Origin of the sequence: Mycolicibacterium bacteremicum, assembly GCF_002086115.1 — a bacterium.
Classification (GTDB): domain Bacteria; phylum Actinomycetota; class Actinomycetes; order Mycobacteriales; family Mycobacteriaceae; genus Mycobacterium; species Mycobacterium bacteremicum.
This window is the reverse complement of record NZ_MVHJ01000010.1, coordinates 55,250-170,592: the sequence shown is the minus strand read 5'-3', so window position 1 is coordinate 170,592 and position 115,343 is coordinate 55,250. Positions and strand designations below refer to the sequence as shown.

General features: G+C 66.2%; 108 protein-coding genes and 2 pseudogenes (2 of these 110 running past the window's edge). 67 read left to right on the top strand and 43 right to left on the bottom strand.

The genetic code is table 11. The annotated features are described in order from the left end of the window. The 4 genes in view from BST17_RS14435 to BST17_RS14420 are tightly spaced (at most 47 nt apart) and all read right to left on the bottom strand, a layout consistent with a single transcriptional unit that may run on beyond the window. Positions 1-291: the beginning of a Bug family tripartite tricarboxylate transporter substrate binding protein gene (locus BST17_RS14435; RefSeq protein ID WP_083059183.1), read on the bottom strand. Its footprint begins 690 nt before the window's first position; only the first 291 of its 981 coding nucleotides appear in the window; its start codon is at positions 289-291; its stop codon lies beyond the left edge, outside the window. A gap of 47 nt (positions 292-338) precedes the next feature. Further along, a complete protein-coding gene (locus BST17_RS14430) occupies positions 339-788 on the bottom strand; it encodes a PaaI family thioesterase (RefSeq protein ID WP_083059181.1) in 450 nt (149 codons plus the stop codon). After that, positions 785-1,567 (bottom strand): enoyl-CoA hydratase-related protein, encoded by a 783-nt coding sequence (locus BST17_RS14425; protein WP_083059179.1) that lies wholly within the window; start codon positions 1,565-1,567, stop codon positions 785-787. The genes BST17_RS14430 and BST17_RS14425 overlap by 4 nt, the downstream gene beginning before the upstream one ends. Continuing rightward, complete coding sequence (locus BST17_RS14420; RefSeq protein ID WP_083059177.1) at positions 1,564-2,784, bottom strand: CaiB/BaiF CoA transferase family protein; 1,221 nt, start codon at positions 2,782-2,784, stop codon at positions 1,564-1,566. The genes BST17_RS14425 and BST17_RS14420 overlap by 4 nt, the downstream gene beginning before the upstream one ends. A 184-nt stretch (positions 2,785-2,968) precedes the next feature. Between BST17_RS14420 and BST17_RS14415 the strand changes: the two genes are divergently transcribed. Then, positions 2,969-3,793 (top strand): IclR family transcriptional regulator, encoded by an 825-nt coding sequence (locus BST17_RS14415; protein WP_234807679.1) that lies wholly within the window; start codon positions 2,969-2,971, stop codon positions 3,791-3,793. 97 nt (positions 3,794-3,890) lie between these two features. Here the strand turns inward: BST17_RS14415 and BST17_RS14410 are convergent, their stop codons facing one another. Further along, a complete protein-coding gene (locus tag BST17_RS14410; RefSeq protein ID WP_083059173.1) occupies positions 3,891-4,181 on the bottom strand; it encodes a WhiB family transcriptional regulator in 291 nt (96 codons plus the stop codon). A 127-nt stretch (positions 4,182-4,308) separates the two neighbouring features. Beyond that, entirely contained in the window at positions 4,309-4,455 is a 147-nt protein-coding gene (locus tag BST17_RS29295) for a hypothetical protein (protein ID WP_165762277.1), read from the bottom strand. A 125-nt stretch (positions 4,456-4,580) separates the two neighbouring features. On the opposite strand from BST17_RS29295, the gene BST17_RS14405 reads away from it, so the two are divergent. From BST17_RS14405 to BST17_RS14395, 3 genes are all read left to right on the top strand, one after another. Next, entirely contained in the window at positions 4,581-5,411 is an 831-nt protein-coding gene (locus BST17_RS14405) for a hypothetical protein (protein WP_083059171.1), read from the top strand. An 88-nt stretch (positions 5,412-5,499) separates the two neighbouring features. After that, the gene (locus BST17_RS14400; protein WP_083059169.1) at positions 5,500-6,078 is read left to right on the top strand and encodes a sigma-70 family RNA polymerase sigma factor; all 579 of its coding nucleotides are present in this window, start codon (positions 5,500-5,502) and stop codon (positions 6,076-6,078) included. Beyond that, positions 6,071-7,285, top strand: coding sequence for an anti-sigma-D factor RsdA (locus BST17_RS14395; RefSeq protein WP_083059167.1), 1,215 nt, complete (start codon positions 6,071-6,073; stop codon positions 7,283-7,285). The genes BST17_RS14400 and BST17_RS14395 overlap by 8 nt, the downstream gene beginning before the upstream one ends. A 6-nt stretch (positions 7,286-7,291) precedes the next feature. Here BST17_RS14395 and BST17_RS14390 read toward each other — a convergent pair whose 3' ends face one another. Continuing rightward, on the bottom strand, positions 7,292-7,696 hold the full coding sequence (locus BST17_RS14390; RefSeq protein WP_083059165.1) for a DUF5319 domain-containing protein: 405 nt from the start codon (positions 7,694-7,696) through the stop codon (positions 7,292-7,294). A 166-nt stretch (positions 7,697-7,862) separates the two neighbouring features. Here BST17_RS14390 and guaB point away from each other — a divergent pair, with 166 nt between their 5' ends. The 7 genes from guaB to BST17_RS14355 all read left to right on the top strand — a co-directional run bounded on the left by guaB (position 7,863) and on the right by BST17_RS14355 (position 17,098). Continuing rightward, positions 7,863-9,404: an IMP dehydrogenase gene (guaB, locus tag BST17_RS14385; protein WP_083059163.1), complete on the top strand. Its 1,542-nt coding sequence runs from the start codon at positions 7,863-7,865 to the stop codon at positions 9,402-9,404. Between the two features lie 54 nt (positions 9,405-9,458). Then, complete coding sequence (locus BST17_RS14380) at positions 9,459-10,595, top strand: GuaB3 family IMP dehydrogenase-related protein (protein ID WP_083059161.1); 1,137 nt, start codon at positions 9,459-9,461, stop codon at positions 10,593-10,595. Between the two features lie 283 nt (positions 10,596-10,878). Continuing rightward, the gene (gene chvE / locus BST17_RS14375; RefSeq protein WP_083059159.1) at positions 10,879-11,967 is read left to right on the top strand and encodes a multiple monosaccharide ABC transporter substrate-binding protein; all 1,089 of its coding nucleotides are present in this window, start codon (positions 10,879-10,881) and stop codon (positions 11,965-11,967) included. Further along, positions 11,964-13,496, top strand: a complete 1,533-nt coding sequence (gene mmsA, locus BST17_RS14370) for a multiple monosaccharide ABC transporter ATP-binding protein (RefSeq protein WP_083059157.1) — start codon at positions 11,964-11,966, stop codon at positions 13,494-13,496. Before chvE ends, mmsA begins: the two co-directional genes overlap by 4 nt. Further along, the gene (gene mmsB, locus BST17_RS14365; RefSeq protein ID WP_234807678.1) at positions 13,493-14,722 is read left to right on the top strand and encodes a multiple monosaccharide ABC transporter permease; all 1,230 of its coding nucleotides are present in this window, start codon (positions 13,493-13,495) and stop codon (positions 14,720-14,722) included. Before mmsA ends, mmsB begins: the two co-directional genes overlap by 4 nt. 29 nt (positions 14,723-14,751) lie before the next feature. Continuing rightward, the gene (galT, locus tag BST17_RS14360; RefSeq protein ID WP_083059272.1) at positions 14,752-15,858 is read left to right on the top strand and encodes a galactose-1-phosphate uridylyltransferase; all 1,107 of its coding nucleotides are present in this window, start codon (positions 14,752-14,754) and stop codon (positions 15,856-15,858) included. A 52-nt stretch (positions 15,859-15,910) separates the two neighbouring features. After that, on the top strand, positions 15,911-17,098 hold the full coding sequence (locus BST17_RS14355; RefSeq protein WP_083059155.1) for a galactokinase: 1,188 nt from the start codon (positions 15,911-15,913) through the stop codon (positions 17,096-17,098). 1 nt (position 17,099) lies between these two features. Here BST17_RS14355 and BST17_RS14350 read toward each other — a convergent pair whose 3' ends face one another. Continuing rightward, positions 17,100-18,005 (bottom strand): aldose 1-epimerase family protein, encoded by a 906-nt coding sequence (locus tag BST17_RS14350; protein WP_083059153.1) that lies wholly within the window; start codon positions 18,003-18,005, stop codon positions 17,100-17,102. Beyond that, positions 18,002-18,997 (bottom strand): LacI family DNA-binding transcriptional regulator, encoded by a 996-nt coding sequence (locus BST17_RS14345; protein WP_083059151.1) that lies wholly within the window; start codon positions 18,995-18,997, stop codon positions 18,002-18,004. The genes BST17_RS14350 and BST17_RS14345 overlap by 4 nt, the downstream gene beginning before the upstream one ends. A gap of 222 nt (positions 18,998-19,219) precedes the next feature. Here BST17_RS14345 and araB point away from each other — a divergent pair, with 222 nt between their 5' ends. From araB to BST17_RS14325, 4 genes are all read left to right on the top strand, one after another. Continuing rightward, the gene (gene araB / locus BST17_RS14340) at positions 19,220-20,935 is read left to right on the top strand and encodes a ribulokinase (RefSeq protein ID WP_083059149.1); all 1,716 of its coding nucleotides are present in this window, start codon (positions 19,220-19,222) and stop codon (positions 20,933-20,935) included. Then, on the top strand, positions 20,932-21,615 hold the full coding sequence (locus BST17_RS14335) for an L-ribulose-5-phosphate 4-epimerase (RefSeq protein ID WP_083059147.1): 684 nt from the start codon (positions 20,932-20,934) through the stop codon (positions 21,613-21,615). Before araB ends, BST17_RS14335 begins: the two co-directional genes overlap by 4 nt. Next, on the top strand, positions 21,615-23,114 hold the full coding sequence (gene araA, locus BST17_RS14330; protein ID WP_083059145.1) for an L-arabinose isomerase: 1,500 nt from the start codon (positions 21,615-21,617) through the stop codon (positions 23,112-23,114). The genes BST17_RS14335 and araA overlap by 1 nt, the downstream gene beginning before the upstream one ends. An 82-nt stretch (positions 23,115-23,196) precedes the next feature. Next, positions 23,197-24,942: a GMC oxidoreductase gene (locus BST17_RS14325; protein ID WP_083059144.1), complete on the top strand. Its 1,746-nt coding sequence runs from the start codon at positions 23,197-23,199 to the stop codon at positions 24,940-24,942. Between the two features lie 70 nt (positions 24,943-25,012). Here BST17_RS14325 and BST17_RS14320 read toward each other — a convergent pair whose 3' ends face one another. Beyond that, positions 25,013-26,458 carry a catalase gene (locus BST17_RS14320; RefSeq protein ID WP_083059142.1) on the bottom strand — a complete coding sequence of 482 codons (1,446 nt, stop codon included), beginning with the start codon at positions 26,456-26,458 and terminating at the stop codon, positions 25,013-25,015. A gap of 181 nt (positions 26,459-26,639) precedes the next feature. On the opposite strand from BST17_RS14320, the gene BST17_RS14315 reads away from it, so the two are divergent. The 5 genes from BST17_RS14315 to BST17_RS14295 all read left to right on the top strand — a co-directional run bounded on the left by BST17_RS14315 (position 26,640) and on the right by BST17_RS14295 (position 32,424). Continuing rightward, positions 26,640-27,896, top strand: a complete 1,257-nt coding sequence (locus tag BST17_RS14315; protein WP_083059140.1) for a GTP cyclohydrolase II — start codon at positions 26,640-26,642, stop codon at positions 27,894-27,896. Further along, positions 27,893-29,095, top strand: coding sequence for a URC4/urg3 family protein (locus BST17_RS14310; protein ID WP_083059138.1), 1,203 nt, complete (start codon positions 27,893-27,895; stop codon positions 29,093-29,095). Before BST17_RS14315 ends, BST17_RS14310 begins: the two co-directional genes overlap by 4 nt. Before the next feature lie 27 nt (positions 29,096-29,122). Next, positions 29,123-29,758: a uracil phosphoribosyltransferase gene (gene upp, locus BST17_RS14305; protein WP_083059136.1), complete on the top strand. Its 636-nt coding sequence runs from the start codon at positions 29,123-29,125 to the stop codon at positions 29,756-29,758. 17 nt (positions 29,759-29,775) lie between these two features. Beyond that, a complete protein-coding gene (gene guaA / locus BST17_RS14300) occupies positions 29,776-31,332 on the top strand; it encodes a glutamine-hydrolyzing GMP synthase (RefSeq protein ID WP_083059134.1) in 1,557 nt (518 codons plus the stop codon). Between the two features lie 111 nt (positions 31,333-31,443). Beyond that, positions 31,444-32,424, top strand: coding sequence for an alpha/beta hydrolase (locus BST17_RS14295; RefSeq protein ID WP_083059132.1), 981 nt, complete (start codon positions 31,444-31,446; stop codon positions 32,422-32,424). Positions 32,425-32,460: 36 nt separating this feature from the next. Here BST17_RS14295 and BST17_RS14290 read toward each other — a convergent pair whose 3' ends face one another. The 5 genes from BST17_RS14290 to BST17_RS14265 all read right to left on the bottom strand — a co-directional run bounded on the left by BST17_RS14290 (position 32,461) and on the right by BST17_RS14265 (position 38,640). Further along, the gene (locus BST17_RS14290) at positions 32,461-33,372 is read right to left on the bottom strand and encodes a MerR family transcriptional regulator (RefSeq protein WP_083059130.1); all 912 of its coding nucleotides are present in this window, start codon (positions 33,370-33,372) and stop codon (positions 32,461-32,463) included. Positions 33,373-33,654: 282 nt separating this feature from the next. Next, on the bottom strand, positions 33,655-34,632 hold the full coding sequence (locus BST17_RS14280; protein WP_083059126.1) for an alpha/beta hydrolase: 978 nt from the start codon (positions 34,630-34,632) through the stop codon (positions 33,655-33,657). A gap of 151 nt (positions 34,633-34,783) precedes the next feature. After that, positions 34,784-36,715, bottom strand: coding sequence for a DUF2339 domain-containing protein (locus BST17_RS14275; RefSeq protein WP_165762276.1), 1,932 nt, complete (start codon positions 36,713-36,715; stop codon positions 34,784-34,786). Beyond that, positions 36,715-38,319 carry a S53 family peptidase gene (locus BST17_RS14270; protein ID WP_083059122.1) on the bottom strand — a complete coding sequence of 535 codons (1,605 nt, stop codon included), beginning with the start codon at positions 38,317-38,319 and terminating at the stop codon, positions 36,715-36,717. Before BST17_RS14270 ends, BST17_RS14275 begins: the two co-directional genes overlap by 1 nt. Positions 38,320-38,394: 75 nt before the next feature. Further along, entirely contained in the window at positions 38,395-38,640 is a 246-nt protein-coding gene (locus BST17_RS14265) for a hypothetical protein (RefSeq protein ID WP_083059120.1), read from the bottom strand. 290 nt (positions 38,641-38,930) lie between these two features. Here BST17_RS14265 and BST17_RS14260 point away from each other — a divergent pair, with 290 nt between their 5' ends. After that, the gene (locus BST17_RS14260; RefSeq protein ID WP_083059118.1) at positions 38,931-39,638 is read left to right on the top strand and encodes a DnaE2-dependent mutagenesis accessory factor ImuA'; all 708 of its coding nucleotides are present in this window, start codon (positions 38,931-38,933) and stop codon (positions 39,636-39,638) included. Between the two features lie 29 nt (positions 39,639-39,667). Then, the gene (locus tag BST17_RS14255) at positions 39,668-41,221 is read left to right on the top strand and encodes a DNA polymerase Y family protein (RefSeq protein WP_083059271.1); all 1,554 of its coding nucleotides are present in this window, start codon (positions 39,668-39,670) and stop codon (positions 41,219-41,221) included. Here BST17_RS14255 and BST17_RS14250 read toward each other — a convergent pair. The 3 genes from BST17_RS14250 to BST17_RS14240 all read right to left on the bottom strand — a co-directional run bounded on the left by BST17_RS14250 (position 41,212) and on the right by BST17_RS14240 (position 45,389). Continuing rightward, positions 41,212-42,249: a nucleoside hydrolase gene (locus tag BST17_RS14250; RefSeq protein WP_269149846.1), complete on the bottom strand. Its 1,038-nt coding sequence runs from the start codon at positions 42,247-42,249 to the stop codon at positions 41,212-41,214. The two genes, BST17_RS14255 and BST17_RS14250, sit on opposite strands and share 10 nt — an antisense overlap. A gap of 32 nt (positions 42,250-42,281) precedes the next feature. Continuing rightward, positions 42,282-44,279 (bottom strand): SDR family oxidoreductase, encoded by a 1,998-nt coding sequence (locus tag BST17_RS14245; RefSeq protein ID WP_207573643.1) that lies wholly within the window; start codon positions 44,277-44,279, stop codon positions 42,282-42,284. A gap of 483 nt (positions 44,280-44,762) precedes the next feature. Next, positions 44,763-45,389, bottom strand: coding sequence for a TetR/AcrR family transcriptional regulator (locus BST17_RS14240; RefSeq protein ID WP_083059114.1), 627 nt, complete (start codon positions 45,387-45,389; stop codon positions 44,763-44,765). A gap of 162 nt (positions 45,390-45,551) precedes the next feature. Between BST17_RS14240 and BST17_RS14235 the strand changes: the two genes are divergently transcribed. The 11 genes and pseudogenes from BST17_RS14235 (at position 45,552) to BST17_RS14190 (ending at position 55,219) form a co-directional block, all read left to right on the top strand. Continuing rightward, positions 45,552-46,823 (top strand): cytochrome P450, encoded by a 1,272-nt coding sequence (locus tag BST17_RS14235; RefSeq protein ID WP_083059112.1) that lies wholly within the window; start codon positions 45,552-45,554, stop codon positions 46,821-46,823. A gap of 49 nt (positions 46,824-46,872) precedes the next feature. Then, a complete protein-coding gene (locus BST17_RS14230) occupies positions 46,873-47,706 on the top strand; it encodes a TauD/TfdA dioxygenase family protein (RefSeq protein WP_083059110.1) in 834 nt (277 codons plus the stop codon). Then, on the top strand, positions 47,703-48,287 hold the full coding sequence (locus tag BST17_RS14225; protein WP_083059108.1) for an SDR family oxidoreductase: 585 nt from the start codon (positions 47,703-47,705) through the stop codon (positions 48,285-48,287). The genes BST17_RS14230 and BST17_RS14225 overlap by 4 nt, the downstream gene beginning before the upstream one ends. A 2-nt stretch (positions 48,288-48,289) precedes the next feature. Continuing rightward, positions 48,290-48,898 (top strand): carboxymuconolactone decarboxylase family protein, encoded by a 609-nt coding sequence (locus tag BST17_RS14220; protein WP_083059106.1) that lies wholly within the window; start codon positions 48,290-48,292, stop codon positions 48,896-48,898. Then, complete coding sequence (locus BST17_RS14215; protein ID WP_083059104.1) at positions 48,898-49,827, top strand: TIGR03564 family F420-dependent LLM class oxidoreductase; 930 nt, start codon at positions 48,898-48,900, stop codon at positions 49,825-49,827. The genes BST17_RS14220 and BST17_RS14215 overlap by 1 nt, the downstream gene beginning before the upstream one ends. 167 nt (positions 49,828-49,994) lie before the next feature. Further along, positions 49,995-50,113 (top strand): annotated as a pseudogene (locus BST17_RS29665) (SDR family oxidoreductase); the annotation flags it as partial. A 151-nt stretch (positions 50,114-50,264) separates the two neighbouring features. Beyond that, positions 50,265-50,696, top strand: a complete 432-nt coding sequence (locus BST17_RS14210; protein WP_083059267.1) for an MmpS family transport accessory protein — start codon at positions 50,265-50,267, stop codon at positions 50,694-50,696. After that, on the top strand, positions 50,693-53,572 hold the full coding sequence (locus BST17_RS14205) for an MMPL/RND family transporter (RefSeq protein WP_083059102.1): 2,880 nt from the start codon (positions 50,693-50,695) through the stop codon (positions 53,570-53,572). The genes BST17_RS14210 and BST17_RS14205 overlap by 4 nt, the downstream gene beginning before the upstream one ends. Positions 53,573-53,592: 20 nt before the next feature. Then, positions 53,593-53,937, top strand: a complete 345-nt coding sequence (locus BST17_RS14200) for a DUF732 domain-containing protein (protein ID WP_109750138.1) — start codon at positions 53,593-53,595, stop codon at positions 53,935-53,937. A gap of 17 nt (positions 53,938-53,954) precedes the next feature. Beyond that, a complete protein-coding gene (locus tag BST17_RS14195; RefSeq protein ID WP_083059098.1) occupies positions 53,955-54,407 on the top strand; it encodes a DUF5078 domain-containing protein in 453 nt (150 codons plus the stop codon). Between the two features lie 179 nt (positions 54,408-54,586). After that, positions 54,587-55,219: a TetR/AcrR family transcriptional regulator gene (locus BST17_RS14190; RefSeq protein WP_234807683.1), complete on the top strand. Its 633-nt coding sequence runs from the start codon at positions 54,587-54,589 to the stop codon at positions 55,217-55,219. Positions 55,220-55,382: 163 nt separating this feature from the next. Here the strand turns inward: BST17_RS14190 and BST17_RS14185 are convergent, their stop codons facing one another. The 3 genes from BST17_RS14185 to BST17_RS14175 all read right to left on the bottom strand — a co-directional run bounded on the left by BST17_RS14185 (position 55,383) and on the right by BST17_RS14175 (position 60,276). After that, positions 55,383-57,548 (bottom strand): 3-hydroxyacyl-CoA dehydrogenase NAD-binding domain-containing protein, encoded by a 2,166-nt coding sequence (locus tag BST17_RS14185; protein WP_083059097.1) that lies wholly within the window; start codon positions 57,546-57,548, stop codon positions 55,383-55,385. A gap of 13 nt (positions 57,549-57,561) precedes the next feature. Beyond that, positions 57,562-58,770 (bottom strand): acetyl-CoA C-acetyltransferase, encoded by a 1,209-nt coding sequence (locus BST17_RS14180; RefSeq protein WP_083059096.1) that lies wholly within the window; start codon positions 58,768-58,770, stop codon positions 57,562-57,564. A 111-nt stretch (positions 58,771-58,881) separates the two neighbouring features. Further along, positions 58,882-60,276 (bottom strand): aldehyde dehydrogenase family protein, encoded by a 1,395-nt coding sequence (locus BST17_RS14175; RefSeq protein WP_083059094.1) that lies wholly within the window; start codon positions 60,274-60,276, stop codon positions 58,882-58,884. Between the two features lie 204 nt (positions 60,277-60,480). Here BST17_RS14175 and BST17_RS14170 point away from each other — a divergent pair, with 204 nt between their 5' ends. From BST17_RS14170 to BST17_RS14080, 19 genes are all read left to right on the top strand, one after another. Next, entirely contained in the window at positions 60,481-61,650 is a 1,170-nt protein-coding gene (locus tag BST17_RS14170) for an acyl-CoA dehydrogenase family protein (RefSeq protein WP_109750137.1), read from the top strand. 1 nt (position 61,651) lies between these two features. Next, positions 61,652-62,791 (top strand): acyl-CoA dehydrogenase family protein, encoded by a 1,140-nt coding sequence (locus BST17_RS14165; protein WP_083059090.1) that lies wholly within the window; start codon positions 61,652-61,654, stop codon positions 62,789-62,791. A gap of 101 nt (positions 62,792-62,892) precedes the next feature. Beyond that, a complete protein-coding gene (locus BST17_RS14160; RefSeq protein WP_083059087.1) occupies positions 62,893-63,585 on the top strand; it encodes a nitroreductase in 693 nt (230 codons plus the stop codon). Beyond that, positions 63,582-64,379, top strand: a complete 798-nt coding sequence (locus BST17_RS14155) for an alpha/beta fold hydrolase (RefSeq protein ID WP_083059263.1) — start codon at positions 63,582-63,584, stop codon at positions 64,377-64,379. The genes BST17_RS14160 and BST17_RS14155 overlap by 4 nt, the downstream gene beginning before the upstream one ends. 87 nt (positions 64,380-64,466) lie before the next feature. Then, positions 64,467-66,401 carry a flavin-containing monooxygenase gene (locus BST17_RS14150; protein WP_234807677.1) on the top strand — a complete coding sequence of 645 codons (1,935 nt, stop codon included), beginning with the start codon at positions 64,467-64,469 and terminating at the stop codon, positions 66,399-66,401. A gap of 127 nt (positions 66,402-66,528) precedes the next feature. Then, entirely contained in the window at positions 66,529-67,848 is a 1,320-nt protein-coding gene (locus tag BST17_RS14145) for a TetR/AcrR family transcriptional regulator (RefSeq protein ID WP_083059079.1), read from the top strand. A gap of 127 nt (positions 67,849-67,975) precedes the next feature. Then, the gene (locus BST17_RS14140; protein ID WP_234807676.1) at positions 67,976-68,560 is read left to right on the top strand and encodes a hypothetical protein; all 585 of its coding nucleotides are present in this window, start codon (positions 67,976-67,978) and stop codon (positions 68,558-68,560) included. A 173-nt stretch (positions 68,561-68,733) separates the two neighbouring features. Then, positions 68,734-69,672 carry an MlaE family ABC transporter permease gene (locus BST17_RS14135; protein ID WP_083059076.1) on the top strand — a complete coding sequence of 313 codons (939 nt, stop codon included), beginning with the start codon at positions 68,734-68,736 and terminating at the stop codon, positions 69,670-69,672. Positions 69,673-69,722: 50 nt separating this feature from the next. Further along, positions 69,723-70,541, top strand: a complete 819-nt coding sequence (locus BST17_RS14130; protein WP_234807682.1) for an MlaE family ABC transporter permease — start codon at positions 69,723-69,725, stop codon at positions 70,539-70,541. A gap of 21 nt (positions 70,542-70,562) precedes the next feature. Beyond that, positions 70,563-71,642: an MlaD family protein gene (locus BST17_RS14125; RefSeq protein WP_083059068.1), complete on the top strand. Its 1,080-nt coding sequence runs from the start codon at positions 70,563-70,565 to the stop codon at positions 71,640-71,642. Continuing rightward, positions 71,639-72,643 (top strand): MlaD family protein, encoded by a 1,005-nt coding sequence (locus BST17_RS14120; protein ID WP_083059065.1) that lies wholly within the window; start codon positions 71,639-71,641, stop codon positions 72,641-72,643. Before BST17_RS14125 ends, BST17_RS14120 begins: the two co-directional genes overlap by 4 nt. A 5-nt stretch (positions 72,644-72,648) precedes the next feature. Continuing rightward, complete coding sequence (locus tag BST17_RS14115; protein ID WP_083059256.1) at positions 72,649-73,605, top strand: MlaD family protein; 957 nt, start codon at positions 72,649-72,651, stop codon at positions 73,603-73,605. Further along, positions 73,605-74,723 carry an MlaD family protein gene (locus BST17_RS14110; RefSeq protein ID WP_083059258.1) on the top strand — a complete coding sequence of 373 codons (1,119 nt, stop codon included), beginning with the start codon at positions 73,605-73,607 and terminating at the stop codon, positions 74,721-74,723. The genes BST17_RS14115 and BST17_RS14110 overlap by 1 nt, the downstream gene beginning before the upstream one ends. A 2-nt stretch (positions 74,724-74,725) precedes the next feature. Beyond that, positions 74,726-75,724 (top strand): MlaD family protein, encoded by a 999-nt coding sequence (locus BST17_RS14105; protein ID WP_234807681.1) that lies wholly within the window; start codon positions 74,726-74,728, stop codon positions 75,722-75,724. Next, positions 75,721-76,686 (top strand): MlaD family protein, encoded by a 966-nt coding sequence (locus tag BST17_RS14100; RefSeq protein ID WP_083059062.1) that lies wholly within the window; start codon positions 75,721-75,723, stop codon positions 76,684-76,686. The genes BST17_RS14105 and BST17_RS14100 overlap by 4 nt, the downstream gene beginning before the upstream one ends. Positions 76,687-76,703: 17 nt before the next feature. Beyond that, positions 76,704-77,342, top strand: a complete 639-nt coding sequence (locus BST17_RS14095) for a hypothetical protein (protein ID WP_083059058.1) — start codon at positions 76,704-76,706, stop codon at positions 77,340-77,342. A gap of 14 nt (positions 77,343-77,356) precedes the next feature. Next, complete coding sequence (locus BST17_RS14090) at positions 77,357-77,941, top strand: hypothetical protein (RefSeq protein ID WP_083059054.1); 585 nt, start codon at positions 77,357-77,359, stop codon at positions 77,939-77,941. 34 nt (positions 77,942-77,975) lie between these two features. Further along, entirely contained in the window at positions 77,976-78,461 is a 486-nt protein-coding gene (locus tag BST17_RS14085) for a hypothetical protein (protein ID WP_234807674.1), read from the top strand. Between the two features lie 20 nt (positions 78,462-78,481). Beyond that, complete coding sequence (locus BST17_RS14080) at positions 78,482-78,880, top strand: hypothetical protein (RefSeq protein ID WP_308214676.1); 399 nt, start codon at positions 78,482-78,484, stop codon at positions 78,878-78,880. Positions 78,881-78,893: 13 nt separating this feature from the next. Here BST17_RS14080 and BST17_RS14075 read toward each other — a convergent pair whose 3' ends face one another. From BST17_RS14075 to BST17_RS14065, 3 genes are read right to left on the bottom strand one after another with little or no spacing between them, the layout of a single operon-like run. Next, entirely contained in the window at positions 78,894-79,844 is a 951-nt protein-coding gene (locus BST17_RS14075; protein WP_083059050.1) for a quinone oxidoreductase family protein, read from the bottom strand. Further along, on the bottom strand, positions 79,841-80,026 hold the full coding sequence (locus tag BST17_RS14070; RefSeq protein ID WP_083059046.1) for a ferredoxin: 186 nt from the start codon (positions 80,024-80,026) through the stop codon (positions 79,841-79,843). Before BST17_RS14070 ends, BST17_RS14075 begins: the two co-directional genes overlap by 4 nt. Positions 80,027-80,030: 4 nt before the next feature. Further along, positions 80,031-80,924, bottom strand: coding sequence for a glucose 1-dehydrogenase (locus BST17_RS14065; RefSeq protein WP_083059043.1), 894 nt, complete (start codon positions 80,922-80,924; stop codon positions 80,031-80,033). 134 nt (positions 80,925-81,058) lie between these two features. On the opposite strand from BST17_RS14065, the gene BST17_RS14060 reads away from it, so the two are divergent. After that, complete coding sequence (locus BST17_RS14060; protein WP_109750135.1) at positions 81,059-82,378, top strand: oxygenase MpaB family protein; 1,320 nt, start codon at positions 81,059-81,061, stop codon at positions 82,376-82,378. Positions 82,379-82,587: 209 nt separating this feature from the next. Further along, positions 82,588-82,794 (top strand): hypothetical protein, encoded by a 207-nt coding sequence (locus tag BST17_RS14055; protein ID WP_133053547.1) that lies wholly within the window; start codon positions 82,588-82,590, stop codon positions 82,792-82,794. A gap of 66 nt (positions 82,795-82,860) precedes the next feature. Here the strand turns inward: BST17_RS14055 and BST17_RS14050 are convergent, their stop codons facing one another. After that, the gene (locus BST17_RS14050) at positions 82,861-84,201 is read right to left on the bottom strand and encodes a hypothetical protein (RefSeq protein ID WP_083059033.1); all 1,341 of its coding nucleotides are present in this window, start codon (positions 84,199-84,201) and stop codon (positions 82,861-82,863) included. Between the two features lie 90 nt (positions 84,202-84,291). Beyond that, positions 84,292-85,047, bottom strand: coding sequence for an SDR family NAD(P)-dependent oxidoreductase (locus BST17_RS14045; RefSeq protein ID WP_083059029.1), 756 nt, complete (start codon positions 85,045-85,047; stop codon positions 84,292-84,294). A gap of 208 nt (positions 85,048-85,255) precedes the next feature. Here BST17_RS14045 and BST17_RS14040 point away from each other — a divergent pair, with 208 nt between their 5' ends. The 5 genes from BST17_RS14040 (at position 85,256) to BST17_RS14020 (ending at position 90,699) form a co-directional block, all read left to right on the top strand. Then, positions 85,256-86,407 carry a CaiB/BaiF CoA transferase family protein gene (locus tag BST17_RS14040; RefSeq protein ID WP_083059025.1) on the top strand — a complete coding sequence of 384 codons (1,152 nt, stop codon included), beginning with the start codon at positions 85,256-85,258 and terminating at the stop codon, positions 86,405-86,407. A 65-nt stretch (positions 86,408-86,472) separates the two neighbouring features. Beyond that, positions 86,473-88,287, top strand: a complete 1,815-nt coding sequence (locus BST17_RS14035) for an AMP-dependent synthetase/ligase (protein WP_083059022.1) — start codon at positions 86,473-86,475, stop codon at positions 88,285-88,287. A gap of 15 nt (positions 88,288-88,302) precedes the next feature. After that, on the top strand, positions 88,303-89,385 hold the full coding sequence (locus BST17_RS14030; RefSeq protein ID WP_083059018.1) for an ABC transporter ATP-binding protein: 1,083 nt from the start codon (positions 88,303-88,305) through the stop codon (positions 89,383-89,385). Further along, positions 89,385-89,756, top strand: coding sequence for a hypothetical protein (locus BST17_RS14025; protein WP_083059015.1), 372 nt, complete (start codon positions 89,385-89,387; stop codon positions 89,754-89,756). The genes BST17_RS14030 and BST17_RS14025 overlap by 1 nt, the downstream gene beginning before the upstream one ends. A gap of 175 nt (positions 89,757-89,931) precedes the next feature. Next, positions 89,932-90,699 carry a 3-hydroxyacyl-CoA dehydrogenase gene (locus BST17_RS14020; protein ID WP_083059011.1) on the top strand — a complete coding sequence of 256 codons (768 nt, stop codon included), beginning with the start codon at positions 89,932-89,934 and terminating at the stop codon, positions 90,697-90,699. A gap of 194 nt (positions 90,700-90,893) precedes the next feature. Here BST17_RS14020 and BST17_RS14015 read toward each other — a convergent pair whose 3' ends face one another. After that, positions 90,894-91,367, bottom strand: a complete 474-nt coding sequence (locus BST17_RS14015; RefSeq protein ID WP_083059008.1) for a winged helix-turn-helix transcriptional regulator — start codon at positions 91,365-91,367, stop codon at positions 90,894-90,896. A 115-nt stretch (positions 91,368-91,482) separates the two neighbouring features. On the opposite strand from BST17_RS14015, the gene BST17_RS14010 reads away from it, so the two are divergent. Beyond that, positions 91,483-92,295 (top strand): oxidoreductase, encoded by an 813-nt coding sequence (locus tag BST17_RS14010; protein WP_083059004.1) that lies wholly within the window; start codon positions 91,483-91,485, stop codon positions 92,293-92,295. Between the two features lie 4 nt (positions 92,296-92,299). On the opposite strand, the pseudogene BST17_RS14005 reads toward BST17_RS14010, so the two are convergent. Then, positions 92,300-92,634, bottom strand: a pseudogene (locus BST17_RS14005) (helix-turn-helix domain-containing protein). A gap of 140 nt (positions 92,635-92,774) precedes the next feature. Between BST17_RS14005 and BST17_RS14000 the strand changes: the two are divergent. Next, complete coding sequence (locus BST17_RS14000) at positions 92,775-93,689, top strand: alpha/beta hydrolase (protein WP_083059000.1); 915 nt, start codon at positions 92,775-92,777, stop codon at positions 93,687-93,689. Positions 93,690-93,701: 12 nt separating this feature from the next. Here the strand turns inward: BST17_RS14000 and BST17_RS13995 are convergent, their stop codons facing one another. Both BST17_RS13995 and BST17_RS13990 read right to left on the bottom strand, forming a co-directional pair. After that, a complete protein-coding gene (locus tag BST17_RS13995; RefSeq protein WP_083058997.1) occupies positions 93,702-94,601 on the bottom strand; it encodes an LLM class F420-dependent oxidoreductase in 900 nt (299 codons plus the stop codon). Positions 94,602-94,633: 32 nt separating this feature from the next. Further along, positions 94,634-95,074 (bottom strand): MarR family winged helix-turn-helix transcriptional regulator, encoded by a 441-nt coding sequence (locus tag BST17_RS13990; protein WP_083058993.1) that lies wholly within the window; start codon positions 95,072-95,074, stop codon positions 94,634-94,636. A 129-nt stretch (positions 95,075-95,203) separates the two neighbouring features. Here BST17_RS13990 and BST17_RS13985 point away from each other — a divergent pair, with 129 nt between their 5' ends. Further along, complete coding sequence (locus BST17_RS13985) at positions 95,204-95,887, top strand: nitroreductase (protein ID WP_083058989.1); 684 nt, start codon at positions 95,204-95,206, stop codon at positions 95,885-95,887. 23 nt (positions 95,888-95,910) lie between these two features. On the opposite strand, the gene BST17_RS13980 is transcribed toward BST17_RS13985, so the two are convergent. The 8 genes from BST17_RS13980 to BST17_RS13945 all read right to left on the bottom strand — a co-directional run bounded on the left by BST17_RS13980 (position 95,911) and on the right by BST17_RS13945 (position 103,558). Beyond that, positions 95,911-96,636: an alpha/beta fold hydrolase gene (locus BST17_RS13980; protein WP_083058985.1), complete on the bottom strand. Its 726-nt coding sequence runs from the start codon at positions 96,634-96,636 to the stop codon at positions 95,911-95,913. A 79-nt stretch (positions 96,637-96,715) separates the two neighbouring features. After that, positions 96,716-97,465: an alpha/beta fold hydrolase gene (locus tag BST17_RS13975; protein ID WP_207573644.1), complete on the bottom strand. Its 750-nt coding sequence runs from the start codon at positions 97,463-97,465 to the stop codon at positions 96,716-96,718. 5 nt (positions 97,466-97,470) lie between these two features. Next, positions 97,471-97,725 (bottom strand): hypothetical protein, encoded by a 255-nt coding sequence (locus tag BST17_RS13970; protein ID WP_083058978.1) that lies wholly within the window; start codon positions 97,723-97,725, stop codon positions 97,471-97,473. A gap of 13 nt (positions 97,726-97,738) precedes the next feature. Further along, positions 97,739-98,569: an LLM class F420-dependent oxidoreductase gene (locus BST17_RS13965; protein ID WP_083058974.1), complete on the bottom strand. Its 831-nt coding sequence runs from the start codon at positions 98,567-98,569 to the stop codon at positions 97,739-97,741. Further along, a complete protein-coding gene (locus BST17_RS13960; protein WP_083058970.1) occupies positions 98,566-100,032 on the bottom strand; it encodes an MFS transporter in 1,467 nt (488 codons plus the stop codon). The genes BST17_RS13965 and BST17_RS13960 overlap by 4 nt, the downstream gene beginning before the upstream one ends. Then, entirely contained in the window at positions 100,029-100,565 is a 537-nt protein-coding gene (locus BST17_RS13955; protein WP_083058966.1) for a DUF302 domain-containing protein, read from the bottom strand. Before BST17_RS13955 ends, BST17_RS13960 begins: the two co-directional genes overlap by 4 nt. 49 nt (positions 100,566-100,614) lie before the next feature. After that, positions 100,615-102,192 carry an FAD-dependent oxidoreductase gene (locus tag BST17_RS13950; protein ID WP_083058962.1) on the bottom strand — a complete coding sequence of 526 codons (1,578 nt, stop codon included), beginning with the start codon at positions 102,190-102,192 and terminating at the stop codon, positions 100,615-100,617. 19 nt (positions 102,193-102,211) lie between these two features. Beyond that, positions 102,212-103,558 (bottom strand): SCP2 sterol-binding domain-containing protein, encoded by a 1,347-nt coding sequence (locus BST17_RS13945; protein WP_083059248.1) that lies wholly within the window; start codon positions 103,556-103,558, stop codon positions 102,212-102,214. Between the two features lie 148 nt (positions 103,559-103,706). Here BST17_RS13945 and BST17_RS13940 point away from each other — a divergent pair, with 148 nt between their 5' ends. Beyond that, positions 103,707-104,351 carry a winged helix-turn-helix transcriptional regulator gene (locus tag BST17_RS13940; RefSeq protein ID WP_083058960.1) on the top strand — a complete coding sequence of 215 codons (645 nt, stop codon included), beginning with the start codon at positions 103,707-103,709 and terminating at the stop codon, positions 104,349-104,351. A gap of 465 nt (positions 104,352-104,816) precedes the next feature. Here the strand turns inward: BST17_RS13940 and BST17_RS13930 are convergent, their stop codons facing one another. Continuing rightward, positions 104,817-105,020, bottom strand: a complete 204-nt coding sequence (locus tag BST17_RS13930; protein WP_133053546.1) for a hypothetical protein — start codon at positions 105,018-105,020, stop codon at positions 104,817-104,819. 108 nt (positions 105,021-105,128) lie between these two features. Here BST17_RS13930 and BST17_RS13925 point away from each other — a divergent pair, with 108 nt between their 5' ends. After that, the gene (locus BST17_RS13925) at positions 105,129-105,995 is read left to right on the top strand and encodes a universal stress protein (protein WP_083058947.1); all 867 of its coding nucleotides are present in this window, start codon (positions 105,129-105,131) and stop codon (positions 105,993-105,995) included. Continuing rightward, complete coding sequence (locus BST17_RS13920; RefSeq protein ID WP_083058943.1) at positions 105,995-107,506, top strand: APC family permease; 1,512 nt, start codon at positions 105,995-105,997, stop codon at positions 107,504-107,506. Before BST17_RS13925 ends, BST17_RS13920 begins: the two co-directional genes overlap by 1 nt. Positions 107,507-107,509: 3 nt before the next feature. Here the strand turns inward: BST17_RS13920 and BST17_RS13915 are convergent, their stop codons facing one another. Both BST17_RS13915 and BST17_RS13910 read right to left on the bottom strand, forming a co-directional pair. Beyond that, positions 107,510-108,820, bottom strand: a complete 1,311-nt coding sequence (locus tag BST17_RS13915) for an HNH endonuclease signature motif containing protein (RefSeq protein ID WP_083058939.1) — start codon at positions 108,818-108,820, stop codon at positions 107,510-107,512. Between the two features lie 52 nt (positions 108,821-108,872). Next, on the bottom strand, positions 108,873-109,643 hold the full coding sequence (locus BST17_RS13910; protein WP_083058935.1) for an SDR family NAD(P)-dependent oxidoreductase: 771 nt from the start codon (positions 109,641-109,643) through the stop codon (positions 108,873-108,875). 84 nt (positions 109,644-109,727) lie between these two features. Between BST17_RS13910 and BST17_RS13905 the strand changes: the two genes are divergently transcribed. Beyond that, positions 109,728-110,570, top strand: a complete 843-nt coding sequence (locus BST17_RS13905; RefSeq protein ID WP_083058931.1) for a helix-turn-helix transcriptional regulator — start codon at positions 109,728-109,730, stop codon at positions 110,568-110,570. Here BST17_RS13905 and BST17_RS13900 read toward each other — a convergent pair. After that, positions 110,567-111,679 carry a diguanylate cyclase domain-containing protein gene (locus tag BST17_RS13900; protein WP_083058927.1) on the bottom strand — a complete coding sequence of 371 codons (1,113 nt, stop codon included), beginning with the start codon at positions 111,677-111,679 and terminating at the stop codon, positions 110,567-110,569. The two genes, BST17_RS13905 and BST17_RS13900, sit on opposite strands and share 4 nt — an antisense overlap. 68 nt (positions 111,680-111,747) lie before the next feature. Here BST17_RS13900 and BST17_RS13895 point away from each other — a divergent pair, with 68 nt between their 5' ends. Then, the gene (locus BST17_RS13895; protein WP_083058923.1) at positions 111,748-115,044 is read left to right on the top strand and encodes an error-prone DNA polymerase; all 3,297 of its coding nucleotides are present in this window, start codon (positions 111,748-111,750) and stop codon (positions 115,042-115,044) included. A 3-nt stretch (positions 115,045-115,047) separates the two neighbouring features. Here BST17_RS13895 and BST17_RS13890 read toward each other — a convergent pair whose 3' ends face one another. Then, positions 115,048-115,343, bottom strand: the 3' portion of a protein-coding gene (locus BST17_RS13890; protein WP_083058919.1) for a TIGR03667 family PPOX class F420-dependent oxidoreductase. It continues 115 nt past the right edge of the window; only the last 296 of its 411 coding nucleotides appear in the window; its start codon lies beyond the right edge, outside the window — the gene reads right to left on this strand; it ends in the stop codon at positions 115,048-115,050.

The following is a 115,343-nucleotide window of genomic DNA, read 5'->3' as shown; positions in this document are numbered from 1 at the left end:
GTACGGGTTGCCCTTCTGCGACAGTAGATAGCCCCAGCCGGTCGCGCCGCTGCCGCCCTCGCGGTTCTCCACGGCGATGTCTTCGGGGTAGAGGCCGTCCTCCTGGATGATCTGGACCAGCTTGCGGGCCATCAGATCGTTGCCGCCGCCCGGTCCGAACGCGATGGTCCAGTCCAGTGTCTCGGATGGATAGTCCTCGGCCGATCCGGCGTTGGTGGCTCCGCCGCTACAGGCCGGTACGACGAGTGCGACGGCGGAAGCGACCGCAGCCAGAGCGATTCTCAGTCGCATGATGATCTCCTCATTGAGCTTTCAGAAAGGTTGTGGGGGAGGGAATGTCAGGACGGGTCGTGGCGGAACCAGGAGCCGGTGGCCAACGCGGCCAGCCGCCCGGAGTCGTCGTGGAGCGTGGATTCGAGTTGGACGACGCGCCGGCCGCCGTGCACGATGCGACCGGTGCACACGCTGTCGGTACGCACGGGTCGCATGAAGCGCACCGACATCTCGATGGTCGCGCCCGCGGACAGGTACTTGTTGCAGGCATGGCCCATGGAGATGTCGAGCACCGTGGTGAGCACCCCGCCGTGGATTCCGCCGCCGGCATTGCACAGATGCGGTGCGAACGGCAGCCGGACGGTGCACGACTTCTCGTCGTCGAGATAGTCGATGGACAGGCCGAGGAACGGGATCAGGAAGTAGCGTCCGAAGGCCGGTTCGGCGATGGCGGCGGCATGCTGGGCGGCCTCGACCGGGTCGGTCAGCCGGCGTCCGGGATCGATGGTGGTCATGACCAGGTGAACCTCGGCGGGCGCTTCTCCAGGAACGACCGCACGCCCTCGGCGTAGTCCTCGGTGTCGAACGAGGAGTTGCGGATGTCGATGGTCACCTGGTCATCGGTGGTCTGGCCGCCGAGCGCCAGGTTGACGATCCGCTTGGACGACCGGACGCTGAACTGGGCGCGGGTGGTGATCAGCCTCGCGAACTCGTAGGTGTGCTTCTCCAGGTCATCGCTGGAGATCAGTTCGTCGATCAGGCCGAGCCGCAACGCATCCTCGGCGTGTACATGCTGGCCGGAGAACAGGATCCACTTGGCCCGGGACGGCCCGACGGTGTCGATGAGCCGCTTGGTCGATTCCAGGCTGTAGACCAGACCCAGCTTTGCCGGGGTGATCCCGAACCGGGAATGCTCGTCGGCGAAACGGATGTCGCAGGCCAGCGCCAGTCCGCACCCGCCGCCGATGCAGTATCCGTGCACCATGGCGATCAGCGGCTTGGTGAATCCCTCCAGCGCATGCTCGGTGGCCGCGACATCCTCGTTGTAGGCCTTGGCGGAGGCGGCGTTGCCGCGGACCTGTTCGAACTCGCTGATGTCGGCGCCGGAGGCGAAGCTCCTGGTGCCGGCCCCGCGCAGCACGACGACCTTCACGGTGGGATCGGAGTCGAGTTCGGCGAAAACCTCGGGGAGACGGCGGTACATCCCCTGACTGATGGCGTTGTGGGTGTCGGGCTTGTTGAGGATGACGGTCGCTATCGCTTCGTCACGTTCCACCAGAATGTGGTCGCTCATTGGTGTCCTTCCTGGAGCTCGGCGTGGGCGTCGAACAAGATTCCTTCGGTGAACAGACGGTCGATCTCGGTGCGTTCGACACCGAGTTCGGTGAGCACGGACACGGTGTGCTGGCCGAGCCAGGGGGCCGGTGAGCGCACCTCGAACTCGAGGTCGGAGAACCGCGTCGGGGGTGCGATCGTCTTCATCGGCCCGATGATCGGGTGTTCCAGTTCGACGATCATCCCGCGGGCGCGCACATGCGGATCATCAAGTGTCTCTTGATAAGTGAGCACCGGGCCGCCGGGCACACCCGCCACGTCGAGGCGGTCCACCCAGTCGTTGGTGGGCAATGTGGTGGTGATGGCCTCGATCTCGACTTCGAGTTCGTCGATATGGGCCATACGTGCATCCAAGTCGATGAAGCGCGGGTCGTCGGCCCAATCCGGGCGTTTCAGTACATCGTTGATGAGTCGCAACCACAGCCGCTCGGTGTTGGCGCCGATGGTGACGTAACCGTCGGCGGTCCGGTAGGCCTGGTACGGAGTGGAGCGCCGGTGCCGGGTCCCGGTCTGGGCCGGCTGCTCGCCGCTGCCGAAGTAGGCACCGGATTCCCAGACTGTCCAGGCCAATCCGGCATCGACCAGGCCGATGTCGATGTACTGACCCTCGCCGGTCTGGCGGCGGTGCAGTTCGGCGGCCAGGACGGAGTAGATCGCGGTGGCGCCGGCGGCGATATCGTTGATCGCGATGCCGATCTTGGTGGGCCTGCCGTCGGGGTGGCCGGTCATCTGCAGGAATCCGCCGATGCCCTGAGCCATGATGTCGAACCCGGGGCGGTCGCGGTACGGGCCGGTCTGGCCGAAACCGCTGATCGAGCAGTACAGGATGTCGTCCCGGATCGTGCGGACGCTGTCGTAATCGATGCCCAGTCGTTTGGTGACCCCCGGGCGGAAGTTCTCGACGATCAAATCGGCCCCGGCGACCATGTCGAGGAACAGTTCCTTGCCGCGGGGGGACTTCAGGTCCAGCGCGACGGAGCGCTTGCTGCGGTTGGGCATCGCGAACGGATAGCTCTCGCCCTTGATCTTCGGGGCCATCCGTCGCGAATCGTCGCCGCTGCCTGGTTGTTCGATCTTGATGACATCTGCGCCGAGCTCGGCGAGCACCATCGTGCAGTACGGGCCCGAGAGAAACCTCGTGAGGTCGAGTACTCGGAAGCCGGTGAGGGATCGCATGTGTTCCTTCCGGTGGGATTCGTATCGGTTTCCGCATTGTGGGATATGCTTCACGCGATACGGAAAGATTAGGCAGTGAGCGGCATCACGTCAAGGCCGTTCTGCGTGCTGTGTCACGTAGACCGGATGGGCGGCCCACTGCGCTGGTGATGACGCGAGGGGAGAAGATGGCAGCGTGAATGGGGTGGAGAAGGCGGCTGAGTCGCAGCGCCGCAACGGTGTGCAGTCCATCGACCGGGCGGTCGCGATCCTGCGCTGTTTCGACGGGCGCAAGCCCGAACTGGGGATCAGCGAGCTGTCCCGGTCGACCGGCCTGTCGACGAGCACTGTGCACCGGTTGCTGGCGGCCATGCAGGAGAACCACCTGGTCCGCCAGACCGGCACCAAGCGCTATGGGTTGGGACCACTGTTGTTGCAGCTGGCCAACTCCGGTGCGATGCCGCGCAGCCTGCGCGAGGCCGCGCTGCCGTTCATGACCGACCTGCGTGACGAGTTCGACGAGACGATCGGGCTGCACGAACTGCTGGCCTCCGGGCAGCGCATCGTCGCCGCCCAGGTCGAGAGCCATCAGGAGCTGCGCCGGACCTACACCGACATCGGGGTGCCGATCCGGCTGGTCTACGGCGGGCCCGGTAAGGCGATCCTGTGCGCGCTACCTGAGGGGGAGTGGGCGACGCATCTGGCCGGTGCTATCGATTCGATCACCGCCAACACCACCGTCGACGTCGCCGAGGTCGACAGGGAGCTGCGGACGGCCCGGCTACGCGGCTACGCGCAGTCCCGTGGGCAACGCACGGTGGGCATAAGTGCAGTCGCCGCACCGGTTTTCGACCACACGCAGCGGGTGGTGGGGGCCATCGGGGCCTCGGTGCCCGAGGTGCGGATGTCCCCGGAGCGCGAGGATCTGATCGGCACCCGGGTGCGCGAGGTCGCCTGGAAGCTGTCAACGACGCTCGGCGCGACCGTCGACGGGGTACGCGAACTGGTGCCCGACATCAGGCTCGGCTGACGCCCGCCGGCGACGAGCAGACGCAAACTCCCCCGAAACCGGCCGATTTCGGGGGAGTTTGCGTCTGCTCGCGGGGATGGGGACAGGGACAGGGAGGCTAGGCGGTGCGGCGCATCCCGCGCTTGAGCAGGAGCTCGCGTTCGGATTCGGACAGGCCGCCCCAGATGCCGTAGGGCTCACCCACGGCCAGCGCGTGCGAGCGGCACTGCGCGATCACCGGGCACACCCGGCACAGTTCCTTGGCGCGCATCTCGCGCTGGGCGCGGGCGCGGCCCCGCTCACCGTCCGGGTGGAAGAACATCGAGGAATCGACTCCCCGGCAATGGCCCTTCATTTGCCAATCCCAGATATCGGCGTTGGGTCCGGGCAGTTGCTGCGGCTGTGGCATTGTGAAAACCCCTCTCTTCGCACCCATTTCGCGAAGACGCGTGCGTGCGTGAGTCGCGGAACTGAACCGAGTCCTTGTCGCCGATGACTACTCGTGCACACAACGTAGAAGCGCTACCGAAAAGTCGTCAATAGTCCGGCTCATCAGGAAAACGCATAACCGCAGGGTGCGAATTTACGTCACGTTCATCATGTTCACCTGCGAGCAATCCGAAGAGTGCTTCGCGATCGGGTTCGCAACGCCCTTCGGCACCGTTTTCCCAGTTCGCATCCATTCGGCCAAATGTGCGTGTCGGGCCCGGTTGATCTGTTCGTAACGTGGCGACCATAAAGAGTTAACCAAGGTCGAATTGGTCACGTTTTCCGGTCGTTGCCGGCGCATTGATAGCGTCCGGAGGCAATGACGACCAGGACAACGACCCCGACGGAGACCCCGGTGCGGACCCCGGCGACCGCAGTGTCGGCCACCCTGGCCGCGGCGGCGTTCGGCGGAAATCCGCAGCTCTGGCCGCTGCCGACGGCCTCGGCGCCGCACGACCGTTGGCTGCGCGCGGTCGCCGCGGGCGGCCAGGGTCACTACGGGGTGGCCCTCGCCGAACTCGACGAGATCCTGCGCACCGGCCACAGCGGCCCGGCCGCCTCGCTGGCGCACAGCACCCGGGCCTCATTCCTGCGCCAGCTCGGCGGTCACCGGATCGCGCGCGGCTGGGATGGCCGCGCGCTGGCGCAGGCGGGCACCGATGAGCAGGCCGCCGCGGATGCGATGGTCGGCCTGGCCGCCGATGCACTGGGCGTCGGGCGGCTGGCGACCTCGGCCCGGCTGCTGGCGCGGGCGGCCCGCCCGGCGGGGGCCGACCGGCAGTCGGTCCGGTTGCAGTGGGTGTCCGCGGAGCTGGCGATGGCCGCAGGAGACGGGACCACCGCGCGCGGGCACGCCGAGCGGTCCGTGGAGCTGTCCGACACGCTCGGGTCGGCCCGGCATCGCGTCAAGTCATCCGTGGTGCTGTCCGCCGCGCTGTGCTGCGCCGGTGACCTGCCGGGATCGCGGACGGTGGCGGACGCGGCGCTGGCGATGACGGAGGAATTCGGCCTGGTCCCGCTGCGTTGGGCCCTGGGGTGCCTGCTCGCCGACATCGGATCTGACACCCACCCGGCCGCCGCTGTCGTCGCCATCCGTGACGAGGCCGCCGATACAGTGCGACGCAGAGGCGGCGTGTGGTCGCGTCGCTGAACCGTTTCACCCTGTTGCGATCGTTAATGTTTGTCTGACGCACCCGTCCGGTTGCGTCCCATCCGTAACGCTGGAGAGATCACCCACGATGACCATTTCGGGAGAACGTCTCGATGCTGTCGTCGCTGAGGCTGTGGCAGGGGACCGGGACGCTCTCAGGGTGGTCTTGGAGACCATCCGCCCGATCATCGTCCGGTACTGCCGGGCGCGCATCGGGTCCGCCGAACGAAGTGGTCTGTCCGCAGACGACATTGCGCAGGAGGTGTGCTTGGCCGCCATCACGGCGTTGCCGCGCTACAGAGATCAGGGACGCCCGTTCCTGGCCTTTGTGTACGGCATTGCTGCGCACAAGCTCGCCGACGCCCACCGGGCCTCGGCACGCAACCGCGCCGAGCCCACCGACAATGTGCCCGAGCGGTTCTCCGGCGAGGCAGGTCCGGAACAGCTGGCCATCGACGCCGATGCGTCGGCCCGGATGGACAAGCTGCTCGCCATCCTGCCGGAGAAACAGCGCGAGATCCTGATCCTGCGCGTCGTCGTCGGCATGAGCGCAGAAGAGACCGCCGAAGCGGTCGGATCGACACCCGGCGCAGTGCGGGTCGCCCAGCACCGCGCCCTGGCCAAACTCAAATCGGAGATCTCGGGAGGAGGGGAACAATATGCCTGATTTCGGACGCTGGACCGCCAACGGCGGTGACCCCTCGCTCAACGACATCAACCGCGCCGACAAGTTCCTCGACGCACTGGCCGGCGAACAGCCGGTGTTCTCCACCGATCGCGCCGATGCCGAACTCGCCCAGCTGCTGTCGGGCTGGCGCGACGACGTCCGCCAGGTCCCGATGGACCACGTGGTGTCGCCCTCGCAGGCCACCGCCGCGCTGATCGACGCCACCAACCGTCCCGGTCGACGCAACCGGTTGGGACTGGCGGTCGTCGGGTCCGCGGCTGCCGCGGTGCTGTGTCTCGGCGGCGTCGGCACCGCGGTGTTCGCCGCCGGCCCGGGTGACGGCCTGTACGGCATCCGCACCATGATCTTCGGCGAGGAGCGCGCCACCCGCGACGACGCCGTGGTGTTGGCCGCCCAGACCGAGCTCGCGCAGGTGCAGCAGCTGGTCGACCAGGGGCAGTGGGATCAGGCCCAGGACAAGCTCGCCGCGCTGTCGTCCACCGTGCAGAGCGTCGGCCCGGTGGAACAGAAGCAGGACCTCATCGAACAGTGGAATGCGTTGACCTACAAGGTCGTCGAGCAGGATCCGGCCGCCACGCTGCCGCCGGTGGGTGAACCGATGCCGGTGCTCCCGCCGTCCCCGCTGACGCTGTTGCCGGTCCCGGTCATCGAGGAGACGCCCACCGTCACCACGACGACCCCGGGACCTGAGGTGCTGTCGACGACCACCACCGAGCCCAGCACGTCCGGGCCGGGCGCGTCAGAGCCGAGCGCGTCCGCCACGAGCACGTCGGCGACGAGTGCCTCGGACACCTCGGCGAGTCCGACCGAGACCACCCCGAGCACCTCGTCGCAGGCGCCGTCGACCACCACCTCCTCGCAGGCGCCGGCCACCACCACTGCGCAGGCGCCGTCGACCACCACCACGACCACGGTGGCACCATCGGCCACGACCACCACGGCGGCACCGTCGACCTCGACGCGCACGTCGGTCGCCACGACCACCACGACGGTGGCGCCGCCGGCAGCGACGACCGCGGCACCGAGCACGGCATCCGAGCCGGTGCAGCAGGAGGCACCCGGTCAGGCGCCGGTGGCCACCGAACCGGTCATCGAACCGGAGCAGGCGGACAGCGCTGAACCCGAGCAGTCGGCTCCGGCGGTCGTGACCACCACCACACCAGTGCCCGCGGGTGAGGACGGATAAGCCGATTCAGCGGAAGCCGTCGGGCTCCGTGGCCGCCTCGTTCAGCGAAGCATCGGCATAGCCGCGGCAGTAATCCCAGGTGACGTAGGCGTCGGGCTCGGGATCGTAGGCGGGCTCGTGCGGACGTACGGTGCCGTCGACCAGCAGCTGCAACAGGTTGGCGCGCAGCATGTCCCAATCGTGGTAGTGATCCTGCTGGCACTCGTCGCAGCACACCACCAGGCCGCGAATCCCTCTGTGCGCCAACAGCGCTTCGTACACCGCCAGATCGGCCAGATCCGCCTCGACCGCGCTGCGCTCCTGCGGATCGAGTGGCAGACCGGGCTCGATCGCGTCGAGTGCCGCCGACGGATCGGACGGGTCATCGGCGAACGGGTCAGGTGGCAGGCCCGGCGGGAGGTCATCACGCACGGATCTAGCCTACGCAGCCGCGCTGGCTTCGCGCCACCGGTTGCGCGGCGTGCCGCGCCGGGTTCGACGCGCCGTGGGTGCCCGTGGCGTGGGCACGAGCGTCCAGGTCAGTGCCGATAGGATGAGGTCTTGGTTTCACGACTTTTTGCTAGTGGAGGCTCCACCCATGTCGATCGCTGAAAGCAGCGTCCCGCTCGCCCTACCGGTGCCCACCGGCGGCGACGATCCGACCAAGATCGCGATGCTGGGCCTCACCTTCGATGATGTGCTGCTGTTGCCGGCGGCCTCGGACGTGGTGCCGGCCAACGTCGACACCTCCAGTCAGCTCACCAAACGCATCCGGTTACGGGTGCCGCTGGTCAGCTCGGCGATGGACACGGTCACCGAATCCCGGATGGCCATCGCGATGGCACGCGCCGGCGGCATGGGCGTACTGCACCGCAACCTCTCGATCACCGAACAGGCCGGCCAGGTCGAGACCGTCAAGCGCTCCGAGGCCGGCATGGTGACCGATCCGGTGACCTGCTCCCCGGACAACACCCTGGCCGAGGTCGACGCCATGTGCGCCCGGTTCCGCATCTCGGGCCTGCCCGTGGTGGACGCCCAGGGGGCGCTGGTCGGCATCATCACCAACCGCGACATGCGCTTCGAGGTGGACCAGTCCAAGCCGGTCTCCGAGGTGATGACCAAGGCGCCGCTGATCACCGCGCAGGCCGGGGTCTCGGCCGAGGCCGCGCTGGGCCTGCTGCGCAGGCACAAGATCGAGAAGCTGCCGATCGTCGACGGCAACGGCAAGCTCACCGGCCTGATCACGGTGAAGGACTTCGTCAAGACCGAGCAGTTCCCGCTGTCGACCAAGGACAGCGACGGCCGGCTGCTGGTCGGCGCGGCCGTCGGTATCGGTGACGACGCCTGGACCCGGGCCATGACATTGGTCGACGCCGGGGTCGACGTGCTGATCGTGGACACCGCGCACGCGCACAACCGCCTGGTCCTCGACATGGTCAGCCGGCTCAAGGCCGCCGTCGGTGAGCGGGTCGACGTGGTGGGCGGCAATGTCGCCACCCGCGCCGCGGCCGCCGCCCTCTGCGATGCCGGCGCCGACGCCGTGAAGGTCGGGGTCGGCCCCGGCTCGATCTGCACCACCCGCGTCGTCGCCGGGGTGGGTGCACCGCAGATCACCGCCATCCTGGAAGCCGTCACCGCCTGCTCGCGCAAGGGCGTCCCGGTGATCGCCGACGGCGGTCTGCAGTACTCCGGTGACATCGCCAAGGCGCTGGCCGCCGGTGCGTCCACGGCCATGCTCGGGTCGCTGCTCGCCGGTACCGCCGAGTCGCCGGGTGAGCTGATCTTCGTCAACGGCAAGCAGTTCAAGAGCTATCGCGGCATGGGCTCACTGGGCGCCATGCAGGGACGCGGCGCCGCCAAGAGCTTCTCCAAGGACCGCTACTTCCAGGACGATGTGCTCTCCGAGGACAAGCTGGTCCCCGAGGGCATCGAGGGACGGGTGCCCTTCCGTGGCCCGCTGGGCACCGTCATCCACCAGCTGACCGGCGGACTGCGGGCAGCCATGGGTTACACCGGGTCGGACACCATCGAGCACCTGCAGCAGGCGCAGTTCGTGCAGATCACGGCCGCGGGCCTGAAGGAAAGCCATCCGCACGACATCACCATGACCGTCGAAGCGCCGAACTACTACGCGCGCTGACGAGGCGCTTGCGCGAGGAATCGACAGACACAGCGGCCCGAAAGGCACCCCGACATGCGTGACATGGTTGAAATCGGCATGGGCCGAACCGCCCGCCGCACCTATGAACTCGACGACATCAACATCGTCCCGTCCCGGCGCACCCGGTCCTCCAAGGATGTCTCGACCGCGTGGCAATTGGACGCCTACCGCTTCGAGATCCCGGTGGTCGCGCACCCGACCGACGCCCTGGTATCGGTCGAGTTCGCCATCGAGATGGGTCGCCTGGGCGGCCTCGGCGTGCTCAACGGCGAGGGCCTGATCGGCAGGCATGCCGACGTCGAGGGCAAGATCGCGCAGGTCGTGGATGTCGCAGCCGGCGCGTCCGATGATTCCGCGGCGATCCGGCTGCTCCAGGAACTGCACGCCGCGCCCCTGGACCCCGAACTGCTCGGCGCGGCCGTCGCCCGCATCCGCGAATCCGGTGTCACCACCGCGGTGCGGGTCAGCCCGCAGAACGCCGCGGCGCTGACCCCGGCGCTGGTCGCGGCGGGCCTGGATCTGCTGGTCATCCAGGGCACCATCATCTCGGCCGAGCGTGTCGCCAACGACGGTGAGCCGCTGAACCTCAAGACCTTCATCTCCGAGCTCGACGTGCCGGTCGTCGCCGGCGGTGTGCTCGACCACCGCACCGCGCTGCACCTGATGCGCACCGGCGCGGCCGGCGTCATCGTCGGGTACGGATCCACCTCCGGGGTGACGACGTCCGACGAGGTGCTCGGCATCAGCGTGCCGATGGCCACCGCCATCGCCGATGCCGCCGCGGCACGGCGTGAATACCTCGACGAGACCGGCGGCCGGTACGTGCACGTGCTGGCCGACGGGGACATCCACACCTCGGGTGATCTGGCCAAGGCCATCGCCTGCGGCGCCGACGCCGTCGTCCTGGGCACCCCGCTGGCGGTCGCGCACGAGGCGCAGGGCGCGGGCTGGTTCTGGCCCTCGGCGGCCGCGCACCCCTCGCTGCCGCGCGGCGCGCTGCTGCAGGTCGGGCTCGCCGACCGGCCGCCCCTGGAACAGGTTCTCAACGGCCCGTCCGACGATCCGTTCGGCTCGCTGAATCTGGTCGGCGGTCTGCGCCGCTCGATGGCCAAGGCCGGCTACTGCGATCTCAAGGAATTCCAGAAGGTCGGCCTGACCGTCGACGGCTGAGAGTGCCGCATCGGCCGATGTTAAAGCTCACATCGGCGGGACACCGGACCGTGCGCTCACCGGCCCGTGGTGCATCGCCGGCCTGTGGCAATAGTGCGCTGTACTGCTGACATCCTGTGATCGGTCGCAGGGCCATTGACAACCAGTGAAGTGGCTCACATACTCATACCTTGATTGTTAACGTTCACATTCGGCACTCCGTTCGCGCGGAGCTGATCGCCCGATGTGGCGCATTCCGGACGTGGATCGCCCCGCGTCCGACGTCGATGGTCAAGGAGGATCGATGCGAAAGCTGTCCTGGTGGATCGCGCTGATGGTGGCCGCCGCCCTCGCCCTGGTGGGCTGTGGGCGGTCCACGGACACCGCGAGCGGCGGTGAGCAGGAGAAGGGCACCATCGGCATCGCCATGCCCACCAAGTCCTCCGAACGTTGGGTGGGCGACGGCCAGAACATGGTCGACCAGTTCCAGGCGCTCGGCTATCAGACCGATCTGCAGTACGGCGACGATGTGGTCCAGAACCAGGTCTCCCAGATCGAGAACATGATCACCAAGGGTGTCCAGCTCCTGGTCGTCGCGCCGATCGACGGTTCCTCGCTGACCAACATCCTGCAGCGCGCCGCGGATGCGGACATCCCGGTGATCAGCTACGACCGGCTGATCAAGGGAACTCCGAATGTCGACTACTACGCGACCTTCGACAACTTCCAGGTCGGCGTGCTGCAGGCGCAGTACATCGTCGACAAGCTCGGCGTCGCCGGCGGGGCCGGACCGTTCAACATCGAACTCTTCGCCGGTTCGCCCGACGACAACAACGCGACGTTCTTCTACGACGGCGCGATGAGCGTGCTGCAGCCGTACCTGGACAGCGGCAAGCTCGTCGTCCCCAGCGGCCAGCGGACCTTCGATCAGGTGGCGACCCTGCGCTGGGACGGTGGACTGGCGCAGTCGCGCACCGACAATCTGCTCAGCCAGGCCTACACCACGGCCCGCCTCGACGCCGTCCTGTCGCCCTATGACGGCATCTCCCGCGGTGTGATCTCGGCGCTCAAGAGTGCGGGATACGGCAACGCGGCCAAGCCGCTGCCCATCGTCACCGGACAGGACGCCGAAGTGGCCTCCGTGCAGTCGATCATCGCCGGCGAGCAGACCCAGACCGTCTTCAAGGACACCCGCAAGCTCGCCGAGGCGGCCGTCCAGATGTCCGACGCCGTGCTGACCGGTGGCACCCCGGAGGTCAACGACACCGAGACCTACGACAACGGTGACAAGGTGGTGCCCGCCTACCTGCTGGAACCGGTCAGCGTCGACAAGTCCAACTACCGGCAGGTGCTGCTCGACTCCGGCTTCTACACCCCGGACCAGTTGGGATGACCGGTACGCCACTGCTGGAGATGCGGGGGATCAGCAAGGAATTCCCCGGTGTGAAGGCACTGTCCGAGGTCGATTTGACCGTCGCGACCGGAACCATCCACGCGATCTGCGGGGAGAACGGCGCCGGGAAATCCACCCTGATGAAGGTGCTCAGTGGGGTCTATCCGCACGGCAGCTACGGCGGGGAGATCCTGTTCGACGGTGCGCCGTGCGCGTTCCGCGACATCCGATCCAGCGAGCGCTGCGGGATCGCCATCATCCACCAGGAACTGGCGCTGGTGCCCTATCTGTCGATCGCCGAGAACATGTTCCTGGGCAACGAGATAGCTCGCCACGGCGTGCTCAGCTGGCACAAGACCATGGAGCGGGCGCAGGCGCTGATGAACCGGGTCGGATTACAGGAGAGCCCGCAGACCCGGGTATCCGACATCGGCGTCGGCAAGCAGCAGCTCGTCGAGATCGCCAAGGCACTGTCCAAGGATGTGCGGCTGCTCATCCTCGACGAACCGACAGCGGCACTCAACGATTCGGACAGCCGACACCTGCTCGAGCTGATCGTCGGACTGCGCGAGCACGGCATCACCTCGATCATCATCTCGCACAAGCTCAACGAGGTGCTGCAGGTGGCCGACACCGTGACGACACTGCGCGATGGTCGCACCATCGGCACCGTGCCCGTCGATGACACGCTCACCGAGGACGCCATCGTCCGGGCCATGGTGGGCCGCGACCTGACCGACCGGTTCCCGGCGCGCGAAACCGACGGAATCGGCGATGTCGCCTTCTCCGTGGCCAATTGGACCGTTCGGCATCCGATCGATCAGCAGCGCAAGGTCGTCGACGATGTCACGCTCGACGTACGGGCGGGCGAGATCGTCGGCATCGCCGGCCTGATGGGTGCCGGACGCACCGAACTCGCGATGAGCGTCTTCGGCCGCTCCTACGGGCGCTACGAGAGCGGCAAGGTCTTCAAGGGCGACCGCGAGATCGATACCAGCACCGTGCCGCGCGCCATCGACAACGGCATCGCCTACGCCACCGAGGACCGAAAGACCCTGGGGCTGAACCTGATGGACAGCATTGCCACCAGCATCAGCCTGGCCTCGCTGGGCAAGGTCAGTCGCCGGTCGGTCATCGACCGTCACGAGGAGACGCGCGTCGGCGAGCGGTTCCGGACGTCGATGCGCATCAAGGCCGGCTCGGTGCAGACCGCCACCGGCAAGCTCTCCGGCGGCAATCAACAGAAGGTCGTGCTCAGCAAATGGCTGTTCACCGACCCCGACGTGCTGATCCTCGACGAGCCGACCCGCGGCATCGATGTCGGCGCCAAACACGAGATCTACCTACTGATCAACGAACTCGCCGCGCGCGGCAAGGCCGTTCTGGTCATCTCCTCGGAACTGCCCGAACTGCTGGGCCTGTGCGATCGGATCTACACCCTCAGCCAGGGCCGGGTGACCGGTGAGGTGCCGCGCGCCGATGCAACCCAGGAAATCTTGATGCACCACATGATGAAAGGCTCAGCGTGACCATCACCGCGAAACAACCCGCACCGCTGCGGCCGGACGTCCCACCGCCCGGAGGCGCCGGCAACGCGGTGACCCGCTTCCTGATGTCGCATGTGCGCCAGTCCGGGATGGTCGTGGCGCTCATCGCGATCCTGTTGCTGTTCGAGATCTGGACCGACGGCATCGTGCTCAAACCGCTCAACGTCACCAACATCATCCAGCAGAACGGATACATCCTGGTCCTCGCGATCGGGATGGTCATCGTCATCATCAACGGGCACATCGACCTGTCGGTGGGCTCGGTCGCCGCCTTCACCGGTGCGATGGCCGGCGTTCTGATGGTGCGCAGTGACATGCCCTGGCTGCTGGCCACCGTGCTCTGCATCGCCATGGGTGCGCTCATCGGTGCGTGGCAGGGCTTCTGGATCGCCTACGTCGGTATCCCGTCGTTCATCGTGACCCTCGGCGGCATGCTGATCTTCCGCGGCGCCACCCAGTACGTGCTCGAAGGTCAGTCCATCGCGCCGATGCCGCGCGGTCTGGAACAGATCAGCAGTGGATTCCTGCCCGAACTCGGCAACGCCGCGCTCTATCACTGGCCGACGGTGATCCTCGGCGGTATCGCCGCCGTCGCGGCCGTCGTCATGCAGATCCGGCGTCGCCGCGCGCAACTGCGGTACGGGCAAGAGGTGTCCGGTCGGGCCCTGTTTTTCGCCAAATGCGCAGGCATCGTCGCCGCCCTGGTCGCGGTGACGCTGCTGCTGGCGAGCTATCGCGGCGTCCCGATCGTCGGCATCATCCTGGTCGTCCTGACGTTGGTCTACGCATTCCTCATGCGCAACACGGTGTTCGGCCGTCAGGTCTACGCGGTGGGTGGCAATGCCGCGGCCGCCAGCCTTTCCGGGGTGCGCAACAAACGCGTCACCCTGCTGGTGTTCGTCAACATGGGAATGCTGGCCGCGGTGGCCGGCCTGCTGTTCGCCGCGCGACTGAATTCGGCCACCCCGCAGGCCGGTATCAACTTCGAGCTCGAGGCGATCGCCGCCGCATTCATCGGAGGTGCATCCTCCAGCGGCGGGGTCGGGACCGTGTTCGGCGCCATCATCGGTGGTCTGGTGCTCGGTGTGCTCAACAACGGCATGTCGATCCTGGGCATCGGCAGCGATGTGCAGCAGGTGATCAAGGGCCTGGTGCTGCTGGCGGCGGTCGGCTTCGACATCTACAACAAGCGCCGGGGCGGGCGGTAAACGCGGTGCCGGCTGCCATCGCGGGCACGGTGTCCAAGACCGTCACGACGCTGTCCGACGGGCGGCGCCTCATCTACTTCGACGAGGTCGACATCGCGGGCCGGATCCGTCGACGCGGCGGACTCACCGACACCCGGCACCTCGAACCCGCCACGTCTGCGGCGCAGTTGCGCTACGACGTGCTGACCGGGGAATGGGTCACCATCGCGGCCCAACGGATGAACCGGACCTTCCTGCCCGCTCGTGACGCCTCACCGTTGGCACCGACCAGACCCGGATCACCGCCGACCGAGATCCCCGCCGCCGAATATGACGTCGTGGTGTTCGAAAACCGTTTCCCGGCCTTGTCGCCACGGGCGGTCGCGACAGCGCCGGTCATCGATGGGGAGCCGCTGTGGCCACAGGCGCCGGGTCGGGGAGGTTGCGAGGTGGTGTGCTTCACCAGTGACCCGAACGCCTGTTTTGCAGATCTGTCACCCCGGCGGGTCCGCACCGTCATCGAGGCGTGGGCCGACCGGACCGCCGAACTCTCGGCGACACCCGGTGTGCAGCAGATCTTCTGCTTCGAGAACCGGGGCCGCGAGATCGGGGTGACGCTGACCCACCCGCACGGTCAGATCTACGCCTACCCCTTCCAGCCGCCCCGCACCCGTGCGCTGATCGCGCAGGCGCGCACGCACGCCGCCGCCACCGGGGGCAATCTGTTCGCCGATGTGCTGGCCGCCGAGCGACGATCGGGTCGCCGGATCCTGGTCGCCGGTGAGCATTGGACGGCCTTCGTGCCGGCCGCGGCCCGGTGGCCGCTGGAGATCCATCTCATGCCACACCGCGACATCCCCGACTTCTGCGCGCTCAGCGGCGCCGAACGCGGCGAACTCGCCGCGATCTACCTGCAGCTGCTGCAGCGGGTGGACCGTTTCTTCGAGGGCGTGGACCAGACGCCGTACATCGCGGCCTGGCACCAGGCACCACTGGGTGCGGACCGCCCGTTCGGGCGGCTGCACCTGCAACTGTTCTCGCTGATGCGCTCTCCCGGACGGATGAAGTATCTGGCCGGATCGGAATCCGCGGTGGGCGCGTGGGTCAACGACACCACCCCGGAACGGATCGCCGACCGGCTACGGGAGGTCGCATGAGCGTCGATGCCGGGGTCGCCCCGTGAGGACGACGACCTCACCACCGGTGCGCATGGTGAAACCGGTTGCGGTCGAACACCTCTGCGAGCGCGCCGACGACCTTTTCCAGGATCGGTTCGGCGGTGCCCCCGACGGAGTGTGGGTCGCCCCGGGCCGGGTCAACCTGATCGGCGAGCACGTCGACTACATCGGTGCGCCGACGATGCCGTTCGCATTGCCCTACGCGACCGCGGTCGCGGTCCGGGTGCACCAACGTGACGAGCTGCGACTGGTGTCCTCCGACCACGACGATGCCTGGGTCGGGCGCGGTTCCGACATCGGGCCACGACAGCCCACCGGCTGGCCCGGCTATGTCGCCGGCGTGCCGTGGGCCATGACCTACCACGCCACGATCGCGGCGATGCCCGGTCTGGACATCGCCGTGCACTCATCGGTGCCACCGGGGGCCGGCCTGTCCAGTTCGGCTGCGCTGGAGACCGCGGTCGCGCTGGCGATCGCCGAACTGGTGGGCGCGGCCACCGACGACGCCGGACGCCGGACGCTGGCCCGGGACTGCATCACCGCCGAGAACATCGTCGTGGGCGCGGCCACCGGCGGTATGGACCAGTCCGTCGCGCTGCGGGCCCGGGCCGGCCACGTGATGCTGTTGGACTGCAGTACCTTCTCCACCGAGTATCTGCGGATGGATTGCGCCGCAGTGGGATTGGCCCTGTTGGTGATCAACACCAACGCACCGCACCGGCTGGTGGACGGCAGCTACGGTCTGCGACGCTCCCGGGTGGAACGGATGTGCGCACGCATCGGGCGCAAGGCACTGTACGGCAGCGACGATGTCGAGGCGGTACTCAACTGTGTCGACACCGACGACCCGACGATGCGGGGCGCGTTGCGTCACGTGCTCACCGAGAACCGGCGGGTGGCGGCGGTCGCCGCGGCCCTGCGCGCCGGTGACATCGCCGCGATCGGAGCGCACCTCACCGCCTCGCACGCGTCGCTGCGCGACGACCTGGTGGTCAGTTCGCCGGAGTTGGACTGCGCCGTGGATGCCGCGCTGGGCGCCGGTGCGTTCGGCGCCCGGATGATCGGCGGCGGATTCGGCGGTTCGGCGCTGGCGCTGGTCAGGGCCGACCGGGTCGGTATCACGATGGAAGCGGTGCGCTGGGCCGCCGAGGATCGCGGCCTGCCTGCCCCCGACTTCCTGCACGCCATCCCGAGCGGAGCGGCGCGGCGCGTCTGCTGACTCAGCCGTAGCGGATCATCCACGACGCCGACCACGCCGAACCGGGTTCCACCCAGCGCACGCCCGCGCCGCTGTTGAAGGCATCGGCGGGCGCGGTCATCGGCTCGATGGCGACCGCCGTCGTCATGCCGGCCTGCGTCCGGTACGACCGTGTGATGAACACGTGCACATACCCGAATTGCTCATCGGCCCACAGCGATACGGTGCGTCCGTCCGGTGCGCGCAGGCGGTGGGTACTCCCACCGTCGACGATGTGCAGGTCGGTGAATGAATCGTCGAGATCCAGATCGGCGACCCGGCGCCCGGTACGCAGATCCCACCGGCTGTCCCGGACATCGCTGGTCCCCACCGGGATCAGGCGCTCGTCGACGTCGATGTGCGTGTCGGCGGCCACCGACAGGGTCAGCTCGCCGGTCGGGACGTCGCCGAGGCACAGGAACGGGTGCGCACCGAATCCGACCGGCGCAGCGGCGTTCCCGGCATTGATCACCGTGTGGGTGACGTGCAGGGCGTCGTCGGCAACCGTATAGCGCACCCGGGTATCCAACCGGAACGGATAGCCGTGCTGCGGATAGACCTCGGCAGCCAGCGTCACCGCCGCGGGGGTGTGCTCCAGTGGTCGGTACGGGGTGAAGCACAACAACCCGTGCAGGGCATTACCCCGCTCGGGTTCGGTCACCGCGAGCTGCTGTTGCCGACCCCGGTAGGTCCACACCCCGTCGCGGACCCGATTGGTCCACGGCATCAGGACGATACCGGAGTAGTAGGGCCGCAACACATCTGACCGGAACCCCGGGGTCAACGACACCCCGGCAACGGACAGTTGCCGAAGGCCCGCCCCGACGGCGGTGATCACCGCATGTGTCGAACCGGAGTGCAGCGCATACTCCGTCCCGTGTGCGCTCACGCGGGCGCTGCGGTGCTGTCCCGCACGATCAGATCCGATGGCAGCAGTTCGCTGGAGCACTGTTCGCCGGACAGTTGGGCTTTCACCATGGCGATGGCCTCGTGGCCGACCGCGGCGAAGTCCTGCCGGATGGTGGTCAACGCCGGAATCAGATAGGGGGCCTCGGGGATATCGTCGAACCCGACGATGCTGACATCCTGGGGCACCCGGCGTCCCGCCTCGGCCAAGGCGTGCAGCACCCCGATCGCGGTGTGGTCGTTCGCGGCGAACACGGCGGTGATCGTGCGGTCCGCGGCGACGTCGCGGCCGAGCGCATAGCCCCGTGCGGCGCTCCAGTCGCCTTTCCACTCCGGGCGGGGTGACAGCCGGGCGGCCAGCATGGCGTCGAGGTATCCGCGGGTGCGGCCGTGCGCCTCCGGCCAGCCGTCCGGTCCACTGACATGGGCGATGTCGCGGTGGCCGAGATCGATCAGGTGCTGGGTGGCCAGCCGGGCCGCCGCCACCTGGTCGACGCCGACCGATGTTCCCGACCCGCTGAGGTCACCCTCCACGACGATCACCGGCACACCGAAATCCTCGCCGTAGACCACATTGAGGGCATCCTGTTGTGCGGCGATCATCACGACGGCCTCCACGGCAAGTCGCGAGAGGTGGTCGAGCGCACCGCGGATCTCCTGCCGGGTCACCGCGGCCAGCGTCACCGAGCTGGAGAAGAAGCCGGCCTGGCGGGCGGACTCCTCGACCGAGCGCTGAATGCTGGACGGGCCGTATTGCGCCGTGCTGGAACCGATGATGCCGATGATGCCGGACCGGCTGGTGACCAACGCCCGTGCGGCGCTGTTCGGGCGGTATCCGAGCTGAGCGATCGCATGTTCCACCCGCGCCCGAGTTTCCGGACGGATGCTGCCCGCACCGTTGATGACCCGCGACACCGTCTGGTGTGACACCCCGGCCAGTCGGGCGACGTCGGACATGACGGGCTTGCGGCTCACGGCTCCATTATTGCCGCCGGTCATCGGTCCGCCGGTGCCGGGACACGCGCAACGGTGTGCGCGTCGATCCTTGTTGGTGCCGACGACGCCGGCCAGTCCATCATTCGAGTATGTTAACGATCACTAAATGCCGCGGTCAACACCTCAGACCGGTTTTACCAGTGGGTTTCGCAGGCAGGGGCGTGTTGACCGCCGCCCAATGTTCACGTTAACATTTTGCTTGTGAGTCAGGACACACCGCGCGGGGCGGCGCCATCGAGCGCGCACAAGTATGTGGTCGGCATCGACTTCGGCACCTTGTCCGGCAGGGCATTGGTGGTCCGGGTCGCCGACGGGCGGGAACTCGCGGCCGCCGAGCATGCCTACCGGCACGGGGTGCTGACCGAGGAGTTGCCCGGGCAGCGCGGGGTACGTCTTCCGCCCGACTACGCCCTGCAGGTACCCGAGGACTATGTGGACGTGCTGCGGTACGCGGTGCCCGAGGCGGTTGCCGCGGCGGGCATCGACCCGGCCGACGTCATCGGCGTCGGTACGGATTTCACCGCGTGCACCATGGTCGCGGCCCGCCGCGACGGCACACCGCTCTGCCAATTGCCCGAATTCGCCGATCGCCCGCACGCCTATGCGAAGCTGTGGCGCCATCACGCCGCCCAGCCACAGGCCGACCGCATCAATGCGCTGGCCGCCGAGCGGGCCGAGGCCTGGCTGCCCCGGTACGGCGGATTCATCTCCAGCGAATGGGAATTAGCCAAGGGGCTGCAGATCCTGGACGAGGATCCCGAGATCTATGCGGCGATCGACGCCTTCGTGGAGGGGGCCGACTGGATCGTCTGGCAGCTCACCGGCCGTTACGTGCGCAACGTCAGCACGGCCGGCTACAAGGCGATCCGACAGGACGGCGCCTACCCGACGCGTGAGTTCCTGGCGGCTCTGGATCCGGCCTTCGCCGATTTCGTCGCCGACAAGATCGAGCAACCCATCGCGGCCCTCGGTGCCGCTGCCGGCACGCTGACGGCCCAGGCCGCCGCCTGGACGGGGCTGCCCGCCGGAATCGCGGTGGCGGTGGGCAACATCGACGCGCACGTCACCGTCGCGGCTGCCGACGCCGCCGAACCGGGCCGTCTGGTCGCCATCATGGGCACCTCGACATGTCATGTGATGAACGGTCGAGAGGTGCGGCATGTCCCCGGGATGTGTGGCGTGGTCGACGGCGGAATCACCATGGGGCTGTGGGGTTATGAGGCCGGCCAATCGGGCGTGGGGGACATCTTCGCCTGGTTCATCGAGAACAACGTGCCCGAGCAGTTCGTACGCGCCGCCGCCGCACAGGGCATCTCCGTTCACGAGCACCTCTCCGCGCTGGCCGCCCGCCAGCAGATCGGCCGGCACGGACTGGTCGCGCTGGACTGGCACAGCGGTAACCGCTCGGTGCTCGTCGATCATCACCTGTCCGGGGTGATCGTCGGGCAGACACTGGAGACCACCTGCGTCGACCAGTACCGGGCGCTGCTGGAGGCGACCGCATTCGGGACCCGGATGATCATCGAGACATTCGTCGGCGCAGGCGTTCCGGTCGACGAACTGGTGGTGGCCGGTGGACTCATGAAGAACCACCTACTGATGCAGATCTACGCCGACGTCACCGGCCTGCCGCTGTCCTGCGTGACCTCGGCGCAGGCGCCGGCCTTGGGCGCCGCCATCCATGCCGCCACCGCCGCCGGCGTCTATCCGGACGTCCCGACCGCCTCGGCGCGGATGGGTGGACGAACGGCCAACGCGTTCATGCCGATTGCCGAGAACGTGGCCCGCTACGACGCGCTCTATGCCGAATATGTCGCGCTGCACGAATGGTTCGGCCGCGGCAACCCGATGATGCGCCGGCTGCGCGCACTGCGTGCGGCGGCCGCCGACGACGAGAAGGTGGGAGTCGCCCGATGACGGTGACATCGGAAGTCTCGCAGATCATCACCGATCTGCGACGCCAGGTGTGCGAGCTGCACACCGAACTGATCCGCTATCAGCTGGTGATCTGGACCGCAGGCAATGTCTCGGCCCGGGTGCCCGGTCGGGATCTCATGGTGATCAAACCCTCCGGGATCTCCTACGATGCAATGCAACCCGAGCACATGGTGGTCTGCACGTTGGACGGCGAGCTCGTCGACGGGGACCTCGCGCCCTCCTCGGATACCGCCGCGCACGCGTATGTCTACCGGCACATGCCCGAGGTCGGCGGGGTGGTGCACACGCACTCCACGTACGCCACCGCCTGGGCGGCGGCCGGGGAGCCGATCCCGTGTGTGCTGACCATGATCGCCGACGAGTTCGGCGGCGACATCCCGGTCGGTCCGTTCGCGCCGATCGGCGATGACTCGATCGGCCGCGGCATCGTGGAAACACTGCGCAGCAGCAGATCCGCGGCGGTGCTGATGCGCAGTCACGGCCCGTTCACCATCGGTCCGACGGCCCTGGCGGCGGTGAAGGCCGCCGTCATGCTCGAGGACGTCGCCCGCACCGCGTTCATCAGCCGTCAGCTCGGCAGTCCCGAAGCGCTGCCGGGCGCGGCCGTCACCGCCCTGTTCGAGCGCTACCAGAACGTCTACGGCCAGAAAGAAGACTGATGTCACAACCGCAAGAGATCTGGTTCGTCACCGGCAGCCAGTCGCTGTACGGCCAGGAAATCCTGGACCAGGTCGCCGAACAGTCGCGCAGTATCGCCGACCGGCTCGACGCCAGCCCGGACCTGCCGACGGCAGTGGTGTGGAAACCCGTGGTCACCGAAGCAGATTCGATCTACCGGTTACTGAGTGACGCCAGCGCCGACGACACCTGCATCGGCGTCATCGCCTGGATGCACACGTTCTCGCCGGCCAAGATGTGGATCCGCGGCCTGAACGCGTTGCGCCGCCCGCTGCTACACTTCCACACCCAGTTCGGTGTCGAGATCCCCTGGGACACCATTGACATGGACTTCATGAATTTGAACCAGGCGGCGCACGGTGACCGCGAGTTCGGCTACATCCAAACCCGGTTGGCGGTGTCCCGGGCCACCATCGCCGGCCACGTGGACAACGCCGAGACGACGACGCGTATCGGGTCCTGGGCGCGCGCGGCGCTGGCGGCAGCCGATCTGCGTGGTCTGCGACTGGCCCGATTCGGGGACAACATGCGCGATGTCGCGGTCACCGAGGGCGACAAGGTGGAGGCCGAGTCGCGGTTCGGCGTCTCGGTGAACTCCTACTCGATCAACGATCTGGTGGCCTCCGTCGAGGCCGCGGCAGACACCGACATCGACAAGCTCGTCGAGGAATACCAGGACCGCTACCGGGTCGCCGACGAGCTGTGTCGCGGCGGCGCCCGGCACGACACCCTGCGGGAGGCCGCGCGGATCGAGATCGGCCTGCGGCAATTCCTCGAAGACGGGCGCTTCGGTGCGTTCACGACCAACTTCGAGGATCTCGGTGGGCTGCGCCAGCTGCCCGGGATCGCCGTGCAACGCCTGATGGCCGACGGCTACGGCTTCGGAGCCGAGGGTGATTGGAAGACCGCCGCCATGGTCCGGGCCGTCAAGACGATGTCGCGCGGACTGCCCGGTGGCACGTCCTTCATGGAGGACTACACCTATGACCTGACCCGCGGCGCGGAGACGATCCTGGGAGCCCACATGCTCGAGGTGTGTCCGAGCATCGCCGCACAGACCCCGACCGTGGAAGCGCACCCACTGGCCATCGGCGGCCGCGAAGACCCGGTCCGGATGCGGTTCACGGCGGCGCCCGGGGACGCGGTGGTGCTGGGCATCTGCGATCTGGGCGGGCGATTCCGGCTGGTCGCCAACGAGGTGCGGGTCATCGAGCCGCCCGCCCCGCTGCGCAGCCTGCCGGTGGCCTGTGCGGTGTGGGAGCCGCAGCCCTCATGGTCGACCTCCACCGAGGCCTGGCTGATGGCCGGCGGGCCGCACCACACGGTGCTGACCAGCGCGGCACCGCTGTCGGCGCTGCGAGATCTGTCGATGATCCTCGGAACCGAACTGGTCACCATCGGCGCGGGCACCGAGCCGTACGGTTTCCAGCGGGAGTTGCGGTGGAACGCGGTCTATCACCATTTGGCGGACGGGCTGTGAGCGGCAGGGCCGACGACATTTCCTTTACAAGTTAGGGCTCCCTGTCTAGCTAGTTACCCATCGGTAGGTCCATAATGGCGTCATGCAGCCCGATTACGACGTTCTGATCATCGGCTCAGGATTCGGCGGCAGTGTCAGCGCCCTGCGGCTCACCGAGAAGGGGTACCGCGTCGGTGTGCTTGAGGCCGGTCGACGGTTTGCTGACGCCGACTTCGCCAAGACCTCGTGGAACCTGCGCAAGTTCCTGTGGGCACCGCAGTTCGGCATGTACGGCATCCAGCGCATCCATCTGCTGCGCAACGTGATGATCCTGGCCGGCGCCGGTGTCGGCGGCGGCTCCCTGAACTACGCGAACACGCTCTACGTCCCGCCCGCGCCGTTCTTCAACGACCCGCAGTGGAGGGACATCACCGATTGGCAGTCCGAGTTGCTGCCGCACTACGACCAGGCCAAGCGCATGCTCGGCGTGGTCACCAATCCGACGTTCACCGACGCCGACCGGATCATGAAGGAGGTCGCCGACGACATGGGCGTCGGGGACACCTTCGTGCCGACCCCGGTCGGCGTGTTCTTCGGCGAGAACGGCGAGAAGACACCGGGTAAGACCGTGCCCGACCCGTACTTCGGCGGTGCCGGGCCATCGCGCACCGGTTGTATCGAATGCGGTGAATGCATGACCGGCTGCCGGCACGGCGCCAAGAACACGCTGCTGAAGAACTACCTCGGCCTGGCCGAGAGCGCCGGCGCGCAGGTGCACCCGCTGACCTCGGTGCGCGAGTTCTCCCAGCGCCCCGACGGCGTCTGGGAGGTGCACACCGTGCGCACCGGCGGCAAGCTGCGCCGCCGCAAGAAGACGTTCACCGCCAACCATCTGATCCTGGCGGCCGGTACCTACGGCACCCAGAAGCTGCTGTTCCGGATGCGGGACCACGGAAAACTGGACAAGCTGTCGCCCCGGCTGGGCGTGCTGACCCGCACCAACTCGGAGTCGATCGTGGGGGCCGGGCGGCTCACCGTCGGCGACGACCTCAACCTGACCCAGGGCGTGGCCATCACCTCGTCGATCCACCCGACCGCCGACACCCACGTCGAGCCGTGCCGGTACGGCAAGGGGTCCAACGCGATGGGTCTGCTGCAGACGCTGATGACCGACGGCACCGGCCCCGAGGGCACCGACGTGCCGCGCTGGAAACAGTTGCTGGAGACCGCCCGCAACGACCGGCGGGGCACCTTGCGACTGCTCAATCCGCGACGCTGGAGTGAGCGCACCATGATCGCGCTCGTCATGCAGCACCTGGACAACTCGATCACGACGTTCACCCGCAAGACCTGGTTCGGGTACCGCATGCTCGACAGCAAGCAGGGCCACGGCCTGCCCAACCCGAGCTGGATCCCGGCGGGCAACGAGGTCACCCGCCGCATCGCCGAGAAGATCGACGGGGTGGCCGGCGGTACCTGGGGCGAGTTGTTCAACATCCCGCTCACCGCGCACTTCCTCGGTGGCGCGGCGATCGGCGACAGCCCCGAGCACGGCGTCATCGATCCCTACCACCGCGTCTACAACTACCCGACGCTCTATGTCACCGACGGTGCCGCGATCTCGGCGAACCTCGGCGTGAACCCGTCGCTGTCGATCACCGCGCAGGCCGAGCGGGCCGCCGCGCTGTGGCCGAACAAGGGTGAGGCCGATCTGCGTCCGGCGCAGGGCGAGCCCTACCGTCGGCTGGACCCGATCGAGCCGGTCAAACCGGTGGTGCCGGTCGAGGCCCCCGCGGGGCTGCGTCGGCTGCCCATCACCCCGGTCTCGAAGCTGACGCCCTCTGCATAGAACCACGCAGCGACGGTGCGCTCAGATCGAGAACCTCGCGGTTTTCTCGATCTGAGCGCACCGTCAGCGGCTACTTGACGGCTGCCTCGATGCGGTCGCCGAGGTCCTTGTCCACATTGCGCCAGTATTCGAAGGCGCGCTGCAGCACCGGATCGGACACCCCGTCGGAGAGGTGTCCGGCGATGTTGGACACCAGCCGATCGCGCGCCGCGTCGTCGAGCACATCGCGCACCAGCGTGCCGGCCTGACCCCAGTCGTCGTCCTCGGCGTGCAGGCTGTAGGCCGCACGCACCATGTCCCCGTCGGCGTGCCACAGCGGCTCCGCGGTGCGGGCCGGGTCGGCCGCCGGGCCGCCGTAGGAGTTGGGCGCATACACCGGATCGGTGACGTTGGTGATCCGCATCGCGCCGTCCTTGGAGTAGCTGTGCACCTCGGTCTTGGGGGTGTTCACCGGAATCTGGCGATAGTTCACCCCGAGCCGGGCGCGGTGTGCGTCGGAGTAGGAGAAGCCACGGGCCAGCAGCATCTTGTCCGGGCTCAGCCCGGTGCCGGGTACCGCGTTGTTCGGTTCGAACGCGGCCTGCTCCATCTCGGCGTGATAGTCGGTGACATTGCGGTTCAGGGTCAGCTTGCCGACGTCGATCAGCGGATAGTCGGCGTGCGGCCACACCTTGGTCAGGTCGAACGGATTGAACCGGTAGTCCTTGGCGTCCTCGAACGGCATGATCTGCATCTTGAGCGTCCAGCTCGGGAAGTCGCCCCGCTCGATCGCGTCGAACAGGTCGCGCTGGTGGGCGTCGCCGTCCTTGCCTGCCATCTCGTCGCCCTCGTCCTGGGTGTAGAACTCGATGCCCTGGTCGGACTTGAAGTGGTACTTGACCCAGAAGATCTTGCCGGCGGCATTGATCCAGCTGTAGGTGTGGCTGGAGTAGCCGTTCATGTGCCGCCAGGTACGTGGGATCCCGCGGTCACCCATCAGCCAGGTCACCTGGTGGGCCGACTCTGGGGACAGCGTCCAGAAGTCCCACTGCATGTCATGGTCGCGCAGGTTGTTGGCGGCGCGACGCTTCTGCGAGCGGATGAAGTGCTGGAACTTGAGCGGGTCGCGGATGAAGAACACCGGGGTGTTGTTGCCGACCATGTCGAAGTTGCCGTCGGGGGTGTAGAACTTGACCGCGAATCCGCGGGGGTCGCGCCAGGTGTCCGGGCTGCCACGCTCGCCGGCGACGGTGGAGAACCGGGCGATGGTCTCGGTCTTGGCGCCCGGCTGCAGGAACGCGGCCTTGGTGTAGACGCTGACGTCATGGGTCACCTCGAAATGACCGAATGCCCCGCCGCCCTTGGCGTGCGGCTGGCGCTCCGGGATGCGTTCCCGGTTGAAGTTCGCCATCTGCTCGATCAGGTAGTGGTCCTGGAGCAGGATCGGGCCGTCCGGCCCGATGGTCAGGGAGTGCTCGTCACTGGGTACCGGGATACCGGCATCGGTGGTGGTCGGCTTGGGTTGGATGTTCGTCACGGGGGCTCCTCTCGCGCGTGACTGCAGGCTGCCGCTGCCTTATACCCTTTCGTCCAGAAAACGACACCTGCCCCCGGTTTGTGTCGAATAGCGTTGTAGGACTGTGATATTCGTTCGTCCAGTGGGGTGGCGACGGCGCTGATACGATGCGGGTGACAACGCCTGCCGAGGAGGAGTCGACGTGGAACCTGGTACCGACCGCACCGGCGCGCGCCACATCCGGCTGACCTCACACAGCGGGGGTCCGCTGGCCCCGCCCATCCGCTGGGGCGCGCCCACCCCCGCCGAACGCGGGCCCATCGTGGGGACGACGGGAAACCGGGCGCACCGCAACGTGATCGGCACGCACAGCGGGTCCTACGGGGTGTACCGGGCGCTGGCGGTGGCCGCCGGTGCGCTCTCCCCGCAGCACCGCGCCGACCTGACCAACACCGCACCCACCGATGTCATCGGCCCCTACCCGCAATGGCAGAACCCCGACGCCATCGTCAGCCTGGACCCCTGGGGGGCCGCGGTGGCCGACGTGTTCGCCGACCAGCTGGCCGCCGACCACGACATCCGGCCCACCATCGCGGTGACCAAGGCGCACGTCATGCTGCCCGAGATCGCCGAGGCCCTGCAGAAGGGGCGCCTGCGACCGGACGGCCGGATCCTGCTCGCCGGGGGCGCGGCGGTGGTCACCAAGGTCGCCGTGGAACCGGTCTGGTATCTGCCGGGGGTGGCCGCCCGGTTCGGGTGTGACGAGGCGGCGCTGCGCCGGGCGTTGTTCGAGGAGACCGGCGGCATGTACCCCGAGCTGGTCACCCGCGGGGATCTCGAGGTCTTCCTGCCGCCCATCGGTGGTCAGACGGTCTACATCTTCGGCGACCCGCGCGATCTGGCCGATCCCGCCGTAGAACTGACCGCGCGGGTGCACGACGAGTGCAATGGCTCCGACGTCTTCGGATCCGACATCTGCACCTGTCGGCCCTATCTGACACACGCCATCGAGGAATGCATCGCCGGTACCCAGCGCGGCGGGGTGGGCTTGGTCGCCTACTCCCGCAAGGAGGGCCGCGCCCTCGGCGAGGTCACCAAGTTCCTGGTCTACAACGCCCGCAAGCGCCAGGTCGGTGGGGACACCGCCGACCAGTATTTCGCCCGCACCGAATGTGTTGCGGGCGTGCAGGATATGCGATTCCAGGAACTGATGCCCGATGTGTTGCACTGGCTGGGCATCACCCGGATCCACCGGCTGGTGTCGATGAGCAATATGAAATACGACGCCATCACCGGGTCGGGGATCAGCGTGGGGGAGCGGGTCAACATCCCCGATGAACTGATCCCGGCGGACGCCCGTGTCGAGATCGACGCCAAGATGGCGGCCGGCTACTTCACCCCGGGCCCGGTGCCCGACGCCGAGGACCTCAAGAAGACGGTCGGTCGGGGATTGGCGTGAAGCCCGCTGCGACGCTGCGCAGCACCGCCGAGATCCGGCACCGGGCGAATGGCCTGCTGGCCCGGGCCCGTGCCGGTGACTCGCCGTGGTTCACCGTGCGGGACGACGCGTTGCCCGGCGCGGCCGCCGAGGTCGCCGACCTGACGGTGCAGCGTTTCCCGGATCTGGCGATCCCGTTCCACAGCCGGTGGCGGCACTTCGAGGCCGGCGGGGTGCATCGCACCCTGGACCTCGACGGCGCCGACGGCCCGTCCCGTGCCCGCGCCATGATCGACCTGGCCGTGGTCAGCGTGCTGCTCGACGCGGGGGCCGGTCCGGACTGGCGCTACCGGGAGGAGCGGTCCGGCCTGGAGTTCAGCCGATCCGAGGGGCTCGGTGTGGCCAGTTGGCATGCGTTCACCGCCGGGGTCTTCTCCTCGGACCCCGTCCGCCCGCTGCAGGCCGACGCGGCGGGGCTGATCGATCTGGACACCGAACGCCTCGCCGCGGCCATGCAGGTGGGCCCGGGTAATCCGCTGGTCGGATTCGAGGGCCGCACCGACGTGCTGCGCCGCCTCGGGTCGGCGCTGGCCGACCAGCCCGGCGTGTTCGGCGATCCGGGTCGCCCGGGCGGCATCTACGATCTGCTGGTCACCGATCCGGCGGCACCGACGGTCGCCGCGCACGACATCCTGACCGTGCTGTTGACCTCGTTGTCGCGAATCTGGTTGGCCGACAACGTTGTCGATGGCGAGCCGATGGGGGACTGCTGGCGGCACAGCGCGGTACCGGGTCCCGGCGCGACCGCCGGCTGGATGCCGTTCCACAAGCTCTCGCAGTGGTTGACCTACTCGCTGCTGGAACCGTTCGACTGGTCCGGGGTCGAGGTGACCGGTATCGACGCGCTGACCGGACTGCCCGAATACCGCAACGGCGGGCTGCTGCTGGACACCGGAGTGTTGGCACTGCGTGCGGACAGCTGGTCGGCCGCCGAATGGAGTCCGGCCGACGAACTCGTCGTCGAGTGGCGGGCGCTGACCGTGGCGCTGCTCGACGAACTGGCCGTCCTGGTCCGGGCGCGGCTCGGGGTCGACGCCGAGGCGCTGCCGTTGGCCTGCGTGCTGGAGGGCGGCACCTGGGCCGCCGGTCGGGTACTGGCGCAGCGGTTGCGCGGCGGGTTGCCCCCGCTGACGGTGATCAGCGACGGCACCGTCTTCTAGATACTGCGACTGCGAAAGGAACGCCCCTTGACCACACCCTCTGCGGTCACCGTGATCGACCATCCGCTGGTCACCCACAAACTGAACACGCTGCGCCAGAAAGACGTGTCCACCAACAGCTTCCGGCGCCTGGTCAGCGAGGTGTCGGCACTGATGGCCTATGAGGTGCTGCGCGACATCCCGTTGCACGCCGAGGAGATCGAGACGCCGCTGGAGACCATGACCGCGCAGGTGATCGACGGCAAGAAGCTGGTCTTCATCTCGATCCTGCGGGCCGGTGGCGGCATCCTCGACGGCATGCTGAGCCTGGTGCCCAGTGCGCGCGTCGGGCATATCGGGCTCTACCGCGATCCCAAGACCCACGTCGCGGTGGAGTACTACTTCAAGGTCCCCAACGACCTGCACGAACGTGATGTGGTGGTGGTGGATCCGATGCTGGCCACCGGGCACACCGCGATCGCCGCGATCGACCGGCTCAAGGAGCACCAGCCGCGCTCCATCAAGTTCGTCTGCCTGCTCACCTGCCCGGAAGGCCTCGCCGCGCTGCACGGGGCGCACCCCGACATCCCGGTCTACGCCGCCGCGGTGGACCGCCAGCTCGACGAACACGGCTATATCGTCCCCGGCCTCGGTGACGCCGGGGACCGGCTCTTCGGGACCTGACCACTAGACTGTCGCAGGTGGAACCAGCCTCACGCCCTGTTCTCGTCATCGACTTCGGCGCTCAGTACGCCCAGCTGATCGCGCGTCGCGTCCGCGAGGCCCGGGTGTTCTCCGAGGTCATCCCGCACACCACGACGGTCGAGGAGATCAAGGCGCGCGACCCGCAGGCCATCGTGCTCTCCGGCGGACCGGCCAGCGTCTACGCCGACGGCGCGCCGAAGCTGGACCCGGCCCTGTTCGACCTGGATCTGCCGGTGTTCGGCATCTGCTACGGCTTCCAGGCGATGGCGCAGGCGCTCGGCGGCACCGTGGCCCACACCGGTACCAGCGAGTATGGCCGCACCGAGCTGAAAGTTGCGGGCGGAGAGCTGCATTCGGATCTGCCGGGCATCCAGCCGGTGTGGATGAGCCACGGCGATGCCGTCACCGAGGCGCCCGACGGATTCGACGTCGTCGCGGCCAGCGCCGGTGCGCCGGTGGCGGCGTTCGAGAACCGGGCCCGCCGGCTGGCCGGCGTCCAGTACCACCCCGAGGTGCTGCACTCCCCGCACGGCCAGCAGGTGCTCAGCCGGTTCCTGCACGAATTCGCCGGGATCGGCGCCGGCTGGACGCCGGCCAACATCGCCGAGCAGCTGATCTCGGCGGTGCGTGAACAGATCGGTGACGGCCGGGCCATCTGCGGGCTGTCCGGCGGGGTGGACTCCGCGGTCGCCGCGGCGCTGGTGCAACGGGCCATCGGTGACCGGCTGACCTGTGTGTTCGTCGATCACGGGCTGCTGCGCTCCGGTGAGCGCGCCCAGGTGCAGCGCGATTTCGTGGCCGCCACCGGCGCCAAGCTGGTGACCGTCGACGTCGCGGACCGCTTCCTGGAGGCTCTGAGCGGGGTGACCAATCCCGAGGGCAAGCGCAAGATCATCGGCCGTGAGTTCATCCGTGCCTTCGAGGGGGCGGTGCGCGACGCCGTCGACGTCTCCGGCGGCGAGGTGGATTTCCTGGTGCAGGGCACCCTGTACCCCGATGTCGTGGAATCCGGCGGGGGCGCGGGTACGGCCAACATCAAGAGCCACCACAACGTCGGCGGACTGCCCGACGATCTGAAGTTCAAGCTCGTCGAGCCGCTGCGGCTGCTGTTCAAGGACGAGGTGCGCGCGGTCGGTCGCGAGCTCGGCCTGCCCGAGGACATCGTTGGGCGCCAACCCTTTCCGGGCCCCGGTCTGGGGATCCGGATCGTCGGCGAGGTGACCGCCTCACGGCTGGACACGTTGCGCCGCGCCGATGCCATCGCCCGCGAGGAGCTGACCTCGGCGGGACTGGACCAGCAGATCTGGCAGTGCCCGGTCGTGCTGCTGGCCGATGTCCGCTCGGTCGGCGTGCAGGGTGACGGCCGCACCTATGGGCATCCGATCGTGCTGCGTCCGGTGTCCAGCGAGGACGCCATGACCGCGGACTGGACCCGGGTGCCCTACGAGGTCCTGGAACGGATCTCGACCCGGATCACCAACGAGGTGCCCGAGGTCAACCGGGTGGTGCTCGACGTGACGAGCAAGCCGCCGGGCACCATCGAGTGGGAATAGCCGGCTCCTCCGGCTCGGCGTCGGTGTCCGCCGTCCAGATGGCGCAAGATCAACCGATCGGATGACAGCATTCGGGCTGCCGCTTGTTGATCTTGATTGAATACTGTGCGCATGACCAGCCTGACGCGCGGGGGATACGCGCTTGCCTTCGTCATCGCCACCATCCTCGGCCTGTTCGCCGTCCCGCCGACGGCCGGCGCCGAGGCCGCGCACATCACCGGGATCGAACACGTCAACGACCGGTGGGACAAGGTGTCGGTGTTCTCGCCGTCGATGAACAAGGTGATCGTCAACGACGTCTTCAAGGCTCCGGGCGGCGGCGCGCCGACGTTCTATCTGCTGCCCGGCATCGACGGCGGGGACAACCTGGATCCGGGCGGACTCTGGGCGCCGGGCACCAAGAGTTGGTTCGGCATGGCCGATATCCAGGGCTTCTTCGCCGACAAGAACGTCAACGTGGTGTCCCCGTTGGGCGGCCAGTTCAGCTGGTTCACCAACTGGGTCGCCGACCCCGCCAAGCAGTACCAGACCTACATGATCGACGAGTTGCGACCACTGATCGATGCCGAGTACAACACCAGCGGCCGTAACGCCGTCGGCGGTCTGTCCAGCACCGGCGGCACCGCCGTCGACTACGCCATCCAGGCGCCCGGCGTCTATCAGGCGGTGGGCTCCTACAGCGGTCTGCTGACCCCGGCTGCCCATCCGCAGCAGGTCGGCATCACCCTGATGGGCGGCGGGGCCAGTGCCGATGCGATGTGGGGGCCGGCCGGTGGTCCGCTGTGGATCGCCCACGACCCGTCGCTGAACGTGTCCAAGCTCGCCGGCGTGGCGGTGTACGTGGCCGCCTCCGGTTCGGGGAACGTGGGCGAGGTGGATCGGCTGCCACCGGGCTTCGGCCCCAACATCACCGGCGGTCTGATCGAGCGCATCGTCGCCGACAGCACCCGGGTGTTCGCGGACAAGGCTGCGGCGGCGGGCATTCCGGTGACCTATGTGGTGCGGCCCGACGGCTCGCACACCTGGGGTCTGTTCGAATCCGAGATGCAGGAGTCCTGGAACACCACGATCGGGCCCGCACTGCGCGCCTGATACGGCCGCGCCCGGGCACCATGATCGCTCGCTGAGCTAATCGGCGTCCTTCTCGGCCTCTTTGTCGATCAGGTCGGCCAGTATCTGACCGACCGCCGACTCGATGGTCGACTCGATGGAGAACGAGAGCGTCGCCGACACCGCGGAGACGGCCTGGGTGCGGAACCGCACCAGCATGGTGAGCAGTTCGGCGATCTCGGTGTCCGGGGGCAGCGCCGCACCCGGATTGATGCGGTGCAGCACCTCTTCGATCCCGGCCTGCACCAACAGCCCACTGATCTGGTCCACCAGCGGTGCGATCTGCTCGTGCAACCCGATCAGCTTGTCCGGGTCCACACCGTACTGGCGGATCTCGTTGAACGCCTCGATCAGCTTGGGCCGCACGACAATTGCTTCGTCGTCTTCCAGCTTGATCACCCCGAGGCCCACGATGCGTTCGAAACCGGCGTCATCGCCGACGAGGCGTCTGGCCTCGGCGACGCTCATCCGTTCGGGTTTCTCGGTGGCCCAGCTGCCGGCGATCGCCGATTCCAGTCCGAGCAGATCGCCGACACCCTTGCCCTGTTCCCAGGCCGAGAGCATCTCGTGCACGTGCGCGATGTTGTAGCCGCGGTCCAGCAGGGAGGTGATCAGCCGAAGCCGGGTCAGGTGGGTGTCGTTGAACAGGGCGATGCGGCCCACCCGCAGTGGCGGGTGCAGTAGGCCACGGTCGCGGTAGACCCGGATGTTGCGGGTCGTGGTTCCGGCAAGCTGCGCCAACTCCTCGATGCGGTATTCGCCGGATGCGGCGGCGCCGTGCGGTTGCACGGCCGCGTCGAAGAGCTGGGTGACAGCATTCTCGACCACATCTCGCGAGCTGCGCCGGATCTGCCGGGGAGCGCGGCGCAGCCCGGCGAGGATCGTCGAGATGGCGCCGGCGGGCTGGCGGGGAGGTCTGGCCGAGGACATCTGCGGCTCAGCCCGGGCGCAGGGCAACGACGCGCACCTCGCGCGCCACTGCCGGGTGGTCGCCGGATCGGATTTTCCGCATCTGTCGACGATACTGGGTCGCCGGTCCCGGGCGGGTGTCGACGGCCGTTGCGGTGGCCTGCGCGGCAGCATCGTCGATGCCGCTGCAGACCACCCGGCCGCCCCGGGCAGCGAGCTCGGGGGCGTATGCGGTGCCGGTCCGGTGGCCCGCACCGGTGTCGACAGTGTGCTGGTTCCGGCGGCGCAAGCCTCCGGACGGCCTCATCCGGCGACGCGGATGGTGTTGTCGCGCAATGCCGCTGCGATGAAGGCGGTGATCTCGCGCACAGCAGGGGCGGCCTCGGGTGTGAGCCGTGGCAGTGCCTGGAAGACGTGCACCTGGTCCGGCCAGATCTGCAGTTCGCAGTCGCCACCGGCGGCGCGGATGTCATTGTGCAGGGTGCGGGCATCGGCCTGCAGCATCTCCGCACCGCCGGCCTGGATCAGCGTCGGCGGCATCGGCCGGCCGCCGGCGACGTCGAGGGTCAGCCGGCCATGGTTCAGATCTGTTCCGGCACAGTACAAGCCGATGAGCCGGGCGGCATCCGAGGCGCGGATCGCCGGGTCGTCACGCAGTGCCTCCCGGGCCCGGGCCAGCCCGAAGGTGAGGTCGAACAACGGGGAGAGCAGGGCCATCGCCGCCGGGTGGGCCACGCCGGGCTGCAGCAGCAGGTCGACGGCCAGGTGGCCGCCGGCAGAGTCGCCGGCGATCACCATGTGGTGCGGATCGAGCCCGCATTCGGTGCGCAGCCAGTCCCAGCCCGCCCGCACGTCGTCGGCGGCGGTGGGGAAGCGGTATCTCGGGGCCAGGCGGTAGTCGACGCAGAACACCGGCAGTCCGGTCAGCCGGGACAGCCAGCCGGTCAGCCTGCGGTGGGTCCGCGCGGAACACAACGCGTACCCGCTGCCGTGCACGTAGTAGATCGCCTGCCGCCGGTCGGTCACGCCGGCGCCGCGCACCCATTCCCCGACCACACGGCGGCCGTCGGCGAGACGGACGTCGACGTGCTCGACCTCGGTTCCGGCCAGCGACGGTCCGAAGGTGTCCATGATGCGGGCGATGATCTGCCGGGAGGCCCACAGTCCCCACGCCCGCTCGGGCGGTAGGACCGCGCTGATCTGCCGCAGCGTCACGCTGCTGATCGTCGCCGCGCCCCGGGATCGCAGGGAGCCGCGGGTGGGTCGGAACTGCTCGGGCATGGGACCTCCGTTTCGAGCGTCCGACGAGTACACCTGGAATTGGTGACATTTGTCAATGTCACCTTTTGGGAGCAGTGGGGCGCGAGCGACCGCAAAATGTCCTCGACCGCGGCGTGTCGACGTACAGACACGGTCGCTCGCCGGAGGAGGGCTACCGCGGGGGGTCGCCGCGCCAGGTGAAGCTGTTGACGTACTTGCCCATGTCCAGCGCGAGCTGAAGATTGGCCGCCGACGGCTTGCCCGAGCCGAAGTCCGGTCCGAACGCACGGTAGGGGCCGATGGCGCCCGCCACCAGCGCGAGGTCGTTCTTGACCGCGACCATGACGATGATGCGCATGCGCGCCGAACTGCTCATCGCGCCCTGTGGCCAGTAGTCGGCGGCCATGCCGTAGCCGAGCTGGTAGCCGACCATGGTGTTCGGAATCTCGTAGGCCGCCTGGGTGTCCGGGAAGGTCTTGTTCACCAGCTCCATCGCGATGTCCCTGGGTCCGCGCCCGGCGGCGGGCTCGCTGAACAGCTGCATGGTGCCGCCGTCGCCGGCCTGCAGCACCGCGGTGATGCCGTTCGGGTTCTTGGTGACCTGATACGCCGAGTTCTCCACCGGGTAGGACACCGAGAAGGACCCGTCGGCGGCGGTGAACCGCGGATTGATCTCCACCGCGCGGCCCATGGGCGGGGTGCCGCAGTCGGGCGGGCAGGCATAGCGCGGAACGGGTTTGGTGACCAGTCCGGACAGGCCGACCAGCGCGGCGGCCACCACCACGATGACGGTTCCCAGGATCAGTGCCACGTTGCGGAACGACGTCTTGGGCGGCTCGGTGGCGGTGAATTCGCCGGCATAGAGCGAATATCCGGGGATCAGGCCCACCACGATCTCACCGTCGGCCGGCTTCTCCTCCAGCCGGATCGGACGTTCCTCACGCCGGGTCCGGCGCGAGCGGCGCGAGGATGCGTGCATGGCCGCGCCGCACCGGGCGCAGAACGGCGCGTCCGGAACGACGTGATTGCATTCGGTGCACAGCATGGGCTCATCGGGACGGATCTCGTCCTGGGCTTCGTTCAGCAGCGCCAGTTGCAGGCCCACTCGCAGCGCGAACAGGGCGAGCGCGGACAGCAGCAGGTGACCTGCCAGTTGCAGGAACTGGGGGAAGCGGGCCACGTCTACCAGGCCGAGTGCGAGGTAGATGGCCAGCACCACGACGGCGAACATGACCAGGATCCCGCGCACGACCCCGCGGTTCTTGTTGACCTTGCTCGGTGGCCGGGTGAACCAGAGGGCGATGCCGATCAGCCCGCCCACCGCCGCCGCGGTCAGCGGCATGGCGATCCCGCGGATACCCGCTTCCACCAACAGGCCGTCCAGCGGCCGGGTGCGGTTGACCATGCCGGTGGCGAACTGTGGGGCGAGCCGGCTCAGGGTGGCGGCGGCGGTGAACGTCAGTGCGCCGAGCGCGCCGATCGCATAGCCGTCCAACGATTCCCGGTCACCGCGCCAGGACAACCGGGCGGCCACCGCGGGCACCAGCATGAGCAGCACACTGCCCAGCGGGATGCCGATGCCGTCACGCAGGATCCGGGCACCGGCGACACCGGCGCCCAGTGGCACACCGTAGGCGCGGGCCACCACGGCGCCGGTCAGCAGCACCCATCCGACGCCGAGCGTGATGCCCACCCCGACCGTCACCGCCAGTGCCGAGGCCGGGATGTCGCGGGACACACCGGATTCCCGGATGTACAGCCCGAACAGCAGTGGCAGCCCGAGGGAGGCGACGGTGATCAACGCGGCCGGCATGCGCAGCAGGGTCGCCGCGGTCAGGGCGACGACCAGCAGCGCCAGTCCCATCAGGAACACCTTGCGCGCGCGGGGGGACAGATGGGGGAACAGCGAACTCGTCAGGGCGGGGGACAGCAGGCGCTGACCGGGAGCGGCGCTGAACGAACTCGCCCGCAGCCAGTGCGGGCCGTCGCCACTGCGGTGTTCGGCCAGCGGGACCCCGCAGAGGCCGCAGTATTCACCGGCGGGGACGTCGACCCGGCAGACCCGGCATTCCACCATGCCGGGGGCGGGGGCGGTAGCGGTCATCAGGCCTGAACCTTCTGTGCGAGTTGGAGGTTGCGGACCAGGTTGTCGACATCGGGTGAGCCCAGTCCGGTGACCAGGTCATAACCGGGGCCCGCGACGTCGACGGCATTGCCGCCCAGCGTGATGTCCCGGAAGGCTGGTCGCGGTGCACCCTGGGCGATGCGGTACAGCAACGGATTGATGTCGCCGATCAGTTGGCCGTCGTTTTCGAGCAGCCACTGGTTCATCACCGCGGTCAGTGCCGCCCAGATGGGCGCGGACTGCGAGGTGCCGCCGCCGGTGATGAACTGGTCGTCGAGCACGATCTTGACGCCGGTGAACGGGTCCGCCACGGCGGCCACGTCCGGGGTCATCCGCTTGCCGATATTACGTTCGGGCGCAACCACTCCCACGGCGCTGCGTTGCCAGGGCGGCAGGTCGAACAGGTTGGACACGCCGCCGCCGGTGCCCTGCGAGAGCGGCACGTCGAACCAGGTCTGCTCGGAGATCCACCCGCCGCGGTCATCGGTGGACAGCGTCGTGCCCCCGACGCTGGTCATCTCCGGCAGTGAGGCGATCGAGTCGAGGCCGATGTCCTGCGCGCTCGGCGGGGAGGACCAGTCCTGCCCGCCGCGGCATTCCATGCCGGCGAGATCGCCGCTGGCGTTGAAGGCGGTGGTACCGCGTGACTGTGCCGCGCGCAGCGCCGAGCGCACCGGGGCCAGGTCGGCGGCAGTGATCAGCTTGTCGCAGCCCCAGCCGATGGAGAAGCTCCAGACCGCACCGGGGTATCGGCGGTCGGTGTCTTCGAGCATCTCGCCGATCTTGCGGTAACCGCCGCCGCCCTGGACGGTCGGATGGGCATTCACCACGACCTTGCGGGCATCGGGGGCAATGGCGTGGGCGACTTGCAGATCCATCGACAATTCTCCGCGGGTCTCACCCGGCATTCCACCGACTATCTCCGGTGTGAATTGCGGCAACCCGAATGTGGAACTGAATTTGTCGAGATCGGTTTGATTGAATCCGTCGAAAGCGAAGATGACAATCGTGATTCCCTTGCCGGTGAATCCGTCCCTGGCGAGTTCGTCGACGTTGTAGGTGTTCAGCAGCGCCGCAGGCGTCAGGCCCTGGGCGGGGACGTCGAGCGGGATGTGGTCCGGGCGCGACATCTTGTGCGGGGTGTAGCTGAGGATGCGGCCGATCTCGGCGACCTCATGGCGCAGGTGATCGGGCACCAGCGGCTGCTGCGGCGAGGCGTAGAACTGCTGGCCGCGCTTGCCGCGGTAGTCGCGCACGGAGACGTCGAAGGCGCGCTCCACGTCGCCGGGCGCGCCCTCGACGATGGCCCAGTCGTCGCCGGGGCGCCACTGGACCTCTAGGGACTGGTCGTGGGCCCAGTCGATGAAGGCGTCCGGCTCGGCGTCGTCGGTGAGGCTGGCGGTGAACTCGATACGCGGTTCGCGGGCCGGGCCGAGATCGGTCGACGCCTCCAGTAGGGACGCGTAGGGACCGTCGATCCGGTTGTCCTCGCCGCGGTCGCGGTCGAGCACCACGACGGCACCGAGAATCACGGCACCTACCAGCGGTACCGCCAGGATCTTGCGATTGATCAACGCGCTCAACTTTGTTAGTGGGCTCCAGACGCGAGTAAGGGCGGGCCCGAATTCTATTCGGACCCGCCCTTACCGGATGTGTGCTTAGTCGTTCTGCTGCGGGTCGAACGTCGGCTGCGGGGCCGTGACCGGGGGCGTGAACACGCCGCCACCGGGGTTGATCGACTTCTCGGTCGGCGTCACCGACGGTTCCGTGGTGGTCGTCGTCGTGGTCTCTTCGGCAGGCTTGTCGCTGTCGCTGCTGCACGCCGCGGTGAAGCCGATCATCGCGAGGATGGCGGCACCGCCGATCGCAGCCGAAACCTTACGACGCAGGAGCGTTTGTGCCATTTCTTTCGGTCCTTTTCCTTTTTCTCTTGAGGTACTTCGCGGTCGGCGCTGGGTGTGCGAAAACCGTGTGCAGCAGTCCCATTCCGTCGGGATCTGGTGTCAGAAACTGTAACGCAGCACCGGTATCGCTGCATTCCCTTATGGGTGGCCACTCTTTTCGTTCTGAGGATCGTCTCAGCGCCCCGGAACCCCCTGGCACCGCTTGACGCCGGCGGGGGCGAGGTGTTTACTCGAGCGATCGAACACGTGTTCGAAAACGGTCAGTTGCGGATGATGCTGGAGGTGCTGCTGTGACAGTGGCGATGGACCTGGAGCAGCGCCGGAAAGACCGCGCTGAGCAGGTGGAACAGCTCCGACGCAGGATAGCCGAAGTCTCCGGACGAATGGGCTCCGGGGCCTCCCGCCCGGTCCGGACGAATCCACCTGTGGAGACGCCAAAAGCTTTGCTGGAACCCGCTGATGCGCCGCTCGCACCCGATGCGGACGCGTTGCCGATGTTGCCCAAGGGCACGGTGGCGGTGTTGTCCGGGGCCAGGTCGCTGGGGCTGCGGATGGTGGCCGCGGCCACCGCGGCGGGCGGGCACGTGGCGATCGTCGGGCAACCGGGTGTCGGTCTGCTGGCGGCGGTCGAGATGGGTGCCGATCTCAGCCGGGTGGCGGTGATCCCGGATCCGGGCCCGGACCCGGTGGAGGTGGCCGCGGTCCTGCTCGACGGTCTGGACCTGGTGATGCTGGCCCTGCACGGCCGGTCGGTGCCGATGAGCCGGGCCCGGGCGGTGACCGCGCGGGCGCGGCAGAAGGGCTGCACCCTGCTGATCACCGATGGTGACTGGCAGGGGGCATCCGCCCGGTTGGATGCCCGGGTCTGCGGTTACGAGATGGCCGGCGCCGGCCAGTCCGATCCGGTGCCCGGTCGCGGCCGGATCTCCCGTGTCCGGTTGGCCACCCGGTCGCGGGGCCGGATACCCGGGCAGCCCCGCATCGCCGTCGGCGGCTGATCGTGTCCAGGGTGCTCGCGCTGTGGTGCATGGACTGGCCCGCCGTGGCGGCCGCGACCACGGCCGGACTGGGCGCCACCGACCCGGTGGCGGTGACGCTGGCCAACCGGGTCATCGCGTGTTCGGCGGCGGCGCGCGCGGCCGGGGTGCGCCGGGGCCTGCGCCGCCGGGAAGCCCAGGCCCGCTGCCCGCAATTGCACGTCGCCACCGCCGATCCCGCCGGGGACGCCCGGCATTTCGAGGCGGTGACCGCCGCGGTGGACGAGGTGGTGCCGCGCGCCGAGGTGTTGCGACCGGGACTGCTGGTGGTCTCCGTGCGCGGTGCGTCCCGCTATTTCGGCTCCGAGCAGGCCGCCGCCGAGCGGTTGGTCGACGCGGTGGCCGCAGCCGGTGCCGAATGCCAGACCGGGGTCGCCGATCAGCTGGCCACCGCGGTGTTCGCGGCCAGGGCGGGGCGCATCATCGAGCCCGGGCAGGATGCGGCGTTCTTGTCCCCGTTGTCCATCCGGCAGTTGGCGACCGAACCCAGCCTGGCCGGTCCGGGACGCGCGGAGCTCGCAGATCTGCTGTGGCGCATGGGTGTTCGCACCATCGGTCAGTTCGCCGAACTGTCCCGCACCGATGTGTCCTCCCGGTTCGGTGCCGACGCCATCACTGCCCACCGACTCGCCCGCGGAGAGGCCGACCGTGGTCCGTCCGGACGGGAACTGCCACCGGATCTGGACGCGGTCATGAATTGCGATCCACCCATCGACCGGGTGGATGCCGCGGCATTCGCCGGGCGCTCGCTGGCCGGTGAGCTGCACCGCAGCCTGGAGGGCGCCGGTGTCGGCTGCACCCGGTTGGCCATCCAGGCCGTCACCGCCAACGGCGAAGAGCTGAACCGGGTCTGGCGGTGCGCCGAACCGCTCACTGAGGACGCCACCGCCGACCGGGTGCGCTGGCAACTGGACGGCTGGTTGTCCCGGCGTGGTGGGGAGCAGGGGCCGACGGCGCCGATCACCGTGCTGCGGCTGCATCCGGTGGAGGTGGTGTCGGCCGGGGCGTTGCAGCTTCCGCTGTGGGGATCCTCCGGTGACGACGACCGACTGCGGGCCCGCCGGGCGCTGGTGCGGGTACAGGGTCTGCTGGGGCTGGAGGCGGTACAGGTGCCGGTACTCAGCGGCGGCCGGGGCCCCGCCGAGCGCATCACCTTCACCGCGCTCGGTGACGAGCCGGTGCCCCGGTTCGACCCGAACCAGCCCTGGCCAGGGCAGCTCCCCGCGCCGTCACCAGCGGTGCTGCTCGACGATCCGGTGGAAGTGTTCGACGCAGCGGGCAAACCGGTGCGGGTGACCCAACGCGGGATGTTCTCCTCGGACCCGGCGCGGCTGAGAGCGGCCGGGCCCGGCGGGAAACCGGGCGACGACGGGGGATCGATCAGCTGGTGGACGGGTCCCTGGCCGGTCGACGAACGGTGGTGGGACCCGGCCAGTCCGCGTGCCGGCCGCACCGCGCGGGCGCAGGTGCTCGTCGAGTCGGGGCGCGCGATGCTGCTGTGCTACCGCCAGCGCCGGTGGTACGTGGAGGGCATCTACGAATAGCGCGCCGCGAACCGCCCGACCCGTTCGATGAACCGGTCGAAGAACACCGCCGGATCCACCTCGATGCCGATGTGCGCGTTGTGTTCCCGGCCCCAGTGCCCGCGCCAGTCGACGACGGTCATTGCCCGGGTCAGCGTGCCGGTCAGCTCCACGTCGACGGTGGCCTGGCGGTAGCGCACGAGGTCGGGGTCCAGCGCGACCGCGGCGGCCAGCGGATCGTGTAGGTGGGCCAGATAGCCCTCACCCTGGTCGAAGTGGAACTCGAAGTAGAACCGCATGGCGTCCTCGAGGACCCGGATCACCGGGTTGGCGGCCGTCGACCGGGTGCCGCGATCATCGAGCACGCTCAACGGCGCCGACGGCGAACCCGTCACCGCGGCCAGCCTGCCCAGGATCGACGGGGTCATCGCGATGTGCTCGGTGACGTTGAGCCCCAGCACGATCGGCAGATGGGTGGGTGTGCTCAGGCCCCAGGCCGCACCCCACACGGCGAACACCTCGGCCGCGGCCTCCGGGTCGACGCTCATGTTCCATTCGGCCACCGGCGTGGTGTTGCCGCGGTAGTCGAACGCGCCGCCCATGATCACCAGTCTGCGCAACAGCCGGGGTAGCGCGGGTTCGATCCGCATGGCCAGCGCAAGGTTGGTCAGCGGGCCGGTGGCCAGGCCGATGAGCTCGCCCGGATGCGCGCGGGCGGCCCGCACCCAGGCCTGCGCGGCATCGTAGGACGTGGCGGTGCGGTCACCGGAAGCGAGCTCGGCGTATCCCAGACCCTGCGGGCCGTGGGTGTCCTCACAGGTACGCAACGCGATGCTCAGCGGTGCGGCGACACCCGTCGACACCGGGATGTCACCGGCGTCGAACAGATCCAACAGCGCCAGGTTGTTGATGCTCACCTGCTCGACCGGCACATTGCCCGCCGTCGAGGCGATCCCCACCAGTTCGGCGTCGGCACTGGCCAGCAGATAGGCCAGCGCCATGGCATCGTCCACGCCGGTGTCGACATCGGCGAACACCGGCAGGGGCAGATCTGTCACCCCACCACGATAGGGATCTCCCGTTACCAGTGCACACCCGGAATCGCGCGCACCGCACGCTTGACCGGGCGCGGTAACCGCACCGCGGGCACCGCGCGGACCGGCCGCCGGGGGTGGCGTTCCCGGGTGGGCTCGACATCGACCGGGGCCTGTCCACGCGCCGCTGCGGAATCCGGATAGCCCAGGTAGATCTGGTGCAGCACCCGACGCGACAGCCGCGGGGTGAAGTACGTGCCCAGATCGGCCAGCGTGCCCAACGGGGTGTCGATGCGCGACGGCTTCTCGATCAGGCCGCGCACCACCATCGCCGCGGCGTGTTCGGCGGTGATCGGCGGTACCGGGTTGAGCCGACGCGACGGCGCGATCATCGGTGTGCTCACCAACGGCATGTGGATGTTGGTGAAAGTGATGTGGTCCGAGAGGGTTTCGGTGCCGACCACTTCGGAGAACGCGTCCAGCGCCGCCTTGGTGGGCAGATATGCGCTGTATTTGGGACTGTTGGCCTGGACCCCGGCGCTGGACACGTTGACCACGTGCCCGAAGCGCCGCTCCCGCCAGTGGGGCAGCAGCGCCAGCACCATCCGTACGGCGCCGAAATAGTTGACCGCCATCACGCGCTCGTAATCGTGCAGCCGGTCGGTCGACGCCGACACCGACCGCCGGATCGACCGGCCGGCATTGTTGACCAGATAGTCGACGTGCCCGAAGCGGCCGAGGATGTCCTTCACGGTGTGCTCCACCGACTCGGAATCGGTGACGTCACAGGTGAATGCGTGGGCATCGCCGCCCTCGGCGCGGATCTCGGCGATCAGGTCGTCGAGCGCTGTCGCGTTGCGCGCCAGGGCGAACACCGTGGCACCGCGCCGGGCCACCGCGATGGCCGAGGCGCGACCGATGCCGCTGGAGGCGCCGGTGATCACGACATGCCTGCCGACCAACGGGCCCTGCGGGTCGCCGCGCCGGGCCCGGTCCGGGTCCAGGTGCTGGGCCCAGTACCGCCACAGTTTTGATGCATACGAAGCGAATTCGGGAACCTCAATCCCGGCTCCGGCCAGTGCTTCGGTGGTGCGATCGGCGACGAACGTCGGCGCCAGGTCGACCACGTCGAGGATTTCGGCGGGCACTCCGAGCTGGGTGGCGGCCATGTTGCGGAGCACCCTGGCCCGCCCGGTGGCCTTGAGCACCGGGGCCACGGTGGCCCCGGGAAGCGATCCGACCAGTGGGGGCAGGCCCGCCGCCTTGGCCACTCCGCGGTAGATGCCACGCAGACCAATGGTTTTCGGTGCGGTCAGGTGGAAGGTGCGGCCATCGGCGTCGGCGAGGTGCATGAGATGTGTCAACGCCTCTACCACATAGTCCACCGGCACGATGTTGGTGCGGCCGGTGTCGGGCAGCACCATCGGGGTGAACACCGGCAGCGCCGCCAGCTTGGCCAGGATCGGGAAGAAGTAGTAGGGGCCGTCGGCCTTGTCCATCTCGCCGGTGCGCGAGTCACCGACGACGACCGCCGGGCGGTAGATGCGCATGCGCAGCCCGGGCTCGGTGCGTACCAACTGTTCTGCTTCGAACTTGGTCCGGTGGTAGGGGCTGGGCAGATCCTGGCCGACGTCGAAGTCGTCCTCGGTGTACTCGCCGTCGAAGTCGCCGGCCACCGCGATCGAGGACAGGTGGTGCAGGGTGGCATCCCAGACCAGCGCCGCATCGATGACTGCGCTGGTGCCCTCGACATTGGCCGCGTACTGCACTGCTTCGGCGACGGTCATGTCGTAGATGGCCGCACAGTGCACCACATGGTCGACCTCGCCGAGGTCGTCGTGGTCATCGACGCCGAGGCCGGGTGCGGTGAGGTCGCCGACCAGCGCTGTCGCTCGCGGACCCCAGCCGGCGGCGAGCTTCTCGAAGCGGTGCAGCGACCCCCGCCGCACCAGGACCGACACCCGCGCGTCGGGATCCCGCGCCAACAATCGGGTGACCACCCGGCTGCCGATAAACCCGGTACCGCCGGTAACGACATAGTGCATGCCGGTCATGGTCGTCCCCGCGGCGGTAAACGTCAACAGTGGATTCTCAAGTCCGGCGTCGTATTCTCAGGATGGGTGTCATGTGGATTCATGTATGACACGAACGTGAGACAGTCGGGTCTTTGCGGCGGTGACTCAATTGTTCTTCGACATCGCCGATGCGCTCGACGTCACCGCCCCAGAACTCGTGACGGCATGATGTGGGCCGCAAATTCTGTTCTGGCTCGTAACCGAATAGGGCAGTTCCGTCAGAGAATGCGATGTCGCTATCGGAACTGGCGGTCCGGTCGGGTTGTGAACCGCCCACATCGCCGCGTCGTGCCACCGCGCTACTCGAGCGCTGTGGTGGCGTGTTTGATCGTGTGAACCGGCTGACCGAGATCCCATGGCTGTGTCGCTCGGCGCGGCGCGCGGTCTCGTCGTTTCGAGAAGATCGAACGACGACGACACTGCGCGCCCCGGGCACCCAAGTTAGGCGTACGCCTAGTAAGCTGCCTTTTTGGTTGTCGCTGGATCGTTCGCCCGTTCGGGTGTCGACGCTTCGTAGCGGCGCAGGTAGTCCTGGACCAGATCGATGGTCGCCTGGTGGCCTGTGGTGATGCCAAGTCCTTGTTCGATGACCAGCAGTCGGCCGATCGCGGCGATGAGGACCGAGGCGACGTCTGGCGGCAGTGGTTGGTCAGCACGGTGTTCGCGCAGGATGAAGGTCAGCGCCGCGACTTGTGCTTCGCGGAAGGCCTGGGCGCCGGCGGCAAGCTCGGCCTGGATGGCCTTGCGATGATTGCCCAGGGCCATGAACTCCATTATCAGCTGGACGCCGCGGGGATCTACGGTCATGTCCCACAACGCATGCAGGGGCTTGTCGGAGCCCAAGGCCTTGCGCTGCACGTCGAGGCTGGTCTGTGTGCCGCGCTTGAGGACGGCCAGGTAGAGATCGTCCATGGTGGGGAAGTAGTAGTAGACGACGGCGCGCTGTACGCCGACCTTCTCCGCGACCCGGCGCGATGTCGCCGCGGCGTACCCCTCCTCCAGCATGATCTCTGCGCAGGCGTCGAGCAGCTTGTCGCGAGTGCCGGTGTCTCTTTTGCCGGCTGCACCTTGGGTGGCCATGTTGTCGTCCGTCCTGACCGTGGGTGAGGCGCGTCGCCGCCCAGTCTGCTCTTGACCGCCGCCAGGGCGGGTGCTAAGCATATGCCAGCCCAAGTTACTAGGCGATCGCCTAACGATTTGAGCGCTGGCGTCGGACGACGACGGCGCCGCGCAGGAGATGCGATGACGAACAGCGTGGACAAGGTGGACATCTTCACCAGCGAAGAGGTCATCAACGACCCGTATCCCTATTTCGACGACCTACGGTCGCGCTGTCCGGTGCATCCGATCGCGCAGCCAGGGGTCCTGGCGGTGACCGGCTATGACGAGGCGGTCGAGGTGTACCGCAACGGCGCTGCGTTCTCGTCGTGCAATGCGATGGGCGGCCCGTTCCCCCCGTTTCCGGTGGAGCCGGGTACCGACGACATCACCGACGTTGTGCAGGCCAACCGCGAACACTGGGTGTTCAACGAGTTCATGGTCACCAAGGACGGTGCCGCTCACGAAGCCGAACGATTCATGTTGCGCCGCTTGATGACTCCGAAGCGGCTCAAGGAGAACGAAGACCAGATGGCCGGCATCGCGGACGCGTGTATCGACGCGTTCATCGACACCGGGCGCTTCGAGGTGGTCCAGGACTACGGCAAGCCGTTCACCACCATGGTGATCGCCGATCTGCTCGGCATTCCCGCCGAAGATCGGGAGCACTTCCGCAAGATCTTCACCGGCCAGCACGTGGCCGCCCTCGGCGGGGACTCGCCGCTGCCAGAAAACCCGTTGGAGTACATGTATGAGACGTTCGGCGGCTATGTCGAGAATCGCCGCCGGGAACCCCGCGCCGATGTCCTGACGTCACTGGCCACTTCGACGTACCCGGACGGGTCATTGCCCGACATCGAGTCGGTCGTGCGGCTGGCGACGTTCCTGTTCGGCGCAGGCCAGGACACCTCGGCCCGGCTGATGGCCGCCTCGCTGCGGTTCCTGGCCGATGACCAGCAGTTACAGGCCACCCTGCGAGCCGATCGCCGCCGCATTCCGGAATTCATCGAGGAGGTACTGCGATTGGAAAGCCCGACCATGAGCGACTTCCGGATGACGCAGAAGAGCACGCGGATCGGTGATGTCGACATCGCGGCCGGCACGACGATCATGTTGCATCCCGGCGCCTCGAACCGGGACCCCGTTAAGTTTCCCGACCCGGATGCATTCCGGCTCGACCGCGACAACGTGCGGGAGCACATCGCGTTCGGCCGCGGTGTGCACTCGTGCCCCGGTGGCCCGCTCGCCCGTGCTGAGGGGCGGGTCACCATCGAACGGTTCCTCGACCGCACCGTCACGCTCACCCTGTCCGAAGAGCACCACGGGCCTGTCGGTGAACGGCGGTTCCGCCATGACCCGACGTACATCATTCGGGGATTGACCGATCTGCACCTCGAATTCACCTCCACCAATTAGCCACAGCGGACGGCGCCGCCCCGGCCGGCTTTGGCCCGAAGGAGTGACCATGACCATCATCACCACACCTATCTCGACCGCCATCGGAGTGGAAGTCGCCGGCTACACCAGCGACGACTTCCTGGCACCGGACGCTGCCCGGGATTGCCAGGCGCTGCTGGACCGCTACGGCGTCGTCGTCTACCGCGAGGCCCATATCACCGACGCCGATCTGGTGACCTTTTCGCGTGCGCTGGGCGAGGTCGTCGTGGCCGGCGCCGGTGGACATCCCGATCACCCCGAGATCTCGCCGGTGACGCTGGATCCCACTAAGAGCGCACTGGCCGGTCTGCGCCGCAGCACCATCTTCTGGCATACCGACGGTCTGACCGACCTGATCCCGCAGAAGGCCACACTGCTGACCGCGCGCGAGGTGGCCGACGAAGGCGGTGACACCGAATTCGCCAGCACCTATGCAGCGTTCGAGGCAATGCCTGCCGACAAGCGAACCGAACTCGAAGGCTACCGGGTCGTGCACAGCGTTGCCGCCTCGCAGTTGCTGCTCAACCCCGCTCCCACCCCAGAGCAACAAGCCAAGTGGGACGCAGCGCCGTCACGCGAGCATCCGCTGGTCTGGCCGCGCCGCGATGGCCGCAAGTCGCTGCTCATCGGGGCCACCGCCGGACAGATCGTCGGTATGGACGCCCAGCACAGTCGTGAGCTGCTCGACGAGATCTTGGACTGGGCCACTCAACCGCAGTTCGTGCTGCGGCACCAGTGGCGCGTCGGTGATCTGGTGGTCTGGGACAACACCGGCATGCTGCATCGGGCCATCCCGTACGAGCCCACCTCGCGGCGGCTGATGCACCGCACCACCCTGGTCGGTGAAGAAGCGATTGCATGAGCGCCGTTCCCTATTGGGACAGCCCACCGACGGCGATCGTGACCGGCGGCGCCTCGGGCATCGGGCGTGCCATCGCGCGGCGCCTCGGTGACGAAGGTGCGGCCGTAGCGATCTTCGACTTGGACGCCGGCGCCGCGCGCGCTGCGGCAGACAAGATCACCGCCGGTGGTGGCCGCGCGGTGGGTCTCGTTGTCGATGTGACCGATCGCTTCACCATCGATGCTGCCGTCGAGAACACCGACAACGAACTGGGCGCGCCGATGGGAAACCCGTTGATGGTCCACTACTCTGCGGCGAGAGCCGGCGTCGTCGGCTTCACCAAGGCGCTCGCCCAGGAACTGGGTCCACGCGGTGTCACCGTCAACACCATCCCGCCGGGATTCATCGACACCCCGATGCTGCGCCGCAGCGAAGAACGCGGCTTCCTCGGCCCCGGTGTGGCGGCTGCCGAGACCCGGACCCCCGTGCGCCGCATCGGCAGGCCCGACGACATCGCCGCCGCGTGCGCGTTCCTGTGCTCGCAGGACGCCAGTTACATCACCGGCCAAGTGCTCGGTGTCAACGCAGGGAGGGTCATCTAGTCATGGCACGTATCGAGCCCCTGCCGCCCAAGGAGTTCTCCGACGAGTTCCGCGACGCGATGACCGCGTTACGTCCGCCGAACCCCCGTCATCAACCGATGCCCACCACCGACCGGCCGAAAGCCCTCAACACCCTGGGCGCCCTGGCGCATCACCCGGATCTCGCCAAGGCCTACTTCACCTTCAACGGTCACCTCCTGCTGGGCACCACGCTCAGCGAACGCCAGCGCGAACTCATCATCATGCGTGTCGCCGCCGTACGGCAGTCGAGTTACGAGTGGTACCAACATCTTTTCGTCGCTCGCGACGCAGGCATCACCGACGAGGAGGTGGGCCGGGTTGCCTACGGCCCGGAATCACCGCTGTGGAGTCCGTTCGAGGCTGCCCTGCTGCGTTCGGTCGACGAGATGATCACCGACGGCGGCATCAGCTCGGACACCTGGGCGGTGCTGACAAGCGAACTCGACACCCGACAGCTCCTGGACGTGATCTTCACCGCCGGTGGCTACGACATCCTGGCCCGGCTGTTCAAGTCCTTCGAGCTCGCGATGGACGACGACATCCCCGAGCTGATGGCGCGATACTCACAACTGTTCCCGGTTCAGCCCTGATGCGCATCGGCCTCACCGGCGGAGGATCCACGCTCGAATCGATCGTCGCCCAGGCGCGCCGCGCGGAGGAGCAGGGGTTCACGTCCCTGTGGTACGCCAGTAACGTCGCGGCAGATCCGTTGACCGCCATGGCGATTGCCGGACGAGAGACCACCGCGATCGAACTGGGCACCGCGGTCTTGCAGACGTACCCCTGCCACCCGCTGCTCCAGGCCCACCGCGCGATCGCTGCCGCCGAAGCGATGGGACGCCCCGGTTTCACGTTGGGCATGGGCCCGTCGCACGCCGCGGTGATCCGCGACGTGTACGGACTGTCCTACGACCATCCCGGCCGCAACACCGAGGAATACCTCACCATCATCACCGCCGCACTGCGGGGCGAGCAGGTCGACTTCGCAGGGACCGACTGGAGCGCACACACCCGCGGACCGTCTGCACAGGCCACTCATCCTGTACAGGTATTGCTCGCGGCGCTTTCACCGCGGATGCTGCGGATTGCCGGAGCACTCGCCGACGGCACCGTGCTGTGGATGGCTTCAGCTCAAGCCATCGAAACCCACATCGTGCCGAGGATCACCGCCGCCGCCGCCGAAGCCGGCCGGCCCGGACCTCGCATCGTCGCGGGACTGCCCGTCGCTGTACACGACGACGAGTCGCAAGCCCGCGCTGCCATTGCCGCGACCGCCGGAATGTACGCGGGAATGCCCAACTATCAGCGCATCATTCACGCCGGCGGCGGGACCGAACCGGCTGACGTCGCCATCGTGGGCGACGAAGCGGCAGTGCGTAGACAGCTGCTCTCACTCCTCGACGCCGGAGCCACCGACCTCTGGGTTCAGCCCGTCGCTGTCGGGGTCGACCGATCCGACCGCGCCGCCTCCCGGCAACGCACCATCGCTCTGCTGCAGGAACTTCTGACTGAACCATGATTCCGCGACGCTTTCATCACATGATGTCGGTGCTTGGGGCAAACGCGCCGAGCCTGACGGGCTATGGATAGCTTGTCGCGCCGCTTACGCCCGAGCATCGACACCCCTGATGTCCGTTATCTCGGGCCGATGGGCCACTGGCATAAGGAGAAGGGGCGGCCAGGTAGGTTCCCATGGGGAGCGCAGGAACCGTAGCAAAGATTGCAGCGGCAGTCGGATTCTTGTGCTCCGAAGAGGACGCTTCGTCACGGGCCGAGTGGTCGGGGTCAATGGTGGAGCGGTGATGCCCTCGTGCATCGACGCACGCCGCAATCTAGTTAGGCAAAGTAACGAAGATGCAGTACAGTTCTGCTCGATCCCTATACGGAACTTGAGTTCCGTCTCCGGGGTGAAAAGGGCGACGGAGTCCTCTGCTGGTGCTTGTCGAGGGAGAATCGGTGTTTCGGTTGTTGAAGCGGTCGTGGATTCCGCTGCTTCTGGTGGTCGTCGTTGCCGTGGGCGCGTTCGTCATCGTGCGAATACGGGACTCCGCGAGTCCTCCACCGACTGCCGCGGGCGAGGGGTCCGGGATCACCGCGAACTTCAACCCGAAACACATCACCTACGAGGTGACCGGTTCGGGGGGTGCGGTCAGCGTGAACTATCTCGATGAGAATGGCCAGCCGAATTTGGTCGAAAATGCACCACTACCATGGTCTTTCACCATCGTCACCACATTGCCGTCCATGTCGGCGAACATCATGGCTCAGGGCGATATGGCTGTCAGTGACCTCAGATGCCGAGTGACCGTCGACGGCGATGTACGCGATGACCGGGCGAGTACCGACACCATCAAACCGTTCATCTACTGCTTGGTGAAATCCGTATGAGTAATGCGCACGTGAAACCGAAACGCCCGTTCGTGGCTCGAATGGTTCGGATGCTGTCCCTGCCCATCATTGTTTTCTGGGCGGCTGTCGCGGTGCTGTTGGGCATGCTCGTGCCCTCCCTGGATGACGTGGCAGCCACGCGGTCGGTGCCGCTGAGCCCGACCGACGCACCGTCGTATCAGGCCATGCTGAACATCGGCAAGGTTTTCCAGCAGTACGATTCCGATTCTTCGGCCATGGTCGTCTTGGAAGGCGATGACCCGCTCGGCGAGGAGGCGCACCGGTTTTACGACGACATCGTCGACAAACTGGAAGCCGATCACGAGCACGTCCAGAACGTCCAAGACTTCTGGAGCGATCCGCTGACGGCGGCCGGGTCGCAGAGCGTCGACGGCAAGGCCGCTTACGTGCAGATTTTCCTCAACGGTTCGCAAGGCACGAGTGCCAGCCACGACTCGGTGCACGCAGTGCGCGAGATCGTGGACTCGGTACCCGCACCGCCGGGTATCAAAGCCCACGTCGCCGGCAACACCGTGCTCAACGCCGACACCAGCATTGCCGGGCATCAAAGCATGGCGGTCATGGAATTGGTTTCGGTGGCCGTGATCATCGTGATGCTGCTGGTGATCTATCGCTCGATCGTCACCATGCTGATCTCGATGGTCATCATCGGATTGGAACTTTTTGCCGCCCAGGGCGTCACCGCGACGGCCGGCTACCTCAACCTCATCGGACTGACCCCCTACGCCGTCAGTATGGTGACCATGCTGGCCCTGGCCGCCGGAACCGACTACGTCATCTTCCTGTGGGGCCGGTACCACGAAGAACGATCCAAGGGCCTGGACGCCGAGGATGCCTACTACGTCGCGTATCACGGTGTCTCGCACGTCATCCTGGGGTCCGGTCTGACCATCGTAGGTGCCTGCCTGTGCCTGACCATGACCACGCTGCCGTATTTCCAGACGATGGCCGTGCCGTGCGCACTGTCCATCCTGGTGATCATTGCCGCGGCGCTCACCCTGGCGCCCGCGATCCTGACGGTCGCCTCGAAATTCGGACTGCTGGACCCGAAACGCGAAGTCTCGGCAAAAGGTTGGCGCAAGGTCGGCACTGCGGTCGTCCGCTGGCCCGTTCCGATCATTGTGGTGACCGTCCTGATCGCCGCCCTTGGTTTCGCCAGCCTGGCGACCTATGTCCCGCAATACAACGACCAGAAGTTCACGCCGGAGGACATGCCGGCCAACCTCGCCATGGCGGTCGCGGACCGACACTTCTCACAGGCACGAATGAATCCCGAACTGTTGATGCTCGAAGCGGATCACGATCTGCGCAACCCCGCCGACATGCTCGTCATCGACAGGGTGGCCAAGAACATCGTCCACATGCGCGGTATCGAACGAGTCCAGACCATCACCAGGCCCCTCGGCGCACCGATCGAGCACAGTTCCATTCCGTTCATGATGGGTGCGCAGAACGCCGGCACCTTGCAGGCGGCGAAATTCAACAACGACAACTCCGCTCAAATGCTGGAGCAGGCCGACGAGTTGAGCTCCACCATCGCCAACATGGAACGCATGTACGCCATCATGACCGATCTGACGGCGACCACGCACAGCATGGTGGACAAGACGCACGAAATGGTCGAGACCACGAACGAATTACGGGACCACATCGCTGATTTCGATGACTTCTTTCGTCCGCTGCGCAACTATTTCTACTGGGAGCCGCATTGCTTCGACATTCCGATCTGTCATGCGCTGCGCTCGATCTTCGACTCGCTGGACGGTATCGACGCGCTGGCCGATCAAATCGGCGGATTGACAACTGACCTGGACAAGCTGGACGCGTTGATGCCCCAGATGCAGGCGACCTTGCTGCCCACGATCGATTCCATGCGGACCATGCGTGACTTCATGATTGCCACACACAGCGTGATGGCCGGTACTCAGGCGCAACAACAGGAACTCGCCAAGGGGGCCACCGAGATCGGGTTGTATTTCGACCAGGCCAAGAACGATGATTTCTTCTATCTGCCGCCGGATGTGTTCCAGAACCCGGACTTCGAGCGTGGTTTGAAGATGTTCGTCTCACCGGACGGCAAAGCGGTGCGGTTCATCATCACCCACCAGGGAGACCCCGCGTCGGTCGAGGGGATCGAACACGTCCGCGATATGAAGGGTGTGGTAGCCGATGCCGTGAAGGGCACGCCGTTGGCCAATGCCGCGGTCTCACTGGCCGGTACGGCGTCGCTCTACGCCGATATGCAGGACGGTGTCACGGTCGACGTGATGATCGCCGTCATCGCCTCGATGATCCTGATCTTTGCGATCATGCTGATCATCACCCGCAGCGTGGTGGCCGCACTGGTCATCGTCGGCACCGTCGCCGCGTCACTCGGTACCGCGTGCGGCCTGTCGGTGCTGCTCTGGCAGGACGTCCTGGGCCTCGGTGTGCAATGGATCGTGATCCCGCTGTCGATGGTGATCCTGCTGGCGGTGGGCTCTGACTACAACCTGCTGGTGGTATCCCGGTTGAAAGAGGAGATCCATGCCGGTCTCAACACCGGCATGATCCGCGGCATGGGGGCGACAGGGCGCGTCGTCACTGCGGCCGGACTGGTGTTCGCGTTCACGATGGCCTCCATGATCGTCAGCGACCTGCGTGTGGTCGGCCAACTCGGCATGACCATCGGCATCGGTCTGATCGTCGACACGCTCATCGTGCGGGCGTTCATGACCCCGTCGATCGCCGCCAAACTCGGGCGCTGGTTCTGGTGGCCGCTGAACACGTTCAAGATCACCCATCCGCCGAAGCCCGCACCCGGACCCGGTCCCGACGAACCGCACACCGCACCCATCCCGCAGGTGACCGCGTGAACGAGTCGAGGGGAAAGCCGATGAAGCGCAGAGTGACGATGCCCATCGTCGCGGCGTTGGCCGTGCTGGCGCTCGCGGGTGCCGCGCCGGCACACGCTGACCGGGACACCGATTTCGCCACGCAGTTGCACGGTTTCGGGATCTACGGTCAGCGCGACTTCAACGCCTGGCTGATCAAGATCACGTGTAAGCGGCTGAGCACCGGGGTGGACGCCGACGCCCGCCGGTCGGCGGAGTTCGTGTCGCGGAATCTGGCCCGCGGCACCAGCACCGAACAGGTGTGGCAGTTCATGGGTGCCGGCATCCCGATGTACTGCCCCGAGCACACCGCCGCGCTGACCGCCCTGACAGGTGATCACCGGTGAGCCCCAGCCTGCGTTGGATGGTGCGGGCACTGCTGCTGATCGTCACGGCCTCGGCTGCCGCGGCGCTGTTGGCGTCGCCGCAGGCGTTCGCCGATGCCACCGATGAGTATCCGATCCCGAGCAAGCAGATCGAAACACAGTGCGACGCCGAGCAGTACCTTGCGGCGGCCCGCGACACCAGCCCGGTCTACTTCGAGCGGTACATGCTGGACAAGAGCAACCGACCGCTCGATGTGCAGCAGATTGCAGAAGACCGCATCCACTGGTTCTACTCACTGGATGCCGCCGGCCGGCGCCAGTACTCCGAGGACACCGCCACCAACATCTATTACGAGCAGGTGGCCACCCGCTGGGGTAACTGGGCGAAGGTCTTCTTCAACAACAAGGGCGTGGTGGCCAAGGCGGCCGCGGTCTGCATGAACTACCCGCGCGGTGACCTGTCGGTGTGGGACTGGCCGGTCGCGCGATAGCGGGCTGCACGCCACGACATGCCACAGCCATGCGGCGTGACTTTTGAGCGCCTTGACGCCGTCTGCTGACGCCCAGCGGCGCGAACCGGGCCAGGTCACGGGGGCGCTGCCACGCTTACTCGATCCTGGTGCCGACGAGTCGCATCCGCGGGATACCGCTGCGGTCTGGGATGCTGGTCATGATGGATGACCCAGCAGAACCGACGCAACGCGCGGACCCAGAACCCAAACTCCGGCAGCGCACGCCGGGGCGGCTCGATCGATCCCGCGATCCCGCGATCCTCAATGCTGCGCTTGCCGCGCTGACCGAGAATGGCTATAACGCCACCAACATGAACGACATCGCCGCGCGGGCGGGCGTCGGAAAAGCCGCCATCTATCGTCGCTGGTCGTCGAAAGCGGCGCTCATCACGGACGCTCTGGTCTACTGGCGACCCGACCTTCTCATCGACGACATTCCTGATACCGGCACGCTGGAAGGCGACCTCGACGTCATCGTCGAACGCGCCGCACGCAACGACAACGAACTCATCTCCAATGATCTGGTGCTGCGGGTGGCCATCGAATCGGCTCACGACCCAGAACTCGCCTCCGCTCTGGACGACTTGATGCTCCTCCGGGGCCGCCGGTTGGTCTGTGCCATCCTGCAGCACGCCATCGATCGTGGCGACATCGCCGACCGGGACTGGTCCATGGTGGCCGACGTGCTCACCGCGATGGCCCTCATGCGCGTCATCAGCGGGCAATCTGTCGACGCCAGGTTCATGCGCGGTGTCATCGACACCATAGTGCTGCCCGCCGTGCGCAACTGACGGGGTCGAGAGTAATCGGTGACTCAGCTCAGACGGACCGCCGATGTAGATCGAGTGGCCGGCAAGAGAAGACAAGCTCAGTCTGGTCGGTTCGCAGCCCTGCCTGGGGCGGCCTGGTTGAGGATGGGCTGCGCCGCTGTGACCCGGCGCAGCCCATCAGGCGTCAGCCCAGGGTCTCGCCGGCGGCGGCGCGCGCCACCAAGGACTCCGGCGGCAGGAAGTGGTTGCCGTAGCGCTCCGCCAACTGGCGGGCCCTGTCGACGAACCCTTGCAGGCCACCCGGGTAGCCATTGATGTACTGGACGACGCCGCCGGTCCAGGACGGGAAGCCGATACCGAACAGCGAGCCGATGTTGGCATCCGCCACCGAGTTCAGCACACCCTCATCGAAGCACCGGACGGTGTCGATCGCCTCGGAGAACAAGAAGCGCTCCTTGAGATCCTCGAACGGGATCGCGGCGCCGGCGTCGGTGGTGAAATGCTCGCGAATGCCGGGCCACAACCGGGTGCGCTTGCCGTTCTCGTCGTACTCGTAGAACGCGCCGCCGGTGGAGCGCCCCTTGCGGTCGAATTCGTCGATCATCCGGTCGAAGACCACGGCGCAGCCGTGCTCCACCCAGGTGCCGCCGGCCGCTTCCAGCGCAGCCCTGTTCTCCTGTCGGATCTTGCGCGGCAGTGTCAGCGTGAGTTCGTCGAGCAACTGCAACGGCGGGGCCGGATACCCGGCCTGCAGACCGGCTTGTTCGATGACGCTGGGATCGACGCCCTCGCCGACGGCTGCGAGCGCCTCTTCGATGAATCTGCCGATCACCCGACTGGTGAAGAATCCCCGGCTGTCGTTGACCACGATCGGTGTCTTACGGATCTGCAACGTGTAGTCGAACACCTTGGCCAGCGTGGCCTCGGAAGTATTCTTGCCGGTGATGATCTCGACCAACGGCATCTTGTCCACCGGTGAGAAGAAGTGGATTCCGATGAAGTCCTCCTGCCGGTCCACGCCCTCGGCGAGCGTGGTGATGGGCAGGGTGGAGGTGTTGGATCCCAGCACTGCGTCGGGGTTGACGATATCCTGGATCTCTTGGAACACTTTCTGTTTCAGCTCGACGCTCTCGAAGACGGCCTCGATGACAAAGTCCACTCCGGCAAAGTCCTTCGGGTTGTCGGTCGCGGTGATGCGGTCCAGCACAGCCTGCGATTGTTCCGCTGTCTTGGCGCCACGCGACACGGCCTTGGCCTCGAGCTTCTCCGCGTACTGCTTGCCACGCCGGGCACCGTCGATGTCGACATCCTTCAGAACCACCTCGATGCCGGCCAGCGCCGAGACATAGGCGATGCCGGCGCCCATCATGCCGGCACCAAGGATGCCGACTTTGGTGGCGCGGAACGTGTCATAGCCCTCGGGACGGCTCTTGCCGGCGTTGATGGCCTGGAGGTCGAAGAAGTAGGCCTTGATCATGTTCTTGGCGACTTGGCCGGTGGCCAGCTGGACGAAGTAACGGGTCTCGATCGACGATGCGGTGTCGAAGTCGACCTGGGCGCCCTCCACTGCGGCGGCCATGATGGCCCGGGGTGCTTCCAGCGGTGAACCTTTCAGCTGTTTGCGTAGTACCGCCGACAGCGCGGAGACGGTCGCCGGGATGCCGCCGGGGATCGTATACCCGGGCGTGTCCCACGGCTGCGCCGCGGCGGGATTCGCCGTGATCCATGCCTTGGCGGCGGGCAGCAGTTCCTCGGCCGAGCCGACCGTCCGATCCACCAGGCCCAGCTTCACTGCTTTGCCGACAGACAGTCGAGGGCCCTGCAGCAGAACATCGTTCAACGCGGCGTCGATTCCCAACATCCGTACCGTGCGCACGATGCCACCACCGCCGGGCAACAGGCCCAGTCCGACCTCGGGTAGGCCGATCACGACGCCGCGAGCATCCACCGCGATGCGGTGATGGGTGGCGAGCGCAATCTCCAGGCCGCCACCGAGCGCCGCACCGTTGATCGCGGCCACCACGGGCTTTCCGAGCTTTTCCAGTCGGCGCAGCTGTCCCTTGACCCGGTTGGTGTGCGCGGTCATGTCGGCGGCGTCCTCGGGCTTGGCCGCCAGCAGTTCGTTCAGGTCGCCACCGGCGAAGAAGGTCTTCTTCGCCGAGGTGATCACGACGCCGGTGATGGTTTCCCGCTCGTCCTCCAGGCGCTGCACCACTGCGCCCATCGACTCGACGTAGCGGGTATTCATCGTGTTTGCGGACTGCTGTGGATCGTCGAGCGTGAGCACGACGATGCCGTCAGCGTCCATGTCCCAGCGGATGGTTGCGGATGTGTCTACAGTTTCGGTCATTCCCAGTTCTTCCTTACACGCGCTCGATGATGGTGGCGATACCCATGCCGCCGCCGACACACAGGTTGATCAGGGCCCGTCGCTGCTGACGCCGCTCAAGCTCGTCGATCACGGTGCTGACCAACATGGCGCCGGTGGCGCCGAGGGGGTGGCCCATGGCGATCGCGCCACCGTTGACGTTGAGGATGTCGTCCGGGATCGACAGATCCTTCTGGAACTTGAGTACCACCGAGGCAAAGGCCTCGTTCAGTTCGAACAGATCGATATCAGAGACCTTCAGACCGGCGATGTCGAGCGCCTTGAGGGCGGCCGGGGTCGGGGCGGTCAGCATGATGGTCGGGTCGGATCCGGTCACCGCAGTGGACACGATCCGGGCGCGTGGTGCCAGTCCTGCTTGTGCGCCGGCCTTTTCATTGCCGATGAGCACCAGGGCTGCGCCGTCGACGATCCCCGACGAGTTGCCACCATGGTGGACGTGGTCGATGGTTTCCACGGCGGTGTACTTCTGCAGAGCCACGGCATCGAAGCCGAGTGCGCCGACACCGGCGAACGACGGTTTCAATCTGGACAGGCTCTCGATTGTGGTGCCGGGGCGGCGGTGTTCGTCGTGATCAAGGATCGTCACGCCGTTGAAATCCCGCACCGGAACAACTGATTTGGCGAAGTATCCACCGGCCCAGGCTGCCTCCGCACGTTCCTGCGAGCGCACGGCATAGGCATCGACGTCGTCGCGGCTGAACCCTTCGATCGTCGCGATCAGATCGGCGCCGACACCTTGGGGCACAATGTAATTGTCGTAGCCGATCGCCGGGTCGTTGAACAGGGCTCCCCCGTCGGATCCCATCGGCACACGAGACATCGACTCGACGCCGCCGGCGAGCACCATGTTCTCGAATCCCGATCGAACCTTCTGCGCGGCAAGGTTGGTGGCCTCCAGGCCTGATGCGCAGTAGCGGCTGATCTGAACGCCGGCGACGGTGTCGGGCAGTCCGGCAGCGATGGCCGCGGTGCGCGAGATGACCGCACCCTGGTCGCCGACCGGTGCCACGACACCCAGCACGATGTCGTCGATGGTCGCGGGGTCCAATCCGGGGTGCCGAGACGTGAGTTCTCGGATCAGCCCGACCACGAGATCGACGGCCTTGACGCCGTGCAGACTGCCGTTCTTTCCTTTACCTCGCGGTGTGCGGATCGCCTCGTATATGAGTGCTTCGTTGGTCAACCTTTGCGCCTTCCAGGTGGGATTACCAGGGGTGAACTGTGAACCGGACGGCGATGTTGCCGACGGCCCGCGGTTGTGCCGTCCCGTGTGGGACGGGCGTCTGTGCGGAACTCAGCGCGCCATGAAGCGCATGATCCGCTGCATCATGCTGCTGAACGGGGGATAGGCGAATGACGGATCCAGCGATGCCGGTTTACGCAGCACCGATTTGCGGTGACTGAAGGTCTCGAACCCCGTCTTGCCGTGGTAGGCGCCCATGCCGGACTCGCCGATTCCGCCGAAGGGCAGTTCGGGCAGCATCGTCTGGTAATAGATGTGATTGACCCCGACCGAGCCCGACGACGTCCGAGTCAGTACCGTCTCCTCGTCCTCGGCCGCGGCGGAGAACAGGTAGAGCGCCAGCGGCTTTTCCCGGCGGTTGATGAAGTCGATGGCGGCATGCAGGTTCTCGACCTCGATGACCGGCAGGATGGGCCCGAAGATTTCTTCCTGCATCATCTTTGATGACGGGTCGGGGTCGACGATCACGGCGGGCGCGAAGGTTCCGTCCGTGCGCGGTCCGCCTGCGACCGCTTCGATGCCGCCGTGGTCGGTCAACAACGTGGTGAGTCTGGCGGTGTTGCGCTCATCGATGATGCGGGTCGTCTCGGCGAACCGGTCGGCGGTGCCGACTTCGTCCATCAGAGCCTCGATGAATGCGGCGCGCACCGGGGATTCGACCAGGACGTAGTCCGGCGCGACACAAGCCTGCCCCGCTGCGGTGACCTTGGCCCAGGCGAGCCGGCGGGCGGTGACCGCGATATCGGCGTGCGTGGTGACAATCGCGGGACTCTTTCCTCCCAGTTCCAACGTCACCGGCGTGAGATGTTTGGCGGCCGCGGCGAGGACGATGCGCCCGATGCGACCGCTTCCCGTGTAGAGGATGTGGTCCCAGCGCGCTTCCAACAGTGCTGTGGTGGTCTGAACTCCGCCTTCGACGATCTTGACTGCGTCGGGGTCGATGTAGCGCGGAACGAGACGGGCCAGTACCGCGGATACGGCGGGCGCCATTTCCGAGGGTTTGATCACCACCGCATTGCCGGCTGCGAGCGCATTGGCCAAGGGGGCCAGGCACAACAGCACCGGGAAATTCCACGGGGCCACCACCAGCACGACCCCTTTGGGTTCGGGTTGGGTCCACGCTTTGGCCGGTGCGAAGGACATGGGTACCGCCGCGGGCGATTTCTTGTTCCAGCTGGTCAGGTTCTTCAGTGCATAGCGCGCCTCGGCCAGCGGCGGTGAGATCTCGCCGAGGAAGCAGTTCATCGCCGGCTTGCCCAAGTCGGTGGACAGGGCCGTCGCGAGTTCCTTCTCGTTCTCCTGTAGCAGGCGGATCAGGCCTTGCAGCTGGCGACGGCGCCATTCCAGGCTCTTGGTGCGTCCGGTTGCGAAGACCGACCTGAGCTCGCCCACCAGCGCGAGGGCCTGGTCGGTGTCGAGTTCGTTGGGGACAAGGGTGATTGCCATCGATGCTCCGTCGTTGTAGCCGATTGCCCAATTTCGGAGCGCCGGTTCTGCGCACCGATGTCTGCAAGCTACGCCGTGTACATACAAAATGTCTAGCCATTGCGTACGATATGAGAGCTCATGCCGACGCGGACCGTGGAAGCCGTACGCACGGAGCGGGTATCCGCTATACACCGCGTATGGATTCTATGTATGATACCGGCCATGTCGACCACCGCAGCCAAAAGCCCCCGCCGCGCCCTCTTCGATGACGACCACGAACTGTTTCGGGAGAGCTTCCGGCGCTTCCTGGATGCAGAGGTCGTTCCCTACTACGACCAGTGGGAGCGCGACGGCATCGTTCCCCGTGAAGTGTTCAGCTCAGCTGGTAAATCGGGGTTCCTCGGCATGGCGATCCCGGCAGAGTTCGGCGGAGGTGGTGTTTCGGACTTCCGCTTCAACACCGTCATCGCCGAAGAAGTCGCCAGAACGGGCACGGTGTCTTTCGGTATCAACCTGCACAACGACGTGTGTCTGCCCTATTTCCTCGAATACACCAACGAGGATCAGCAGCGTCGTTGGCTGCCCGGCCTTGCATCCGGGGAACTGATCGCGGCCGTCGCGATGACCGAACCGGGGACCGGATCCGACCTCGCGGGCATCAAGACGACGGCTACCCGCAATGGGGACGACTACATCCTCAACGGAAGCAAGACGTTCATTTCCAACGGTCTCAATGCCGATCTCGTCATCGTCGCCGCCGTGGTCGACGACGCGCCGGCGGGGCGCAGCGGGCTGTCGCTGCTGATCGTCGAGCGCGACACCCCGGGCTTCGAGCGGGGCCGCAACCTCGACAAGATCGGCATGCACGCACAGGACACCGCCGAGCTGTTCTTCCACGACGCGCGCGTACCCGCCGCCAATCTGCTCGGAGAACCCGGTAGCGGCCTCACGGCGCTCAAGACGAACCTGGCCCAGGAGCGGATGACGATCGCCGTCGCCGGTATCGCATCGGCCAAGCAGGCGCTGGACTGGGCTGTCGAGTACGTCAAGGAGCGCAACGCCTTCGGCCGGCCCATCTCTGACTTCCAGAACACCAAGTTCGTGCTGGCCAGCGTCAAGACCGAGACCGAGGTCGTGCAGTCGTTTGTCGACGACTGCGTACGGGAACTCGTGGCCGGCACACTGACCGCGGACCGGGCTGCCATGGCCAAACTCGCGGCCAGCGAGCTGCAAGGCAGCGCCGTCGATCGGTGCCTGCAATTGTTCGGTGGCTACGGCTATATGACCGAATATCCGATCGCCCGTGCCTACGTCGACGCCCGGATCGGGCGCATCTACGGCGGAACCAGCGAGATCATGCGACAGATCATCAGCAAGTCGATGGGCTTGTGACATGCGGCGCAGCATCTTCGAGGCCGAGCACGACCAGTTCCGCGAGATGGTGCGGGCCTTCCTGATCAAGGAAGCCGTACCTCATTCCGAGGCGTGGGAAACGGCAGGAATCGTCGACCGCGACTTTTGGAAGGCAGCCGCGTCCCAAGGGCTCGTGGGCTTTGCCGCGTCCGAGGCGCACGGGGGTGCCGGACAGGCCGATTTCCGGTTCAACGTCGTTCTGGACGAAGAGGTCGTGCGGACCGGAACGGTGGGCGACGGCTTCTCGCTGACCAACGACATCGTGCTGCCCTACTTTCTCGAATTGTCTGACGAAGAGCAGGCCGACCGCTGGATTCCTGGAATCGTGGACGGATCTTCGGCCATTGCGATTGCGATGAGTGAACCCGGCACCGGATCGGATCTGCGCGCCATGACCACCACGGCTCGCCGCGACGGCGATAGTTGGTTGCTCACCGGCGCCAAAACTTTCATCACCAACGGCCTGCAAGCCGATCTGGTGATCGTGTGCGCACGGATCCCGGATTCCGATGGCGGGGGATTCGGCCTGTTCGTCGTCGAAGGTGGCCAGGACGGCTTCGAGCGAGGTCGCAAACTGGAGAAGATCGGACGGAAGGCCCAGGACACCGCCGAACTCTTCTTCCACGATGTGCGGGTCGCGGATGCCAATGTTCTCGGCGAGCCCGGCAAGGGGTTGCGCTATATGATGGCCAACCTCTCGCAGGAACGGTTGTCCATGGCGATCACCGCCGTGGCCAGCGCCGAGCATGCATTGTCCATCGCTCTCGAATACTCCAAGGAGCGCAAGGCTTTCGGTCAGGCGATCGGCAGCTTTCAGGCCAACCGGTTCACCCTGGCCGAGCTGTCGACCAAGGTGCAGATCGCCCGGGTCTACCTCGACCACTGCGTGCGATCTCATTGCGCCGGAGAGCTGTCGGCGGCCGATGCTGCAGGGGCGAAGTTCTGGACCACGGAACTGGAGTTCGAGGCACTGGACACTTGCCTGCAATTGCACGGCGGCTACGGATACATCGAAGAGTACGAGGTCGCCAGACGCTGGCGGGATTGCCGGGTGCAGCGCATCTACGGCGGTACCAACGAGATCATGCGCGAGATCGTCGGCCGGTCCCTCGGTCTGTGATCGGCCGCAATGCCCACCTTATAGTCCATACATAATGTATGGCTCCGTCGCCTGACCGACAGCGTTCGCGTCAGCATCGATCAGATCGGGGAATCTATTCCATGACAACACAATCGACCGCTCAGTCGAGTGCGCTCGCGGACCTCATGTACCACCGCTGGAGTTGCCGGGGGTTCCTGGCCGACGATGTCCCGCGCGCGGTCATCGAGCAGATCGTCGATATCGCACGCCGCACGCCCTCCTGGTGCAACACCCAACCCTGGCATCTGCACATCACCTCGGGCCCGGCGACCGACACGTTCCGGACGAGTCTGGTACAGAGTTGGGCCGCGGATCCTCAACTGCACACCGACTTCGAGTTTCCGGCGACCTACGAAGGCGAGTATCTCGAGCGCCGACGCGCCAGCGGGTGGCAACTCTACGAGGCTCTCGGCGTCGAAAAAGGCGACCGGGCCGCCTCTGCCCGCGAGATGCTGCGCAATTTCGAGTTCTTCGGTGCGCCCCACGTCGCGATCGTGACCGCGCCCGCCTCGCTCGGGGTCTACGGGGCGGTGGACTGTGGCTTATTCGTCCAGAGCTTCCTGCTGGCGGCCCAGAGCTATGGTGTGGCCGCGGTGCCGCAGGCCGCGCTGGCCAGCCATTCCCACTTCATCCGTGCACATTTCGATCTGCCGGCCGATCGCCGGGTACTGCTGGGCATATCGTTCGGATATCCCGATCCGGATCATCCGGCCAACTCGTACCGCACCCCGCGCCGTGCGGTCGAAGACGTCGTCACGTGGGCGGAGGCGTGAACTCATTCATCGATGTCGGTGACGGTGTCCGGCTGCGGATCCGGACACTCGGCAGCGGTAGGCCAGTGCTGCTGATTCACGGTTGGACGCTCGCACACGAGGTCTGGGACCGTCCCATGCAGGTGCTGGCGGCCGCCGGTCATCAGGCCATAGCGATCGACCTGCGCGGACACGGTGATTCGGATGCGCCGTTGGCAGGGTATGGCGTCGAACAACTGGCGGCCGACGCGGCCGCGGTACTGCGCGCTGTCGTCTCCGTACCGGCAACTGTGGTCGGTTGGTCACTCGGTGGTCTGACCGCACTGCGGATGGCGTATGACTATCCCGACCTGGTTTCCGGGGTGGTGACTGTCGCATCGGTGGGCGCTGCCCATGTCCGACACGATGCGTACCCGTACGGCCCGCCCGCAGGGGAGCCTGCCGAGTCGGCACTGCGGGCGTTCGAGTTCGCCGACCGGATCCGTTTCCGGCGCAAAGCGATCGGTGACCTATTCAAGGATGTGCCCGCACCCCATGTGCTGGACTGGTTACATGGCGTGTCATTGCGGACGCCCGGTTGGGTGGCGGGTGCCTGCCTGTCCACTCTGTTCAGGACCGAGCAAACCGCGCTGCTGAAGGACATCACGGTCCCGGTGTCGCAGATCATCGGTACCCACGACCCCGGGTTGTCGGTGGAGGGCGCGAAGTGGGTGCAGGAGCAGGTCGACGGCCGGTTGACCGAACTCGACTGCGGTCACTATCCGATGTTGGAGTGTCCTGATGACTTCGACAGGGCTCTACTGTCGGTGGTCTGAGCTGCGCGCCGCCGAGTGTCGTTGACACTGCGTATGAACGCTATGTATGGTCCGGATATGCAATTTCGCAACGATTCTCTCTCCCGCTTGGCGTCGTTGAGTGATGACGATCTGTCCGACCTTCTGCGGTCGGCCAACATCCCGACCCTGCTGGCGACACTGGCACATCTGACCGGTGAGGATCGGTGGATCCAGCCGCCATATACCCCGACGCACCGTCGCGATATCGACGACCACGACGACGGTGGTCTTCCCGAAGAAATCGTGCAGGAGATCCGCAACGGGGCATTCGCGGTGCTGACCGAACTTCGCGACGGCGTGCGCACCCCGGCGCCGGAACCGACACCGGAGCGGTTGGTGCAGATCTTGTCGGTGTCGGTGGGCGAACCCCTGCCCGCCGACTACGGCCGGTTGCTCGGCGAGGAATTGGGCATCTACCAGCGCAGCGGCGTACCGCAGGCGCCTGCCGAGGTTCGTAGCGCGTACCACGTGGCGATCATCGGAGCGGGGCTCTCCGGGCTGTGCCTGGCGATTCGACTTGAGCAGGCCGGTATCGGTTATACGGTTTTCGAGAAGAACGACGATGTCGGTGGGTCCTGGGAGGAGAACCTTTATCCTGGCTGTGGCGTAGACACTCCGAGTCACCTGTACTGCTTCTCGTTCGACCAGAATCCAGACTGGACGCGCTACTTCGTACACCGCGATGAATTGGCGGCGTATTGGCGCGCGTTGGCTGACCGGTGGGGTGTGCGCCCGAACATCAGGTTCGGTACCACAGTCGAGTCGACCCGCTTCGACGAGCAGTCGGGCCGCTGGGAGGTCCGGGCGGTGGGGCGCGACGGCTCTGTCGAAATCATCGAGACCAACGTCGTGGTGAGCGCGGTCGGTCTGCTGAATCAGCCCGCGCTACCGAGGATTGCGGGCATTGATTCGTTCGAAGGGCCGTGCCTGCACACCGCGCGGTGGGATCGCTCCGTCGAGCTCGCCGGTAAACGTGTTGCGGTGATCGGGACCGGTGCCAGCGCCATGCAGTTTGTCCCGGCCGCCGCCGAGGTGGCCGGCGCGGTGACGGTGTTCCAGCGCTCGCCGCAGTGGGCCATGCCGCATCCCAACCAGTCACGCGAGGTGTCGGACTCCGTGCGCAAGCTGCACCAGCACATTCCGCACTACCTGGGCTGGTACCGGCTGCGGGTGTTCTGGCGGATGGGTGATCGGCTGCACAGCCTGCTACAGGTGGACAAGAACTACGAGCACCCCGATCGGGCCATCAACAAGGGCAACGACTCGCTACGCAAGATGCTGACCGGCTACATCCAGACGCAACTTGAGGGCCGACCGGACCTGATAGCCAAGAGTGTGCCGGACTACCCGGTGTACGGGAAGCGGCTGCTCATCGATCACGGGTGGTACTCCGCGATCCGCCGGGACAACGTGGAGTTGATCACCGATGCGATCGAACGGATCACGCCTACCGGGATACGGCTGGTAGATGGCACCGAAATCGAGGCCGATGTGATCGCGTTCGCCACCGGATTCGACGCGGTCAACGTGTTGGGCTCGATCGACGTGTACGGCCGCGAGGGCCGGTCGTTGCATGAGCAGTGGGGGACCGACGATGGTCGTGCCTATCTCGGTATCTCGGTACCGGGGTTCCCGAACTTCTTCTGTCTGTACGGTCCCAACACCAACACCGGGCACGGCGGTACCGTCATCGCCGGTACCGAGATGCAGGTGCAGTACGTGACCCAGCTCATCGCCCGGATGATCGATGACGAGCTGTCGACTGTCGAGGTTCGTCAGGAGGTCTTCGACACGTACGACGAGGAACTGGGGGAGGTGCTCGCGAACTCCATCTGGACCCATCCGGGCATGAGCACCTATTACCGCAACTCCAAGGGCCGGGTCGTGACCAACAGCCCGTGGAAGTACATCGATTACTGGCGGCGCACGCACGAGCCCAAGTTGACGGACTACGCCGTGACCCACGGAGCCGAGTCGGTGCATCTGCAGCCCCAGCTCTGACACGCGTGAGCCGAGTCGGTGCGATAGCGTCGGCGGATAGTTACCGTGTCAAAGGACACAGTCCGAAGTGGGATTTGTCCGTACGAGATGACCAGTCAGAGTATCTAGACACTGCTATCCTGACCGAGTGAAACCGTCGCTTCCCGTTCGGCAACGTCCTCGCAGCCACAGCGGATCCGGCAATGCCGAACTCGCCATCTTCGCCGCGTTGGAAGCGCTACTCGCGGAGTCGTCCTTCCAGGACGTCACTGTCGCGCAGATCATCAAGCGCGCCAAGTTGTCCCGCGCGAATTTCTACCACTACTTCGCGTCCAAGTACGACGTGTTGGTGGCCATGGTGGCCCGGTTGCTCGACGAGGCGTATTCGCACGGTCCGTGGGAGTTCGGCGAGGGCAAATCGCGGGAGCGGGCGATGGACACCTCGTTGCGTCGCACCATAGAGATGTGGACCGAGCACGGTGCGGTGGTGTGTGCCGCCGTGGAGCACATGCACGGCAATCCGATGTTGGCCGCCGCGTGGAATCAGATGCTGGAGCGCTTCGTCACCGCGATCGCCGAGCAGATCACCTACGAACGGGAGCAGGGCAAGGCGCCCGCCAGTCAGGTGCCACCGGACCTGATCGCACGGGTTCTGGTGTGCGGGCTGGAGCGGTCGTTCTATGTCGGTTCGTTGGGCTTGGACCCGCGGATTCCCGACGCCGAATCCGCTGTCGAGTCGATCGTGGAACTGGTCTTCGCGGCCACGTATGGCACCAAGCGGCCGGCGTCCCGGATGCGGCGGCGGGTGAAGCCGAAGGCCAAGGCGGTGTCGAGTCCGGTGACGGTGGATCGACCGGACGGCCAGGCCGACAGCGGCGATACCGCTGCTGTCGAACCCGACATGGCAGCGGGCATCCTCGCCGCCATGACGCAGGTGCTTGCCGAACGGTCGCTGGACGAGCTCAGTGTCGCCGATGTCCTGACCGCCGCAAACGCCTCCCGCGCATCGTTTTACTTCTACTTCAGCAGTAAAGATGACGCGTTCGTCGCGCTGTTCCGCACCGCCTCGGAGGGAATCGCCTCGGGGTTCGAGATGCTGGCACAAGCAAACCGCGCCGACTCCGCCGAGATCGAAAAAGTGATCACCGAGTGGTTGAGCTACGACATCGAGACGCTGGCGGTGGCACGCAACGCAATTCATGAATGGTCGCGCCGGCCAGAACTTCGCGAGCTCTATCTGGCAACGATCACCCGGATGACCGACACCTTGGAGGCCGTCATCGAGGCCGATCGGGAATCCGGGATCGCAATCGAGGGGCCACCGGCCGCACAACTGGCGGCGGTATTGATGTGGACGTTCGAACGCAGCTTCGCCGGTGCCATGGCCGGCGAGGCACACCTCGACGACACCGACAACCTGGCCGTGTTTCTCGCGAGTCTGCTGAATGCGGTGGTGTACGGGCGCTGACGCCCGTTCGCCTTCCGACCAATTGACGGTCACGTCGAGGCAGCAAACCAATTTCGAGAACCTCTGTTCAGCCTGTCTGAACATCGTGTATGTTCGGTCCATGCGTTGTTCGGGCCACTGTGCCGAGATGTCAAAGGCGCTGCTGCGTAGGGGTGTTGCGATTGCGGCGCTCGTCGTGTCCGCGGGCTTTTGGGTGGCGCCGTCGTCCGGATTCACCGCCTCGGCCGAACCGCCGGCGCCCGCAGCCGCCAGTCCCTGGCCTGATATCAAGTACTACGACCGCGTCGATGCGCTCCCGTTTGCTGTGCCCGGCGGGGTGTGGTTCACGACTCCCAATGGGCAGAACTGCGGGATCTGGCGGCGCGGCAGCTTCGGCTGCACGGGCTTCATTCCGGGTGCGCCGCAGGGCACCCGACACATCGGGTGGATCGATGGTGACCGCGCCGTCCACTACGACTGGACGGTCGGGATTCGGTTCCCGAACTCGCAGGCACAGTTGCCGCTGCGCCCATACAGTGTCATCGCCCATGAGGGGACCACCTGCGCGATCACGCCGTTGAGCGGCACCTACTGTGAGCGCGGGCCAATGCGTTTTCTGATCGAACCCACCAGGACGTGGCTGTCCGCTCCCTGGATCGACCTGAGTTGGGTCCAACTGGGCCCAGCGTCGTGCAGCCCTCCTGACACTCCCGGCGCCCCCTGCTACAGCTGATTCAACCACGCCTGCAGCAAAGACCTGCAGAGTCGAAGCAATTGACCATACGCAATGTACATACGTAGTGTACTGTGAGCCGCGAAGAACGTGGTCTGGAACACAGTCCGTCCGAAACTGTGAGGTACCAGACCATGGCGAGCGCTACCGACACGCAAAGGGATGAGCTCTGAATGTCAGTACAGACCAGGGGTGACGACGTCATCGAGGGTGCGCCGTCGCTCGTCGATGGCTCTGCCTCCGCGGCGGCTGCCGGTCCGCGCAGTGGCAGACACGGCGCCGGCCGGCCCGCGGCCCGAGCGGTCGTCCGCAGGGGCGTTGGCCGATTCGCAGCCATTCCGGTCAACAGTGCGGCCACCATGGGACGTGCCGTCCTGCTGGCCGCCTCGGTGTTGCGCTACGCCGTCGTCGATACGCTCACATTCCGACTGCCTTTCGGCGAGTTCATTGTGCAGGCTTGGCAGCTACTCAAGGTCACGGCACTGCCGGCGATGCTGATGGCCATTCCCTTCGGTGCGATGATCGCTGTCCAACTCTCGGGTCTGGTCAACGAGGTGGGTGCGAACTCATTGGTCGGTTCGGCCACCGGTGTGGCCGTACTGCGCCAGGGGGCCCCGGTGACCGCGGGTCTGCTGATGGGCGGGGCCGCTGCCGCCGCCATCGCCTCTGACTTCGGCGCCCGCGCCATCCGCGAGGAACTCGATGCCATGCGCGTGCTCGGTCTGGATCCCGTTCGGCGACTGGTTGTTCCGCGCTTCCTGGCGCTCATTGCCATTGCGCCGCTGTTGTGCACCATCATCATCGCCATGGGTGTCGGTGCCGCATTCGTGATTGCGGTGACGATCAACGATGTGACACCGGGCAGCTTCTGGCTCTCGTTCGGAGCCTTCGCCAAACCCATCGATGTGTGGTTCACCATCGCCAAGGCGATGATCTTCGGCGCCATCGTCGCGGTGGTGGCTGCCCAGCGCGGTATGGAGGCCAAGGGTGGGCCGAAGGGCGTCGCGGACGCGGTGAACGCCTCCGTGGTCATCAATGTGATCGCGATCGTGTTCGTGAACCTGGCCGTCACCCAGTTCCAGTCGATGTTCTTTCCGATGGCGGTGGCGTGATGGTAGCCGCGTCCACCGGACGACGTAGTGCCCCCGCGCGCCACCTGCGGATGCCGAAACTCTTTGCCGGCCCGCAGAAGGTGCTGCAGGAAGCCGGTCAGTGGGCCGTCTTCATCGCCCAGACGTTCATCCTGCTGCCCACGACCGTGCGCCGCTACCGCCGCGAAACGCTGCAGGTGATGAACAATCTCGCCTGGGGTAAGGGATCACTCATCGTCGACGGCGGTGTCATCAGCGTCCTGGCCATCCTTGGTATCACCGTCGGTGCGATCGTCGCCATCGAGGCGTTCGCCACCCTGAACCTGATCGGACTGGGGTCGCTGACCGGCATCATCGGCGGCTGGGGCAATGTGCGTGAGATGGCTCCGTTGGTGGCCGGCGTCGCCTACGCCTCACAGGCCGGTTGCCGGATGACCGCGGAGATCGGTTCGATGCGTATCGCGGACGAGATCGACGCGACCGAGGCAATGGGTCTGCGGTCCATTCCGTTCGTTGTCGGCACACGGGTCATCGGCGGTTTGCTCTGTGTCATACCGGGATTTCTACTGACGTTGGTGATCAGCTTCTACATCTCCAAGCTGATCATCGGCGGGGCATACAACCAGCCCGAGGGCACCTACGACCACTACTTCGTCCAGTTCCTGACGCCGGAGGACATCGGTCTGTCTCTGCTCAAAGCGGCCGTCTTCTGTACCGCGGTCACCATCATCCACTGCTACTTCGGCTATTTTGCTTCCGGCGGTCCGGTGGGTGTGGGTCAGGCATCGGGCAGGGCGATCCGATCGAGTCTGGTCACCATCATGGTGCTGGATCTGGCGATGACAATCCTGCTGTTCGGCATCCAGCCCAACTTTGTGTTCAAGGGATAGGGGATCGTCATGTTGTTGAGAATGACGGCCGATGCCGAGGCCCGCCGGCTGCGGCTGGTCGGTGCGATCCTGCTGTCCTGCTGCGCGCTGGTGGTCACATTCCTGGTGGTGAATCCGTTCCGTGGGCGGCCCGCGGATCTCATGTCCGTCGCGCTGACCGTTCCCTATCTCGGGCAAGGTGTCACCGACGGCACGCCGATGATGATGCATGGGGTCGAGGTCGGAACCATCACTTCGGTCACCAATCTGTCCAGCGGGCAGGTGCGGATCGATGTCGACCTGCAGACCACACCGACGCAAGGGCTCACCGACGCCTTCGAGATCGATTTCCGTACTGCCAACTACTTCGGCGTGACCGGTGTCAACATCACTCCCGGCGCCGGTGGCAACGCGCTGCGTGACGGCGCGAGTTTCACGACCATGCCCAAGGGAAATTACACGCTGCAGACGTTGCTCTACAGGCTCGGTGAGATCACCGGTGGCGTGGTGACCCCGCAGTTGATCCAGGTCATCGATCGGGCGACGCGCTACACCGACGGGCTCACTCCGCTGGTCGAAACCATGGTCGTCGTCGCCGAAGCGGTCACCGACGTGCAGACGGTGACCACCGAGCAGCTGTTGCGGCACGCCGCCGGTGTGAGTGTTGCGGTGCCCGGACTGGTCAAGGGAATCTCGGACGCCGGCTGGGCGATAAATCAAAGAGCCGGATTTGCCACCGCCGAGGTGACGGCGCGCGAATCGCTGCTCAACCACGAGCAGATTCCGGTGCTCGGCGAGCCGCTTTCCGCCGAGTACTGGGACACCCGGGCTCGACCCACATTCGAGGTCATCGCAGGAAAGTTCTTCGGTGCGGTGGGCACGTTGGTCTCCTCGCACTCGACTGATCTGGCGCCGGCGGTCAGCATCGTCAAGACGCTGACGGACACTGTGCCCGGCCTGGTGGCACCCGAGGACATCGGTGCCAGTTTGACCGAACTTCGCAGCCGCTTCGAGAAGATGTACGCCGGTTCACCGGAACAGCGGGCGCTACAGGTCCACATCATGCTCGACAACCTTCCCGGGGTCGCAGCACCGATCAATGCGATGGGTGGTGTGTCATGACAGCCCGGTCTGCCCTGTGGCGCTTCGTTTTGGCCGTAGCGGTCGTGCTCGTGATCTTCATTGCGATCATGAATGTGTTGCGGCAACCGGTGGCCGGTGACACCCGGGTGTTCACTGCTGAATTCAGCGACGCGTCCGGGCTGCGCATGGACGCCGATGTCCGGGTCCGCGGTGTCCGGGTGGGCAAGGTCCAAGACATCGCGTTGGAACGCCGATCCGGCCAGAGCGTGGCCGCCGTCCGGTTCAGCCTCGCCGACCGCTACGGGGTGGTACCGACAAGTCGGCTGTCGATCAAATACCAGGCCCTCACCGGTTTGCGCTATCTCGACATCACCGACCCTGTCGAATCCGATGCGCCGCCGGAGACGATGGACAGGATCCCGGTCAACATGACGCAGCCGTCGTTCGACATCACGACCTTGTTCAATGGCTTGCAGCCGGTGCTGGCCACCCTCAGTCCCGATGAGATCGACCAGTTCACAGAGAACGCGGCCAACCTGTTGACCGGCGACGGGGGCGGTCTGGCGCCGATGCTGGACAGCATCCGCAAGCTGACCGAATTCACGTCGGACAGACAGCAGGTGATTTCGGTCTTGATGGCGAATCTGAATGCAGTCGCCGACGAATTGGGCGGGCAGTCAAAGGATCTGATCCAGATCATCGACTGGGTCAACCGTCCTCTCGATGCATCGCTCACGGTGCTCGACGAGTTCCGTAAGTCCGAGCTCTACGGCCCAGGGTTCACGTCTGCGGCCTCACGGCTGCTGCTGAACATGGGCTTCGACGGTGAGACAGCCGATATCGACCTCGGCCTTGACCGCGCATTCACTGCTCTCGACAATTTCACCGAGTCGGTCAAGAAGATCCCGGTGATCTGGGATGACATCGGTCCGCCCACGTCACCCGGCGAACCGGTGCCGTGTTCGCGAGGACAAGCGCGACTGCCGGAGTCGATGGACGTGCTCTTGAACGGACAAAGGGTGATCCTGTGCAATCAGTGAAGAAGATGTCGTTGAATCCAACCTTCTGGGGGACCGCCGCACTGACGTTGTTGGCGATTCTCGCCGTGGTGGCAGGTCTGCTCTACGTCAGCCCACCTGGGCAGCGCGCCGTGGTCTTCTACACCGATGACGCGGCCTCGCTGCGCTCCGGGGAGGACGTCCGGATCGCCGGCATCACGGTCGGCAAGGTCAAGGAACTTTCCATGGAACCCGAGCAGATCAAGGTGACCGCGCTGGTCGATTCCGAGGCTTTTGTCGGGGACCAGTCCCAGATCCAGGTGAGAATGCTGACCGTGGTCGGCGGGTACTACGTCAACCTGGTCTCGTTGGGTGACAAACCGCTTGGCGCACAGCCGATCCCGATGGAGCGGGTCAAGATGCCGTACAACCTGATGAGCGCGTTGGCCGACGCCACCAAGATCACCGACGACGTCGATCCCGCGCCGATCCGGGAGTCCCTCGACCGCATCCAGGCCGGCATCAACGACGGCAACGTCAGCACCATCTCGGCAATCATCGAGGCGGGCAACGCCCTGACCGCCACGATGGAACGGCAGCGCGGACAGATCACGAACATCCTCAACGTCACCGACGAGTATCTGGAGTCGATGAACGGCTATACCGAGCAGTTCCGGCAGATGGTTCGCAAGATCGCCATCCTGGAGCAGACCCTGACGGTGTACAGCAAGGGGTTTGCGGCTGCTCTCAGTGGTATGGGTGACATCGGTGATCGCTTCCTCAAGCCCTTCGGAGAGTTCTGGGTGAACAACCGGGATGCCTTCTTGCAGAAGGTGCGCGACGCCCAGGACCGAGTACGCCGCTGGGCCGACAACAACAGCCGCATCATTCCCCGGTTGCGCCGGGTCCGGGACAAGATCAACCGCATGCTCGACGCCCAGAACGCCGCACCAGAGCTACTGGCTACAAACTTCTGCATCCCGATGCCGGGGAGTCCGTGCTGATGAACACAACACACCGCAACCGCCCGGTCCGCGCACTGGCCACCACATTGGCGCTCGGTACCGTCATCGCCTCGGCGTCCGCTTGCGGCGCACAGGCCACCGCCTCGGCGCCGACCCGCTGCGCGATGATGCCCGACGCCATCGGTTTGTACGTGGGCAATCCGGTGACCCAGATGGGGTACGAGATCGGCAAGATCACGTCGATCGAACCGAAGGGCACGGCGGTCCGCGTCGACTTCACGCTGACCACGGATCGGCAACTGCCCGAGGATGTCCGGGCCGTAATCCGATCACCATCGATCGTGGCCGACCGCGCAGTGGAACTCGTCGGAAACTATACCGGCGGACCGCAATTTACCGCCGGCGCCTGTGTCCCGCTGGACCGGTCGTTCTCGCCCAAGACGATCTCGCAAGTCATCGGCTCCGCCGACGAATTCCTCGACGCCATCAACGCCGACGGTTCGACGAACATCGCCGACACCATCGGCGGTATCGACCGGCTGGCACAGAACAACGGTGCCGGCGCCGCAGCGCTGCTGCGCTCGTCATCGGCGCTGTTGGACAGCCCCGATCAGGCGATCGGTGATCTGGGATCGATCACCCGTAACCTCGCCGATCTCACGACCACGTTGACCGACCTTCGTGACCCGATCAAGCAGATCATGCTCGACGCCCAGCAGACCACACCGGATCTGGCGATTGCCCTCGACGGTGGTGCGCGCATGGGCGGATTCCATGAGATGAGCAACTTCGGGCCGCTGAGTGAAGTGGTCGCCGTCTTGGAAACCCGAATGGGCGACGAAACCCAGATCACGCTCGATACGTTGAGCGCCCTCATCAGGAAGACCACTCCGCATGCCAATGCCATCTCGGATCTGTTCACCCCGGTCCCGTGGTGGATCAACACCTTTGCCAACCACTTCAACAACCGCCAGTTCCACACCTTCAACATCGCCTATCGGCCTCCGATGTTCCGGGTGCCGACCCACAACGGGTTGGCCATGTGCGGCTTCATGAACGCGTCGACACCAGGAAGTTGCGCCGATATCAACGGCGTTCCGTACGCCGTCGATGTGGCATTACTGCAGTACGCCCTCACTGAGGCGGCCCGCAAATGATCATCCGCAGGTCGATGGCCGCGGCTGTCGCTGCCGGTTCGGTGGCCGTCCTGTTATCCGGGTGCACTTCGCTGTCGGTGAATTCCCTTCCGCAGCCCGGCAATCAGTACCGTGACGGGTACGATATGACGTTGGAGTTCTCCAACGTGCTGAACCTGCCCGACCGCGCAAAGGTCGTCCTGGACGGCACCCCGGTGGGCGTGGTGACCGGGGTGAGCGTCGAGCAGGACAGGGTCGACGTGACGGCCCGGATCGATTCGGTGGTGGCGGTCCCGGCGAATACGCGGGCAACACTGCAGCAGGCGACCGTCCTTGGTGACACTTACCTGGCCCTGGAACGGCCGGCGGCCGATACCGCACCGGACGTGCCGATCCCGCCGGACGGGCGGATTCCTCTCGCCCAGACCATCTCGCCCCCGCAGCTGGAGGACACGTTGGCGAACCTGGCCAACTTCGTCGGCAGTGGTTCGATCCAGCGCATCCAGACCAGCATCATGGGGTTGAACCGGGTCACACCGGAGCGCTCGGATGAGTTGCGCGCCATGGTGTCCAGGGTGGCGGAAGACCTGGCCGATCTGGGTGACAACATCGACACCGTCGACCAATTGCTCCACGGTGCCTCTCAAACGGGTGCGGTCCTGTCCGCCAACCGGCCCAACTACCGATTCTGGTTCTCCGACACCGGCATGCTCGGCTTCGACCGGGCCACCGAGACCTCCAGCTACATCGGCACGCTGGTGCCTTCGATCGGCAGCATCTACAGCGGTGGCTATTGGCTGACTCCGATGCTGAACTCGTTGGCCGACGCCATGGGTGCCGTGCAGCAGAGCAAGTGGGCCATCGAGGACGAATATCCGAAGTGGCAGACCCTGATGACCGAGTACTTCATGCCGGCGGACAAGTACCCCGCGATCAACATCACGTCCATCACCGCACCGGACGGCAGGGAACTGCTGCCCAACGTGGCCGACGTGCTCCGGATTCTGGGGGCGATGCCATGAGAGCCATGAAGATCCTGCTGTCGTTCGGTGCATTCGGTCTGATCATCGTGCTGTCGCTGGTGTACATAAGTTCCTTCGGTCTCCAGGCCAAACCGCCGGACAACCGCGCGTCCTACTCGATGGATGTACCCGATATCAAGGGTCTCGTGGTCGGATCCAGCGTGCTGTTGCGCGGTGTCCGGGTCGGCGAGGTCACCGGCATCCGGTCGCGACTCGATGACGCGACCATTGACTTCTACGTCAACGGTGACCATGAGATCCCGGTCGACACCGATGTCCGTCTGGAAAACCTGTCCGCACTGGGCGAGGCCTTCGTCGGGTTGGCGCCCCGGACCCTCGATGGACCGGTCTTACAGGACGGTCAGCACATCGTCGCCGAGGCCGTCACCGTGCCGCCCTCGATCTCCGAACTGGCAACCAGTGTTGTCCGCGTCCTGAACCAATCCGATCCCGAGCAGCTCAAACGGATTGTGAACGAGGCGGATGCCGGCCTGCCCGACCCGCAAGAAGTGCTACCGAACCTGGCCAGGACCAGCGAATTGCTGCGCACCACGGTCGAGGGCATGCAGGGCCAAGGTCGGCAGACCTTGGCGAACTTCCAGACGCTGCTGCAGAACGCCGACTGGGTCGGGCCGGTGCTGGCGGATCTCGGGCCCATGGTCGGTCAGACCGGTCTCAACGCCGGCAACATCTTTCGCTCGTTCCTCACCACGGTGGCGTGGAACAACCCCAGCAATATGGAGGACTTCGGCAAATTCCTGGCCCGGATACAGCAGTTCCTCGATGACCGCGCGCCCGATGTCAAGGTGCTCACCGAGGCGTTGCTGCCGCACTTCAAAGGCATCGGGGGTTCGCTGATGAACTTCGACTCCGGGCGCATCCTGGACAACATGCTGAGGAACATTCCCGCTGATGGTGCCATCCAGTTGCACGTCACCATCCCTGAAGCCCCCAAGCCCTAGATAGGAAGGTCAGGAAGATGAGCAAATCAGTCCTGGAAATCGACGCCCCGGACAATCGCAACGAGGATGTTGCCGGTCAGGAGTCCGGTCTGTCGACGAGTACAGGGGCTGCCTCGGCGGAATCAAAAGCGGTCAAGCGGCTTTCGATTACAGTGCGCAGTCTGGTGTTCTTTGCGGTGATCGTGGTCATGGCCGCCGCGATCGGGGTGCTGGCGTGGCTGTATGTGGGCGCCGCCGGCAAGATCGACGCGCAGGAGACGGCCGCGGCCAACGAGCAGCGAGCCGAGGAAATTGCATTGACCTACGCGGTCAACGCCGCACAGATGAACTTTCGAGATTTCGGTGCCTGGAAGGTGAAGCTGGTCGACAACACCACCCCGGAGCTCAAGGAAAAGCTGGGCCGGGCCTCCACCGATATGGAGCAGGTGCTCGCGCCGCTGCAGTGGGACTCCACGGCGCGTCCGCTGGCCGCTGCCGTGCGCTCCGATGCGGCCGGGATCTATGTCGTGGACACCTTTGTCAGCGTGCTGACCAAGACCGCGCAGTCGCCGGAAGGCATGCAGTCCACCGCCACGTACGGGATCACGATCGACAGCAACAACGGTTGGCAGATCAGCGATGTCGGCGGAATCGACGCCGTGCTCGGACAGAACTGAGTGACGGAATACTCATGCGTCTACCAGTCTGTGTGGCAACACTCGTAGCATGCGCGGTGCTGACTGCACCCGCCGCAGCGGCGGACCCGCCCCGCTACAACGATGCCCCTCCGCCACCGCTACCCGACGTCGTGCCGACCGAAAGCGTTTGGCAGCCGCAGTTCCCCTTTCCTTTCGACAAGTTGCGCAACCACGTCACCGAAGCCGATGTCAATGCCCAACGGGAGATGTGCCAGTGGTTTCCGCAGTACCGCGAGCTCAAGATCCAGATCGAGAATCTGAACAACCTGGTCATACGTAACAACGGTAAGTTCGACGCGCCGGGCGTATCCGAGTTCGCCAACGCGGTGACCGCCAATATCGACAAGTCGATCGCCTTCCTGACACCGCGGGTCCAAGCACTGACCAGGGACCAGAATCATGCCGGCGATATTTTCTTTCCGCTATACCAAGGGGAGAGCTTCTATCGGCTCTGGGAACAGCTGTCGAATGTCGGCAACGGAATCAAGGCCCGCCAGCCAACCTGGTTCGTCGGGCCGTCATTCCAGCACGCACAACGATTCGGTAGCAAGATCGAGCGCTCGCATGTTTGCGGCTGAGCAACTCGGCATCAGCACAGGAAGTCTCATTCACATGGCACATCACTTCGTCGGCACCCGGCGGGCCCGAAGAGCGGGCGTCCTGCTGGCGGTGGCGGCATGGGCCGGTATGGGAGTGGCGCCGGCCGCGGCGGCCGACCCCGCTTCCGCATTTACCACCGCAGTCATCGCGGCGCGCAGCGCATCCGGTTGCGAGCCGCTGCGGTACGACCCGATCCTGGAGCGAGCCGCCGATATCGTGAACCGTTCGACCGTTTCCTATTTCGACACGACCTCGGCGGTGATTCCGGCGGACACCGCGCCGCAGCCGCTGCCGATCCTGAAAGACCTCGGCAGTCCGGCCGGTCGCGCAACCCTGCTGCAGGGTGCTTCGCAGACCGCCGGAATGGAGATCAAGGGCGCCATTGTGCAGGGGTTCACCACCCTGCCCGACTGCTCCTACACCGACTTCGGTACCAGCAGCATCTATTCGGAATCCACCGGATACAGCATGGTGGTCGCCGTGCTGGCCGGCCCGTGACCGTCAGACAGGAGAGCTTCGTGAACAGGCTCGTCACACTCGGGATCTGCGCGGCAGCGGCGCTGCCGCTGACGATTTCGGCGCCCGCGGCGCTGGCCGAGGACACGGCCGCACCCGCGGATGTCGTCACCTACGAGGTGGTCTCGCCGGTGGTGCGCGCGGCGAATATCGAATACGTCACCGAAACGGGTCGGGTCTTCGCCCCCAATGTGGCTCTACCGTGGCGCTTCACCGTGCCGGTACACGACGCACTGGGGCCACCACCGAACGGTAGCCAGGTGCGTGCCGACTGGCGTTTCACCCGCGGTCCGGCGCGGTGGGTGTCGGTGCGGGTGTATGTCAACAACACACTGATCTGTCAGAACACCCTCGACATCGGCAATGCCGCGTGCTACGGAAGTACCCCGCGCATCACCTGAGTGCGGCGATCAGTCAGAACACGATCAGCGGCCGCCCACGCAGCCCGCCCGCCTCGACGGCGCGGTGGGCGTCCGCCGCCCGGTCCGGTCCGTAGCGTCCGGTCACATCCAGGAAGTCGAAAGCCCCCTCGGTGGCCAGCGCGCTCAGTTCCAATAGGCCGGCGGTGTCAAGGAGGCGCTCACGAACCCAAACGGGTCGCACGCTGATGCCCCGCGGCGCAACATCGTCGAATGTACGCACCGTGGCAAAGCGGCCGTTATCTCGAATGGCGTCGAACAGATCGGCGCCGAGCAGCGCGGTGTCCAGCACCGCGTCCAGACCGCTCCCGGTTGCAGCGTAAAACCGTTGCGCGAGACCGGAGCCCCGCTCCACGACGACATCGACACCGCGTCGTAGCAGCGTGTCCCGGTCGTCGGGGCGGCCGTCGGCGATGACAGTGATTCCGGCCCGCTTGGCCAGCACCGTGACGAAGGCCGATAAATACCCGGCGCCGCCGGTGATACCCAGCGTTGATCCGGGCGCGAGATCCAGACAACTGAGAGCTTCCAGGGCGGTGAGACCGTTCATCGGCAGCATCGCAGCCTGCTCGACCGACAGACCGTCGGGAATGGGGGCAACCGCGGCCTCCGGCACGACGATAAGTGCGGAGTGCGCGCCACCCTCGGGGCGACGTGGCATCACGATCGCCATCACAGGATCGCCTGGGGATAAACGCGTGACACCGTCGCCGATCGATTCGACGGTCCCGGCTGCATCCATCCCCGCGATGTAGGGCGGTGTGAAGTCGGCGTAGGCCGCCGCCACCAGACCGCTGCGGGTGGCGATGTCGGTCGGATTGACGGCCGCGGCTTGGACGGCGATACGGACTTCGCCCGCCCGTGGTGGTCGGACGTCGACCGACCCCGCCTGGAGAACGTCCGGTGTGCCGAACTGCGGGATGAGGACTGCGGTGGTTTGTGTCATGTCAACCTCAAGGCGTTTACGGGGCAGGACGATACGGCGCGTCGGACACTGGATTCACGCGCGGCCGGGATCTCATCGGCCACGTCGAGTTCATCGTCATCGTTGATGACGAAGATATCCGGAGCATGGGATTCACACATGCCGATGGCGGTGCAACGATCCCGGTCGACGCTCACCTGCATCGGCTCATCCCCGCGCCGGCGCGAGTTTGCCATCGGACACCGCAAGGCCCGCGGCCGGGCCGCAACCGACCAATCCGCCATCGACCGGCAGGACTGCGCCGGTGAGGTAACGACCCGCGCGCGAACCGAGCAGAATCGCCACCCCGGCGATCTCGTCGGGTTGGCCGAATCTCCCGAGCGGGATTGTCGAGTCGATTGCCTGCTTGGCAGTGGGGTCCTCGACCACGAATTTGGTCATTTTGCTCTCGAACAATCCGGGTGCGATGGCGTTGACGCGGATCCCCTCGGGCGCGAGGCGTTTCGCGAGATGTCGGGTCAGGTGGTGCACCGCAGCCTTGCTGGCACCGTAGCTGTAGCTCTCCATGGCGGGGACGTTGATGCCGTCCGCCGACCCGATGTTGATGATGCTTGCGTCGCCCGAGGTCTCGACGGCTGCACGAAGGGCAGGTAGCGCTGCCGTCGTGAAGTGGAACAGACCTTCGACGTTGGTGTGCATCACCTTGTCCCAGCCGGATTCGGGAAACGCTTCCAGTGGTGCGCCCCAGGTCACGCCGGCGTTGTTCACCAGTACATCGACGGCGCCGAGGGCGTCGGTTGCCGCGGCGGACAGGGCGCGTGCGTTGGCAGGGGAGGAGACATCGCCCACCAGGGCGGTGATGTCCCCGACAGCACGCAACTCATCCTGGGCCTGGGCGGCGGATTCGCCGTTGCGGGAGGAGATCACGACCTTTGCGCCGGCTGCTGCGTATCCGGCGGCGATCATCCTGCCGATCCCACGGGTACCGCCGGTGATGACGACGCGCTTTCCGGTGACGTCGAACAGGGGGGTGACAGCGTCTGATTGGGTCACGTTTTGCCTCGCTCCGGGTCGTTTCGGATAAGCATACAGAGTGTTCATACAGATACAACAGACACGTTGACTTATGGCTTGGGCCACAGTAGCGTCGGTCACACTGCGACAGAACCGCAGGCCAATTGAGGTCGAGCCGGGAGCGGCGACAGCTGTTGCGTGAACAGATGAGGAGGAGTGTCATGACGACCGATCAGGCCGTGTACCGCGAGGGATCGCTCGACGTGCCCGAAGGTTTGCCCCGAGGGATCGACCTGGGCAGGATCAACAACCGTGAGATCGCTTTGGCGCGTTACGGACGTGATTACACCGAGCGGTTGACCGACCACGCACTGCTCGGCGATGACCACGCCTACCGGGCTTTCCTCGATTTCAAGGACAAGTCCAAGAACGCGAGCTGGCGCATGTTCGAGCAGGCGCTGGATCATGGCATCGATTCCCTCGACGATCCATCTGACGGTCTGGTCGGCCTGTTCGAACAACTCGATCACGTCCCGGATTGGGTGGACTGGGATCAGCTCTACCGAGGCGCCATCGCCGTGTGGCGGGTCGGTCCGGCGGCGCCGATGGTGTTGACCTACTGCTCGATCGGCGCAGGGTTCTCGATGTACAGCTCCACGCGTCCGGTGTTGTTCAGCGGCCGGCTCAAGGATCAGCAGGAGGTGGGCGGCCGGCTCACCGAGAGCTTCCGCTACGTGGTGTCCGCCTATGGTCCGGGCCAGATGACTCGCAAGGGTGATGGATTCCGGCTGACCGCCAAGGTGCGCATGATTCACGCGGCGGTGCGCAACACGCTGAGCCACTCGCCGCACTGGGACTGGGAGGCATGGGGTTTGCCGATCAGCAACCTGGATTCGATGAACACCCAGGCCGGTCAGTTCGGCGTCACCCTGGTCGACGGTATCCGGGCAGCCGGCATCCGGCTCAGCGATCAGGAGGAAGAAGACATCTTCGCGCTGAGCCGCTACGTCGGCTGGGTGATCGGTATTCCCGAGTCGATCCTGCACACGAACGTCGACGACGCCCGCATGAAGGTCAAGTTCCACAAGCTGGTCGAGTTGCCTGCCGATGATCTGTGCCGTGAGGTCGTCAAGACCATCATCGAGTACGCCTCGGAGAAGCCGCCGGGCGATGCCGAGATCCTGCCCGCCGCAGTCGCGAAGTTCATGACCACTGAACGCCGTACGCATTTGGCGTGGGGCCTGATCCAGAACTGGCAGCCCAAGTACGTCAACGAGATGCTCGGTGTGGAGAAGACCCCGTGGCGGTTCGCCATGCCTGTTGCCAAGCCGTTCATCTCGGCGGCCGATCGCATCTCGCGTCTGCTGCCGCACGACGACGAGGCCAAGGCCATGAAGACCATCAAGATGCTCGGCGGGGCCATCGAGCTTCCTGATGACCAGCGCGAGCAGGAGGTGGCCAACCCGGAGACGCTGACTGCCGATATCGCTGCCAACAAGGGCAAGGTGCCGCGTCGCAGCAAGCAAACGGTAGGAGTCTGACGGCCCCGGTCGTATCTCGGTACCCGATGATGGCCGTGATCGCTCGGCGTGAAGGTCAATGGCGCCCTCCATGCCGGCGGTCACGGCCATCGTCGTGCTCAGCGTTCGGGCGAACTGGTCTCACAATTGGCCATACATACTGAATGGACATAGTATATGGTTATAGCGAGGCCGTACTTCGGTCGGCGGACCTTCCGGGAGGCGACACGATGAAGCATCTTCTGAATATTTCGTTCCTCGGCACATCGGCGCTCTTTCTACTCGCGCCAACCGTGGGACTCGGGGGAGTTTTCGAAGCGCTCGTCCTGGTGGTGGCGCTTCTGATCGGCGGCCTCAGCGTGGCCGGAGGCCTCGTGCAGGCAGAGCGCACGTTGCGCCGCATCGAAGCCGATACCCAACCCGCACAACACGTGTAGCTGCCACAGCTGACAAAGAGAGATCCCCTACCTCGGTCGAGGTAGGGGATCTCTTGTTAGGGGTTCCTAGTGGGCGCCGACGCTGACCAACGGCAGCGGGCGGCCGACGCTCACCCGATCGTAGATCTCCTGCGGGATGGCCGCTTCGGACTTGAAGATGTTGAACCGGCAGTGCCCGGTGATCTTTCCGTCCTTGATACCCGGCTCGACAAGCAGGAAATGCGGACTGCCGTTCTCCAGCACATACTTGTTCGTGCCGGGGCAGTGCATGCAATACACCGGCATCTCCTCAAGGCCGAAGCTCTCCACCGACGGTCCCTTGACGACCGGAAGGTTCTTCGGTCCGTCGTAGGCGCCCTCGTCGATGAGCCGCCCCCCGCTGCCGCAGGGCGCGGCATCCAATGCCAGGCGGCCTTCGTCCTCGAACCACGTGTACTTCATGCCGTGCTGGTGAAAGAGTGTCGAAAGCCATTGCACCTGATCGCGATAGGACATCGCATCGACCTGTCCCAGCACCGGACCCATGGTCGGCAGGTTGTAGCACTGGTCGACAGCCTCCCAGCAGTGCTGCACGCCATGGTTCTGCAGGATCCAGCCGGTCTGCGCGGTGATGAGGTCACGGCCGAAATGATGTCCCAGGTACCACTCTGTCTTCGACAGCATGAGGTGGCGACGAGCCCGGACCAGATCGCCGGCATCGATGGCCTTGACAGCCAGCGCGTAGGCCTGAAATCGCATGTCCTCCAGTTCATCGGCATCGAACAGCAGGGCGCCCGATACGTCGAAGGCTGCCCCGATGCGCGCGATATCGCGGATGGCGCCGAGGCGGCTGAACACCTCGACAGGGACGTCCAGCGGGTTCTTGTAGAACGTCAGCCGTAGCGGCAAGCCGTCCCGCCCACCGTCGAAGACGAACGGCGGGTAACCCAGCCATTCGCAGCACCACTGTTCGATGGCCGTGCTGAACAGCCGCAGATCGCCGCCCCCGGGGATGGCATCGGACCGAGTGCCGGCCCACCCGGACGACACGAAGACGATCCTGGACTCGTCTTCTTCCACGGCATCCAGCTGCGCGCCGTCCATCCGGAAGATTGTTGCCATGGAACCGATTGCTTCTCGGGAAACACCGTTGCGAAACCATTCCGCCCACGGACGTGAGATGGTGCGCACGGCAGCAGTCACCGACGCGGCAAGCGCTTCTGCGCCGAACTCGCGTGCGATGTAACTGATGGTGAGGCTGTTCCATGCGGTGTAGATATCGCGGGTGGAGAAGTGCGCGTCGATCGATTCCTCGGCGATGGCGCGTGCCGTCGCCAGGTCACCTCGTTCGAGCGCGGCCAGCGCCCGATCCCCTGGGGCGGTCGCGAGTTCGGCGAGTTCCTCTTTGCTGAAAACCAGTTCTGTCATTGTCGACTCCTGATCGGTTGATGGGTTTCCCAGGAGCGACCGTGACGAGCGGCTGGCGGCCGGCCCGGGGGCTGAGGGGTTTCGCGACGGTCAGATGGACGCGGCCATCAATCCGCCGTCGACGGGGTAGGCGATGCCGGTGACCCAACCGGCGTCCTGAGAAGCCAGATGCAGAACGACTTTTGCCACATCCTCGGGCTGTCCGATCCGACCCTGCTTCTCCGAGAAGTATGTCTGAGCCGATGCGCCGGTCGCCGCCTCGAACCCGGTCACCAGGGCATCGGAAAACGGTGTCTCAACGAGTGCGGGACACACACAGTTCACCCGGATGCCAAACGGCCGGAGTTCGGCGGCGGCGGTCTTGGTCAAGTTGACGATCCCGGCCTTGGTGGCCCCGTAGCCGCCCAGCAGTGGGGCGCCGTTGAGGCCCGCGGTCGACGCGATGTTGATGATTGCGCCGCCCTCGGGCATCTGGCCTACGGCGGCGCGGATGCCGCGAAATGTGCCCTTGAGGTTGACCTCGATCATGCGATCGAAGTCGTCGTCGCCGAGCAGGTGCAGTGGTCCCAAGGTGCAGACCCCGGCATTGTTGACCATGACATCGAGGCGACCGAACTCGCTCACGGCCAGTGCGACGGCGGCGTCCACCGCGCCGCGCTCGGTGACATCGCACCGGATCGCACGACCATTACCACCGAGCTCGGCGGCGACGCTCTTGGCCGCGACGTCATCGATATCGGCGACCACGACGCGGGCGCCTGCTGCTGCGAATCGACGGGCGATATCCCGTCCGATACCGCTGGCGCCACCTGTGACGACTACCGATGAAGCTTCATGGCCTGGCATGGAGGTGCTCACTTTCCTACCCGATTCTGAGCCGGTGTCCTGCGACGACGGTCGCCAACGGCTCGTCGATGTGACGGACGCCACCCAAGATACATACCGTATGGACATAGTGTCAACATTGGCTTAGCGTCACACGGGCTCGGTTGTCGCACCCTGATCGTGTTCGCCGGGCCACGAAATCGTTTGTCGAAGCTGGGGATTGAATCGAATGGTTGATAACGAGGCGCCACTCGCGGGCGTGCGCATCATCGAACTTGCCGGAATCGGCCCGGGCCCGTTCGCCGGGATGATGTTGGCCGACCTGGGCGCCGACGTCATCACAGTCGACCGTCCGGGCGGGAACCCCTGGGCCGAAGGCGGGCATGACGTCATGTTCCGCAGCCGACGATCGATCGCGGTCGACCTGAAAAACCCCGGGGGTGCAGAGGTGGTAAAGGAACTGTGCCGCGACGCGGACGGCATCATCGACACCTACCGCCCGGGTGTGGCCGAGCGACTCGGGATCGGTCCGCAGGATTGTCTTGTTGTGAACCCTCGACTGGTCTACGGCCGCGTCACGGGCTGGGGCCAGGACGGACCGATGGCGTCACTGCCCGGGCACGACATCAACTACATCGCGCTGACGGGGGCGCTGCACGCGATCGGCCGCAGAGGCGGTCCGCCCACCGCGCCGCTGAACCTGGTCGGCGACTTCGGCGGAGGCGGGATGCTGATGGCCTTCGGGATGCTCGCCGGAATCCTGTCTGCCCGCGCAACCGGCACGGGGCGCGTCGTGGATGCCGCCATGATCGATGGCGCCTCGGCCCTCATGGCGATGTTTCACGCGTTGCGCGGTAAGGGTGACTTCAGCGCGGATCGCGGAACCCACCTGCTCGACTCGGGGGCGTTCTTCTACGACGTCTACCTGACTCGCGATGGTCAGTGGGTGAGCATCGGTGCGATCGAAACTCAGTTCTGGCATGAACTCTGCGATATCCTGGACCTTCCGGATGATATGCGCCGCAATCAGTTCGACGAGACCCGATGGGAAGAATTCCGCACCGTGCTGGCCGGCCGGATAGCGATGCATGACCGCGCTGAGCTCGACGAGATGTTCGACGGGCGGAACACCTGTTACGCGCCGGTGCTCAGTCTGTCCGAGGTGGCCGACCACCCGCACAACGCCGCCCGCAAAACGCTCATCGAGGTCGATGGCGTGCAGCAGGCCGCGCCCGCACCGCGTTTCGACGGCGCCCCGCCGACCACGCCCCGTCCGCAGCGCAAGCCCGGGCAGGACAGCCGGGACGTGCTGATCGAGGCGGGATACTCCGTCGCTGACATTGATCAGCTGATCGAAAGCGGTGCGGTGTCGTCGCTGTAGGGCAACTGCCTTCGATTCCGGCAAAAGCATTCACAACGTCCATACACTGTGTATATGATCTCGGAGTGAGCACATCGATAGCCGAGCCGGATGAGCTGACGGCAGCCCTGTCCGAGGAAACGACACTCTGCGGCCTGTTTCAACGCACCATCGCCGCCGATCCGGAGGCCGTCGCGATCCGGGCGCATGGTGAAACCGGCTTCATCACCCGCCGTGAATACGGCGAAGCGGTGCAGCGCATCGCAGGTGCGCTCGCCGGCCTCGGAGTGCGGCGCGGCGATACCGTCGGGTTGATGATGTCCAACCGCCCCGAGTTCCATCTCATCGATACCGCGGTCCTGCACCTGGGCGCGACGCCCTTCTCGATCTACAACACGTCTGCACCGCAACAGATTTCGTACCTTCTCAATCATGCGGAGAACCGCGTCATGCTCTGCGAGCAGCGGTACGTCGAGAAGATTCGGGCAGCCGAGGATCTCCGGTTCTTGGAGCACATCGTCGTGGTTGATCCCGATGGTGATCTGCCGGATGGGGCAACAAGTCTTGCTCGTCTCTCCGCGCCGGAGGACTTCTCGTTCGAAGCACGCTGGCGCGAGGTGCATCCCGACGATGTCGCGACACTCATCTACACCTCGGGCACCACCGGGCCACCCAAGGGCGTCGAACTCACGCATTCGAATGTGATGTTCGTTCTGGAAACCTGTAATGAGCGCTTCCCGTTCGTGCCCGAGGGTCGCTGCATCTCCTACCTTCCCACCGCGCACATGGCCGATCGCATCTTCTCGCACTATCTGCAGATGGCGACCGGTTGGACGATCACCACGGTGCAGGACGCGCGGCAGATCTTCGCCGCCGTCGCGCAGACCCGTCCCACCTGGTTCATGGGGGTGCCGCGGATCTGGGAGAAGCTGCGGGCAGCGCTGCTGGCCCGGTTCAAAGCGCAGACCGCTGTTGCACAGCAGGAGATCGACGCCGCGATCGACATTGCCGCGGTGAAGCTGCGAATTGAGGAAGAGGGTGGCGAGCTCAACGCCGAGTTGGCCGAACAATGGCGGCAGGCCGAAGCGAATGTCTTTGCCCCGCTGCGCAAAGAACTCGGGTTTGATGACGTGCATCTGTTGATGACCGGTGCCGCGCCGATCGCGCCGATCGTGCACGAGTTCTTCCTGGCGCTTGGTGTGCCGCTGGCCGAAGGCTACGGAATGTCAGAGACCGGCGCGCTGGGAATGACCAACCTACCCGGCGACATCCGGATGGGCACGGTCGGCCAGCCGATGCCCGGCACCCTCGCCAAGATCGCCGACGACGGTGAGCTGCTTCTTAAAGGCCGCCACGTCATGCGCGGCTACCGCAAGGATCCCGAGAAGACGCGAGAAGCAATCGACGAGCACGGCTGGCTGCATACCGGCGACGTGGCCACCATCGACGCCGAGGGTTTCGTGCGGATCGTCGACCGCAAGAAGGAACTGATCATCAATGCGGCCGGAAAGAACATGTCGCCGGTCAATATCGAAAGCGCCCTCAAAGGCGCTTCCCCGCTCATCGGGCAGGTCTGCTGTATCGGCGATGCCCGTCCATACAATGTTGCGCTGATCGTGCTGGATCCCGATGTCGCCGGCGCTTTCGCGCGACAGCATGGACTGTCGCACGCGACCGCGGCCGAACTCAGCGCCGATGAACGCATTCAGCGGGCCGTTGCAGATGCCGTGGACACCGCGAATCGTCAGTTGTCACGGGTCGAGCAGATCAAGCGGTATCGCCTGCTGAGCGACGAGTGGTTGCCCGACGGCAACGAGCTGACACCGACATCGAAGTTGAAGCGTCGTGTCATCTCAACAAAGTACGCCGACGTCATCGACGACCTGTACCGCACCGACTGATCGAGGGAAACAGATATGGGTGTCCAAATCGACGTGACCAATCTGAGCAAGTCGTTCGGGTCGTCGAAGATCTGGGAAGACGTCACGATGTCGATTCCCGCGGGTGAGGTCAGCGTGTTGCTGGGCCCTTCGGGTACGGGTAAGTCGGTGTTCTTGAAGTCGTTGATCGGTCTGCTGCGCCCCGAGCGCGGTTCGATCGTCATCGATGGCACCAACATCTTGGAGTGCTCGGCCAAGGAGCTCTACGAGATCCGCACGTTGTTCGGGGTGTTGTTCCAGGACGGCGCGCTGTTCGGGTCGATGAACATTTACGACAACACCGCCTTCCCGTTGCGTGAGCACACCAAGAAGAGCGAGTCCGAGATCCGCAACATCGTGATGGAAAAGCTCGAGTTGGTCGGTATGCCCAATGACGGGCACAAGTTCCCCGGTGAGATCTCTGGTGGTATGCGCAAGCGTGCCGGTCTGGCTCGCGCGTTGGTGTTGGACCCGCAGATCATCTTGTGCGACGAGCCGGACTCGGGTCTGGATCCGGTCCGTACCGCCTATCTGTCGCAGTTGCTGATCGATATCAACGCCCAGATCGATGCGACGGTGCTGATCGTGACGCACAACATCAACATCGCCCGCACGGTGCCTGACAACATCGGCATGCTGTTCCGTAAGCAGCTGATCATGTTCGGTCCGCGTGAGGTGTTGTTGACCTCTGATGAGCCGGTGGTCAAGCAGTTCCTCAATGGTCGTCGTATCGGGCCGATCGGTATGTCCGAGGAGAAGGACGAAGCGACCGCCGCGGCCGAGCAGGCGATGATGGAGCAGGGTCAGCACGATGGTGGTGTGGAGGAGATCGAGGGTGTGCCGCCGCAGCTGATGGCCACTCCGGGTATGCCCGAGCGTCAAGGTGTGGCGCGCCGGCAGGCGCGGGTGCGCGAGATCCTGCACACGCTGCCCCCGGCCGCCCAGGAGGCCATCCGCGATGACCTGGAGGGCACGCACAAGTTCAAGTCGCACGAGCCGGGCCACGTCGCCCGCGCCCACCACGAGGACGACGCACCCACGCAGTCCATCCCCGTGGCAGTGACCCGGGAGGACTCCTGATGAACCGGGCTGAGGAGTGTGCGTTCGCATGGGCCCTGGCCGATGTCGCCACCGGGTTCATCGACGAGAACACGAAGAATCAGATCTGCGTGCGACTCGGGGCGGGGGAGTATCGCGACACGATCACCACACTGCTGGAATGCTTTGCGCGCAGCGCCATGGCGGTTCCGCCGGCACTGTCGGCCTCCTTGTGGTCGTGGGTAAATGGCTTCGTCGGAAGTGATCTCGAGACCTCCCTACGGGAGCTGGCGAATAAGGTACGCATCTCAGCCGGCTCGAATCCTCCCGAAGCTGTCGCGGGTAGCGGAGCATTGACCCGCGGGATCGCCGGGCGTGAGCCCGCGGCCTGGCGGCTGGTGACCGCCAAGTAGCGCGACAAAATTCCTGCCGGTCAGCCTTCCTGTCCTGTCAAACCGCTGCAGGACATGGATTGAAGCAGCTTTGGTAGCGAACCGGCATGCGGCGGGGTTAGCCGGGTATAGGCAATCTCCGCTTGGTGCGGACTGCGACGCCGTCCCGATCGACTGAACGAAAGGAAATCAGCACGTGGAAATCAAGGATTCGGTTGCGGTGGTCACCGGCGGGGCCTCGGGCCTCGGCCTGGCCACCACCAAGCGGCTGCTCGATGCCGGCGCCTCCGTCGTCGTGATCGACCTCAAGGGTGAAGAGGTCGTCGCCGAGCTGGGCGAGCGGGCCACGTTCGTCGCCGCCAACGTCACCGACGAGGACGCCGTCAGCAAGGCCCTCGATGTCGCCGAGTCGCTGGGCCCGGTGCGCATCAACGTCAATTGCGCGGGCATCGGCAATGCCATCAAGACCCTCGGCAAGGAGGGCCCGTTCCCGCTGGACGGTTTCCGTAAGGTCGTCGAGGTCAACCTGATCGGCACCTTCAACGTGCTGCGACTGGCCGCCGAGCGGATCGCCAAGCAGGAACCGCTCGAGGACGGCAAGGGGTCGGCGGAGCGCGGCGTCATCATCAACACCGCCTCGGTCGCGGCGTTCGAGGGCCAGATCGGTCAGGCCGCCTACTCGGCGTCCAAGGGTGGTGTGGTCGGTATGACGATCCCGATCGCGCGGGATCTGTCGCGCACCCTGATCCGGGTCAACACCATCGCCCCGGGCCTGTTCAAGACCCCGCTGCTGGGCTCGCTGCCCGAGGAAGCGCAGAAGTCCCTCGGGGCGCAGGTGCCGCACCCGTCGCGTCTCGGCGACCCGGACGAATACGGTGCGCTGGCCGTGCATATCGTGGAGAACCCGATGCTCAACGGTGAAACCATCCGCCTGGATGGCGCCATCCGTATGGCCCCCAGGTGAATTGAGGTGCGCGCTCGACGTTCGCCCAACGGTTGATGAGGCAAGTTCGCCAATCGAATCTCTCGACATGAAGCGACATGCCGCACATTGTTTGTCGTAGCTGGCAGCCGACGATCGGGTGATGCCGCAGGGACCGGTAGCGGTCTGCGTTGCTGCATTGACGGGTTTGCGAAGTTCTCGGTAAGACGATCAGCTCAGCGCCGCAACGCGGCCTGGATATCGCCGGCGCTCACGGGATGACCTTCGCTGCAGCGTACTTCGACATTGATGGGCGCGCCGCAGCCGGTGTGCGACAGCGCGACCCGGCCGCCGTCTGCTCGGACCCATCGGTCGCCCCAGCGCATCAGCGCGAGCAGTGCCGGCAGGCACTCCGCGCCCTTCTCGGTGAGGTGATAGTCCTCCCGGCGCCGTTGGCCGGGCTCGTGATAGGCCCGCTTCTCCAGTAGACCCTCGTCCACGAGTTCCCGGAGTCGGACGGCGGTGATCTTCTCGCTGAGCTTTGCGCGGCGGGAGAACTCCTCGAACCGGTGCGCGCCGTAGAACGCCTCCCGCAGTAACAACAGGCTCGCGCGGCGCCCGACGACGTCCAGGGCGGCCGCAACCGAACAGTCGTCGGCCTGCCAAGAGTCACGGTCGCTCAGTACGCCGACCAGGGTCGCGGAACTCATACAACGCATTCTGTCATGCTGGCTTGCCTTTAGTAAAGTCAGCCGGTACGTTCTGGCTGAACCAAAGCATAGTCAGCTCACGGGCGGGTCGTCTCGAGACAAGGAACCAACACACATGCCAGCTTCACGACCGGTCGCCCTCGTCACCGGCGCCAACTCGGGTCTCGGCAAGCACGCCGCCCGCGCCCTGATCAACGCCGGATTCGAGGTGGTGGGCACCAGCCGCAATACCGCGGGCCTGGACAACGGTCAGGGGGTGACATTCGTCGACCTCGATGTCACCCGGGACGAGTCAGTAACTGCCGCAGTCGAATCCGTACTCACACAGTTCGGCCGGATCGACGTACTGGTGAACAACGCCGGCATGGGATTGGCCGGAGCGAGCGAGGAGAACTCGATCGACCAGTCGCGGCGACTCTTCGACATCAACGTGTTCGGGGTGATTCGGATGACAAATGCCGTTCTTCCTCAGATGCGCGCCCAGGGCGGCGGCCGCATCGTCAACATCTCTTCGATCTTCGGGGTGATGCCGGCTCCGTTCATGGCCGCCTACAGTGCGACCAAGTACGCGGTCGAGGGTTACTCCGAGTCCGTCGATCACGAGGTGCGCGAACACAATATTCGGGTGCTCATCGTCGAACCCGGAGGCACCAGAACGGGATTCGACGACAACACCTTGGCCCCGGACCATCCGTTACCGGCGTACCAGCGTCAGCGGGAACGCTCCAACCTCGCCGTCGCCGACCAGGTCAACAACGGCGACGATCCCGACGTCGTGGCGAAGGTCATCGTGGCCGCGGCGACAGACAAGAACCCGAAGCTGCGCTATCCCGCGGGCTCAGCCCGTCGGCTCACCGCGATGCGCCGCTTCGCGCCCCGCCGGATCTTCGACAAGCAACTACGCAAATCTCTCGACGTACGGGCCTGACCGGTCACCAGCGTGATGCCAGGGTGCGGCAGATCGCGAGCTCGCTGTCCTCGTCCTGTGCGTGCATCAGCAATCCCTCGATGGTGAAGATGCCGATCATCACCTCGGCCTCAACGGCTGCCGGGTCCACACCGGCCTGTTCGAGCTCGTACCGGAACAGGTTGCCGGTGATGGAGACGTCGGCCATGACGGCGTTCAGCACCGCGAGCAGGACATCGTCCTTGTCCTCGAAGTACCAGTACACCGTATTTGCCGCGACACCGGCTTGTTTGGCGAGCCGGCTCATCGGGGTGGCGTCGTATCCCTCACGGTGAACAGTCGTCGGGCGGCCGCGACGATCTCCTCGCGTTTCTCATCCGATGCCTGCGGTCGCCTGTTCCGAGCCTATGCGCGCCCTCTCCCAATGCCGCTCTTGAATGACGTTCAACAGAGTGGTACCGTCTTGATCGGCATTCAAGAAACGTGTGGAAGGCGTACCCATGACTGAGCAGGCCGGCTTCGCCCGCCACGATGTGACGTTCCTGTCCGAGGGCACCCCCTGCGCCGCATGGCTTTATCGGCCCAGGAGCGTGCAGAACCCGCCGGTCATCGTCATGGCGCATGGCTTCGGCGGATTCCGCGAGCTCCGGCTGGATGCCTACGCGGAGCGGTTCGCCCAGGCCGGCTACGCCGTGCTGTTGTTCGACTACCGCCATTGGGGCGCGAGCGGTGGGGAGCCACGGCGCATTCTGGACATCGGCCGCCAACACACGGATTGGCGGGCCGCGATCGCTTTCGCCAAGCGACTCGACGGCGTGGACGCGAATCGTGTCGTGGGGTGGGGAACATCATTCGCCGGTGGACACGTGCTGCATCTCGCGGCCCGCGACGACGACTTTGCCGCTGCGATCGTCCAGGTCCCGCACGTCACGGGGGCGGCGTCGGCGTTCTCGCAGCGGCCGATAGCGTTGCTGCGCTTGACCGCAGCGGCACTCCGCGACCAGGTGGGGTCCTGGCTCGGGAGGTCGCCGCACCGGGTCACCGCCATCGGTCGACCCGGCGAGGTGGCGATGATGACCTCGGTGGGCGCCTATGAGCGGATCATGGAGATGGCGGGGGCCGACCGCGAACGGATGGTCACGGAGAACGACGTGGCTGCGCGGATCGCCCTGCGGGTACCGCTCTACTCACCCGGGCGAGCCGCAGGTCGTATCACGGTGCCGACTCTGGTCCAGCTCGCTCGCAAGGACGATGTCACCCCGTATGACACCGCGCTCAAGGTGGCCGCCCGGATACCCGCCGGTGAGGTCTTGTCTTATGACTGCACACATTTCGAGCCCTATCTGGATCCGCACTTCGAGCAGATCGTCAGCGATCAGATCGCCTTCTTGGGCCGGCATCTCGGTGAGGACTGAGCGCCGGTGGCCTCAGAGCTTCAACACTGAGGCGAGTTCGCGCAGTGCCGGCCGCGGGTCCGTGGTCGGTCCCTCGCCGACGACCTGAATGACGACATGATCGGCACCGGCGTCCAGGTGCGCGGTGACCGACGCCACGGCCTGCTCGACGGTGCCCATGCCGACCAGGGATCGCACCAGCCGGTCGGACCCGCCGGGCACCAGATCGGACTCGTCGAATCCTTGCCGCAGCCACGAATTTCGGTAATTCGCCAGCGAACTGTAGACGCCGACATGGGTGTGCGCGTAGCGGAGTTGTTCCTCGGCGCTGCCGAGGTCGGCCACGGCCTGCTCGGAGATGACCCACTTGTCGGGCCCCAGGATGGTCCGGGTGGCCGCGGTCTGTTCGGGCGTGACCAGGTACGGGTGGGCGCCGTCGGCGAGTTCACCGGACAGTTCGATCATCTTCGGACCGAGGGCAGCGAGCAGGCGGGCGGGGTGGGCGCCTTCCTCGACTTCGGCGGGCAGCGAGTTCATCCGTTCCAGGTAGGTGCGCATCGTCGCCAACGGCTTACTGTAGGTGCCCTTCATGTTTTGCTCGACGGCCGGGGCGTGGCTGACGCCGAGGCCCAGGACGAACCGTCCGGGGTGCAGGGCGGCAAGGGTCCGCGCGCCGCCCTCGGCGGGGGTCGGAATCCGGAAGTGGATGTTGGCAATGCCGGTGCCGACAACGAGGCGGTCCGTGGCGGCCAGGAATGCCGCGGATTCGACGAGCACATCCTTGCCGCTGCCTTCCGGCATGAACAGAGAGCCGAAACCGAGTTCCTCGATCTCGCGCGCGATGCTCTGCGCCTCGCGGATCGGCCAGGGTTCGCTGTTCCACCACACGCCGATACGGCTGGGAAAGTCAATGGCCGGGGTCTTGTTCGTCATCTGTTCTTCTTTCTCTGGCTGAGTCAACGGACTCAGTCGACCGGGGGATGGGCGAGGCCCTCCAGCGTCTGACGAAGATCGTCGATGTCTTGCCAGGTGAGTTGGCATGCCGACTTGATCTTGGCGTTGACGCCGCGAATATCTGCTTCCAGCGCGCGACCCTCATCGGTGAGATCGACCAATACGCGACGTTCGTCTGCACGGTCACGCACGCGGGTGACCATCCCGGCGGCCTCCAGGCGTTTCACCAGCGGCGTGATGGTGCCGGTGTCCATGTCCAGCCGAGCGCCGAGGGCGCCGACCGTCTGCGGTGCATCGTCGAGCAGCGCCAACATGGCGAGGTACTGCGGAAAGGTCAGGCCCAGCGGCTCCAGGAAAGGCTTGTGCCTGCGCACCACGCGGTTGGCCGCACCGTAGAGCGCGAAGGACAGTGCCTGCCCCAGTTGGTCCCGACATTCGGAGGCCGGTTCCATGAAGTTTTTCCTTGCCTGCGATCCCATAGTACACTAGAGAATAGCACGCGAGAGGTGATCCGGCCAGTGCCGCCACGGGCGTCTTCGCGCTGCCACTGACAAGCAGATCGACAACAGCAAGGACTGGACATGACAACATCGACCACCCCGCTCGTCGGGCTATTGCGGTCGCGGTATTCCGTGCGGAAGTTCCTACCCACGCCCCTGTCGCCGACCGACATCCAGGGTGTGCTCGAAGATGCCCAGACGTCGCCGTCGAACAGCAACACCCAGCCGTGGTCGGTCCACGTGGCCTCGGGCGCGGCGCGGGACGCGATCAGCGCGGGGATGCTGCAGGCCTACGAGGAAAACCGCACGTCGGCCGATTTCACGCACGGATACGGCGATGGCCGCTACGCCGAACGCGCGCAGCGCCACGGCGCAACCTTGTACGAGGCCCTCGGGGTGGCCCGATCGGATGTCGAGGGACGCAGCGACGTCGTACGAGACAATCTGCGTTTCTACGGCGCGCCCCATGCGGCCTTCCTGTTCATGCCTGTCCTGGGTGACGGGGTGCGCACCGCAGGGGACATCGGTATGTACGCCCAGACCTTCCTACTGTCTTTGACTGCGCGGGGATTCCACGGCATCCCGCAGACCGTCTTGGGTATGTACGCCGATGTGGTCCGCGATGTGCTCGGTGTACCCGAGGATTTGAAACTGCTGTTCGGGATCTCCTTCGGCACAGCCGATCCCGAGGCCAAGGTCAACGACCTGCGCATGCACCGGTTGCCGGTCGAGCAGAGCGTGGTCTTGCACGACACACCGGCCTAAACGCCGGCTTCCGAGCCCGCCCGCTACCCGAGCAGTGCGTGCTCGCGCAGCCAGGCCTCTACGGCCTCTTCGACGATGATGCCCTTTCGCTCCTCGGAGAAATTGTGCGCCACATCGAATTCGCGGTGTTCGGCGCCCAAACGCTCAGCGAGGAGCCGGACCCTGCCAGGCGGCACCAGTCCATCCTGAGTGCCGCCGACGACAAGGGTGGGCACTGTCGCTTCGCGTACCGAAGTGCGTGAACCGATCAAAAGTTGTAATAGCGCGATCATCGACTCGTCGGCCCGGTGATCCTTGGCCGCTTCGAGTTCGTCTGGGGATGCGTCCGTGCTGAACAGTCCCCTGGGCGGGGCGACCCAGCCGGCCCGCACCGGGGCGGCCGAAATGCCGGTGATGAGGAATTTCAGTGCCGATATCGGGTCGCGTAGGGCGAGGCGGCCGATGTCGGATGCGAGGCCTTCCGGTGGTGCGGGCATCAGCAGGACCTGCCCGTCGATCCGGCGGGCCAGTCCGGCCCGGTAGCAGAGAAGCCCACCCATCGAGTGGCCGATCAACACCAGCGGGGTGCCGTCGTCGCGCGCCGCAACAGTGGCCGAATCAAGTTCCGCTGCAACGGCATCGAATCCGCCGGTATCCAGCTGGGTGAATCGCGGCCGAGGGCGTTCGACGATGTGCGCGCCGAGTCGGTCAGCAAGTCGCTGGAACGACGACGCGCGTGTGAACGCACCCGGTGTGATGAGAACAGGCATGGGATCGTCCTGGTGGGTGGTGGGTGGTGATGTGCTGCCGGGGTTCGCTGCACCTCCGCGACACACCGGCCTGAGAAGGCTAGGTCGCCGCCGCCCAGAACGCCGTCAGCCGCGACGCCGCGCGCCGCGGGTCCTCTGTCATCCACCAGTGACCCAAGCCTTCCCGTACTGCGCTGCGCGCCCCGGCGCGGGTGGCTGCGCGTGAGCGCTGTTCGGGGGTGCCGACGCCATGGTCTTCTGACGGCATGATCGCCAGACCGGGACGGGCGGCCGCCGCCTCCAGCCGTTGTCCGAGTTCGCTTGTCGCCGGCTGCACGGCGGAACGGTAGAGACGCAGGATGCATGCACCCATCGTTTCGTCGATGCCGGCGGCTACGCGACTGGCGACCGCCGGTTGCATGCCGCCCGCAGCGAGAGTGACGGCCCGATCGGCGACAGATTGCGCGGTCATCGCCGCGATGATTTCTTCGCCCAGGCCCGAGGTCTGCCACTGTTTGGCCAGGCCCTCCCAGACGTAGTCCTCGGCAAATACGCCGACGACGTCAGATGCCCAGGTGCAGACAAGATCTGGCCGATTCATGACCACGTTCAGGACGTGCCCGCCGCCCCAATCGTGGCCCACGAGATGGACTGGTGATCCAATGCCTTCGAGTTCGTCGATCAGCCAGGAGGTGTAGTCACCAACGGTGGCGCCCCAGCCGTCAGGCACAGGAGCACCGAATCCTGGCGGTGACAACCGCAGCGGCTCGTCGACACCGAGTGCTGCTAGTTCGTCGACCAGTAACTCCCAGACCGCTGCGGTCTCGGGTACTCCGTGCACCAAACACACCCGCGTCACAGCGGTACGACCTCAGCGAACGTGAACGCGATGAAACCGTGCGTCACGAAAGGCAGGCGCGCGAGGTTCGCTTGCACCGAGGCGAGATCGGTTCCGTGGGCAATGCCGATGACGCCTCCGCCGTCGCACCGACGGTACGCCGCGGATATGACGCCCTCGGCACGTAACTCGGCGAGAGCCCTGTCCTCGTCGGCGCGGTAGGCCTCGATGCCATCGGACTTCAACATGCCTGCTGTGATCAGGAAATTCATCGGGTAGCTCCTTCTATTGATTGAGTGATCGGGCGAGCTCGGTGAGGGCCGGAACGAGGTTTTCGGGCGTGGTGAGGACCTGTAGCGGTACGTGGTCGGCACCCGCGTCCAGATGTCGGGTAACTGCAATAGCGATGCGGTCTGTCGCACCGTGGGCGACGACGGCGTCGACGAGACGGTCACTGCCCGGCCTAGTTAGATCGGCTGCGGTGAATCCCATTCGGGTGAAATTGGTGACGGCGTTCTTGAGGCCGAGGTACGTCGCCAGCGTCTCGCGAGCGACGGAGCGGGCATGGTTGGCATCGCCGCTCAACACCACCATATGCTCCGGTGCGAGAAAAGCGTTGTGGCCGACGATTTTGCGCGCGCGGGCCGTGTGCTCTGGAGTGGTCAGATAAGGGTGAGCACCTGCGCTACGGCGGGCGGCCACATCGAGTAACCGGGGGCCGACCGCGGCCACCACGCGCCGATCTGGCGGTACCCCGTACTCGTCCAATCTATCGAGATATTCGTTCAGGGCGTCTATCGGTGTGCGATAGGGCCGGTCAGCCTCTGGATGTCCGACGCCGATACCCAACAGGAAGCGGCCGGGGTAGGTTGCCTCGATGCGGTGATAAGCCTCGGCGACGGTACTGGCGGGTCCGGTCCAGATGTTCACGATCCCGGACGCCACCTGGAGGGTGGTGGTCGCTGCCAGCATAGGCTCTGCCCATTCCAGACCTGCTGACGGCGACCCGCCCACCCACACTGCGCCGTAACCCAACGCTTCGATCGCTACGGCTTCGTCTGCGCTGACCGCTCTTCCGAACACCCCGAAACGACCGAGATCTGGCTTCGTTCTTATCGGTAGTCAATTTCCATTCCCTCCTGGGTTTGTCTGGCAAGGCCTTGCTGTGCCTCGATGACGCATCGGCGCTCCAGGACGATCAGTGCCGCGCCGATCAGCGCGGCGACCGACCCCGTTGCCGCCAGCAGCACCCAGCCGGCCCGTATCGAGGCCAGGTCGACGGCCGCCCGCATGCCATGTGCACCGATGACCGTCACCGTCAGGGCGATGCCGAGCACCGACCCGATCTGACGTGCCGTGTTCAATAAGGATGAGCCCGAACCCCATTGGCGGGACGACAGCGCGGACCCTACCAACGATGACAGTGTCGGCAGGATCAGCCCGACGCCCAGACCCGTCAGCAGCTGACCCGGTAGCAGCCCCGTTGCATAATTCGGTTCGGATCCGAGTCGCCACAGCCACCAGCAGGCTCCGGCGGCGAAGCTGAGTGCGCCGAATGTCGCCGCGGGTCCCGCCCCGAACCGGCCGGAGACCCGGCTGGCCACCTGGGACACCACGATCACGACGAGCGGACCCGCCATCAGGCCGAGGCCGGCGGCTTGGGGCGACCATCCCCAGATTGACGTCAGGTATATGACGTTGATCAATAGCATGCCGGCAAACCCACACGAGAATGCCAGCAGCATCACGATTCCCAGCGAGAAGACCGGTGCCCGCAGCACCGCGAGATCCAGCGCTGGGACGGCGTGACGGCGCGACCGCAGCACCACGAGGAGCAGACCCAGAACGGAGACGATGAATCCACCGAGCACTGTGGCGCCCCGCCAGCCATTGTCGGGAATCTCCACCAGCGCACAGGCCAGCGCGCCTATTCCCATGATCAGGGCGGTCGCACCCAGTAGATCGGGTGTGCCGGACCGCTCGATGTCGGACTCCCGGAGCAAAAGTGCCGCTGCAACGAAGAGCCCGACCCCGATGGGAACATTCACCATAAACACCCACTGCCAGGACACCGCGACCAGAAAGCCGCCCAGCGGCGGACCGAGCGCGGCGGCGACCGCTCCGACCGACGCCCAGGTTCCCACCGCTCTTTCGCGCCGGTCGGCGGGCCAGGCGGCCAACAGCAACGACAACGAGGTGGGCGTCATGAGCGCCGCACCGATGCCTTGGACCGCGCGGGCGGCGACCAGCCCCCAGAGACTGGGTGCCAGCGCACACGCGGCGGACGAGATGGTGAAAACCGCCAGTCCGGTGAGGAACACGCGCCGGTGGCCGTAGCGGTCGGCCAGTCGACCCGCCAGCGACAGCACTGCGGCGAAGACGACGGTGTAGCTGTTCAGGATCCACGACAGCTGCCCGAAGTCGGCCCCGCTGAACGTAGCGCTGATGGCCGGGAACGCGATGTTGACGATGAACAGGTCGAGGGTGGACAAGAACGCGGCGGCCGACGTGATCACCAGGACCGCATGCGGCCGGGCGGAACCCGGTGGCGACTGGTGCGCGTCAGCGGTTCCGGTCACTCGTCATCCGGCACGAGCTGTTCGACGACTGCTACACCGATTCCGCGCAACAGCCCGGACACCTTGTGGTCCAGCAGGATTCCGGTGGCGGCCACATCGGGATGGTCCAGTCCGGCGAAGACCGTCGACGGTTGGTCGATGCCGAAGACCGCATGACCGGCGTCGTCGGTGAACACCAGCACGCGCAGCGGCGCATAGAGCAGCGCATTCGGGTTGTGCCGGTACATGGTTTCGGCAATGACGTGATTACCCAGCAAGTACTCGACCGATTGACCGGCATGGCCGGCCACCGCCATCACCGGGGTGGCCTCGATGATCGCGTAGAGCATGAGGTCGTAGGGCGCGTACGCGGCGACCTCGGCCTTCACATCTGCCCAGGATCCGCCCCTTTCGGCGATCTTCAGGTACGGGGCGGGATCGAACAGGGGTGCCGCAGCCTCGAACGCGGCACGGAACTCGTCGAAGGGTATGCCGGTGCTGATGTTGAGCCGTGTCATGGTGTGCTCAACTCGGTGGACGGTCACCTCGGACATCTCGTACTCCTGCCGTTATTTGGCGTGTGGTGGTGCGGCCGCGACGCCATCATGCGCGCGCAACCTGAAGCATGTCGGCCACGGCATCGAACTTCACCCGCGGCCGCCGTTGTTCGGCGCCACGTGCACGCTCTTCGGCGTCGATCGCCCGCCACCCGAGGGCGTCGACGGCACGGACGCCGCGCGCACCGAGCAGTTCTGGGAGGTCGACGTCGATGACACCGCGTGCCAGCACACCCGCATCGAAGTCCGCCCAAATCCTGTTGACGGTTTCGCGGGCGCACTCCCGGTTGGTACCGATGACGCCGTTGGCGCCCCGCTTGATCCACCCCGTCACGTACGCACCGGGCACGGTGCGCCCTCCATCGGTGACGCGGCCACCGTCGTTGGCGATGACCCCGGCGGTGCTGTCGAACGGCAGCCCGGCGATGGCGTCACCGCGATAGCCGATGGACCGCAGCACAAAGCCGGCTTCGATGAGGCCACTCGCTGAGACCTTCACGGCCTCCACCCGGCGCGTTCCGATGAATTCGATGGGCACGGTGTCGAATCGGAACACGATGCGCTTGTTCGACGGGTTGGTCGGCCGACTGGACAGCTCCGCCAGCACGCGCAGCTTGGCGGCAGTGTCGACATCGTCGTCCTTGGTCGGTGCCAGGTCCCGCGCCTCGACGACGATGTCGGTTCCCGGAAGATGGCCCAGCGCGATCAACTCGGCCGCCGAGAAGGCGGCATGCCGTGCCCCCCGGCGGCCCAGCAGGACCACCTCACGAATAGCGCTGTGCGCGAGCGCTTCCACGGCGCGGGCGGGGATATCGGTGTGCTGCAGCTGCTGTTGCGTCATGAGCAGGATACGGGCGACGTCGAGGGCTACATTGCCGTTACCGACGATGACAGCGCGGGGCCCGCGCAGGTCGTAGCGATCGTCGGCGCGGTCGGGGTGCCCGTTGTACCAGGCGACGAACTGGGAGGCGGCGTGGCTGCCGGGCAGGGACTCGCCGGGAATACCGAGATCGCGACTGCGCGACGCGCCGACAGCGTAGATGACGGCGTGATGGGATGCGGCGAGCTCATCGGGGGTGAGGTCGCGACCGACCTCGACGTTGAGATAGCACCCGACTCGGTCGTCGGCGAGGATGGTCTCGAAGCTGTCGGTGATGGCTTTGGTGTGCTGGTGATCCGGCGCGACACCGGCGCGGATCAGACCGTAGGGGGTGGGTAGCCGGTCGAACAGGTTCACCTCGACCCCACCCACCCGCAGCAGGTCGCCGGCGGCGTACAGGGCGGCCGGTCCGGTTCCTACGATGGCGACCCGCAGCGCGCCCGCCGGGACCGGCGGATGGCTGGGTTCTGGGATGGCGTAGGTGACGACCAACGGGTGGCGGGCGAAGTAGTCGGCGTTGAGATCGCGGAAGCTCAGCTGATCGGCCGGGAGTTCGTCCGCGGGGTAGATGGCGTCGACGGGGCATTCCGCCATGCAGGCCCCGCAGTCGATGCAGACCTCCGGGTCGATATAGAGCATCGGTGCGCTGCCGGCGTCGGCCGGGTCTGGACGGATGCAATCGACCGGGCACACGGCGACGCAACTGGCGTCCTTGCAGCAGTTCTGGGTGATGACGTGGGCCATGTGGATCCGTTCCGCTCGTCTATGAGGGGAAGCAGCGGCTGAAGGTGAGCAAGAGTTTGGGCGAACCGCGGAGGGTGATGCGCAGCCGCAGCAGTGCCGACACCAGCGAGGTGTGTCCGTTCAGGAACCGGATCCAGGTCGTCGAGTCGGCGCTGATCCGAAGGTCGGCTGTGCCGTCATGGCCGTCGGTGACCGTCAACGTGCGGTCCCGGATGACGATGGTGACCTTGCGAGGTTCGGCCCCGGTGAAGGTGAAGTGGTAGGTCGCCGAGACATCCTTCGCCTGCTCCCGCTGGAAGATGACCGGTAGTCCCTGCACGAACCCGGCAATGCTGTTCGCACGCAAACTCTGCCCCACCTGGGTGATCCGCTTGTGCGGGAACCGTTTGGCCACATAGCTTTCGGCGTCCGAACCGGGGACGACATAGATGGTTTCCTCCTTCAACTGGAGGGGGCGGACGACTTCGGCGAGATGAGTCTTGCGGTCATCGAGCCAGGGCCGGATCACGTCCTCGCCGGCCGGGCAGACCGACATGCAGTACGCCGCCTTGTAATTGGCGCCGAACGACAGGCTCTGCCATACCGACGCGGTTTCGTTGTCGGGCACCTTCGAGCGGTAGTCCGTGGCGTTCTTGCTGTCGGCGACCTGGCCCACCCAGTCGCCGAAGCCGCCCATGAACTCGCGATAGTTGTGGGTGTAGCAGGCCGAGAAGTCGAAGTGGCCGTCCGAGGCGATGGCACCGGTGGGGCATGCGGCGACGCACAGCTTGCAGTCCAGGCACGGGTTGAAGCCGATCGGCGCTGATTCGTCGCTGACCACGGCTTCGATCAGGACCGTTCCCAGCAGGATGAAATTACCGAACTGGGGATGAATGACGTTGCGGTGCAATCCGATATGTCCGAGACCCGCGGCGACCGCAACGGGTTTGTGGTTGACGACCCAGGTCTTGTTCGGGAACCTGTCCATCTCCATGGGGAAGCCCATCGCCGGATTGATGGCCCGGATGCCCATCGTTTCCAACTTCGACACCACGGTGCGCCCGACCTCGTCGGAATGGTCACCGGTGTGATGAAACTCCAGATTGGCCACCGAACGTGCCGGGGTGCGGATGTTCTCCCGGTTCATCCGGCACACGAAGCTGATCAACGTCTTCACCCGCGGCATTGCCGAGCGCAGGTCGTCGCGTTGTTCGGCGATTTCGTCGCGGTCGATGGCCACGAAGCCGACGTCATCGGCTCCGGCATCGAGCACCAGTTGGCGTAGCCAGGCCGCGTCGAGTGCCTGGGCGGGCGCAGCCGGCTCGTCTTGGCTTTGGCGCACCAAGGCGACGGTTGGGTGGCTGTCGATCTTGCTCTGCTTGGACATCTTGACCATTCCGTCGGAGTGGGTGAGCCGTGACGATCGTCGGCCGCGTTGTGGCAATCATCCATTCGGTAGACAAGAAAATCAAGCTAAAAGTTGATAATATCGTCCGCAAAGGGCGGCCTGCCGCAATGTCCACTAGATTCGGAGGATGGCTGTGCAGAAGACCTATAGCCAAAACTGTCCGGTGGCCCTGGGGATGGACGTTCTCGGAGAGCGCTGGACCATGCTGATCCTGCGCGAGTTGTTCGGCGGACCGCGGCGCTACAGTGATCTGCGCGCCGAATTACCGGGAATCGCCACCAACCTGCTCGCCGACCGGTTGAGGGCGCTGGAACAGGTCGGACTCGTCCGCCGAACCGATTTGCCGCCTCCGGTCGCGCGTACCGTCTACGAACTGAGCGATACCGGCTGGCGGAAAGTGGCCCCGGTGCTCAAGGCGGTGGCCGCCTTCGGAATGGACCGTATCGGTGACGGTGGACTCGCCCAGAAACCGTTGACCGGCTTTCTGGCCGGCGTGCTGGCCGGCTTCGATCCGTTCAGCGCCGCGGATGTCGTCGCGTCGTATCGTATCGAGATCGACGGGCGGACCTTCGACTTCGCGGTCGACCGCGGCGAACTGGCCGCTCCACACGGCACGGCGACCGTCACCGTGCAGGCGACCGCATCCGACCTGACCGCCATCCGGACGGCGACCAACGCCGCGAGTCGTAGAGCGGCGCTTCGCCGGATGACCTTCGCGGGCGACGCCGCCGCGGTGGCTGAGATGCGGCGCATCTTCCACTTTGTCGCATGACAGGCGCGCTCTGCCCGTTCGGTGTCGGCCGGGCCAGATCCAGGCTCGGCTCGGATTGCGGGTTGACCGAGGCGTCGATGTCGAAGACGACGTGTGATCGGCGCCGGCCGGAGAACCATTCGAGGCCGCGGCCGTGAGAGTCCTGGGCGACGCCCTGCATCAGCAGGACGGGTTCGCTCCGTTCGCATTCGAGGTGTTGGGCGACCTTGACATCGGCGGGCGCGCCCTGCACCTGTCGGGGACCGCCGCGGGACAGCTCGCGGCGGGCTGCCCGATTGCGGCAGCCGGGTCGGCGCGGAGGTCCGAACCCACGATCGCCGGAGCGACCTTCGGTCGGTGGCAGGAAACTGTAGCCGCCTACGCGAGCACGATGTCGCTGAGAAAGACGCGCGGGGTCGGCCACTGCGGTCCTGGCGGCCGTCGAGGACGCCGTGGTGATGGCCCTCGCCCGAAGCGGATCAGCCGCTAGGTGACTGCAGGCGCCTTTACCACCAGCGATTCGTCCGCGACCGGGAAAGGTTGCCGGTTGGCCGTGATCAGGCCGGCCGCGACCAACGCCACTGCCGTGCACAGTGCTGACACTGCGACGGCGGAGCTACCCGCGGCATAGCTGACGAGCGCCAACACGAAAGCGAAGGCGCCGGTCAACAGCAAGGCTACGTATTTCACCAGCGCGTGGTACCCCCTCGCCGCCGGCGCCAAACCCGACGCATCATTCGACTGATTCCGTAGGGGCAAACCCGTGTGCGGAGGGCCGCGCGTTGACAGGATGTCGCCATGAGACTGGCAGTCGGATACCTGGCCATCCCCGGCGGCGCGGATGCGGTCGCCCTCGGCGTCCGCCTGGCCCGCAGCCTCGGCGCCGAACTGGATCTGTGCCTTGTGCTGCCCCTGGATCGCGGAATCCCCCCCGCGGTCCCGCAGGACACGCTGGCCGAGCAGGCCCACGAGTGGCTGGCCGAGGGCCTGGCGTCGGTGCCCGACGACGTGGTGGCCCACGGGCATGTCAGCTTCAACGAGTCGGCGGCCGAGGGGCTGATCCACGAGGTGGCGCGCCTCGGTGCGGCCGCCGTCATCGTCGGCGGCTCCGGAGGCGGCCTGGTCGGCAATTTCTCGCTGGGATCGGTGGTCAACGAGTTGCTCTACTCCGCACCGGTGCCGGTCGCGGTCGCCCCGAAGGGCACCAGGCTCTCGACGGTGCCGCGGGTTCGCGAGGTGACCTGCGCCATCGGTGAGCGTGCCGGAGCCGACACGCTCCTCGACGCCGCCGTGCGGGCAGCCAGGGCCGCCGATGTCCCGTTGCGATTGGTCTCGCTGGTGGCGCTCGATCCGATGTACGGGACCCTGCGCGGTGACGCCGATGCGGTTCTGGAGCGGGCGATGGCACACGCCCATCACGTGCTGGAGGAGGCAAAAGCTTATTTGTCCGAAGGCTTCTCGGTGACCTCCATGGTGGCCGACGGCGGCTCGGTCGAGGATGCGGTGAGTAAACTGCCCTGGCACGACGGTGATCTGATCATGGTCGGGTCCAGCAGGCTGGCCGCGCCGCGGCGGCTGTTCCTGGGCTCCACCGCCGCCAAGATGTTGCGTGTGCTGGACGTGCCGATGGTCGTCGTTCCCCGATCCACCGAACAGGAGGCCTGATGACCACGCATGACACCGGGACCGTCTCGAAAGGACTGGCCGCCGGAAAGGTCGGTACGCTGTCCGGAGCCATGCTCGGGATTTCGTGTGTGGCACCCGGTTACACGCTGACCGCCAGCATCGGCGTCATCGTCGCGGCCGTCGGGCTGAAGATGCCGGCGATCTTCATCGCCGGGTTCATCCCGATGTTCCTCACCGCCTACGCCTACCGCGAGCTGAACTCACGCACCCCGGATTGCGGTGCATCATTCACCTGGTCCACCAAAGCTTTCGGCCCCTACGTGGGCTGGATGTGCGGATGGGGCATGGTGGTGGCCTCGATCATCGTGTTGTCGAATCTGGCCGCGATCGCCGTCGAGTTCTTCTACCTGCTGATCGCGCGGGTTTTCAACCAACCCGGCGTCGCCGACCTCGCGGGCAATGTGGGCGTCAACATCGCCACCACGCTGGTGTTCATCGCGCTGGCGACGCTGATCGCCAGCCGCGGCATCACCACCAGCGAGCGGGTGCAGTACGTGCTGGTCGGCTTCCAGCTGGTGGTGCTGGTGGCCTTCGCTGTCATGGCTTTCGTGCATGTGGCCCGGGGTGACGCGCCCGCCGGTCTGAGCTTCGACCTGGATTGGTTCAACCCGTTCACCGGTCTCACACTGGCGGTATTCGCGGTCGGTCTCACCGGTTCGATCTTCGCGTTCTGGGGGTGGGACACGTGTCTGACCCTCGGGGAGGAGTCCAAGGATCCGACCAAGGTGCCGGGGCGGGCCGGATTGCTCTGCGTGACATCGATTCTGATCACATACCTGCTGATCGCGGTCGCGGTGATGATGTACGCGGGCATCGGAGCCGAGGGTCTGGGTCTGGGTAATCCGGACAACTCCGAGAACGTGTTCGGCGCGCTGGCCGATCCGGTGCTGGGACCGTGGTTCGGGCCGTTGTTGTACCTGGCCGTCTTCGCCTCATCGGTGGCCAGTCTGCAGACCACCTTCCTGCCGGCCGCCCGCGCCATGCTCGCGATGGGCGCCTATAAGGCTTTCCCGTCCCGCTTCGCAGAGGTGAGCCCGCGCTTCTTGACCCCGGTGTACTCGACGGTCGTCGCCGGGGTGGTGACCGGCGGCTTCTACACGGTGGTGAAGCTGTTGTCCGACAACGCGCTCTGGGACACCATCGCCGCGCTGGGCATCATGATCTGCTGGTACTACGGCATCACGGCGTTCGCCTGTGTCTGGTTCTTCCGGCGCGAACTATTCACCAGCGCACACAATATCGTCTTCAAGTTCCTGTTCCCGCTGCTGGGCGGGATCATGCTGGCCACCGTGTTCGTCATCGCCATCGGGGAAAGCATGAACCCCGAGAACGGCAGCGGCGCAGCGATCGGCGGCATCGGGCTGGTGTTCTTCATCGGCTTCGGAATCCTGGCGCTCGGAGCGGTGCTCATGCTGGTGATGCGGGCCCGGCGCCCGGACTTCTTCCTCGGAAGGACACTGCGCCGCGACACCCCGGCGCTCACGGAGTAGCGCTCAGTTGTCGGCAGCCTTGGGTTCGAAGGGTGTGTACCACCACCAGTGGGCTTTCTCGCCCGATGGTCCGCGGCATGGTGCGACATGCGGTGGCGGTCCGGTGGGTGGGCGTGCCAGCGACGCTGAGGTCAGGGTGCGGCCCTGGGAGTCGGTGACGGTCAGCGCCTCGGCGGGCCCGGTCAGGGTGATCTCACCCTTGTGATGCAGGCGGTGGTGAAAGGGGCACAGCAACACCAGATTCCACAGCTCGGTGGGCCCGCCGTGCTCCCAGTGCACCAGATGATGGGCATGCAGCCCGCGGGTGGCCCCGCAGCCGGGCACCACACAGGTCGGGTCGCGGTGCTCCAACGCCCGCCGCAACCGTCGGCTGATGGTGCGGGTGGCACGCCCGGAGCCCATCGGCACACCGTGGCGTTGCAGCCACACCTCACAGGTGGCGTCACACAGCAGGAACTGACGATCAGCATCGCTGAGCACCGGTCCCAGGTGCAGGGCCGCCGATGCCTTCTCGATGTCGTAGTGCACCACCACCGTGGTGTGCGCCCCGTGCGGCCGCGCGGCCGCCTCGGCGTCCCAGCCGGCCTCGATGACACTCATGAACGCGTCCACATTGTCGGGGAACGGCGGCGCCGGATCAGTGGGCACACTGACCTGATCCTCGATCCGCACCTGCGGCACGGTCGCGGCGTCACGGTCGGCTTGGGCGTCGCGGTCGCGTCGCCACTGGGCGATCAACCCGTCTTTGCGCCCGTCGAGGGCGGCATTGAATTTCGCGGCCTCCAGCTTGGGCAGCCGGATCCGGTAGCTGGTGTACCCGTCTTGCTCGATCCGGCTGAATGACCGTTTGGGTTCCGGTGCGGGTTCGGGGTCGGGGCGGGGTTCCTGTTTGACCGCGGTGCGCAGCTGGGTGACGGTGGCGGTTTTGGCCAGCTCGGCGTAGTGGTCATCGGAGCCGTCGGCGGCGTGTTCGGCGATCACCCCGAACTGGTCGACCGATAACTGCCCTGCACGCAGGCTGTCGGCCAGGCGGGGGAACGCCTCGATGCGTTGGGCGATCGCGACCATGACTTGGGCGTTGCGTGGTGACATGCCGAACCGCCAGGCCACCAGCTCCGGGAGCGATCGGCATCCGGTGTCACCCCACAGCGAGGGGCCGTCGCCGCCGTCGATCTCGGCGACGATGTCCACCAGCCGCCCGTCGAGGGCGTTGCGCTGGCCGATCACCTCGGCCGCCTCGGCGTACAAGCCCAGCAGCCGGTCCGACACCGCATCCGCCGTGTCGGCGGCGAAAACGTCTGTGGGAGGCGGCATACCACGATTCTAGAGACGGGGTCCGACAAGTAACCGTTGGTTCAGATCGTCGTCAGACCCATGTCCCGCCGTCCACCCGCAGCGTCGCACCGGTGACGAACGACGCCCGGTTGCTGAGCAACCATGCTGCGGCCTGGGCGATTTCGTCGGGCCGCCCGGCCCGGCCCAGCGGGGTGTCGGCGATCAGTTGGGCGATCACGCCCGGGGTGGCGTCCTCCCACTGCTGGATCATCTCGGTCAGCGTCGGGCCCGGCGCGATGGCGTTGACGCGGATGCCCTCGGGGCCATAGGTCACCGCCGCCGACTCGGTGAGGCTGTTCACGCTGCGCTTGAGGGCTCCGTAGGCCGGCAGATCCGGGTTGCTGTGCAGCGCACCGATACTGGAGGTGTTGACGATGGCCCCGGCCCGCGATGTTGCCCGGATCGCGTCGACCTCGGCGGCCACCGACAACCAGAGCCCCTTGAGGTTGACGGTGTAGGTGCGGTCGAGATCGTCCTCGGTGACGGTGTCGAGCGGCCCGGGTGGGGTGAGCGTGGCGGCATTGTTGAACGCGACGTCCAAGCGGCCCCAGAGTTCGACGGGGCGGTGCACGGCGGCGCGGATGCTCGCCGCGTCGGCCAGGTCGCACACGATGTATTCGGCGGTGCCGCCGGATGAACGGATGTCCTCGGTGACGGCCTTGAGCTGACCGTCGGTGCGGGCTGCGAGCAGCACCCGGGCTCCCTCGGCGGCGAACAACCGTGCCGCGGCCGCTCCGATACCGCGTCCGGCACCGGAGATGAAGGCAACCTTGTCGGCCAGCAGGCCTGCAGTGGTGGTCATGAAACGAGCCTGCGTCGGCGGTGAGTTCGGATCCAGGTACCGCCGATACCTGGCTACCGGCCGGCGCCGCGGGACAATCGGAGGATGGACAAGGTCGAGTTCGGCGCATTCCTGCGCAGCCGCCGCGAGCGGATCACGCCCGCCGACGTCGGCCTGCCCGCAGGAGCCCGGCGGCGGACGCCCGGCCTGCGCCGCGACGAGGTGGCTCACCTGGCGTATATCTCGACCGAGTACTACACCCGGCTGGAGCAGGCCCGGGCGCCGCACCCGTCCCGGGAGGTGCTGCTCGGATTGGGCCGGGCGTTGCGACTGTCCGAGGCCGAGCTGGGATATCTGCACCGGCTGGCCGGCGTCGAACTGCTCGGACCCGCGGGTCCACCGTTGGTGGTGCGGCAGAGCATCCTCGACCTGATCAACGGACTCCCGCTGGCGGCGGCCGTCGTGCTCTCGGCCACCTACGAGGTGCTGGCCTGGAACGATCTGGCCTGCGCTCTCATGGAGGACTTCTCGGCGCTGTCACGCCGTGATCGCAACCTGTTGCGTCGCGCGTACCTGTCACCGGGGGTCACCCGGCTCTACGGGGTGACCGGCCCGGATTTCGCCCGCACCGGTGCCCAGCACCTGCGGGCCGTCGCGGCGCGCTATTCCGACGACCCGGAGACCGTCGCGCTGATCGCCGAACTACGTTCCGGCAGCCCGAAATTCGCGGCGATCTGGGACTCCCGTGACGTGCTGGACCGACCGACGTTGTGCCGGACGTTCGCCCATCCGGTGGTCGGTTCGATATCGGTCACCTGCGATGTGCTCGATATCGCCGACCGCGACCAGCGACTGTTCATCTACGCGCCGGATCCGAGGTCACCCTCGGCCGAGGCGATGCACCTGCTCGCGGTCATCGGCACCCAGCGGATGGACACGCCCTACTAGTCCGGTCGTCCGTCCGAACTCTCCAGATCGGGCAGGAACACCACCCGGCTCTGGTTGCCACCGTGCCGGCGGGCGTCGGCCACCGCCTTGTCGGCGGCCCCGAGCAACGCGTCACTGATCTCGTCGGGCGACATCGCGGCCAGCGGTGTCAGCGGGGTGACCACCGCGGCGATACTCGCCTTCAACTCCGGGGCGGTGGCGTTCAGTCCGCCGCTGATCCGCTGGCACAGCGGGTCGGGGTCGGGTGTGTTGAAGATGTCGACCAACAGGAACTCGGAATCCGGCAGGTGCGCGATCGCGACATCGCGGCGGGCTTGGTCGCGCAGCATCTGGGCCACCAGGACGCGGAGTTCGCGGGCCCGGCCCACCCCGACGACGTCGGCGACGTTGCCGAAGCTGTCCAGGCTGACCTGGGTGACCACCAGATAGCGGTCGTCGGTGCGTCCCCGTGCGGCCACGCTGACCGCCAGTGCGTCCAGGAAGCCCTCCCGGCTGAGCAGCCCGGTGGTCGGCTCGATGTCCCCGGTGAACAGGTCGGCGTCGATCAGGCCGATCAAGGCCCGCACCACGAACGTCACGAAGATGATGATCAGCCCGTTGGTCAGGCTGAGACCGAGCGCCACGGCGGGTTCGGTCGCGGCCAGCCGGATCCCGGTGATCGCGATGACCGCGATCGCGCAGACCAGTACCGCGCTGATGAGGCGCCAGGTGTGGAAGATCGCGGTGTAGGCCGACACCGCGGCAAAGGCCGCCGCACCCATCAAGCCGAGCAACGGCACGGGAATGACGACGCAGGTGGCGACGGCCAGGGCGATGCCGAGCACGACAGACACCTCGGACTGTCGTTTGGTCGGCCACACGCCCCGTGCCCAGAACAGCACACCGAGCAGGATGCTGCAGACACTGATGCCGGCGGCAGCCAGGCGCAGCGGGAGTTGATGTGCGTCGGTGGCGCCGAACATGATCAGTGCCGGCGTCAGGCCGCCGATGATCAACCAGGTGGAGATGAACCGGGCCACGGTCTTGCGTGCCCCGCGGGCGTCCAATCGCGAGGTCATCCAGTAGTAGTGATCCGGATGGCGAGGCTCCTGCCAGCTGGGCGCCGTCATGTCCGTAAGAGTAGACAATGCGCGCAAAGCCCTGGCCCTATCGAACAAATGTTCTATACACTGGTCTCGTGGGCTGGAATGACGGGCCGTCGACCTGGCCGGAGATGGAGCGGGTCCTCAACGGCAGGCCCCGCCCCAAGGCGCGCCGGTCCGGACTCCCGCTGGAGGTCAAGGGGGATGGCGGCGACAGTCCGGCCTGGTCACGCAAACGCGGCGCCTACCGGTCCGAGGGCATCCGGCGGTCCGGCTCATCGGTCCCGTACGCCGAGCTGCACACCCATTCGGCCTACAGCTTTCTCGACGGTGCCAGCACCCCGGAGGAGATGGTCGAGGAGGCGGCGCGGCTGGACCTGAAAGCCATCGCGCTGACCGACCACGACGGTCTCTACGGGGTGGTGCGCTTCGCCGAGGCCGCCCGCGAGCTCGACGTGGCCACCGTGTTCGGGGCCGAACTGTCGCTGGGCAACGTGCCGCGCACCGAACTGCCCGATCCACCCGGCCCGCATCTGCTGGTGCTGGCCCGCGGACCGGAGGGTTACCGCCGGCTGTCTCGGGAGTTGGCGACCGCGCACCTGGCCGGTGGGGAGAAGGGCAAGCCACGGTATGACTTCGACGCGCTGACCGAGGCCGCCGGCGGGCACTGGCACATCCTCACCGGCTGCCGCAAGGGCCATGTCCGGCAGGCGTTGGACACCGGTGGGCCGGAGGCCGCGCAGCGTGCGCTGGCCGATCTGGTGGACCGGTTCGGCGCCGACCGGGTCAGCATCGAACTCACCCATCACGGCCACCCGCACGATGACGAACGCAACGCGGTGCTGGCCGGGCTGGCGCCCCGATTCGGTGTGGGGTTGATCGCCACCACCGGAGCGCACTTCGCGGCACCCGAGCGTGGCCGGCTGGCCATGGCGATGGCGGCCATCCGGGCCCGCAACTCGATGGATGACGCGGCCGGGTGGCTGGCCCCGCTGGGCGGGGCGCATCTGCGGTCGGGGGAGGAGATGGCCCGTATCTTCGGTGACGAGATCGTCACCGCCGCGGCAGATCTCGGTGAGCAGTGTGCGTTCGGCCTGGCGCTGATCGCTCCCCAGCTGCCGCCGTTCCAGGTGCCGGAGGGACACACCGAGACCAGCTGGCTGCGCCAACTCGTGCGGGAAGGCGCCCTGGATCGCTACGGCCCACCGGACCGGGCGCCCAAGGCCTATCAGCAGATCGAGCACGAGCTGGCCATCATCGAGAAGCTGGACTTCCCCGGTTACTTCCTGGTGGTCCACGACATCACGCGGTTCTGCCGGGAGCGCGACATCCTGTGCCAGGGAAGGGGATCGGCGGCCAACTCGGCGGTCTGCTACGCGTTGAAGGTCACCAACGTCGACCCGATCGCCAACGAGCTGCTGTTCGAACGGTTCCTGTCACCGGCGCGCGACGGCCCACCCGATATCGACATCGATATCGAATCGGACCTGCGTGAAGACGTCATCCAGTACGTCTATGACAAGTATGGCCGGAACTTCGCCGCGCAGGTGGCCAACGTCATCACCTACCGCGGGCGCAGCGCGATCCGCGACATGGCGCGCGCGCTGGGATTCTCGCAAGGACAGCAGGGTGCGTGGAGCAAGCAGATCAGCCGCTGGAACGGCCTGGCCGATTCCCCTGATGTGGAGGACATCCCCGAGCAGGTGGTCGATCTGGCCACCCAGATCTCCAATCTGCCGCGGCACATGGGCATCCACTCCGGTGGCATGGTGATCTGCGACCGCCCGATCGCCGATGTCTGCCCGGTGGAATGGGCGCGCATGGAAAACCGCAGCGTCCTGCAGTGGGACAAGGATGACTGCGCGGCAATCGGTTTGGTCAAGTTCGACCTGCTCGGTCTGGGTATGCTGTCGGCGCTGCACTACGCCATCGACCTGACCCGCGAACACAAGGGCATCGATGTCGACCTGTCCAAGCTGGACCTGTCCGAGGCGGCCGTCTACGAGATGCTGCAGCGGGCCGACTCGGTAGGGGTGTTCCAGGTCGAGTCCCGCGCGCAGATGGCCACGCTGCCCCGGCTGAAACCGCGCACGTTCTACGACCTGGTCGTTGAGGTCGCCCTTATTCGTCCCGGTCCCATCCAGGGTGGGTCGGTGCACCCATACATCAAGCGGCGCAACGGGGAAGAAGAGGTCGTCTACGACCACCCGTCGATGAAACCGGCGCTGGAGAAGACCCTCGGCGTGCCGCTGTTCCAGGAACAGTTGATGCAACTGGCGGTGGACTGCGCCGGTTTCACCGGTGCCGAGGCCGACCAGCTGCGCCGGGCGATGGGCTCCAAACGGTCCACCGAGAAGATGCGCCGGCTGCGCGGCCGGTTCTTCGACGGCATGCGCGAGCAGCACGGTATCACCGGTGCGGTGGCCGAGAAGATCTACGACAAGTTGGAGGCCTTCGCCAACTTCGGTTTCCCGGAGAGTCATTCGCTGAGCTTCGCGTCGCTGGTGTTCTACTCCTCGTGGTTCAAGCTGCACCATCCGGCGGTGTTCTGTGCGGCGCTGCTGCGGGCGCAGCCGATGGGTTTCTACTCACCGCAGTCGCTGGTCGCCGATGCCCGCAGACACGGCGTTCTCGTACACGGCCCGGACGTCAACGTCAGCATGGCGTGGGCGAACTGCGAGAACGACGGCTTGGATGTGCGGATGGGCCTGGGCAGCATCCGGCACATCGGCGATGATCTTGCCCAGCGGATCGTCGACGAACGGGCCGCCGGGGGACTGTTCATCGATCTGCTGAATCTGACTGCGCGGGTGCAACTCTCGGTACCGCAGACCGAGGCGCTGGCCACCGCCGGGGCGCTCGGCTGCTTCGGGATCACCCGGCGCGAGGGACTCTGGGCGGCGGGTGCGGCGGCCGCTGAACGACCGGACCGGTTGCCGGGGGTCGGCTCGTCCTCGCACATCCCGTCGCTACCCGGGATGAGCGCGCTGGAACTGGCCGCTGCCGACGTCTGGGCCACCGGGGTCTCTCCGGACAGCTATCCCACCCAGTTCCTGCGCGAGGATCTGGCCGCGATGGGTGTCATTCCGGCCGCCGATCTGCTGTCGGTGCCCGACGGCACCCGGATCCTGATCGCCGGCGCGGTGACCCATCGGCAGCGCCCGGCCACCGCTCAGGGCGTCACCTTCGTCAACCTCGAAGACGAGACCGGCATGGTCAACGTGCTGTGCGCCCCGGGGGTCTGGGCGCGCTACCGCAAGCTGGCGCAGAGCGCGCCGGCGCTGATCATCCGGGGCATCGTGCAGAACGCGACCGGGGCGGTGACGGTGCTGGCCGACCGGATGGGCCCGGTGGACCTGAAGGTGCGCTCGCGCTCACGCGACTTCCAGTGATCGTCACGCCGTCGGCGTCGTCCAGACCTTGTCGATGGTGATCCGCAACCGGGTGCTGTAGTGGCCCATCGCATCGGTCAGACCGAACTGCGCGGCGGCCGCCTCGTACTTCGCCCAGTACGGCGCGTCGTCGCGCGCATCGACGCCCTCGGCATCCACCCGCGCCGGACCACCGACGACGATGATGCCGCCACCGTTGCCGTCGGAGTCGAGGTTCAGGCTCACCCGCTCGTGGTTGCCGATATGGCGCACCTTGGCCGCGGCCGGCTCGGTGTAGATGACGATGTCGGTCCCGTCGT

Bases quoted from the DNA above. Each gene is read 5' to 3' on its own strand.
- BST17_RS14430 (WP_083059181.1), bottom strand. From the start codon at position 788: ATGACCACCATCGATCCCGGACGCCGGCTGACCGACCCGGTCGAGGCC.
- BST17_RS14425 (WP_083059179.1), bottom strand. From the start codon at position 1,567: ATGAGCGACCACATTCTGGTGGAACGTGACGAAGCGATAGCGACCGTC.
- BST17_RS14420 (WP_083059177.1), bottom strand. From the start codon at position 2,784: ATGCGATCCCTCACCGGCTTCCGAGTACTCGACCTCACGAGGTTTCTC.
- BST17_RS14410 (WP_083059173.1), bottom strand. From the start codon at position 4,181: ATGCCACAGCCGCAGCAACTGCCCGGACCCAACGCCGATATCTGGGAT.
- BST17_RS29295 (WP_165762277.1), bottom strand. From the start codon at position 4,455: ATGGATGCGAACTGGGAAAACGGTGCCGAAGGGCGTTGCGAACCCGAT.
- BST17_RS14405 (WP_083059171.1), top strand. From the start codon at position 4,581: ATGACGACCAGGACAACGACCCCGACGGAGACCCCGGTGCGGACCCCG.
- BST17_RS14400 (WP_083059169.1), top strand. From the start codon at position 5,500: ATGACCATTTCGGGAGAACGTCTCGATGCTGTCGTCGCTGAGGCTGTG.
- BST17_RS14395 (WP_083059167.1), top strand. From the start codon at position 6,071: ATGCCTGATTTCGGACGCTGGACCGCCAACGGCGGTGACCCCTCGCTC.
- guaB (WP_083059163.1), top strand. From the start codon at position 7,863: ATGTCGATCGCTGAAAGCAGCGTCCCGCTCGCCCTACCGGTGCCCACC.
- BST17_RS14380 (WP_083059161.1), top strand. From the start codon at position 9,459: ATGCGTGACATGGTTGAAATCGGCATGGGCCGAACCGCCCGCCGCACC.
- chvE (WP_083059159.1), top strand. From the start codon at position 10,879: ATGCGAAAGCTGTCCTGGTGGATCGCGCTGATGGTGGCCGCCGCCCTC.
- mmsA (WP_083059157.1), top strand. From the start codon at position 11,964: ATGACCGGTACGCCACTGCTGGAGATGCGGGGGATCAGCAAGGAATTC.
- BST17_RS14355 (WP_083059155.1), top strand. From the start codon at position 15,911: ATGGTGAAACCGGTTGCGGTCGAACACCTCTGCGAGCGCGCCGACGAC.
- BST17_RS14335 (WP_083059147.1), top strand. From the start codon at position 20,932: ATGACGGTGACATCGGAAGTCTCGCAGATCATCACCGATCTGCGACGC.
- araA (WP_083059145.1), top strand. From the start codon at position 21,615: ATGTCACAACCGCAAGAGATCTGGTTCGTCACCGGCAGCCAGTCGCTG.
- BST17_RS14325 (WP_083059144.1), top strand. From the start codon at position 23,197: ATGCAGCCCGATTACGACGTTCTGATCATCGGCTCAGGATTCGGCGGC.
- BST17_RS14295 (WP_083059132.1), top strand. From the start codon at position 31,444: ATGACCAGCCTGACGCGCGGGGGATACGCGCTTGCCTTCGTCATCGCC.
- BST17_RS14290 (WP_083059130.1), bottom strand. From the start codon at position 33,372: ATGTCCTCGGCCAGACCTCCCCGCCAGCCCGCCGGCGCCATCTCGACG.
- BST17_RS14280 (WP_083059126.1), bottom strand. From the start codon at position 34,632: ATGCCCGAGCAGTTCCGACCCACCCGCGGCTCCCTGCGATCCCGGGGC.
- BST17_RS14275 (WP_165762276.1), bottom strand. From the start codon at position 36,715: ATGACCGCTACCGCCCCCGCCCCCGGCATGGTGGAATGCCGGGTCTGC.
- BST17_RS14265 (WP_083059120.1), bottom strand. From the start codon at position 38,640: ATGGCACAAACGCTCCTGCGTCGTAAGGTTTCGGCTGCGATCGGCGGT.
- BST17_RS14255 (WP_083059271.1), top strand. From the start codon at position 39,668: ATGGACTGGCCCGCCGTGGCGGCCGCGACCACGGCCGGACTGGGCGCC.
- BST17_RS14245 (WP_207573643.1), bottom strand. From the start codon at position 44,279: ATGCACTATGTCGTTACCGGCGGTACCGGGTTTATCGGCAGCCGGGTG.
- BST17_RS14240 (WP_083059114.1), bottom strand. From the start codon at position 45,389: ATGGCCACCCAAGGTGCAGCCGGCAAAAGAGACACCGGCACTCGCGAC.
- BST17_RS14235 (WP_083059112.1), top strand. From the start codon at position 45,552: ATGACGAACAGCGTGGACAAGGTGGACATCTTCACCAGCGAAGAGGTC.
- BST17_RS14230 (WP_083059110.1), top strand. From the start codon at position 46,873: ATGACCATCATCACCACACCTATCTCGACCGCCATCGGAGTGGAAGTC.
- BST17_RS14225 (WP_083059108.1), top strand. From the start codon at position 47,703: ATGAGCGCCGTTCCCTATTGGGACAGCCCACCGACGGCGATCGTGACC.
- BST17_RS14220 (WP_083059106.1), top strand. From the start codon at position 48,290: ATGGCACGTATCGAGCCCCTGCCGCCCAAGGAGTTCTCCGACGAGTTC.
- BST17_RS14215 (WP_083059104.1), top strand. From the start codon at position 48,898: ATGCGCATCGGCCTCACCGGCGGAGGATCCACGCTCGAATCGATCGTC.
- BST17_RS14205 (WP_083059102.1), top strand. From the start codon at position 50,693: ATGAGTAATGCGCACGTGAAACCGAAACGCCCGTTCGTGGCTCGAATG.
- BST17_RS14200 (WP_109750138.1), top strand. From the start codon at position 53,593: ATGAAGCGCAGAGTGACGATGCCCATCGTCGCGGCGTTGGCCGTGCTG.
- BST17_RS14195 (WP_083059098.1), top strand. From the start codon at position 53,955: ATGGTGCGGGCACTGCTGCTGATCGTCACGGCCTCGGCTGCCGCGGCG.
- BST17_RS14190 (WP_234807683.1), top strand. From the start codon at position 54,587: ATGATGGATGACCCAGCAGAACCGACGCAACGCGCGGACCCAGAACCC.
- BST17_RS14185 (WP_083059097.1), bottom strand. From the start codon at position 57,548: ATGACCGAAACTGTAGACACATCCGCAACCATCCGCTGGGACATGGAC.
- BST17_RS14175 (WP_083059094.1), bottom strand. From the start codon at position 60,276: ATGGCAATCACCCTTGTCCCCAACGAACTCGACACCGACCAGGCCCTC.
- BST17_RS14170 (WP_109750137.1), top strand. From the start codon at position 60,481: ATGTCGACCACCGCAGCCAAAAGCCCCCGCCGCGCCCTCTTCGATGAC.
- BST17_RS14165 (WP_083059090.1), top strand. From the start codon at position 61,652: ATGCGGCGCAGCATCTTCGAGGCCGAGCACGACCAGTTCCGCGAGATG.
- BST17_RS14160 (WP_083059087.1), top strand. From the start codon at position 62,893: ATGACAACACAATCGACCGCTCAGTCGAGTGCGCTCGCGGACCTCATG.
- BST17_RS14140 (WP_234807676.1), top strand. From the start codon at position 67,976: ATGTCAAAGGCGCTGCTGCGTAGGGGTGTTGCGATTGCGGCGCTCGTC.
- BST17_RS14135 (WP_083059076.1), top strand. From the start codon at position 68,734: ATGTCAGTACAGACCAGGGGTGACGACGTCATCGAGGGTGCGCCGTCG.
- BST17_RS14130 (WP_234807682.1), top strand. From the start codon at position 69,723: ATGCCGAAACTCTTTGCCGGCCCGCAGAAGGTGCTGCAGGAAGCCGGT.
- BST17_RS14125 (WP_083059068.1), top strand. From the start codon at position 70,563: ATGACGGCCGATGCCGAGGCCCGCCGGCTGCGGCTGGTCGGTGCGATC.
- BST17_RS14120 (WP_083059065.1), top strand. From the start codon at position 71,639: ATGACAGCCCGGTCTGCCCTGTGGCGCTTCGTTTTGGCCGTAGCGGTC.
- BST17_RS14115 (WP_083059256.1), top strand. From the start codon at position 72,649: ATGTCGTTGAATCCAACCTTCTGGGGGACCGCCGCACTGACGTTGTTG.
- BST17_RS14110 (WP_083059258.1), top strand. From the start codon at position 73,605: ATGAACACAACACACCGCAACCGCCCGGTCCGCGCACTGGCCACCACA.
- BST17_RS14100 (WP_083059062.1), top strand. From the start codon at position 75,721: ATGAGAGCCATGAAGATCCTGCTGTCGTTCGGTGCATTCGGTCTGATC.
- BST17_RS14095 (WP_083059058.1), top strand. From the start codon at position 76,704: ATGAGCAAATCAGTCCTGGAAATCGACGCCCCGGACAATCGCAACGAG.
- BST17_RS14090 (WP_083059054.1), top strand. From the start codon at position 77,357: ATGCGTCTACCAGTCTGTGTGGCAACACTCGTAGCATGCGCGGTGCTG.
- BST17_RS14085 (WP_234807674.1), top strand. From the start codon at position 77,976: ATGGCACATCACTTCGTCGGCACCCGGCGGGCCCGAAGAGCGGGCGTC.
- BST17_RS14075 (WP_083059050.1), bottom strand. From the start codon at position 79,844: ATGACACAAACCACCGCAGTCCTCATCCCGCAGTTCGGCACACCGGAC.
- BST17_RS14070 (WP_083059046.1), bottom strand. From the start codon at position 80,026: ATGCAGGTGAGCGTCGACCGGGATCGTTGCACCGCCATCGGCATGTGT.
- BST17_RS14065 (WP_083059043.1), bottom strand. From the start codon at position 80,924: ATGAACACTCTGTATGCTTATCCGAAACGACCCGGAGCGAGGCAAAAC.
- BST17_RS14060 (WP_109750135.1), top strand. From the start codon at position 81,059: ATGACGACCGATCAGGCCGTGTACCGCGAGGGATCGCTCGACGTGCCC.
- BST17_RS14055 (WP_133053547.1), top strand. From the start codon at position 82,588: ATGAAGCATCTTCTGAATATTTCGTTCCTCGGCACATCGGCGCTCTTT.
- BST17_RS14050 (WP_083059033.1), bottom strand. From the start codon at position 84,201: ATGACAGAACTGGTTTTCAGCAAAGAGGAACTCGCCGAACTCGCGACC.
- BST17_RS14045 (WP_083059029.1), bottom strand. From the start codon at position 85,047: ATGCCAGGCCATGAAGCTTCATCGGTAGTCGTCACAGGTGGCGCCAGC.
- BST17_RS14040 (WP_083059025.1), top strand. From the start codon at position 85,256: ATGGTTGATAACGAGGCGCCACTCGCGGGCGTGCGCATCATCGAACTT.
- BST17_RS14030 (WP_083059018.1), top strand. From the start codon at position 88,303: ATGGGTGTCCAAATCGACGTGACCAATCTGAGCAAGTCGTTCGGGTCG.
- BST17_RS14025 (WP_083059015.1), top strand. From the start codon at position 89,385: ATGAACCGGGCTGAGGAGTGTGCGTTCGCATGGGCCCTGGCCGATGTC.
- BST17_RS14015 (WP_083059008.1), bottom strand. From the start codon at position 91,367: ATGAGTTCCGCGACCCTGGTCGGCGTACTGAGCGACCGTGACTCTTGG.
- BST17_RS14010 (WP_083059004.1), top strand. From the start codon at position 91,483: ATGCCAGCTTCACGACCGGTCGCCCTCGTCACCGGCGCCAACTCGGGT.
- BST17_RS14000 (WP_083059000.1), top strand. From the start codon at position 92,775: ATGACTGAGCAGGCCGGCTTCGCCCGCCACGATGTGACGTTCCTGTCC.
- BST17_RS13995 (WP_083058997.1), bottom strand. From the start codon at position 94,601: ATGACGAACAAGACCCCGGCCATTGACTTTCCCAGCCGTATCGGCGTG.
- BST17_RS13990 (WP_083058993.1), bottom strand. From the start codon at position 95,074: ATGGAACCGGCCTCCGAATGTCGGGACCAACTGGGGCAGGCACTGTCC.
- BST17_RS13985 (WP_083058989.1), top strand. From the start codon at position 95,204: ATGACAACATCGACCACCCCGCTCGTCGGGCTATTGCGGTCGCGGTAT.
- BST17_RS13980 (WP_083058985.1), bottom strand. From the start codon at position 96,636: ATGCCTGTTCTCATCACACCGGGTGCGTTCACACGCGCGTCGTCGTTC.
- BST17_RS13970 (WP_083058978.1), bottom strand. From the start codon at position 97,725: ATGAATTTCCTGATCACAGCAGGCATGTTGAAGTCCGATGGCATCGAG.
- BST17_RS13955 (WP_083058966.1), bottom strand. From the start codon at position 100,565: ATGTCCGAGGTGACCGTCCACCGAGTTGAGCACACCATGACACGGCTC.
- BST17_RS13950 (WP_083058962.1), bottom strand. From the start codon at position 102,192: ATGGCCCACGTCATCACCCAGAACTGCTGCAAGGACGCCAGTTGCGTC.
- BST17_RS13945 (WP_083059248.1), bottom strand. From the start codon at position 103,558: ATGTCCAAGCAGAGCAAGATCGACAGCCACCCAACCGTCGCCTTGGTG.
- BST17_RS13940 (WP_083058960.1), top strand. From the start codon at position 103,707: ATGGCTGTGCAGAAGACCTATAGCCAAAACTGTCCGGTGGCCCTGGGG.
- BST17_RS13925 (WP_083058947.1), top strand. From the start codon at position 105,129: ATGAGACTGGCAGTCGGATACCTGGCCATCCCCGGCGGCGCGGATGCG.
- BST17_RS13920 (WP_083058943.1), top strand. From the start codon at position 105,995: ATGACCACGCATGACACCGGGACCGTCTCGAAAGGACTGGCCGCCGGA.
- BST17_RS13915 (WP_083058939.1), bottom strand. From the start codon at position 108,820: ATGCCGCCTCCCACAGACGTTTTCGCCGCCGACACGGCGGATGCGGTG.
- BST17_RS13910 (WP_083058935.1), bottom strand. From the start codon at position 109,643: ATGACCACCACTGCAGGCCTGCTGGCCGACAAGGTTGCCTTCATCTCC.
- BST17_RS13905 (WP_083058931.1), top strand. From the start codon at position 109,728: ATGGACAAGGTCGAGTTCGGCGCATTCCTGCGCAGCCGCCGCGAGCGG.
- BST17_RS13900 (WP_083058927.1), bottom strand. From the start codon at position 111,679: ATGACGGCGCCCAGCTGGCAGGAGCCTCGCCATCCGGATCACTACTAC.